Annotated in this window: 95 protein-coding genes, 1 tRNA gene and 3 pseudogenes; 51 read left to right on the top strand and 48 right to left on the bottom strand. The window is 63.3% G+C overall.

Annotated elements, in window-relative coordinates; translation table 11 throughout:
- Positions 1-208 (top strand): hypothetical protein (locus AC04SI_RS24010; RefSeq protein WP_488475033.1); only part of this gene is annotated, 208 nt, incomplete at its 5' end.
- 44 nt (positions 209-252) lie between these two features.
- Here AC04SI_RS24010 and AC04SI_RS24015 read toward each other — a convergent pair.
- From AC04SI_RS24015 to AC04SI_RS24035, 5 genes are all read right to left on the bottom strand, one after another.
- Positions 253-1,563 carry a hemolysin family protein gene (locus AC04SI_RS24015; RefSeq protein ID WP_404279966.1) on the bottom strand — a complete coding sequence of 437 codons (1,311 nt, stop codon included), beginning with the start codon at positions 1,561-1,563 and terminating at the stop codon, positions 253-255.
- A gap of 103 nt (positions 1,564-1,666) precedes the next feature.
- Positions 1,667-2,374, bottom strand: coding sequence for an LssY C-terminal domain-containing protein (locus AC04SI_RS24020; RefSeq protein WP_192183834.1), 708 nt, complete (start codon positions 2,372-2,374; stop codon positions 1,667-1,669).
- Between the two features lie 74 nt (positions 2,375-2,448).
- Complete coding sequence (locus tag AC04SI_RS24025; protein ID WP_404279963.1) at positions 2,449-3,273, bottom strand: extensin-like domain-containing protein; 825 nt, start codon at positions 3,271-3,273, stop codon at positions 2,449-2,451.
- A gap of 123 nt (positions 3,274-3,396) precedes the next feature.
- A complete protein-coding gene (locus AC04SI_RS24030; RefSeq protein ID WP_488475034.1) occupies positions 3,397-4,299 on the bottom strand; it encodes an extensin-like domain-containing protein in 903 nt (300 codons plus the stop codon).
- Positions 4,300-4,375: 76 nt separating this feature from the next.
- On the bottom strand, positions 4,376-4,801 hold the full coding sequence (locus AC04SI_RS24035; protein ID WP_006202487.1) for a DUF3775 domain-containing protein: 426 nt from the start codon (positions 4,799-4,801) through the stop codon (positions 4,376-4,378).
- Between the two features lie 180 nt (positions 4,802-4,981).
- On the opposite strand from AC04SI_RS24035, the gene AC04SI_RS24040 reads away from it, so the two are divergent.
- Positions 4,982-5,515 (top strand): tetratricopeptide repeat protein, encoded by a 534-nt coding sequence (locus AC04SI_RS24040; protein WP_404279959.1) that lies wholly within the window; start codon positions 4,982-4,984, stop codon positions 5,513-5,515.
- Here the strand turns inward: AC04SI_RS24040 and AC04SI_RS24045 are convergent.
- Positions 5,502-5,789 carry a hypothetical protein gene (locus AC04SI_RS24045; RefSeq protein WP_488475035.1) on the bottom strand — a complete coding sequence of 96 codons (288 nt, stop codon included), beginning with the start codon at positions 5,787-5,789 and terminating at the stop codon, positions 5,502-5,504. The genes AC04SI_RS24040 and AC04SI_RS24045 overlap by 14 nt on opposite strands.
- On the opposite strand from AC04SI_RS24045, the gene greA reads away from it, so the two are divergent.
- The gene (gene greA / locus AC04SI_RS24050) at positions 5,788-6,261 is read left to right on the top strand and encodes a transcription elongation factor GreA (RefSeq protein ID WP_006202485.1); all 474 of its coding nucleotides are present in this window, start codon (positions 5,788-5,790) and stop codon (positions 6,259-6,261) included. The genes AC04SI_RS24045 and greA overlap by 2 nt on opposite strands.
- Before the next feature lie 232 nt (positions 6,262-6,493).
- Here greA and waaC read toward each other — a convergent pair whose 3' ends face one another.
- From waaC to rfaD, 3 genes are read right to left on the bottom strand one after another with little or no spacing between them, the layout of a single operon-like run.
- Positions 6,494-7,477: a lipopolysaccharide heptosyltransferase I gene (gene waaC, locus AC04SI_RS24055; RefSeq protein WP_404279957.1), complete on the bottom strand. Its 984-nt coding sequence runs from the start codon at positions 7,475-7,477 to the stop codon at positions 6,494-6,496.
- Complete coding sequence (gene waaF, locus AC04SI_RS24060; protein WP_404279955.1) at positions 7,474-8,481, bottom strand: lipopolysaccharide heptosyltransferase II; 1,008 nt, start codon at positions 8,479-8,481, stop codon at positions 7,474-7,476. The genes waaC and waaF overlap by 4 nt, the downstream gene beginning before the upstream one ends.
- The gene (gene rfaD, locus AC04SI_RS24065; RefSeq protein WP_404279953.1) at positions 8,454-9,404 is read right to left on the bottom strand and encodes an ADP-glyceromanno-heptose 6-epimerase; all 951 of its coding nucleotides are present in this window, start codon (positions 9,402-9,404) and stop codon (positions 8,454-8,456) included. The genes waaF and rfaD overlap by 28 nt, the downstream gene beginning before the upstream one ends.
- A gap of 161 nt (positions 9,405-9,565) precedes the next feature.
- On the opposite strand from rfaD, the gene AC04SI_RS24070 reads away from it, so the two are divergent.
- The 4 genes from AC04SI_RS24070 to AC04SI_RS24085 all read left to right on the top strand — a co-directional run bounded on the left by AC04SI_RS24070 (position 9,566) and on the right by AC04SI_RS24085 (position 13,047).
- Positions 9,566-10,198 (top strand): LysE family translocator, encoded by a 633-nt coding sequence (locus tag AC04SI_RS24070; RefSeq protein ID WP_404279951.1) that lies wholly within the window; start codon positions 9,566-9,568, stop codon positions 10,196-10,198.
- Positions 10,199-10,342: 144 nt separating this feature from the next.
- On the top strand, positions 10,343-11,830 hold the full coding sequence (gene rfaE1 / locus AC04SI_RS24075; protein ID WP_404279949.1) for a D-glycero-beta-D-manno-heptose-7-phosphate kinase: 1,488 nt from the start codon (positions 10,343-10,345) through the stop codon (positions 11,828-11,830).
- A 7-nt stretch (positions 11,831-11,837) separates the two neighbouring features.
- Positions 11,838-12,410: a D-sedoheptulose-7-phosphate isomerase gene (locus AC04SI_RS24080; RefSeq protein WP_006202479.1), complete on the top strand. Its 573-nt coding sequence runs from the start codon at positions 11,838-11,840 to the stop codon at positions 12,408-12,410.
- Positions 12,403-13,047: an HAD-IIIA family hydrolase gene (locus tag AC04SI_RS24085; protein ID WP_404279946.1), complete on the top strand. Its 645-nt coding sequence runs from the start codon at positions 12,403-12,405 to the stop codon at positions 13,045-13,047. Before AC04SI_RS24080 ends, AC04SI_RS24085 begins: the two co-directional genes overlap by 8 nt.
- Before the next feature lie 89 nt (positions 13,048-13,136).
- Here the strand turns inward: AC04SI_RS24085 and AC04SI_RS24090 are convergent, their stop codons facing one another.
- Positions 13,137-13,613, bottom strand: coding sequence for an Lrp/AsnC family transcriptional regulator (locus AC04SI_RS24090; RefSeq protein WP_006202477.1), 477 nt, complete (start codon positions 13,611-13,613; stop codon positions 13,137-13,139).
- 243 nt (positions 13,614-13,856) lie between these two features.
- On the opposite strand from AC04SI_RS24090, the gene trxB reads away from it, so the two are divergent.
- Positions 13,857-14,831 carry a thioredoxin-disulfide reductase gene (gene trxB / locus AC04SI_RS24095; RefSeq protein ID WP_404279944.1) on the top strand — a complete coding sequence of 325 codons (975 nt, stop codon included), beginning with the start codon at positions 13,857-13,859 and terminating at the stop codon, positions 14,829-14,831.
- Between the two features lie 71 nt (positions 14,832-14,902).
- On the top strand, positions 14,903-15,799 hold the full coding sequence (locus AC04SI_RS24100) for a LysR family transcriptional regulator (RefSeq protein ID WP_006202475.1): 897 nt from the start codon (positions 14,903-14,905) through the stop codon (positions 15,797-15,799).
- Between the two features lie 67 nt (positions 15,800-15,866).
- On the opposite strand, the gene AC04SI_RS24105 is transcribed toward AC04SI_RS24100, so the two are convergent.
- From AC04SI_RS24105 to AC04SI_RS24120, 4 genes and pseudogenes are all read right to left on the bottom strand, one after another.
- Positions 15,867-16,364, bottom strand: a complete 498-nt coding sequence (locus AC04SI_RS24105; RefSeq protein ID WP_404279941.1) for a methyltransferase family protein — start codon at positions 16,362-16,364, stop codon at positions 15,867-15,869.
- Between the two features lie 671 nt (positions 16,365-17,035).
- A complete protein-coding gene (locus AC04SI_RS24110) occupies positions 17,036-19,087 on the bottom strand; it encodes an elongation factor G (protein WP_404279940.1) in 2,052 nt (683 codons plus the stop codon).
- Between the two features lie 157 nt (positions 19,088-19,244).
- Positions 19,245-19,469: pseudogene (locus AC04SI_RS24115) on the bottom strand (EAL domain-containing protein); the annotation flags it as partial.
- Between the two features lie 28 nt (positions 19,470-19,497).
- The gene (locus tag AC04SI_RS24120; protein ID WP_488475036.1) at positions 19,498-20,364 is read right to left on the bottom strand and encodes an alpha/beta fold hydrolase; all 867 of its coding nucleotides are present in this window, start codon (positions 20,362-20,364) and stop codon (positions 19,498-19,500) included.
- A gap of 137 nt (positions 20,365-20,501) precedes the next feature.
- On the opposite strand from AC04SI_RS24120, the gene AC04SI_RS24125 reads away from it, so the two are divergent.
- Together AC04SI_RS24125 and AC04SI_RS24130 are read left to right on the top strand one after the other, a co-directional pair.
- Complete coding sequence (locus AC04SI_RS24125; protein ID WP_246801245.1) at positions 20,502-21,050, top strand: methyltransferase family protein; 549 nt, start codon at positions 20,502-20,504, stop codon at positions 21,048-21,050.
- Positions 21,051-21,201: 151 nt separating this feature from the next.
- Positions 21,202-21,597, top strand: coding sequence for a (R)-mandelonitrile lyase (locus tag AC04SI_RS24130; RefSeq protein WP_488475037.1), 396 nt, complete (start codon positions 21,202-21,204; stop codon positions 21,595-21,597).
- 73 nt (positions 21,598-21,670) lie between these two features.
- Here AC04SI_RS24130 and AC04SI_RS24135 read toward each other — a convergent pair whose 3' ends face one another.
- On the bottom strand, positions 21,671-22,873 hold the full coding sequence (locus AC04SI_RS24135) for a pyridoxal phosphate-dependent aminotransferase (RefSeq protein ID WP_404279934.1): 1,203 nt from the start codon (positions 22,871-22,873) through the stop codon (positions 21,671-21,673).
- Between the two features lie 200 nt (positions 22,874-23,073).
- On the opposite strand from AC04SI_RS24135, the gene AC04SI_RS24140 reads away from it, so the two are divergent.
- The 3 genes from AC04SI_RS24140 to AC04SI_RS24150 all read left to right on the top strand — a co-directional run bounded on the left by AC04SI_RS24140 (position 23,074) and on the right by AC04SI_RS24150 (position 25,521).
- Positions 23,074-23,970, top strand: coding sequence for an EAL domain-containing protein (locus tag AC04SI_RS24140; protein WP_404279932.1), 897 nt, complete (start codon positions 23,074-23,076; stop codon positions 23,968-23,970).
- Positions 23,967-24,827: an EAL domain-containing protein gene (locus AC04SI_RS24145; RefSeq protein ID WP_404279930.1), complete on the top strand. Its 861-nt coding sequence runs from the start codon at positions 23,967-23,969 to the stop codon at positions 24,825-24,827. The genes AC04SI_RS24140 and AC04SI_RS24145 overlap by 4 nt, the downstream gene beginning before the upstream one ends.
- An 85-nt stretch (positions 24,828-24,912) precedes the next feature.
- Positions 24,913-25,521 carry a glutathione S-transferase family protein gene (locus AC04SI_RS24150; protein WP_488475038.1) on the top strand — a complete coding sequence of 203 codons (609 nt, stop codon included), beginning with the start codon at positions 24,913-24,915 and terminating at the stop codon, positions 25,519-25,521.
- A gap of 341 nt (positions 25,522-25,862) precedes the next feature.
- On the opposite strand, the gene AC04SI_RS24155 is transcribed toward AC04SI_RS24150, so the two are convergent.
- A complete protein-coding gene (locus AC04SI_RS24155; protein ID WP_006202464.1) occupies positions 25,863-26,075 on the bottom strand; it encodes a cold-shock protein in 213 nt (70 codons plus the stop codon).
- Between the two features lie 334 nt (positions 26,076-26,409).
- Between AC04SI_RS24155 and AC04SI_RS24160 the strand changes: the two genes are divergently transcribed.
- Positions 26,410-26,739, top strand: a complete 330-nt coding sequence (locus AC04SI_RS24160) for a hypothetical protein (RefSeq protein WP_404279925.1) — start codon at positions 26,410-26,412, stop codon at positions 26,737-26,739.
- An 11-nt stretch (positions 26,740-26,750) separates the two neighbouring features.
- Here AC04SI_RS24160 and AC04SI_RS24165 read toward each other — a convergent pair whose 3' ends face one another.
- Positions 26,751-27,317, bottom strand: a complete 567-nt coding sequence (locus tag AC04SI_RS24165) for a methylated-DNA--[protein]-cysteine S-methyltransferase (protein WP_404279923.1) — start codon at positions 27,315-27,317, stop codon at positions 26,751-26,753.
- Positions 27,318-27,476: 159 nt separating this feature from the next.
- On the opposite strand from AC04SI_RS24165, the gene AC04SI_RS24170 reads away from it, so the two are divergent.
- The 5 genes from AC04SI_RS24170 (at position 27,477) to AC04SI_RS24190 (ending at position 32,809) form a co-directional block, all read left to right on the top strand.
- Positions 27,477-28,391 carry a transglycosylase SLT domain-containing protein gene (locus tag AC04SI_RS24170; protein WP_488475039.1) on the top strand — a complete coding sequence of 305 codons (915 nt, stop codon included), beginning with the start codon at positions 27,477-27,479 and terminating at the stop codon, positions 28,389-28,391.
- 5 nt (positions 28,392-28,396) lie between these two features.
- Entirely contained in the window at positions 28,397-28,885 is a 489-nt protein-coding gene (locus AC04SI_RS24175) for a GNAT family N-acetyltransferase (RefSeq protein WP_404279920.1), read from the top strand.
- A gap of 270 nt (positions 28,886-29,155) precedes the next feature.
- Positions 29,156-30,742 carry a peroxidase family protein gene (locus AC04SI_RS24180; protein WP_488475040.1) on the top strand — a complete coding sequence of 529 codons (1,587 nt, stop codon included), beginning with the start codon at positions 29,156-29,158 and terminating at the stop codon, positions 30,740-30,742.
- A 575-nt stretch (positions 30,743-31,317) separates the two neighbouring features.
- Complete coding sequence (locus AC04SI_RS24185; RefSeq protein ID WP_404279982.1) at positions 31,318-32,061, top strand: DUF899 family protein; 744 nt, start codon at positions 31,318-31,320, stop codon at positions 32,059-32,061.
- 283 nt (positions 32,062-32,344) lie between these two features.
- A complete protein-coding gene (locus AC04SI_RS24190) occupies positions 32,345-32,809 on the top strand; it encodes a cupin domain-containing protein (RefSeq protein WP_404279916.1) in 465 nt (154 codons plus the stop codon).
- A 7-nt stretch (positions 32,810-32,816) separates the two neighbouring features.
- Here the strand turns inward: AC04SI_RS24190 and AC04SI_RS24195 are convergent, their stop codons facing one another.
- Positions 32,817-33,137: a DUF1476 domain-containing protein gene (locus AC04SI_RS24195; RefSeq protein WP_404279913.1), complete on the bottom strand. Its 321-nt coding sequence runs from the start codon at positions 33,135-33,137 to the stop codon at positions 32,817-32,819.
- Positions 33,138-33,415: 278 nt separating this feature from the next.
- On the opposite strand from AC04SI_RS24195, the gene AC04SI_RS24200 reads away from it, so the two are divergent.
- The 4 genes from AC04SI_RS24200 (at position 33,416) to AC04SI_RS24215 (ending at position 36,454) form a co-directional block, all read left to right on the top strand.
- Positions 33,416-33,805 carry a DUF6152 family protein gene (locus tag AC04SI_RS24200; protein WP_404279910.1) on the top strand — a complete coding sequence of 130 codons (390 nt, stop codon included), beginning with the start codon at positions 33,416-33,418 and terminating at the stop codon, positions 33,803-33,805.
- Complete coding sequence (locus AC04SI_RS24205) at positions 33,806-34,273, top strand: hypothetical protein (protein WP_404279908.1); 468 nt, start codon at positions 33,806-33,808, stop codon at positions 34,271-34,273.
- A gap of 72 nt (positions 34,274-34,345) precedes the next feature.
- A complete protein-coding gene (locus AC04SI_RS24210) occupies positions 34,346-34,738 on the top strand; it encodes a Rid family hydrolase (RefSeq protein WP_404279905.1) in 393 nt (130 codons plus the stop codon).
- 195 nt (positions 34,739-34,933) lie between these two features.
- Complete coding sequence (locus tag AC04SI_RS24215; protein WP_488475041.1) at positions 34,934-36,454, top strand: caspase family protein; 1,521 nt, start codon at positions 34,934-34,936, stop codon at positions 36,452-36,454.
- A gap of 144 nt (positions 36,455-36,598) precedes the next feature.
- Here the strand turns inward: AC04SI_RS24215 and carB are convergent, their stop codons facing one another.
- From carB to AC04SI_RS24235, 4 genes are all read right to left on the bottom strand, one after another.
- Positions 36,599-40,102, bottom strand: a complete 3,504-nt coding sequence (gene carB / locus AC04SI_RS24220) for a carbamoyl-phosphate synthase large subunit (protein WP_404279900.1) — start codon at positions 40,100-40,102, stop codon at positions 36,599-36,601.
- Between the two features lie 367 nt (positions 40,103-40,469).
- Positions 40,470-41,267, bottom strand: a complete 798-nt coding sequence (locus AC04SI_RS24225; protein ID WP_404279897.1) for an SH3 domain-containing protein — start codon at positions 41,265-41,267, stop codon at positions 40,470-40,472.
- A gap of 174 nt (positions 41,268-41,441) precedes the next feature.
- Positions 41,442-42,200: a metallophosphoesterase family protein gene (locus tag AC04SI_RS24230; protein ID WP_404279895.1), complete on the bottom strand. Its 759-nt coding sequence runs from the start codon at positions 42,198-42,200 to the stop codon at positions 41,442-41,444.
- A gap of 97 nt (positions 42,201-42,297) precedes the next feature.
- A complete protein-coding gene (locus AC04SI_RS24235; protein ID WP_404279892.1) occupies positions 42,298-42,657 on the bottom strand; it encodes an ArsR/SmtB family transcription factor in 360 nt (119 codons plus the stop codon).
- A 217-nt stretch (positions 42,658-42,874) separates the two neighbouring features.
- Here AC04SI_RS24235 and AC04SI_RS24240 point away from each other — a divergent pair, with 217 nt between their 5' ends.
- Positions 42,875-44,053 carry an MFS transporter gene (locus tag AC04SI_RS24240; protein WP_488475042.1) on the top strand — a complete coding sequence of 393 codons (1,179 nt, stop codon included), beginning with the start codon at positions 42,875-42,877 and terminating at the stop codon, positions 44,051-44,053.
- Between the two features lie 23 nt (positions 44,054-44,076).
- On the opposite strand, the gene AC04SI_RS24245 is transcribed toward AC04SI_RS24240, so the two are convergent.
- Positions 44,077-44,532, bottom strand: coding sequence for a MarR family winged helix-turn-helix transcriptional regulator (locus AC04SI_RS24245; protein WP_404279888.1), 456 nt, complete (start codon positions 44,530-44,532; stop codon positions 44,077-44,079).
- Positions 44,533-44,712: 180 nt separating this feature from the next.
- Here AC04SI_RS24245 and AC04SI_RS24250 point away from each other — a divergent pair, with 180 nt between their 5' ends.
- Positions 44,713-45,507 (top strand): SDR family NAD(P)-dependent oxidoreductase, encoded by a 795-nt coding sequence (locus AC04SI_RS24250; RefSeq protein WP_404279884.1) that lies wholly within the window; start codon positions 44,713-44,715, stop codon positions 45,505-45,507.
- A 19-nt stretch (positions 45,508-45,526) separates the two neighbouring features.
- Here AC04SI_RS24250 and AC04SI_RS24255 read toward each other — a convergent pair whose 3' ends face one another.
- A complete protein-coding gene (locus AC04SI_RS24255; RefSeq protein WP_404279882.1) occupies positions 45,527-46,126 on the bottom strand; it encodes a LysE family translocator in 600 nt (199 codons plus the stop codon).
- Between the two features lie 96 nt (positions 46,127-46,222).
- On the opposite strand from AC04SI_RS24255, the gene AC04SI_RS24260 reads away from it, so the two are divergent.
- Positions 46,223-47,092 (top strand): LysR family transcriptional regulator, encoded by an 870-nt coding sequence (locus AC04SI_RS24260; protein WP_404279880.1) that lies wholly within the window; start codon positions 46,223-46,225, stop codon positions 47,090-47,092.
- A 45-nt stretch (positions 47,093-47,137) separates the two neighbouring features.
- Here AC04SI_RS24260 and AC04SI_RS24265 read toward each other — a convergent pair whose 3' ends face one another.
- The 3 genes from AC04SI_RS24265 to AC04SI_RS24275 all read right to left on the bottom strand — a co-directional run bounded on the left by AC04SI_RS24265 (position 47,138) and on the right by AC04SI_RS24275 (position 50,168).
- Positions 47,138-47,788 (bottom strand): dihydrofolate reductase family protein, encoded by a 651-nt coding sequence (locus AC04SI_RS24265; protein WP_488475043.1) that lies wholly within the window; start codon positions 47,786-47,788, stop codon positions 47,138-47,140.
- Between the two features lie 121 nt (positions 47,789-47,909).
- Positions 47,910-48,746: a protein-L-isoaspartate O-methyltransferase family protein gene (locus AC04SI_RS24270; RefSeq protein ID WP_404279876.1), complete on the bottom strand. Its 837-nt coding sequence runs from the start codon at positions 48,744-48,746 to the stop codon at positions 47,910-47,912.
- Between the two features lie 54 nt (positions 48,747-48,800).
- Positions 48,801-50,168: an Nramp family divalent metal transporter gene (locus tag AC04SI_RS24275; protein WP_404279873.1), complete on the bottom strand. Its 1,368-nt coding sequence runs from the start codon at positions 50,166-50,168 to the stop codon at positions 48,801-48,803.
- Positions 50,169-50,406: 238 nt separating this feature from the next.
- On the opposite strand from AC04SI_RS24275, the gene mntR reads away from it, so the two are divergent.
- Together mntR and AC04SI_RS24285 are read left to right on the top strand one after the other, a co-directional pair.
- The gene (gene mntR / locus AC04SI_RS24280; RefSeq protein ID WP_192182838.1) at positions 50,407-50,862 is read left to right on the top strand and encodes a manganese-binding transcriptional regulator MntR; all 456 of its coding nucleotides are present in this window, start codon (positions 50,407-50,409) and stop codon (positions 50,860-50,862) included.
- Positions 50,863-50,945: 83 nt separating this feature from the next.
- On the top strand, positions 50,946-51,134 hold the full coding sequence (locus tag AC04SI_RS24285; RefSeq protein ID WP_006200039.1) for a hypothetical protein: 189 nt from the start codon (positions 50,946-50,948) through the stop codon (positions 51,132-51,134).
- 28 nt (positions 51,135-51,162) lie between these two features.
- Here the strand turns inward: AC04SI_RS24285 and AC04SI_RS24290 are convergent, their stop codons facing one another.
- The 4 genes from AC04SI_RS24290 to AC04SI_RS24305 are packed head-to-tail and all read right to left on the bottom strand — an operon-like array spanning position 51,163 to position 53,405.
- A complete protein-coding gene (locus AC04SI_RS24290; RefSeq protein ID WP_404279871.1) occupies positions 51,163-51,552 on the bottom strand; it encodes a hypothetical protein in 390 nt (129 codons plus the stop codon).
- A complete protein-coding gene (locus AC04SI_RS24295) occupies positions 51,452-52,921 on the bottom strand; it encodes a hypothetical protein (RefSeq protein WP_404279869.1) in 1,470 nt (489 codons plus the stop codon). The genes AC04SI_RS24290 and AC04SI_RS24295 overlap by 101 nt, the downstream gene beginning before the upstream one ends.
- A 5-nt stretch (positions 52,922-52,926) precedes the next feature.
- A complete protein-coding gene (locus AC04SI_RS24300; protein WP_404279867.1) occupies positions 52,927-53,217 on the bottom strand; it encodes a hypothetical protein in 291 nt (96 codons plus the stop codon).
- 32 nt (positions 53,218-53,249) lie between these two features.
- Positions 53,250-53,405: a hypothetical protein gene (locus tag AC04SI_RS24305; RefSeq protein WP_404279865.1), complete on the bottom strand. Its 156-nt coding sequence runs from the start codon at positions 53,403-53,405 to the stop codon at positions 53,250-53,252.
- Positions 53,406-53,419: 14 nt separating this feature from the next.
- Between AC04SI_RS24305 and ypfJ the strand changes: the two genes are divergently transcribed.
- Together ypfJ and AC04SI_RS24315 are read left to right on the top strand one after the other, a co-directional pair.
- Positions 53,420-54,346, top strand: coding sequence for a KPN_02809 family neutral zinc metallopeptidase (gene ypfJ, locus AC04SI_RS24310; RefSeq protein ID WP_404279863.1), 927 nt, complete (start codon positions 53,420-53,422; stop codon positions 54,344-54,346).
- 152 nt (positions 54,347-54,498) lie between these two features.
- Complete coding sequence (locus AC04SI_RS24315; protein ID WP_404279861.1) at positions 54,499-55,767, top strand: TCR/Tet family MFS transporter; 1,269 nt, start codon at positions 54,499-54,501, stop codon at positions 55,765-55,767.
- Positions 55,768-55,809: 42 nt separating this feature from the next.
- On the opposite strand, the gene carA is transcribed toward AC04SI_RS24315, so the two are convergent.
- The gene (carA, locus tag AC04SI_RS24320; RefSeq protein ID WP_404279858.1) at positions 55,810-57,027 is read right to left on the bottom strand and encodes a glutamine-hydrolyzing carbamoyl-phosphate synthase small subunit; all 1,218 of its coding nucleotides are present in this window, start codon (positions 57,025-57,027) and stop codon (positions 55,810-55,812) included.
- Between the two features lie 262 nt (positions 57,028-57,289).
- Here carA and AC04SI_RS24325 point away from each other — a divergent pair, with 262 nt between their 5' ends.
- From AC04SI_RS24325 to AC04SI_RS24335, 3 genes are all read left to right on the top strand, one after another.
- Positions 57,290-57,739 (top strand): GatB/YqeY domain-containing protein, encoded by a 450-nt coding sequence (locus AC04SI_RS24325; RefSeq protein ID WP_404279856.1) that lies wholly within the window; start codon positions 57,290-57,292, stop codon positions 57,737-57,739.
- Between the two features lie 204 nt (positions 57,740-57,943).
- Positions 57,944-58,669: a DNA helicase gene (locus AC04SI_RS24330; RefSeq protein ID WP_404279854.1), complete on the top strand. Its 726-nt coding sequence runs from the start codon at positions 57,944-57,946 to the stop codon at positions 58,667-58,669.
- Positions 58,670-58,714: 45 nt separating this feature from the next.
- Complete coding sequence (locus tag AC04SI_RS24335; RefSeq protein ID WP_404279852.1) at positions 58,715-59,272, top strand: GNAT family N-acetyltransferase; 558 nt, start codon at positions 58,715-58,717, stop codon at positions 59,270-59,272.
- Between the two features lie 6 nt (positions 59,273-59,278).
- On the opposite strand, the gene AC04SI_RS24340 is transcribed toward AC04SI_RS24335, so the two are convergent.
- The 3 genes from AC04SI_RS24340 to AC04SI_RS24350 form a co-directional block, all read right to left on the bottom strand.
- The gene (locus tag AC04SI_RS24340; RefSeq protein ID WP_404279850.1) at positions 59,279-60,460 is read right to left on the bottom strand and encodes an MFS transporter; all 1,182 of its coding nucleotides are present in this window, start codon (positions 60,458-60,460) and stop codon (positions 59,279-59,281) included.
- A 106-nt stretch (positions 60,461-60,566) separates the two neighbouring features.
- Complete coding sequence (locus AC04SI_RS24345) at positions 60,567-60,776, bottom strand: DUF2061 domain-containing protein (protein ID WP_006200031.1); 210 nt, start codon at positions 60,774-60,776, stop codon at positions 60,567-60,569.
- A gap of 136 nt (positions 60,777-60,912) precedes the next feature.
- Positions 60,913-62,574 (bottom strand): Na/Pi cotransporter family protein, encoded by a 1,662-nt coding sequence (locus AC04SI_RS24350; RefSeq protein ID WP_404279847.1) that lies wholly within the window; start codon positions 62,572-62,574, stop codon positions 60,913-60,915.
- Between the two features lie 389 nt (positions 62,575-62,963).
- Between AC04SI_RS24350 and AC04SI_RS24355 the strand changes: the two genes are divergently transcribed.
- The 6 genes from AC04SI_RS24355 to AC04SI_RS24380 all read left to right on the top strand — a co-directional run bounded on the left by AC04SI_RS24355 (position 62,964) and on the right by AC04SI_RS24380 (position 69,608).
- Positions 62,964-63,335, top strand: a complete 372-nt coding sequence (locus AC04SI_RS24355) for an RcnB family protein (protein WP_006200029.1) — start codon at positions 62,964-62,966, stop codon at positions 63,333-63,335.
- A 137-nt stretch (positions 63,336-63,472) separates the two neighbouring features.
- Positions 63,473-65,416, top strand: coding sequence for a DNA primase (gene dnaG, locus AC04SI_RS24360; RefSeq protein ID WP_404279843.1), 1,944 nt, complete (start codon positions 63,473-63,475; stop codon positions 65,414-65,416).
- Positions 65,417-65,779: 363 nt separating this feature from the next.
- A complete protein-coding gene (gene rpoD / locus AC04SI_RS24365) occupies positions 65,780-67,807 on the top strand; it encodes an RNA polymerase sigma factor RpoD (RefSeq protein ID WP_404279841.1) in 2,028 nt (675 codons plus the stop codon).
- Between the two features lie 194 nt (positions 67,808-68,001).
- Entirely contained in the window at positions 68,002-68,295 is a 294-nt protein-coding gene (locus tag AC04SI_RS24370; RefSeq protein WP_192182849.1) for a GYD domain-containing protein, read from the top strand.
- 117 nt (positions 68,296-68,412) lie between these two features.
- Positions 68,413-68,781: a thiol-disulfide oxidoreductase DCC family protein gene (locus tag AC04SI_RS24375; RefSeq protein WP_404279839.1), complete on the top strand. Its 369-nt coding sequence runs from the start codon at positions 68,413-68,415 to the stop codon at positions 68,779-68,781.
- A 161-nt stretch (positions 68,782-68,942) separates the two neighbouring features.
- Positions 68,943-69,608, top strand: coding sequence for a PadR family transcriptional regulator (locus AC04SI_RS24380; protein WP_488475044.1), 666 nt, complete (start codon positions 68,943-68,945; stop codon positions 69,606-69,608).
- A gap of 95 nt (positions 69,609-69,703) precedes the next feature.
- On the opposite strand, the gene AC04SI_RS24385 is transcribed toward AC04SI_RS24380, so the two are convergent.
- Both AC04SI_RS24385 and AC04SI_RS24390 read right to left on the bottom strand, forming a co-directional pair.
- The gene (locus tag AC04SI_RS24385; RefSeq protein ID WP_404279835.1) at positions 69,704-69,964 is read right to left on the bottom strand and encodes a YiaA/YiaB family inner membrane protein; all 261 of its coding nucleotides are present in this window, start codon (positions 69,962-69,964) and stop codon (positions 69,704-69,706) included.
- A 59-nt stretch (positions 69,965-70,023) separates the two neighbouring features.
- Positions 70,024-70,701, bottom strand: coding sequence for a PspA/IM30 family protein (locus tag AC04SI_RS24390; RefSeq protein ID WP_404279833.1), 678 nt, complete (start codon positions 70,699-70,701; stop codon positions 70,024-70,026).
- A gap of 166 nt (positions 70,702-70,867) precedes the next feature.
- On the opposite strand from AC04SI_RS24390, the gene AC04SI_RS24395 reads away from it, so the two are divergent.
- Positions 70,868-71,509, top strand: coding sequence for a TetR/AcrR family transcriptional regulator (locus tag AC04SI_RS24395; RefSeq protein WP_404279831.1), 642 nt, complete (start codon positions 70,868-70,870; stop codon positions 71,507-71,509).
- Positions 71,510-71,568: 59 nt separating this feature from the next.
- The gene (locus AC04SI_RS24400; RefSeq protein WP_192182855.1) at positions 71,569-71,862 is read left to right on the top strand and encodes an HlyU family transcriptional regulator; all 294 of its coding nucleotides are present in this window, start codon (positions 71,569-71,571) and stop codon (positions 71,860-71,862) included.
- Between the two features lie 217 nt (positions 71,863-72,079).
- On the opposite strand, the gene AC04SI_RS24405 is transcribed toward AC04SI_RS24400, so the two are convergent.
- Entirely contained in the window at positions 72,080-72,721 is a 642-nt protein-coding gene (locus AC04SI_RS24405; RefSeq protein ID WP_404279828.1) for an FMN-dependent NADH-azoreductase, read from the bottom strand.
- A 108-nt stretch (positions 72,722-72,829) separates the two neighbouring features.
- On the opposite strand from AC04SI_RS24405, the gene AC04SI_RS24410 reads away from it, so the two are divergent.
- On the top strand, positions 72,830-73,789 hold the full coding sequence (locus AC04SI_RS24410) for a LysR family transcriptional regulator (protein WP_404279826.1): 960 nt from the start codon (positions 72,830-72,832) through the stop codon (positions 73,787-73,789).
- Positions 73,790-73,834: 45 nt separating this feature from the next.
- Here the strand turns inward: AC04SI_RS24410 and AC04SI_RS24415 are convergent, their stop codons facing one another.
- Positions 73,835-74,443 carry a TetR/AcrR family transcriptional regulator gene (locus AC04SI_RS24415; RefSeq protein WP_404279824.1) on the bottom strand — a complete coding sequence of 203 codons (609 nt, stop codon included), beginning with the start codon at positions 74,441-74,443 and terminating at the stop codon, positions 73,835-73,837.
- A gap of 66 nt (positions 74,444-74,509) precedes the next feature.
- On the opposite strand from AC04SI_RS24415, the gene AC04SI_RS24420 reads away from it, so the two are divergent.
- Together AC04SI_RS24420 and AC04SI_RS24425 are read left to right on the top strand one after the other, a co-directional pair.
- Positions 74,510-74,935: a VOC family protein gene (locus AC04SI_RS24420; protein ID WP_404279822.1), complete on the top strand. Its 426-nt coding sequence runs from the start codon at positions 74,510-74,512 to the stop codon at positions 74,933-74,935.
- A gap of 101 nt (positions 74,936-75,036) precedes the next feature.
- A complete protein-coding gene (locus tag AC04SI_RS24425) occupies positions 75,037-75,939 on the top strand; it encodes an arginase family protein (RefSeq protein ID WP_404279820.1) in 903 nt (300 codons plus the stop codon).
- Between the two features lie 12 nt (positions 75,940-75,951).
- Here the strand turns inward: AC04SI_RS24425 and AC04SI_RS24430 are convergent, their stop codons facing one another.
- The gene (locus AC04SI_RS24430; RefSeq protein ID WP_404279818.1) at positions 75,952-76,902 is read right to left on the bottom strand and encodes a S1C family serine protease; all 951 of its coding nucleotides are present in this window, start codon (positions 76,900-76,902) and stop codon (positions 75,952-75,954) included.
- 168 nt (positions 76,903-77,070) lie between these two features.
- Between AC04SI_RS24430 and AC04SI_RS24435 the strand changes: the two genes are divergently transcribed.
- The 3 genes from AC04SI_RS24435 to AC04SI_RS24445 all read left to right on the top strand — a co-directional run bounded on the left by AC04SI_RS24435 (position 77,071) and on the right by AC04SI_RS24445 (position 79,740).
- Positions 77,071-77,943 carry a S1C family serine protease gene (locus AC04SI_RS24435; protein ID WP_404279815.1) on the top strand — a complete coding sequence of 291 codons (873 nt, stop codon included), beginning with the start codon at positions 77,071-77,073 and terminating at the stop codon, positions 77,941-77,943.
- An 8-nt stretch (positions 77,944-77,951) separates the two neighbouring features.
- A complete protein-coding gene (locus AC04SI_RS24440) occupies positions 77,952-78,605 on the top strand; it encodes a helix-turn-helix transcriptional regulator (RefSeq protein WP_404279814.1) in 654 nt (217 codons plus the stop codon).
- Positions 78,606-78,873: 268 nt separating this feature from the next.
- A complete protein-coding gene (locus AC04SI_RS24445; protein ID WP_404279812.1) occupies positions 78,874-79,740 on the top strand; it encodes an SDR family oxidoreductase in 867 nt (288 codons plus the stop codon).
- A 16-nt stretch (positions 79,741-79,756) separates the two neighbouring features.
- On the opposite strand, the pseudogene AC04SI_RS24450 reads toward AC04SI_RS24445, so the two are convergent.
- A pseudogene (locus AC04SI_RS24450) lies at positions 79,757-80,249 on the bottom strand (TIGR00645 family protein).
- A gap of 318 nt (positions 80,250-80,567) precedes the next feature.
- Positions 80,568-82,718 (bottom strand): OmpA family protein, encoded by a 2,151-nt coding sequence (locus tag AC04SI_RS24455; RefSeq protein ID WP_404279809.1) that lies wholly within the window; start codon positions 82,716-82,718, stop codon positions 80,568-80,570.
- Positions 82,719-82,947: 229 nt separating this feature from the next.
- On the opposite strand from AC04SI_RS24455, the gene AC04SI_RS24460 reads away from it, so the two are divergent.
- Together AC04SI_RS24460 and AC04SI_RS24465 are read left to right on the top strand one after the other, a co-directional pair.
- Entirely contained in the window at positions 82,948-83,394 is a 447-nt protein-coding gene (locus tag AC04SI_RS24460; RefSeq protein WP_404279976.1) for a YcgN family cysteine cluster protein, read from the top strand.
- Positions 83,395-83,633: 239 nt separating this feature from the next.
- Complete coding sequence (locus tag AC04SI_RS24465) at positions 83,634-83,984, top strand: hypothetical protein (RefSeq protein WP_404279806.1); 351 nt, start codon at positions 83,634-83,636, stop codon at positions 83,982-83,984.
- A 179-nt stretch (positions 83,985-84,163) separates the two neighbouring features.
- Here AC04SI_RS24465 and AC04SI_RS24470 read toward each other — a convergent pair whose 3' ends face one another.
- Positions 84,164-84,889, bottom strand: coding sequence for an SIMPL domain-containing protein (locus AC04SI_RS24470; RefSeq protein WP_404279804.1), 726 nt, complete (start codon positions 84,887-84,889; stop codon positions 84,164-84,166).
- A 133-nt stretch (positions 84,890-85,022) separates the two neighbouring features.
- Here AC04SI_RS24470 and AC04SI_RS24475 point away from each other — a divergent pair.
- Positions 85,023-85,098, top strand: a tRNA-Ile gene (locus AC04SI_RS24475).
- A 143-nt stretch (positions 85,099-85,241) separates the two neighbouring features.
- Here the strand turns inward: AC04SI_RS24475 and AC04SI_RS24480 are convergent.
- From AC04SI_RS24480 to AC04SI_RS24500, 5 genes and pseudogenes are all read right to left on the bottom strand, one after another.
- Positions 85,242-86,282: pseudogene (locus AC04SI_RS24480) on the bottom strand (tyrosine-type recombinase/integrase); the annotation flags it as partial.
- Between the two features lie 12 nt (positions 86,283-86,294).
- Complete coding sequence (locus AC04SI_RS24485) at positions 86,295-86,543, bottom strand: hypothetical protein (protein WP_404279700.1); 249 nt, start codon at positions 86,541-86,543, stop codon at positions 86,295-86,297.
- Positions 86,544-86,971: 428 nt separating this feature from the next.
- Positions 86,972-87,217: a DUF982 domain-containing protein gene (locus tag AC04SI_RS24490; RefSeq protein WP_404279698.1), complete on the bottom strand. Its 246-nt coding sequence runs from the start codon at positions 87,215-87,217 to the stop codon at positions 86,972-86,974.
- Positions 87,218-87,242: 25 nt separating this feature from the next.
- Positions 87,243-87,563, bottom strand: a complete 321-nt coding sequence (locus AC04SI_RS24495) for a DUF982 domain-containing protein (RefSeq protein WP_488475045.1) — start codon at positions 87,561-87,563, stop codon at positions 87,243-87,245.
- Between the two features lie 79 nt (positions 87,564-87,642).
- Positions 87,643-87,873 (bottom strand): hypothetical protein, encoded by a 231-nt coding sequence (locus AC04SI_RS24500; protein WP_404285064.1) that lies wholly within the window; start codon positions 87,871-87,873, stop codon positions 87,643-87,645.
- Positions 87,874-88,053 lie beyond the last annotated feature (180 nt).

The following is an 88,053-nucleotide window of genomic DNA, read 5'->3' on the forward strand; positions in this document are numbered from 1 at the left end:
CGGCGTGAACTTGAAAAATGCGCTTGGCCAGATCAAGGCCCACGGTGGTAATCTGCATGGCGGATGGCTCCTTAGCTCGGGTTGCCTGACAGCAAACCCACTGTGGACTGTGATGCCGGGAGCGGGAGCCATCCACCTCATCTGCTTTCGGGAAGCCGCAAAGCCGATCTCTACGACCTATATGCGGCGCAAAGCTGCCAGGCTCTAGCTGCGGCGTGAATGTCTTCGTTGGGTCAAGCCGACATGCGTCCGTCAGCGCACCACTTCGCGGTGGCCGCTCGCCAGCCGCGTGGCGATGAGCTTGTCGATGCGGCGGCCGTCGAGGTCGACCACCTCGAAGCGCCAGCCTTGCGCGTCGACGCATTCGCCGGTCGCCGGCAAATGGTGCATGTGTGACAGGACATAGCCGGCGACGGTCTCGTAGTCGCGGTTTTCCGGCAGGTCGATGCCCAGAATGTCTGCCATCTCGTCGGCCTGCATGTAGCCGGCGAGCAGCCATGAGCCGTCCTCGCGCTTGACGGCGTTTTCCTCTTCGCCGGCGTCGAGGTCGGCGCGGAAGACTCCGGTGATGGCTTCTAGAATGTCGGCCGGGGTGACGATGCCTTCGAAATGGCCATACTCGTCATGAACCAGGGCCATCGGGACATCCGATTCCTTCAGTTTCGACAGCACGTCGAGTGCATCGGCCTGGTCATGGACGATGGGGGCGGCGCGCACATGGCGGCGCGGCTCCAGCGCCCTGCCGCCGAGGATCGCCGCCAGCACGTCGCGGGTCTGGACGACGCCGATCATGGCGTCGACGCCACCGTCGCCGGCCGGCAGGCGCGAATGCTGGGTCTCCATCAAGAGCTTGCGTATGGTGGTCTCGTCGGACTGCAGGTTGATCCAGTCGACCTCGGTGCGTGGCGTCATCACCGCGCGCACGGCGCGGTCGCCGAGCCGCATGACGCCGGCGATCATGCGCCGCTCGTCGGATTCGATGGTGCCGTGGTGCTCGGCCTCGGCGACCAGCATCTTGATCTCCTCGTCGGTGACCTTCTCCTCGCTCTCGCCGCGCTGGCCAAGCAGCCACAATATCGCGCGACCGGAAATGTCGAGCAGGAAAACGAGCGGCGCTGCGACGGTGGCAAGGATGGTCATCGCCGGCGCGACCCTCGCGGCAACGCGTTCGGGATCGCGCAGCGCGATCTGCTTGGGCACCAACTCGCCGACGATCAGCGAGCCATAGGTGATGGCGGCAACGACAATGCCTACGCCGAGCGGGTCAGCGGCGCTTTCACGAATACCGGTCGATGCGAGGAACTGCGCCAGCCGCGCGCCGAGCGTGGCGCCGGAGAAGGCGCCGGAGAGCACGCCGACCAGGGTGATGCCGATCTGCACCGAGGACAGGAATTTGCCAGGATTGGCGCCAAGCGCCAGCGCGCGGCCGGCACCCTTGACGTTGCGGTCGATCATCGTCTTGAGGCGGGCCGGCCGTGACGAGACGATCGCAAGTTCCGACATCGACAGAAGGCCGTTCACACAGATGAGGACGACCACGGTGGCGATTTCAACGTAAAGCATGCGCGGTCAATAGCATTGCGGCGAGGTCTTCGAAAATAGTCAGCCATGATTTTTAGAAGATCACGCCTCACGACCATTTCAATCCGAACCCGGACCTATGATCTCAAGGCAATTGCCTGAGCATGCCAATCACTGCCTTGCCGTCGGTAAAATAGGGATCGCCGCCGCCATTGCGCCCGGTCTTCGTCGCGCCGATCCCTGGTATGTCGCTGGTCGAGATCAGCATGCGGGCGGCGCGGAGGTCGCCGATCAGGAAGTTACGCTCGGCATCGATGTCGGGACCGATATGGTGGGTAATGGCGCCGGTGTCGTGACTGAGGCCGACGCCACGGTCGAAACTGGCGGATCCGAGCCAGAGCGGCCGCCCATCGTCACCGCGGGCGTCGGCCTGCCAGAAGCGGACGTGGTGACGCCGGTCGGCGCTGTCGCCGACCGACTTTTCAAAGGCCAGATCCTGGGCGCGGCCTTCGAACAGCAACCGGCTGACCGGAGCGTCAGGGTAGGGGCGGCCGAACAGCACGCTTTCGCCGATCTCGATCGCCGTCTTCAGCGTGACGGCGTCTGCCGTATCCCAGCCGGCGACGGCGAAGGCGTGGACGACCTCCTTTTCGGTGCCGACAAGGCCGACATTGATCGGGTCGCCCGGGATGCCTTGCGGCGTGTGCGTGATCATCTCGAAGCGCTGCGTGCGGAAGCCGCGGTCCCGCCACGTCCAGAATTCGGGCGCCGCGAAATAGGCGAGCGCCAAATAGAAGGCGCAGAACGCCGCCAGCCAGATTGCGGCGCGTCGTCGAAGGGTGCGTTGGCTCATCCGATACCGCCGAACATGTACGGCATCATTCTATGCGGCGTTGCCAGCCTTGGGCAGAGGTCATCCGTCTGGGCTCAGCGGCAGGCGCGGTAGCCGTTCTTGCGGTTCTTGATGTCGAAATGGAAATGGTTGCGGTGGTCGTAATTGTAGCCGGGACCGAGCACGGTGGTGAAATACTGGCAGCCGTCGGCGCGCACGGTGTTGAGGAAGCCGCGGGTGCGGAAGGCGAACAGGCCGGGCTTGCGCACGTCGATGTCGTCGCCATTGTTGAGCTCGATGCTCATCACGTCGAGCGCATTGCCCTTGCCGTGCTCGGACAACACACCTTCGCCGGCGATGTTGCGGCAGGAATAGCTGGAGCCCTGGTGGATGGTCTTGACGCCGGAGAAATAGCGCCAGCGGGCGGACGGCACGAGTTCGTTCTTCGTCCAGCCGGCGAAGGTGGCGGCCATGTCGCAGGTCAGCGTCGCGGCGGGTTTCATCTGGATGCTGCCGATGGCCGAGACCTTGACCGGATAGTCGATGCCGCATTGTCCTTCATGGATCGGCGCCAGATCGGTGTAGGCGACGCGGAGGCGCTTCAGCTCGCTGCGACAGTCGATCTCGCTGGCCGGCATTTGTTCAAGAGGCGACATCGGCTCGTCCATGCGCGGATAGGCGGCTGTCATATAGGGGTTGGAGGGAACGAGACGCTGCATGCCCTGGTATTCCGGGACGGCGGTGGGCACCGCGGCGGTCTGGCTGCCGACATCGACGGCGGGCTGGAGCGAGAAGACATCTCCGGTGGTGCAGGCCGACACCGCCGCAATCGCAAGCACTGTCGCCAGCCGCCCGACGGCGATGCGCGCATGTTTCTTGTACCGTGCCATGGCAAACATGGCGCCAGATCTTCCGGCCATTGAAAGGCATCCCTGTCCCCGGATGGCACAAGTCTAGTCGCCAAGAGTAAAGGAAAAATCAGCGCCGGCGTTCACGGCTGCGGCCAAATTGCGGCGCGCCGCTCTCTACACCTCGCCTTTCGCTCACTGGCAGAAAGTGCCGCCGTGGCGACGCGGCTCAAGGTCGAAGTGAAAGTGCAGCGAATGGTCGGCGTCGCTGCCCGGGCCAAGCACGGTCTTGAACGGCCCGCAGGCTGCCTTGCGCACCGCGTTCAGGAATTTCGCGTCCTTTTCGGGCGGCGTCGGGCCGACCTCGATCTTCTTGCCGTCCGAGAGCGTGAAGGTTGCAATGTCGAGCGCGTTGCCGAAGGCGTGCTCCGACAGCTTTCCACCGTTATGGCGCGGCCGGCATACGAAGGCGGAGGCCTGGCCGATCGACTTCAGGTCGGCGCTGAATTCGGCTTTCGCCACGGGCTGGACGACATCGGCGACAAAGCGTGCCGACGCCTCGGCCATGGCGCAATTCAGCTCGGTGGCAGGGGTGATCGCGACGGATTTTCCGAGTGTCTTCAGCGTGATCGGGTAGGGGATCGAGCAGCCGATCTCTTGATCGTGCTCGGCCTTGTGTTCCTCGAAGTCGACGCCCAGCGATTTCAGCCGTCGCCGGCAGGCCAGTTCTTCCTCGGGCATTTCACCGGCGGGAATTGAGGCCGATCGCGGATCGGGAAGGGTCTTTTTTTCCTCCGACGGTTTCTCCGGCGGGCCCGGCGCGCTAGCCGGCGGCTCTGCCTGCGTCGGCTTTTCGGCAGGCATGGGTGCCGTTGCCGGCGGTTCGGACGGGCCGGACGGCGCGTTGGTCGGGCGCGGCTCGGGAACCGGAACGTCCGCCGGCTCGGGTTCCGGCGTTGGTCCCGGTTGATTGAGCTCGGGCACAGGCACGGATTCAGGAAGTTTCGGAGCCTTGGCGAGCACTGGCCCCGCCAACAGCATCGCCGCCGCCAAAGGCAGCGCCAATCTGTAAAATCCGGGGAAGGTCAGCGCCGCCATCGCCCCCAAACGGCGGGGCCGTGCGGAAGTTGCCTCGGAAGGCGCATTCGGCCGATCACGATCGGTAACCGCAATGTCACGCGCCGATCACTTCCAGTCCTTCTTCCAGCCAATCGGCGAGCTGCGGCATGCCGAGCAGATATTTCGCCGTGCGCTTGTTGGCACGCTCGCGCGCGGCCGCCAGCGCGTCGGCCCATTCCGATGCGTCGTAGTCGCCCCGGCCGACCCAGGCCAGCGCGACCAGTTCGGCCGCCTCGTCGACATTGAGGTCGTTGATCAGTTCGCGAAATTCCTCCTCGGTGAGGTTTTCCGAACTTTCCTCGGCGAGACCGTCATGGTGATGGTTGTCGTGCGACTGGCCGTCGAGTTCGATCTCATGCTCGGCACCATCGGCATAGTCTTCGTTGACGGCAGCGCTCAGCGCCTTCGCCTTGAGTATGAACAGGCGCACGGTGTCCGGGCCGATCGAAAGCTCCCATTCCCTTTCGAGGCGCTGCTGCACGGGCCTTCTCCGCATGCTCCATTGGCCGTTTGCCGGATGATAGCGGATTTACGGCATTCGTCACGTCATCTTCGGTTTGCGGGCGTCAAACTGCAAATGTTGGCGGCCGCTGTTTCTTTCCGGGATGAAACGACGAGGCACCTGCGTTAGTATCGCATTGTCATTCTCAAGGAGGCTTCGATGCGCAGACGTTTGCTGATTCAGGTCATGGCTATTGCCGCCCTGCCGCTGTTTGCAGCCCCCGCATTCACGGCTGGTGAAGGCGGTGGCGGTGGTGGCGACACCCCCAAGTGCAGGAAAGGTGAGGTCTGGGACAAGAAGCTGAAAAAGTGTGTCACGCCGAAATACGGCATACTGGACGACGACAACATCTATGAAGCAGGCCACGATTTGGCGATGGCCGGGCGCTATGACGAGGCGATCGCCGTGCTCAGCCTTGCCGCGAACAAGCAGGATCCGCGCATCCTCAACTATCTCGGCTATTCGCATCGCCATTCCGGCCGCATCACAGTCGGCCTCGGCTATTACGAGGAAGCGCTGCGCATCAACCCTGACTATACGCTGGTGCGCGAATATCTCGGCGAGGCACATCTGCAGATGGGCGATCTCGCCGGCGCCCGCGAGCAACTCAGCGAGATCGAGAAGCGCACCGGCAAGGGTTCGCGCGAATACGGCATGCTGGCCCAGCAGATCGATCATTTCATGCGGAGCTGATCCGATCCGCCAAGCATTGGACCGGCTGCGGGCGATCGCAGCCGGTTTTTTGTTGCCTCCCGCGCACCTGCCGCAACGTCAGGTTCGGAATCGGCGGGGGATTTTTCAAAAACCCATTTTTGGGCGTGAAAAACGCGTGAAGATTGCTATATTCAGCCAAATTGCGGTGAAACGGTTCCGTTAGCCCGAGGCTGCCGGACCGTTTTCTTTTTGTACCCATCGACAAGGCTATCCCCGAAACGCGGGGGTAGCGGCAGGAAAGGTCAGGCATCATGAACAAGGTCCCGATGACAGGCGAGGGGTTCGCGTCATTGAAGGAAGAACTGCGCTGGCGCCAGCAGCAAGAGCGGCCGCGCATCATCGAGGCGATCTCCGAAGCGCGCTCGCATGGCGACCTTTCCGAAAACGCCGAATACCATGCTGCGAAAGAGTCGCAGAGCCACAATGAGGGTCGCGTCAACGAGCTCGAAGATCTGATTGCGCGGGCCGAGGTGATCGACGTCACCAAGCTCAGCGGCGACAAGGTCAAGTTCGGCGCCACTGTGGTGCTGGTCGACGAGGACACCGAAGAGAAGAAGACCTACCAGATCGTCGGCGACCAGGAAGCCGACGTGAAGTCGGGCCGCATCTCGATCTCCTCGCCAATCGCCCGTGCGCTGATCGGCAAGGAGGTCGGCGACGCCATCGAGGTCAATGCACCAGGTGGTGCCAGGGGTTATGAGATCGTCCAGGTGCAGTTTATTTGAGGCACTGGCTGTCGTTCTGCCCTTAGGCAGAAACCTACAATATCAATACGTTGCGCCGCCCCTCATCTGGCTGCCGCCATCTTCTCCCCGTAAACGGGGAGAATGACGCCGTCATAGACGATTTCGCCAATCACCAGCGTTGCGGCCAGCTTCTTTCTCCCCGTTTACGGGGAGAAATGCCCGGTAAGGCAATGAGGGGCAGCGCTGACCTTTCCGATTGAATTGATCAAAATCAATTCTTGCTGGTCTGACCAAGCGTCTGTCCTTCCATTAGCCTTTCAGCCTCCACCATCACCTCTCCCGGCTCAACACGGTCCCCAGGCGCAGACAGAAGCGTCGATGCGTACGGCCCGCGCGGGCCGGTCAGGCCGGGCTCGGTGGCCAGGAACACCGCGACCGTCGGCAGGCCGAAGGCGCTGGCGAGGTGGGTAAGGCCGGTGTCAGCGCCGATGACGAAGGCCGATCGGCCGATGATCGCCGCAATGACGGCGAGCGGCGATTTCGGCACCAGCACGGTCTGCGGAACAGCCTTGGCGATCGCTTCGGCCACAACCTTTTCCGGCTCGTTCGACCAGGTGACGACCGGCGTCATCTGCCTGTCGACCACCAGCCGGGCGGTTTCGATCCAGTCCGCCACCGGCCATTTCTTGTCCTCGCGGCTGGTGCCGTGCAGCAGAACGGCGGTTTTGCCGCTGACCCCAGTCAGGCCGTCGGCCGGCGGCACGATGCCGGAGCCGAGTTCGGAAAGATCGGGCTGGTAGTCGAGCGCCATCCCGAAGAGCCGCCTTGTACGCTCGATAGCGTGCAGGTCGCGCGGCACGGCGTAGCGGCGGTCGTAGAACCAGGTAGTCGACGGTTCACGTGCGCTCGAGCGGTCGAAGCCGGCGATCGGAGCCGCAGCCTGCTTCGCCACCAGGGCCGACTTCAGCAAGCCCTGTGCGTCGATGACAAGGTCGTAGCGACAGGCCCGCAAGGCACGGCGCAGGTTTGTGGCCTCGCGCCAAGTGTCGCTGTCGAAGAGCCGCTTGCGCCAGCGCCGGATAGCTACGGTGTGGATTTTCCCGATCGCGGGATGCAGGCCAACAATGCCGGCAAAAGCCTCCTCCACGCACCAGTCGAATGACACGTCCGGGCGATGGCGGCGGGCATCCTCGACGGCCGGAAACGTATGGATGACATCGCCCATCGAGGAGGTCTTGACGATCAGCACCTTCATGCGGCGGCCGGTATTTCCAGCAAGCGGTCAGCCGCCGCGACAACCTGTCCGACTTCAAGCGTCTTCAGGCAATTGAGATGGCCGAGCGGGCAGATCTTCTGGTGGCAGGGCGAGCACGACAGGCCGAGCCAGACCAGTTCGGAGCGTTCCGCCAGCGGCGGCGTATTTTTGGGCGATGTCGAGCCATAGATGGCGACGACCGGCGTGCCGACGGCGGCGGCGACATGCATCAGGCCGCTGTCGTTGGACACTGCGAGCTTGGCAGCTGATATCAGGTCGATGGCGTCCTCCAGCCGCGTCTTGCCGGCCAGATCGACAGCGCCTGGCGCCAAGGCGGCGATTTCGCCAGTTACGTCGGCGTCGTTCTTCGAGCCGAACAGCGCCACCTTCAGGCCTTTGGCCATCATCTCGCGGGCGAGGCCGGCATAGCTTTCGCTCGGCCAACGCTTGGCAGGTCCGAACTCGGCGCCGGGCATCAGTGCCACGAATTTCTCCGCCTTCAGCCCGAAGCGTTCGAGCAGGGCCGCCTGGTTGCCCGCGTCCACGGTGAGCCTGGGCGCCTGGAACGTTCCGCCCCTGGCAAGACTGAAATAGGCCTGCGCCGTACGCCGCTTCACCGCGGCGGGCAGCGGCACGATGTCGGTGAGCAGGCCGTAGCGCATTTCCCTGAGGTTGCCGACGCGGCGCGGGATGCGGGCAAAGAACGGGATCAGCGCCGATTTCCAGCTGCCCGGCAGGACATAGGCCATGTCGTAGCGGCCGCGCAGCAGGCGGCCGAAACGCCGGCGGATGCGGAATTCGAGCGCGCCGGGTTTCAGCGGAAAGTCGATCTGCTGGCGGATTTCGGGCATGCGCTTGACCAAAGGTGCTGCCCAGGCCGGTGCCAGCACGTCGATGGCGGCGTTCGGATATTGTTGCTTCAGCGCCGAGAACAGGCACTGCGCCATCACCATATCACCCACCCAGCGTGGGCCGATCACGAGGATCGTTGGGCTTTCAGCCATTCGACATAGTCTCTGACGCCGGTTTCGACGGTGCGGAATTGGCCATTGTAGCCGGCTGCGCGCAAGCGGGACATATCAGCTTGCGTAAAACTCTGGTAGCTGCCCTTGAGATGGTCGGGAAATTCGATGAACTCGATCTCGCCCTTGCCCAGCGTGTCGATCACCGTTTCGGCAATGGCGCGGAACGGCTGGGCGCGGCCGGTGCCGCAATTGAAGATGCCGCTCGAGCCCCGCTTCCACAGCCACAAATTGACGTCGGCGACATCGCCGACATGGATGAAGTCGCGGCTCTGCTCGCCGGGTCCGAACCCGCCATAGGCGCCGAACAGTTTTGGGTTCTGTCCCCGCTCGACCTGATTGAACAGATGGAAGGCGACCGAGGCCATGGCGCCCTTGTGCGCCTCGCGCGGTCCGTAGACGTTGAAATAGCGCAGCCCCGCCACCGGCGAATGATCGGTGTCGAAGACGGTGCGCCGGACATAGTCGTCGAAGAGTTTCTTGGAATAGGCGTAGACGTTGAGCGGCCGCTCATATTGCGGCTCCTCGCGAAACTCGGCGCCGCCGCCATAGACCGAAGCCGAGGACGCGTAGAGGAAGGGGACGCGCAGCGCCAGGCACGCATGCAGCAGCCGCTTCGAATAGGCGTAGTTCACGTCCATCATGAACTTGCCGTTCCACTCGGTGGTGGTCGAGCAGGCGCCTTGGTGGAAGACGGCCTCGATGCGGCCGAGCCCGCCATCTTCGAGGCGGGCGAGGAAATCGTCCTTGTCGAGATAGTCGGCGATCTGCAAGTCGGCGAGGTTAGCGATCTTGTGGCCGTCGGTGAGGTCGTCGACGACGAGGATGTCGTCATGACCTTCGGCATTGAGCGCGGCGACGATGTTCGAGCCGATCATGCCGGCGGCGCCCGTGACGATGATCATGTTGCTGGCCCTGGTTTCGCTTGCCGATTCCGGCCTTATAAGGGAGGTGTGCCGGCCTGTCGATAAAGCAGGCAGGCATGACGAGCGCTCGCCACAGTGGCGCCGCAAAGCTCCCGCTTCAGTCGGCTCGTGCCGCCCGGCGCATAATGAGGGACAAGGCAATGCCGTCGACCGAACTGCTTATCGCCTTTTTCGCCACCACGGCGATCTTTGCCTATATCCCCGGTCCGGCCATGCTCTATGCCGCGGCGCAGACCATGGCGCGCGGGCGCTGGTCCGGGCTGACGGCGGCGCTCGGCATCCATCTCGGCGGCTATGTGCATGTCATTGCCGCTGCTGCCGGCCTGTCCGTGCTGTTCCACGCCGTGCCGCCGCTCTACATGGCGGTCAAGCTCATCGGCGCGCTCTATCTGATCTGGCTCGGCGTTTCGCTGTTTCGCGCCAGGGCGCAAGGCGATGCGGCGTTGCCGCTCATCGACCGGAAATCGGCACGCCGCGCCTTCTTCGAGAGCGTCACCGTCGAGGTGCTCAATCCGAAGACCGCGATCTTCTTCATGGCGTTCCTGCCGCAGTTCATCGATGCCTCGGCCGCGTTTCCGGTGTGGCTGCAATTCGTCGTGCTTGGGACGATCGTCAATTTGATGTTTTCCTCTGCCGATATCATGTGCGTGTTCCTGGCCGGTGCGATGATTGCGCGGCTGCGGCGTTCAGGCCGCGCGCAGCGCATGATGCAGCGGGCGGGCGGCGCCGTGCTGGTCGGGCTGGGCGTGCATGTCGCCCTGCAGAAGAGTTGACCCATCAGCCATACTTGACCGTGACCCGGCCGCCGTTGCGCTGGCTCGAATTGCGGTATATCGGCTTCGCCATGAACGACCGGCCCTGCCGATCGAACTCCGGAACGTTTTCAAAACAGGCTTTTCCCGCGCGTTGCCCGTAACATGATCAAGCACAATCCGCCTTCTCCCGAACCGCTGCACCGCGCCATCGCGCGCTTTGGTGACGTCACCGTTCTGGTGGTCGGCGACTTCATCCTCGACCGTTTCGTCAGCGGCGTCATCGAGCGCATCTCGCCCGAGGCGCCGATTCCGGTGCTGCACGGGCGCGGCGAGATGCTGGCGATGGGCGGTGCGGGCAATGTCGTCGCCAACATCGTTTCGCTGGGTGCCGCAGCGATCCCGGTCTCGGTTATCGGCACCGACGTGGCCGGCGACAATCTGATGCGGATTCTGGGCGAGCTTGGCACCGATACCGGCGGCCTAGCGCAGGACCGCGACCGCATGACTTCGTCGAAGAGCCGCTTCAGCGCGCTCAACCAGCAGGTGCTGCGCTTCGACGAGGAGGAAGTGAAGCCGCTGGCGGCCAGCGAGCGGGCGACGCTGGTTGGGCATTTCCGTGCCGCACTTGCGCGGGCCGACATCGTCATCCTGTCCGACTATGGCAAGGGCATGCTGCTCGACGGCGTCGCCGGCGAACTGATCTCGATCTGCCGCGATGCGGGAAAGCCGGTTCTGGTCGACCCGAAGGGCCGCGACTATGCGCGCTATGCCGGCGCGACCGCGATCACGCCCAACCGCAAGGAACTCGGCGAGGCCGTCGGCCACGCGGTGTTTGCCGATGACGAGATCGTCACCGCCGCGCGGGAGTTGATCGCCGCACACGATTTTGACTTCGTCGTGGCGACTCGCAGTGAAAAGGGCATGAGTGTCATCGGCCCTGACGATGCCCGCCACATCGCCACGCAGGCGCGGGAAGTCTTCGACGTTTCGGGCGCCGGCGATACCGTCATTGCGACGTTTGCGCTGGCACTCGCCGCGGGCGCCGATCGTGTGATGGCCGCCTCCATCGCCAATGCCGCGGGCGGTGTGGTGGTCGGCAAGCGCGGCACCGCGCGGCTGACGGTCGAGGAACTCACCGGCGCGCTGTTTCGGTCGCACGGACCGACCGCCCACAAGGATGCCATCCTTGATGCCACATCGGCCGCACGCATGGTCGCGGCGTGGAAGGATGAGGGCCTGAGCGTCGGTTTCACCAATGGCTGCTTCGACATCCTGCATGCCGGCCATGTCAGCCTGCTGCATGCGGCGCGCAGCCAGTGCGACCGGCTGGTGCTCGGTCTCAACAGCGATGCCTCGGTGCGGCGGCTGAAGGGCCCGGGACGCCCGGTCAACGACCAGCACGACCGCGCCTGCGTGCTCGCCGCCCTTGCCTCGGTCGATGCTGTCGTCGTTTTCGAGGAGGACACGCCGCTGGCGCTGATCGAGGCCTTGCTGCCCGACATACTGGTCAAGGGCGCCGACTACACGGTCGACACCGTGGTTGGCGCCGACGTCGTGCAGAAGGCGGGCGGGCGCGTGGTGTTGGTCGATCTCGTCGCCGGCAAGAGCACCACCGGCACCATCGGCAGACTGCGCGCTACCACAAACTGAGGGTATCATGTCCGAACTGAACGATTACCTGGTCCGCTCGGCGGCCGCGATCTCGGCGATGGCCGAGCGCGACCTGACGGGCGAGATGGAGCGGGCGGTGAGTGCTGTTGTCACAGCGCTTTCGCAAGGCAAGGCCTTGCTGATTTGTGGCAATGGCGGCTCGGCCAGCGATGCCATCCATATCGCCGGCGAACTGGTCGGCCGCTTCCTGAAGGAGCGCAAGGCCTACAATGTCATCGCGTTGCCGGCCAACGCGGCGGTGCTGACCGCCTGGGGCAATGACTACGGCTTCGACACGGTGTTTTCGCGCCAGGTCGAGGCGCACGGGTCGGCCGGTGCGGTGCTGCTCGCCATCTCGACCAGCGGCAATTCGCCGAGCATCCTTGCCGCCGCCGAGCAGGCGCGCAAGATGGGCATGACGGTGGTCAGCATGACCGGCGACACTGGCGGCAAGCTGAAGCCGCTGACCGACATCCTGCTCAACGTGCCCTCGACCTCGACGCCGATCATCCAGCAGGGGCATCTTTGCCTCTACCACCATCTGTGCGCGGTCGTCGAAGCCCGTCTCAGCGATGGCTGACAAGGCTGCCGTCGAGACTTCGCCGCACCCGCTCGTCGAGCCGGGGCTATGGATCGAGCGGATCGGCGGCACGGTCTTTCCTGCCAACAGGCCAGCGCTGTTCCTCGACCGCGACGGTACCATCAACGTCGATACCGGCTATCCCGACGACCCGGCCGACATCGTGCTGCGCGACAACATCGCGCCTGCCATTGCGGCCGCCAATCGGGCCAACATCCCTGTGGTGGTGGTAACCAACCAGTCCGGCATCGCCCGCGGTTATTCCGGTTGGGATGAGTTCGCCGCGGTCAATGGCCGTGTGCTCGACCTGTTGCGGGACAGGAGTGCATTCGTCGGCATGGTTCTCGCCTGCGCCTACCACGACGCAGGCACCGGGCTGCTGACGGTCGCCAGCCATCCGATGCGCAAGCCCAATCCGGGCATGCTGTTCGAGGCAGCGAAACGTCTCGAACTCGATCTCCGGCGCTCGCTGATCGTCGGCGACAAACAGGCGGACATGGAGGCGGGACAGCGCGCCGGCCTGTCGAGCGGCTGGCTGATCGATGGTGATGCCTCCGAGCAGGCAGGGTTCAAGGTTTCGCCGCTGCGCGACCGCGAAGATCTGGACGGATTGCTGGCCGCAATAGAGGCACTCTGAAGCGCTTCCCGCAAATTCAGGAACCGGCGCTACGCTGCTGGTTTTCCGTGATTTTCAGATTGTCGGATACCACCGGACGAGGTTATCGATCAGGCCGGAAACGCCACCAGGCCCTCATCCTTGACCCGGCGAATGGTGAGCGCCGTGCGCACCGTGTCGACATTCGGCGCCGAGGCCAGCTCCTCGATGACGAAGGTCTGGAACGTGCCGAGGTCGCTTGCCACGCAATGCAGCAGGAAATCGGATTCGCCCGAAACCATCCAGGCGTCGCGCACGATGGGCCAGCCGCGCGTGCGCTCGGCGAAGGTCTTGAGCTCGGCGTCTGCCTGGTGATGCAGGCCGATGAGGCAGAAGGCGACGACATCCATGCCGAGCGCCGGCGCGTTGAGCAAAGCGCGGTAGCCACGGATGATGCCGGTTTCTTCCAGCCGCCGGACGCGGCGCAGGCAGGGCGGAGCCGAAATGCCGACACGGCTCGACAGTTCGACATTGGTCATGCGTCCGTCGTTTTGAAGTTCGCGCAGGATTTTCCAGTCGATGGCGTCGAGGTCGGCTTTGAGCGGCATTGTCGGCTTTCCCCGCGCGCAAGAATCTTTCGTGATTTCTAATTAGACTCCGGGATGCATTCCATCCCTCTGCCGACGATTTTTGATCCGGACACGGATATTGCCGGATATGCCGGCGCCGAAGCTTTCCGGGGACGAAGGCCAACTTGCCTTGCTGGCGTCACGGGCAGCACTTACATTACGCGCGACATCAGGCGTGATTTCCATGCCGCAATCCCTGGCTGCCCTCCACAGAGGCTTTTCATGACCACCAAACACGCGCCTGTTCTCATCATCGGTTCCGGACCCGCCGGCTATACGGCGGCGATCTATGCCGCCCGTGCCATGCTGAAACCCATGCTGGTCGCCGGCCTGCAGCAGGGCGGTCAGCTGATGATCACCACCGATGTCGAAAACTATCCGGGCTTTGGCGATCCGATCCAGGGCCCGTGGCTGATGGAACAGATGCTGAAGCAGGCCGAGCATGTCGGCACCGACATCATCAACGACATCATCACCGAGGTCGACCTCAATGTGCGGCCGTTTCGCGCCAAGGGCGATTCCGGCACCACCTACACCGCCGATGCGCTGATCATCGCCACCGGCGCGCAGGCCAAATGGCTGGGTATCCCGACCGAACAGACCTTCATGGGCTTCGGCGTGTCGGCCTGCGCCACATGCGACGGCTTCTTCTATCGCGGCAAGGACGTCGCGGTGATCGGCGGCGGCAATTCGGCGGTCGAGGAGGCGCTCTATCTCTCCAACCTGGCGAAGAGCGTGACGGTCATTCACCGGCGCGGCGATTTCCGCGCCGAGCGCATCCTGCGCGAGCGGCTGTTCAAGAAGGAAAACGTGCGCATCATCTGGGACACGATCGTCGACGAGATCACCGGCCAGCCCGGCAAGGCGCCGCTGCCGCCTTCGGTAGAAGGGCTGAAGCTGCGCAACATCGCAACCGGCGAGGTGACGCAGCTGAAGGTCGATGGTGTGTTCGTGGCGATCGGCCATGCGCCGGCGGTCGAGCTGTTCGTCGGCAAGCTGAAGCAGAAGCCCAATGGCTATCTGTGGACGGCACCGGACTCGACCCGCACCGACGTGCCCGGCGTGTTCGCGGCGGGCGACGTTACCGATGACATCTACCGCCAGGCGGTGACGGCTGCCGGGCTCGGCTGCATGGCCGCGCTCGAGGCGGAAAAGTATCTCGCCGGTATCGAGGTTCACCGCGAGGCGGCGGAGTAACGTAGCGACTTGAGAAAGTCGTTTAAAAGCCTGATTTTTCATTCAGACGCCAAAACAGAGCGAGGGGAATCATGGCGCTGGACTGGGACAAGCTACGCGTGTTTCACGCTGCGGCGGAGGCGGGGTCGTTCACCCATGCCGCCGAGACACTGCACCTGTCGCAATCGGCGATCTCGCGGCAGGTCAGCGCGTTGGAGCACGACGTCGGCGTGCCGCTGTTCAACCGTCACGCCCGTGGCCTGGTGCTGACCGAACAGGGCGAGATGCTGTTCCGCACCGCGCATGACGTGCTGATGAAGCTGGAGACGATCAAGTCGCGGCTGACCGAAGCCAAGGACCGGCCGTCCGGCGTGCTTCGGGTCACGACCACGGTGGGGCTGGGTGCCGGCTGGCTGACCGAACGCGTGCAGGAGTTCATCGAGCTCTATCCCGAGATCAGCCTGCAGCTGATCCTCGCCAATGAGGAACTCGACCTCACCATGCGTCAGGCCGATTGCGCCATCCGGCTGCGCCAGCCGCAGCAGCCGGATCTCATCCAGCGCCGGCTGTTCACCGTGCATTTCCATCTCTATGCCTCGCCGGCCTATGTCGCCAAGCACGGTCAACCGGCCTCGGTTGCCGAACTGAGGACGCATCGCATCGTCACCTTCGGCGTGCCGGTGCCGTCGCATCTGTCGGAGCTGAACTGGCTGGAGACCGTCGGCGATTTCGAAGGCGGGCAAAGGGTGCCGACGCTGCAGATCAACGACATATTGTCGATCAAGCGCGCCGTGCAGGGCGGCGCCGGCATCGCCATGCTGCCCGACTACGTGATCAACAAGGACTCAGGCCTGGTGCAGTTGCTGCCGGAGACCGAAGTGCCGTCCTTCGACACATACTTCGCCTATCCGGATGCGATGAAGAACCAGGCGAAGCTTCATGTGTTCCGCGATTTCATCATCGCCAAGGCGCGCAGTTGGTCCTTCTGAGGGGTAGGCCTACATTCAGGTGATGCCGGCCTGACCTGAATCTCGACATACCCTGAGACAACGCGGCTCACCCCCGCCAAGGCGTCAGGCGAGGCAGCCAGCCGGGGACGGCCCGGCGATAGGCTTCGTATTCCGCGCCATAGCGGCGGGCGAGCGTCGGCTCCTCGTAGAACCTGACGAACGAGACCATGGCCGCGGCGGCGACGATGCCGTAGCCGAAGACGGCCCAGCTCGAAAACAGCAGCGCCTGGCCGAGGATGATCGAGAGCACGGCCACATACATCGGGTTGCGGACATGGCGGTAGATGCCGCCGACGACCAGTCTTTCAGTCGGCGCCACCGGTGCTGGTGTGCCCAGCCCCTCGAGCGCGAAGCGGGCAAAGGAATGGAGCAGCAGGGCCACCGCCGCGAGGATCAGGATCCAGCCGGCCGGGACCAAGCCCGGCAGCGTCGACAGCGGCAAACGATAGCGATCGGTCAGCACCCATGGCATCACGCCCGCGACGACACCGGGTGCCGCAATGAAGAACAATGCGCTGCCGGCGATTGCCTGAATTGTGCGCATCACGAAATCCTGCCGTAGAATTGAACGGACACTGCCCGATTCCGCATCATCGGGCGGTTTCTGCGTTTGGGTGGCAAAATCGGGCTGGTTCGGCGTTCCGCAACGGGTTTGGCCGCGAAACCTTCGTCAATTTCCGGCGATTTTCCTGGTCCTATCGTGCCTGGGAATGGGTTGGACCACAGCCTGCGTCTTTTTGCATGCGTGTGTTGCAAAATAGATGCTTGTTTCTTGGGCATGATGAGCACATATATAGATCATCTCCTGGGCGCGTTCTCCTCCCATTAGCGCCCTCGAGTGTTCCCCTCTGGAGGTTAGCCCTAACAGGCACTTCCAATCAAATTCAGCCGGATCTTTATTGATCCGGCTTTTTTGTTGCCCGAAGTCCACTGACCTCGAAAAAAGTCGATCGGCATTGCCACGTAACAGTGACATGTAACCTCGGGTAACATGGCGCAGACGCGCTCCATCGATTAAGCAGATCATAGGACGCGGTTGGCTCGTCCGGGAGATGGGGGCATCACTCGGACGGACCGGGCTCAGGCGGCTACCGCGTCCGAACCATTTTTATCCGTCAGCCATCGGCAGAGCGATGCGGCGGACCTGCCGTTTGCCTCCCAGGAGACGGTCCGCAATAGACGGCGTCCGGAAACCCGGGCGCCGTTTTTGCTTTCTCACGCAGCCTTGCCGCTGGTGTTCATCGCCTCGTCGGCCAGACGTCCGGTGAGTTCGGCCATATGGTCGAACACGGCGCGATAGCTGGCCACGCCCGCCGTTGCCGAGCGCAGTTCGATGATCAGATCGCCGATCTCCGCCTGCGGCATGGTCGCCTCGACGACGTCCCATCCCGGCCAGTCGGGCCGAGCGTCATAGCCGAGGATCTGGCCACGCCGCTGCGGGATGAGAGCAATGATCTTCGAGGTCGCTTCGGACGGCGTGACGATCTCGACCTTCATCACCGGCTCGAGCAATACCGGCGAGCAGGCGGCCATGCCTTCCTTCATCGCCAGCTTGGCGGCCATCTGGAAGGCCATGTCCGAGGAATCGACGGCATGGTAGGAGCCGTCGGACAGGTTGACGGCGACGTCGACCACCGGGAAGCCGAGCGGGCCGGACTTCAGATAATCGCGGATGCCCGTCTCGACCGACTGGATGTAGGTCTTCGGCACGACGCCGCCGGTGATGGTGTCGGTGAACTGGAAACCCGAGCCGCGCGGCAGCGGCTTGATCTCGATCACCACATCGCCGAACTGGCCGTGGCCGCCTGACTGCTTCTTGTGGCGTCCACGCTGCTGCGCCGATTTGCGGATCGTCTCGCGGTAGGGCACGGCCGGTGTGTGGCCCTCGACCGGGATCTGGTTCTTGCCTTCGAGGCGCTCGCGCACGACACGCAGATGCATCTCGCCATGCCCCGACAGCACGGTCTCGGCGGAATCCTGGTTGTGGCGCAGGCTGAGCGAGGGATCCTCCTCCGCAAGACGCTGGATGGCCGCCGACATCTTGACCTCGTCCTTGCGTTCCTTCGGCCGCAGCGCGAAAGCGAAGACCGGTTGCGGTGGCGCCAGCGTGGCCAGCGGTTTGATGCCGCCTTTGCCCGAACTCAGCGTTTCGCCGGTCTTGACGGTGTCGAGCTTGCCGAGCGCGACGGTGTCGCCTGCCTTGGCGATGGCGAGCTTGGACTGGTCCTTGCCGAGCATCTTGTAGATGCCGGACACTTTTGCCGTTTCGCCGCCTGACAGGAAGAGTTCGGCGGCGTCGGCGACCTGGCCGGAGAGCACGCGCGAGACCGACAGCTTGCCGCCATGCGCCGTATGGATGGTCTTCATCACCTGGACCACCGTCTGATTGCCGTCGGGGGCGCCCAGGCGTTTGCGCGTCGCCTCGACGTCGGGCGCATCGTGACGGATCGCCTTCAGCAGACGCAGCACGCCATTGCCCTTCTCGGCGGTGCCGATGAGCACCGGCGTCACTATGCCTTCACGCAGGTCGGCGGCGAGGTCGTCGAAGATTTCGTCCTTCGGCGGTTCGATCTCCTCGAGCAGCTGCTCCATGAGCTGGTCGTCGTGGTCGGCGAGTGTCTCCAGCATGGAGAAGCGCGCCTCAAGCTCACGCGCCTTGTCGTCGCCCGGGATGTCGGCGACCTCGCTTTCGGCATACTCGCGATAGATGTAGGCGCGCTCCAAGGCCAGATCGATCGAGCCGATGACGACGCTGTCCTTGCGCAGCGGAATCTGACGCAGCAGCAGCGGCACCGAGCTTGCCGGCTGCAGCATCTTCAGCGTGTCGCGCACGCCCGCGATCGCCTTGTCGACCTTGTTCAGGAACAGGATGCGCGGCACGCCGAGATCGTCGAGCTTGCGCATGATGAGCTGCAGGGCGGGAATCTTCTTTTCGTCGGCTTCGGCGACGACGACGGCGACGTCGCAGGCGGCGAGCACAGGCTCGGCCTCGAAAGAGAATTCGATGGAGCCGGGACAGTCGACGAAGGTAAGCTGCTCGCCCATGAATTCGGTCGTGGCGAAGGTCGCCTCGACGCTCATGGCGTGAGCGCGCGCCTCGGGCGAATGATCGGAAACGGTGCTTCCCGACGAAACGGGATTCTGGCGGGGAATGGCGCCCGTGCGGGCGAGTATGGCTTCGAGAAGTGTCGTTTTACCGCTTGCGAAGGGACCGACTATGGCAATGCATTTCGGTCCCGTGCGTCGTCCTCCGGCGCGAGTACCCATGGCTGACCTCCACTCAGGCGTTTCCCTGGGAGCGGCGGCCGGCCTGTACGGCCGTCGCGGGCGGGGGTTCTTTTCGTTTCGCCACCTGCCCGATAGCATCGTCCCACGGGTTCGCGGGGAGGGCAAGGAAAATAGGAAATTCGCCGGCTTGGTTGTCTCAGGCGGTGCGGGCGAGCGATCCGGTGCGCGCGGCAAGCAGGGCGCCGGCCTTGTCGCGCGGTCCCGGCCTGCCGAAGAAGTAACCCTGGAAGCGGTTGCTGCCGGCGGCCCTGGCGAGGGTGAATTCTTCTTCCGTCTCGATGCCTTCGGCAACGATGGTGACATGCTGGATACGCGCGATCTGCGCCAGCGCAGAAACGAAGATCTGGGCGACCTGATCGTGGGTTGGCATCGTCGCCGACGCGGTCCGTTCAACCGGCCTGGCTTCGGCGCTGCCTCACCAGGGCGCCATCCGCGCTCTGCGCCTCGACCGCGTCGGCAAAGCGCGACAGCATCGGATTGAACAGGTCCGGCCGCTCCCAGAAGGGGGCGTGTCCGACACCGGGGACGACATGGCAATGTTCCCACAGAGCGCCGTAGTGCAGCGCCTCGAAGTAACTGAGCCGGACAAACGGATCATTTTCACCGTTGACGATCGCAACCGGGAATGCGGCCTGCTCGACCACCTGCCTCTGGTCGGCGCCGTCGCCGCTCATCATGCTGCGCGTCACCGTGGCGCGCAGCCTGCCGTCCGTGCGCAGTATGGTCTGACGGAAGGACGGATCGGCGCTGTCGCCGAAGCACAATGCCTCGAAACGCTCGGCATCGCGCTCCGAGTAGATTTTCTTGGAGGCGAGCAGCATGTCCCAATGCGCATGGAAGCCGCGCAGCATGCCGAACAGCCCCTTGGACACAGGCGGGGCGCCGGTCAGCATCAGTCCGCGGATTGCCGGATGGAAACCCGCGAACTCCATGGCGACGTGGCCACCGAGCGACCAGCCGAAAACGATGGCACGCCTGATGGCCAGTCGGTCGAGGAGTTCACCCGCCGACCGGGCCAGGCCGGCGATCGTGTAGGCTGTTGCCGGGTCGTGAGCGTCAGACGATCCGCCATGACCGGGAAGGTCGAAGGCGATCAGCCTGTGGGCATCGGCGAGCGGGCTGTCGAACTGCCTGGCGAACACGGCGCGCGAGCTGCCCGAGCCATGGATCATCAGGATCGGCATGCCAAGGCCCGACGATTCGCTGAGGCGCAAATCGGCCTGTGATGTGCGGATCATGCGCTCGGCAACGGCCATGCTGGATTGAACCTCCGGATTGCGTGGCCGGCAACATCGCACAGCGGGGTCTACACCGCCTTTAAGTTTCTGGTTAAGAAAGGATTTATAAGGGGCGACCGTTTATAGTGGCCGAATCCTAACGATGGGGGGTGGTGATGGAACGCGGGCTCGATCTTCTTCTCTCGATCAGCAGCATTGCAACGGTCGGCCAGTATCTCTGGTCGATGCGTGCCCATTTCCAGGCGACGACAATGTCTGCCGGCGCGAGGGTGATTTCAGCGGTCGTGGCCGCGACGGCACTGTTCTTTCTGGCGATACTCTGGATCCTGCCGCAGCCGCCGCTAGCGTTGATCGCCGGGCTGGCGATCCAGTTGGTCAGCTCTGCCCTGTTCTGGTGGGCGATCTCGACGTCGCGCAAGGCGCGGCTGCGCTTTGCCTTTGCCGAGGACAATCCCCATAGCCTGGTGACCGACGGTCCGTTCGGCTATATCCGCCATCCGTTCTACACATCCTACATCATCTTCTGGATCGGATGGGGCATCGCCACCTGGTCGATCCTGGCGGTGGTGCCGGTTGCCGGGATAATCGTGATCTATGTGATCGCGGCTCTGGACGAAGAGAAGAAGTTTTCGCGCACCGAACTGGCCGACGCCTATGCGGCCCATCGCAAGCGAGCCGGCCTGTTCTGGCCGCGGCTGGGGTAGCGCTGCCGCAATTATCCGTGCGTGCCGCTTGCTGGACGGTGTCGAGGAGGCGGTTGCGCAACAGCCGATATCGGACGAGAGTGCCGCTCGCTTCCATGATCGGCGCCACCGGATCGACGATTGCCGCGCCGTCAGCTTGAGGATCAGTACCATGAAGATTATTGCCTGCGGCAGCGTGCCGACCATTATCGCTCCGGACAAATACTTCACCGGCCGCGTGCTGCAGACACCGATCATCCAGAAGGAAGCGCCGGCCCGGCTCAGGGCCACCCTGGTCAGCTTCGAGCCTGGCGCACGCACCTTCTGGCACACACACCCGCTTGGCCAAACGCTCTATGTCACATCCGGCGCCGGACGCGCGCAGACTTGGGGCGGCCCGATCCAGGAGATCAAAGCCGGCGACGTCATCTCGTTCGATCCCGGCGAAAAGCACTGGCATGGCGCCGGCGCGCAAACGGCGATGACGCATATCGCCATGCAGGAGGCGCTCGACGGCGTCCATGCGGACTGGCTGGAACAGGTCACCGACGAGCAGGTTGGCGATTGATATCTTGTTGTTTTGAAACAAAAAACCCGGCCGTCCGCGGCCGGGTTTTTCTTGGCAACAACACTATGCCCAATCAGGTCAGTGAGGCAGTGAAACGCTGGATGCGGGTGCAGGCCTCTTCAAGCAGGGCCTCCGAGGTGGCGTAGGAGATGCGGAAGTTCGGGCCGAGGCCGAAGGCCGAGCCGAACACCACCGCCACGCCCTCGGCGTCCAGCAGCTCCGAGCAGAAGGTCTCGTCGGTGTCGATCACCTTGCCGGCCTTCGTCGTCTTGCCGATCAACTGCGCACAGGACGGATAGACATAGAAGGCGCCTTCCGGCGACGGGCATGTGATGCCGCGCGCCTGGTTGAGCATCGAGACGACAAGGTCGCGCCGGCCCTGGAAGATCGCCTTGTTTTTGGCGATGAAATCCTGCGGGCCGTTCAACGCCTCGACCGACGCCCATTGCGCGATGGTGCAGGCGCCTGAGGTCTGCTGGCCCTGGATCATGTCCATCGCCTTGATCAGTGCTACCGGGCCCGCCGCGTAGCCGATGCGCCAGCCGGTCATGGCATAGGCTTTCGACACGCCGTTCATGGTCAGCGTGCGCTCGTAGAGCTTCGGCTCGACCTCGACGATGGTCTTGAAGACGAAGTCGCCATAGGTCAGGTGCTCGTACATGTCGTCGGTCAGCGTCCAGACATGCGGATGCTTCAACAACACGTCGGCCAGAGCGCGCAGTTCGGCTTCCGTGTAGGCGGCGCCCGACGGGTTCGACGGCGAGTTCATCAAGAGCCATTTGGTCTTCGGCGTGATCGCCTTTTCCAGCACGTCCGCCGTCAGCTTGAAGCCGTTGTCGATCGAGGTGTCGGCAAAGGTCGACGTGCCGCCGCAGATCGCCACCATTTCGGGGTAGCTGACCCAGTAGGGGCGGGGGATGATGACCTCGTCGCCGGGGTTCAGCGTCGCCATGAAGGCATTGAACAGGATCTGCTTGCCGCCGGTGCCGACGATGGTCTGCTCCGGCCGGTAGTCGAGATTGTTCTCGCGCTTGAACTTCTTGGCGATCGCCTCGCGTAGCGGCGCGATGCCGGAGACCGGCGGATATTTCGTCTCGCCGCGGCGGATCGCCTCGATCGCCGCATTCTTGATGTTGTCGGGCGTATCGAAATCCGGCTCGCCGGCGCCCAGCCCGATCACGTCGCGGCCGGCATTTTTCAGCTCGCGCGCTTTCTGCGTCACCGCGATTGTCGCGGAAGGCTTTACGCGGGAAAGGGCGTCGGCAAGAAAGGCCATGACCAGATATCTCCAGGGACGATCGGCGCGGCCAGGAGCGGCCGCGGCGCTTCTCTTGTCGCATCATGCCGCCAAGCGCAAGCATTGTCGGATGAACCAGACCTCAAATCCGCGGCAACAATAAATTCATCAACGGCCGGTAGAACCTTGGACGGCAGGATCGCAACCCATATTCCGCCAGTCTTGCGGAGCGAGGAACCGTGTCGCGTAGCATCGGGCTTGCCCACATCATCCGTCACGATGACGGCACCTCCAGCGGTGTCTGGGGCATCTATACGCTGCAGAGCGCCTTCCAGCCGATCTTCGCCTTCAAGGAAGGCAAGTTGTCGGTCGTCGCATTCGAGGGACTTATCCGGCCGTTTCGTGACGGCGAGCCGCAGGCGCCGATGGGCTTTTTCAGCACCTGTCCGGCAGCCGACCGCCTGCACATCGAGGCGCTGACCAGGACACTGCATCTCCTCAATGCCGGTGCCTGCCTGCCGGAAGAGGCATCGATCTTCATCAATTTCGACCCGTCGGTGTTCAGCGACCGCGCCATTGCCGACATGGCGCTGCGCGATATGAGGCTGGTGCTGCACGAGGCAGGCATCGATCCGCGCCGCATCGTCTGCGAGGTCACCGAGCAGAAGTCGGCATCGCAGGAAACCCTCTACAGCTTCGTCGAGGCGCTGAGGGCCAACGGCTTTCGCATCGCGGTCGACGACTACGGCGCCGACGATTCCGACATCAACCGCATCAAGGAGCTCAGGCCCGATATCGTCAAGTTCGACGCGCACTGGATCACGCAGTTGATGGAGTCCGGCGCCGGCTTTGCGCTGTTGACCGCCATGGTGACGAGCTTCGAACAGCAAGGCATCCGCACGGTATTCGAAGGCATCGAGGAAGGCTGGCAGCTCGAGTTGGCGGAAAAGTCCGGCGCTTCGATGGTGCAGGGCTTCGTGTTGGCGCGGCCGGAGCTTGCACCGACCAGTTTTCGTGGTTTCGGCAAGGACGTACAGGCGCAGGCGACAGACAGCAGGGCCAAGGCACCAGCCAGCCCGGCCGTGACGCCCTCGGGTCGGCCAGCGAGGGTGTTTGGGCGCAAGGTGGCGCCATGAGCGCGCGGCCGGACAGGCGGCGCGATGCCGCCGACGCGATCTTTGCCGACGAGGTCGGTATCGAATATGGCGTCTACGGCGCCTTCCGGCTGAGAAGCGCCTATCAGCCGATCTTCACGCCGCGCAGCGGAACGCTGACGGCGGTCGCCGTCGAAGGGCTGATCGAGCCGCATCGCGCCGGCAGGCCGGTTGCCCCGCCGGTGTTCTTCGATGGCATTGCGGCGGCGGATCGCCTGTTCGTCGAGACGATGTGCCGGATGTTGCATCTGAGGAACTTCCGCAACATCGGCGTCGAAGGGCTCGACCTGTTCTTCAACTACAATCCGCTGGTCAATGACCATCTCGGACGCGCGCTGGCCGAAATCCGGCTGATGACCAGGCATCTCGGCGACTTCGACCTCCATCCGGGCATGCTGGTCTGCGAGATCACCGAGCAGGCGGCCGATGACAAGGTGCTTGTCAGCCTGGTCCATGAAATGCGCCGCCACGGCATCCGCATCGCCATTGACGATTTCGGCACCAGGCACTCGACGGAGGAGCGGATTGCGCTGCTTTCGCCCGATATCGTCAAGATCGACGGTACATGGTTTGCGCAATTCTGCCGCCATGCCGCCGCCGAACGCTTCTTCCGGCCGCTTGTCTCGATGCTGCACGATCGCGGCGCCAAGGTGCTGGTCGAAGGGATCGAGCAATCGGTGCATCTGCGGGTGGCGCTCGACGGCGGCGTCGACCTGCTGCAGGGATTCCACCTCGCTCGGCCGGCGCTGGCCGGCACGATCTTCAACGAAGAGCCGCTTTCCATCGAGGCGCTGCTCGGCATGGACAACAAGGTCGTGCCGTTGCATCAGCGGCGCTGATGGGAACGCCAAAACAAATCACTGGATGATCTCCTCCGCGTCGCGATAGAGCCTTGCAGCGGGCTGAACGCGCGAGGGAGCGGCGATGATACTCTACGGAATGATCGACAGCGGCAATTGCTACAAGCCACGCCTGCTGATGGCCAAGCTCGGCATCGCCTTTACCAATGTCGAGGTGAGTTCGCACACCGGCGACACCCGCAAGGCCGACTATGTCGCCAAAAACCCGAACGCCATGGTGCCGCTGCTCGAGCTCGACGACGGCAGGCGGCTCGCCGAATCCAACGCCATCCTGCTTTATCTTGCCGAAGGCACGCGCTTCCTGCCGGCCGACCGCTACCAGCGGGGGCTTGCTTATCAGTGGCTGTTCTTCGAGCAGTACAGCCACGAGCCTTACATCGCCGTGCGCAAGGCGCTGCTGACCTTCCCTGAAAGAGCTAGTGATGCGACGCCGGAGCGGCTGGCGCTGACGCTGGAGCGCGGCAACAAGGCGCTCGGCGTGATGAACCGGCATCTGCAGGAAAACAACTTCTTCGCGGGCAGCGCGTTCAGCGTCGCCGACATTGCGCTCTATGCCTATACGCACACGGCCGAGATGGGTGGCTTCCAGCTCGATGCCTATCCGGCAGTGTCCGCCTGGCTTGCCCGAGTGGAGGCGGATCCGGCGCATGTGCCGATGGAATGGCTGCCCTGATTTGTTGGTGTGCGTTGCCGATTTTGCAAAGCAACGTCGACGACTGGCGAAATGTTCGGCGAGGGCGTTCTTCTCCCCGTCACTATATACGGGGAGAAGGAGCAGCACCGCCGGTTTCGCCAATTGTCGGCGTCTGAAATTCAGACAAATAAAAAGGCGGGATAAAATCCCGCCTTCCCATTCCGGTAGCCTGATCGGGAGCGTTGGGGCCGGGCCGGCAGCAATCCGCTGCTTCGGCTTGTCGGGTCCCTTCCGCTCCGGCGCGCTTCTCGCGCGACCGTCAGTACATCCGTGACTTGCCGCGCGCCCCGAACCTTCGTCCGGCGCGCGCTATCGCCAAATCAGGCTGCCTTGCTCAGAGATCCAGCAGCGGACTTGCCGGTGCGGCGGTCCTGCTCGATCTCGAAGTTGATCTTCTGGCCTTCGACCAGGGTCGACAGTCCAGCGCGCTCGACAGCGGAGATGTGGACGAAAACGTCCGCGCCGCCCGCGTCAGGCTGAATGAAGCCGAAGCCCTTGGTGGCGTTGAACCACTTGACCGTACCAGTTGCCATTTCGATAGTCCTTCACATTTGCTTTAGTTTGACCGGACCGAGGTCCAGCCGGTGGTATCGAGATTTTGGAGATAGACGTCAGCAAACGCGAAGATCGCGAGGCCCGATCGATCGGCCGAAATATCAATGGGAGCCATATAGGCTGTTTCCGCGTCGAAAACAAGACTGTGTGAGAAGGGCGTGATTGCGGCATTGCCCAACGGCCGCCCCAATCGCGTGGAAGCGTGGCGATTGGATCGCGTGCCTTTGGAGGCTGGGCATCGTGCTTTCCCGAAAAATCGATTGCGATTTTCGGGCCGATGCGGCGGGCGCCGATCGGGTTTCGGAGAGGGCCATGAAAACGATTCTGCTTGCCGCCTGCCTGACGCTGGTGGCCGCCGGGGCGCAGGCGGCTTCGCGCCATGATCCGACACGCATGAGCTGCGGCAAGGTGCAGGCGACGATCGCGCGCCAGGGCGCGGTCATCCTGCGTTACCAGTCGGCGCGCGTGCCGGGCCTGCCGCTCTACAATCGCTATGTGCAGAGTGAGCGCTTCTGCGACATCGGTGAGATCAGGGCTCGCGCCTACGTGCCAAGCGCCGACACGAAATCCTGCCCGGTCTATATCTGCAAGCGGCCGGATTTCGACCGCCACTTCCGCCGCCGCATCCTCAAGCACAACTAAGGCAGCTTGTATCAGAACCCGAACGAAGCCTGCGCGACCGGCGGCGGGCCGACCCGCACGCCTTCCATGGCCAGCATCTTTTCCTTGGTGGCCGAGCCGCCGGGCGCCGAAAAGCCGCCGATCTTGCCGCCGGCGGCAAGGATGCGGTGGCACGGGATGACCAGCGGCACCGGATTGGCGCCAAGCGCCGCCCCGGTTTCGCGGGGCAAGCCGGCATGGCCGGCGCGCTTGGCCAATTCGCCATAGGTGGTGGTTTCGCCGTAGCCGAGTTTTCGTGCCGCGTCATAGATGGCGAGGCGGAAATCGTCGATGCCGGCGAGATCGACCGGCACGCCGGAGAAATCGACGTCCTCGCCCGTGGCATAGGCCTTGATCGAGGCGATCAGCCCGACGACCCAGCGTGGCTGTTCACCCGATGCAGCAACACCGGGGTGGCGCAGCAGCCGGCGTTCCACCGTGTCGCGGTTGCGCTCCGGCAGGCAGAGCCGCATCAGGCCCGCCTCGCTCCAGGCGATGCCCATGAAGCCGAGCACGGTTTCGAAGACCGCATGGCCGGCGGTGTGAGAGGTGGTTCCCATGACATGCTCCTTCCGTGGATGGGAGGGAATTCAGTACAAATCAGGAACAATATGGCAGTTCCCGGTCGCTCCGACCACCCGAAAACCTTCTGCTGGCCCGGATTGCCGGAGGAAAAGCGCTGGTGTAAGGACTTCTTAACAACCCGATGAACCGGACCCGTGCGCGGCTTGCCAGCAAAATTCATCTTTTCTGCGATCGGCGTGCTCATCGCCGCGGCCGGCCTGAGCGGCTGCACCTCGACGTCGCAGATGAAGGTGGCGCCGGCGCTTGCCGCGGCCGCCACCCCAGCCGTCGAGGATGACAGCCCGACACTGGCATTGCCCGACACGGTAGCGGTGCTGCCGGAATCGTCCGGCCTGGTCCCGGTGCAGACGGCGGCGCTGACCGGCGATGCTGTCGCAGCGACGCCAGGAGAGCCCTTGCCACCACCGGCGCAGCCGGCAGCCTTTGCCGGGCCGACGCCGCTGGCCGCCCAGCCCGCGGTGATGGCCGGAACCTCTCCGACCAGCCCCGGTTCGGTCGAGCCGGCGCCTGTTTATGCAACGGCAGCGATGGCCATGCCGGTCACCGGACAGACGGTCAAGACAGCCGCTATGCCCGGCGTCCAGCAGGTCGCCTATGTCGTGCCTGAGAACCCGGCCCTGCTTGCCCCGGCCGGCCCACCGGTCGAGCACGCGACAGGCCCCCGCGGCGAGATCGAGCGGCTGATCGAGAAATATTCCGCGCTCTACCAGGTGCCGGTCGACCTGGTGCGCCATGTCGTCAACCGCGAGAGCACCTTCAACCCGAAGGCCTATAATCGCGGCCATTGGGGGCTGATGCAGATCAAGCACGCCACGGCGCGCGGCATGGGCTATCTTGGGCCGGCAGCCGGCCTGTTCGATGCCGAGACCAATCTGAAATACGCGGTCAAGTATCTGCGCGGTGCCTGGCTGGTGTCGGGCGGCAATGCCAAGCGCGCCGACCAACTCTACCAGAGCGGCTATTATTACGACGCCAAGCGCGAGGGCCTGCTCGAGGCGACCGGCCTCGGCACCGACCGCACGCGGCGGCGCTTGCCGCCCGATGCCTGAGCACGATGCCTGAACCGCGTCCGCCGGCACCAGACGACATCCGGCTGCGCAAGATCCTCGACGACACGCTGCTGCCACCGCGCTGGCCCGAAGGCTTTGTCATGCGCGGCTTCGCGGCGCCCGATGCGGTGCCGCTGCACGCCCTGCTGACGGAAGTCTTCGATGATGGCGCCGACGGGCCGTTCGAGGAATGGTGGCCACGAATTTCCGATGATGCGGAGTTCGACCCGGCCTTGTGTTTCCTCGTCATCGACGGCAAGGGGCGGCTGGCGGCTGCCGCACTTTGCTGGGCAACGGCCTTCGTGAAAGACCTCGCCGTCCATCCCGAGGCACGCGGCCTGGGCATCGGCGAGGCGTTGATGCGGCACGCCTTCCTCGCCTTCCGCGACCGGGGCGCCTCTCATGTCGACCTGAAGACCAACACGGTGGAGAATGCCGCCGCTGTCAGGCTCTACGAGCGGCTGGGCATGATACCGGTCGCCTGGGAAGGTTAAGTCCCCGTTTACCAAGATTTTGGCGCTGTCTTGTCATCGCGACGCTTCGTGGTGGGAAGCATGGCGGCTTTGTGAACCGCTTCACAGCGTCCGGCAAAAAGTAACTGCTAATAGATTTTCGTCACGCAGTGCATCTGACCAAATATTTTGGATAGTCGAATTTCAAAATGGAGGGACGAGACTATGGCAGGACCAAACCTTCGAAAGAGGATTGGGCACGGCTTTGTTAGCCGGCAAGTGTTCGCCGAAAAGGCGATTGAACAGGTCGCGATGGCCGCCAAGACGGCGGCCGCGCCCGGGGCCAAGAAGGCCAAGGCCGGCGCCGCGGCGGCCATCGTGCCCGGCGGAAAGCTGGGTGCTGGCTTCTTCGATTTCATGTTCAAGAATTTGCCCGCCTTTACCGCCAGCGATGCCGACCTTGATACGCTGGCAAAAGCCATGAAGGATCCGGCGCCGGTCGACCAGCCCAATCCCGATCCGCACGACAACAAGAAGATCCCGTCCGGGTTCACCTATCTCGGCCAATTCGTCGATCACGACATCACGCTCGACATGACGCCGCTCAGCCTTGCGCTGGCCGATCCGGGGATGGTGAAGAACTTCCGCTCGCCGAGCCTCGACCTCGATTGCGTCTACGGCGCCGGTCCCGGTCCGCATCGCTTCCTGTTCGCGCGCGAGCCAGCCCCTGGCGGCAGTGGCGCGGTGGATTCGCCGAAGCTGCTGATCGGCACCGCGCAGGCTTCGCAAGAAAACGGCGACCGGGTGGGGCAGGTGCCCGAACTGCCGAACGATCTGCCGCGCAACATGCAGGGCGTCGCCCTGATCGGCGATCATCGCAATGACGAGAACCTGCTGGTGGCGCAGATCCACCTGGCGTTCCTGAAATTCCACAATGCGGTGATCGATCACCTGAAGGCCAAAGGGGTGCCCGATGACAAGCTGTTCGAGGACGCGGCGCGCACCGTGCGCTGGCACTATCAATGGCTGGTGCTGCACGACTGGGTCGAGCGGCTGACCGAGAAGGGCTTCGTGGCGAAGATCCTGCAGGAGGGCCGCAAGTTCTACCGCTTCAAAACCAAGCCGTTCATGCCGTGGGAGTTCTCGGCCGCAGCCTACCGTCTCGGACACTCCATGGTGCGCGAGAAATACAGCCACAACCGCATTTTCAGGACACCCATTCCGCATATTGCGGAAGCCAGGCTCGCGACCCTTTTCCGCTTCAGCAATCTTTCCGGCAGTCTGTCCAGCAGCGTGCCTGGTCAAGGCACCTTGCCGAGCAACTGGGTGATCGACTGGCGGCGCTTCTTCGAACTGCCGCCACCGGCCAACACCGCGCAGTTCGAGTTCAATTTCTCGCACCAGATCGACCCGTTGCTGACCGATGCCCTGCACAAGCTGCCCGGCGCCACCGGCCCGGAGGCGAGCCTCGCCTTCCGCAACCTGAAGCGCGGTGTGCGCCTCGGCCTGCCTTCGGGCCAGGCGGTGGCCAAGGAGATGCGCAAGAAGATCACCTTCACGCCGATCACTCCGGACGAGATCGCGTCCGGACCCGACGGTGCGGTGGCCAAGTCGTTGAATTTCCACACCAACACGCCGCTCTGGTACTACATACTGAAGGAAGCGCAGGTGAAGGGCGGCGGCGAGCGGCTCGGACCGGTGGGCGCGCGCATCGTCGGCGAGGTCTTTGTCGGCCTCGTCCAGGGTGACGAGGAGTCCTTCCTGTCCAAGCCGGGCTGGAAGCCAGACCTGCCCGCGGCGAAGCCAGGCACGTTCTTCATGACCGACCTGTTGAAGTTCGTCGCCAAGGCGGCCGACCCGGCCAACCCCGACAAGGGGCTCAATCCGATCGGCGACTGATCAGCGTGTTCGTGCCCCGGTTGTGTTTCAATCGGGGCACGAGATTTCGGCCCGCGGGCACGAATCTTCGGCCCTGGCGTGGAATCCTCCGGCTTCGCAGCGGCTTTGTGAACTGCTTCACATAGGCCGCCGCGCCCAGATGCTACCCCTGCGTCATGCCACGCGGGGCGCCGATCGGGGGATCGAGGGCTTGCAAGGCATCGGGGCGGCTGCGCCGGCATGTGTCAGCCACTCCAGGGCGGGTCCCGGGGCGGGTTCGGGGCCCGCTTGCTTATGCGCCCTTGCACTTCAGATATCCGGCGCGTTGCCGATCTTCTTCTTGAGCTCGATCGCCCAGGCGCGGCCCTCGTCGCCGCACCAACGACCGGCTGAAGGATTTCCAGACCTATCTCAATTGCCCCGAAGGCGAGCTGAACTGCCCGGTGCCGGCGCCGTAGCTTCGCACCCCGGCAAGGTATCGCATTTCATCGCCGTTCCGGGCGCGCAAAAATGTCGGAACCGTGCCGCGCCGTGCGTCCTTGAGAGGCAAGGCGCGTCGCCGGCAACGGGCGCGTCGTCAGGAGATGGAGATGACGATGATCAGCTTTCCCAATGAATCCAGCGAATACCGCGCCGCCCGCGAAAAACTGCTGCAGAAGGAAATCGAGTTGCGCCGCGCCATGGAGGACGTGGCGGTCGCCCGGCGCGCGCTGCCCAAGGGTGGGCTGGTGCCGCGGGATTATGTGTTCGACGGGCTTGGGCCGGACGGCAAGCCGGCGCGGATAAAGCTGTCGGAGCTGTTTGCGCCCGGCAAGGACACGCTGATCCTCTACAGCATGATGTTCCCGCGTCATCCGCAGGAGACGCGCGAGGTGGCGACCAGCGGCGGTACGGCGAAGCTCGCCCGGGTCGATCAGCCATGCCCGTCCTGCACCGCGCTGCTCGACCAGTTCGACGGCGCCGTCGGCCATCTCGAGGCCGCCGGCTTCAACTTCGTCGTGGTGGCCAGGACCGCACTCGACAATCTGCTGACGCTCGGCCGCGACCGCGGCTGGAAGAACATGCGGCTCATCTCCTCGGCCGGCAACAGCTTCAAGCGCGACTATCAGGCCGAGGCCGAAGACGGCGCGCAACTGCCGGTGCTGTCGGTGTTCCACCGCGACGGCGATGGTGTCAGGCATTTCTGGTCGTCGGAGCTCGGCTTCGCGCCGCCCGAACCCGGCCAGGACCCGCGCGCCATCGGTACCTGCGAGATCCTGTGGAACCTGATGGATTTTACCCCGGCGGGCCGACCGAACTGGAATGAACAGCTGCAGTATGGCGAGGGGTGCTGTCATTGAGAGGGTAGGGCGAAGCGAAGACCTTGCCTTCTCCCCTTGTGGGAGAAGGTGGATCGGCGCGCAGCGCCGAGACGGACGAGGGGTGTTGGAAGAAATGAGACGGTGACAATTCTGCGCCATCTTCGGCGCTTATGGGCGGTTGTGAGTAGGCGTATCGCCAAGCTGGAGCACCCCTCATCCGACCGAGCTTCGCTCGGCCACCTTCTCCCACAAGGGGAGAAGGGAAGGCGCTTCGACGGCAGTCGTCGTCTACAATTTCGGCACCGACCGAAGGGAGAAGTTCATGCCCAAGATCGACCTATCTGCCGTGCCCGCCCGCAAGGGCTCGCCCTATCCGGCGCCTTTCGATGAGCCTTGCGCAACCCGCACCAGGCGGCGCCTCGGCGATGCGGGTGGTCTCAGCGATTTCGGCGTCAATTTGATGACCTTGCCGCCCGGCGGCTGGTCCAGCCAGCGCCACTGGCACAGCCATGAGGACGAGTTCGTCTATGTGCTGGAAGGCGAACTGACGCTGGTCGAGGACGGCGGCGAGACGCTGCTCAAGGCAGGCGACTGCGCCACCTTCGCCAGGAACAGCGGCAACGGACACCACATGATCAACCGGTCGTCAGTCACGGCTCGTTACCTCGAAGTCGGCTCGCGCAATCCGGACGATGTCACCACCTGCTCCGACATCGACATGATGAGCCCGAACTCCGACGGCCGCTTCCTGCACAAGGATGGCACGCCGTATCCGGGGCAGGGGTAAGCGGTGCTCAGATCGTCCTGATCTGCTCGACCGCGGTCACCAGCAGTTCTGCCATGGCGGCGCGAATCTGAGAATCCGACTGGGCGACGCCCGCCGCGTCGAAATCGGCGCGCACCTTGCGGAACACGTCGTCGTCGCCAGCCTCTTCGAAGTCCGAACGCACGACCTCCTTCGCATAGGCGTCGGCATCCTCACCGGATTTGCCGAGCTTTTCGGCGGCCCACAGGCCGAGCAGCTTGTTGCGGCGCGCCATGGCCTTGAACTTCGTTTCCTCGTCCATCGCAAACTTCTTTTCGAAGCCTTCCTGACGGTCTCTCATGCTGCTCATGGTTTGCCTCGTTCAGAGATGTGAGACCGACCTTAACCCGATGTCTGGGGGAAGAGCGGCCAGGTGGGGCGAGAGTGGCGCGCATGGATGTCATTAGCAAGGCCGGATCGTTCATGGCGGTGATCGAGCCGGCGCCTGGATGAACGGCACCGCACCGATCCTGATCGGATCCGTTGCAAATTCTCACAATGCCAGAGGCATTCGTTCCGATGTGAGTTGACGTTGGCGTGCCGTGACCTACTCTCGAATGCCTGCTGGATGAACCGAGGAGACGAGCGATGCAGTCACCTTTCAACCAGATACGCAGCGTCGCGCTGACAGCGGCGGTGATGCTTGCCGCCGGCACCGCGGCCTATGCCCATCATGGCTGGTCGTGGACGGCGGACGGGTTCTTCGAACTCAGGGGCAAGATCACGGCCATCTATATCGGCAATCCGCATGCCACGCTGGATGTCGACGCGGAGGGTGAGGCCTGGCGGGTGGAGATGGCGCCGCCATCCCGCACGATCGCCGCCGGCTTTACCGAGGAGGTCGCCAAGGTCGGCGACGAGGTGACCGCGATCGGCAACCGCTCGCTCGACGAGACCGAAAAGCGCATGAAGGCGGTCCGCGTCATCGTCGGCGGCAAGACGTACGATGTCTATCCCGACCGCGTGCCACCGGCGTAAATGGCCGAGTTCCTCGCCGGCATCGAGCAGCTCGCCTTCGTGCGGGGACTGAAGGCCTCCTTCATCGCCTATCCGATCGTCAATGCGCTCCACATCATGGCGATCGGCGCGCTGCTGATCAGCGTCATGCTCATGGACTTGCGGGTCTGCGGCGCCTTCCGCGCGCTGCCCTACGCGGCGTTCGTCGCGCTGCTGCGCCGCATAGCATTGAGCGCGTTCGCCGGCGCTTTGGTCACCGGCTCGCTGCTGTTTTCGGTCAAGGCCAGCACCTATGCGGCGATGCCGATTTTCCTCGCCAAGATAACCCTCATCCTGCTCGCCGGCCTCAATTTTTTCGCCTTCATGCGCCTCAGCCACACAACAGGCGGCGACGTACCGGCCGGCGGGACTACAACCATCCTGGCCGTGCTCTCGATGGTGCTGTGGACTTCGGTGCTTTTCGCCGGGCGGTTCATCGGTTTTCTCTGACCAAAGTGAGCGCCGGCACTGGCCTTCCCAAGGTGGGCGGATAAGCTCCCTGCAAACAAAGGGAGGATTGCCATGAAGAAGGAAGTCATCGAGGTGCCGGTGATGTCGGACAAGGTGCGGGCGCTCGGCCTGCCGTGCTCGACGGCGGTGAAGGCCAACGGCTTCGTGTTCATCTCGGCGACGCCGCCGGTGGACATGGTGACCGGCGAGATGGTGCGCGGCGACATCGAAACGCAGACCGATGCGTCACTGAAGGCGCTGAAACATTGCCTGGAAGCGGCGGGCACCTCGCTGGACAACGTGGTGATGGTGCGCATCTACGCCGTCAATTCCGGCTTCTACACCGCCATCAATCGGGTCTATGCCAAGTACTTTTCGACGAACCCGCCGGCGCGGAGTTTCGTGCCGGTGGCGTCATGGCCGATGGAGTTCGATATCGAGATCGAGTGCGTGGCGGTGGCGTGATCTGTTCCTTCCCCTGCGAAAGAGAAGGCGATTAGTCGGGCCTCGATGCTCTGCAACTTATTGTCCGATGCTCTGACCTTCATTGCGCGGCACGGGCGAATAGGACTAAGCTAGCGCAGACGTCTATCCGAACGAGAGATTGGCAGTTCTCGAACAGGGTGACCGAGAATTGAAAGACTTGGGGGGTGAGGTGAGATGAATATAGCGGTCATAGTTGGCGTCAGTGATTATAGCGGCAATGCCGTCAGCAATCTGCCTGCCTGTTTAAACGATTCAGAGGCAGTCAAAAAATTAATAGATTCTTCGCAAAAATTCGAAGATTGTCTGGCAATTTCTGAAGAATTAAAGAGTGCTCCAACAAAAGAGCGTTTGGCGGAATTTATAGCCAAACATAAATGTAATATAGTAGATGAACTTTTCTTCTATTTTTCTGGGCATGGCCATTATGATGGTAGTGAATTTTACTACATACTGAGCGATTATAATAGCAACAAATTAAGACAGACGTCATTGGAAAACTCGGAGCTGGACAATCTTTTCAGGTCTCTAAAGCCAGAAAAGACAATCAAAATTGTTGACGCTTGCAACTCTGGCGTTGGTTACATAAAGGATGCCGATAACGTTGGTGAATACATCAAATCGACAAAGGATAATTTCAAAACTTGCTACTTTATGTTTTCTACTCAGAATGACCAAGGTTCATATGCTGATACGCAGTTAAGTTATTTTACAAAAAGTTTCCTGCAAGCGGTCTGTAAACATGACGCCCGCACTATAAGGTACAAAGATGTTGTAGATTATATTTCTGACGATTTTAGTGGGAATGCCAGACAAAAACCGCTGTTCGCAATACAAGCCGACTTTACTGATGTTTTTATGGATATTCCAGAATCGATACGCACGGTAATAGATTCTTATATGGCAGATCAAAAGAGTCCCGAAGCGAGCGGAGTGCAAGGTGCGCCTCAGGCGCAGGTCCTGAGTTTATTGCAGGCCGTGAAGAATGCTGCTGAGTCATATAAAGACAAAGCCTATATTCAGAGATCTCTTGATGGTATTAAGGGAATTAAAGTCGAAGCGGTTCTCGGAAAAAGCGTGGTAGAGTTGTTTGAGGCTACTCCTTCCACTTCGTCTAATTCGCTTGACTTTCCGGACGCAGAAGTGATTGGAAATTGGCTTAACAAGGATAAGTCGTCTCCGTCTCTGTTTGCTAAAGCTACTGGAGAATATAGGCAGGTATCTCGAAGAGTTTTGAAAGGGGGAGCAGGTTTCTCTCTTTCAAACTTAAGTAGCCTATTTCCAAATAAAGATGACGACGCACTGTATACGACGAAGATATTTAGTGAGTGGTTCGTTACAGGATTTTCTCAGACCGAGGAATTTAGCTATGTCGGGATGATAGTGAATCTTGAGCCAAAATATGCGTCGCTGAAGAGGTACACGTTCTATTTCGTTCCCATTTTTTCCAGAACAAAGGCGGTTTGTTTTTCTCGAACTGTTGAGTCGATCGAGGAGGGGTTCGGGAAGTATAAGGATAGCAGTAAAACGAAATGGTTTGTAGGCGAGGTTTTCCTTGAGAATGAGAAGGATGTGGGAGGTTATTTTCGAGAAAAGTTAAAGGAGTTCGGCGAATATATTTTAAGTGCAATTGGAAAGGAATTTCTTGATATAGATGTTGATTTGACAGACAGCGCCGCGAACCCATTGGGGGATTGAATGGCTATGCGATTTCATTTTTGTAGAGGTCAAGGTTTAAGGTTGTGAGATTTGTTTCACAGAAGCGCTTGGTGCGAAATCGAGATAGTGACGGCTAGGAATGGGTATTGCTCCCCAACGAACGAGACGAGGAGTTAAACCGCCTCAAGCAAAATACTCCTGCAGCGGCCTGACCTCCAGGCTCCCCGCCTTCAGCGCCGCAATGGCCTCGGCCACCGCAGCCGCGCCCGACAGCGTCGTGTAATACGGCACCTTCTGCATCAGCGTCGCCCGGCGCAGTGACTTCGAGTCCGACACCGCCTTCTGACCGTCCGTGGTGTTGAAGACGATCTGGACCTGGCGGTTGCGGATGGCGTCCTCAATGTGCGGGCGTCCCTCAAGCACCTTGTTGATCTTTTCGGCGACGACGCCGTTCTCGGCGAGGAAGCGGGCGGTGCCTGATGTGGCCATCACTTTAAAACCCTGGCCGGCGAGGCGCTTGACCGCCGGCAATATGCCCTTCTTGTCCTCGTCGCGCACCGAGACGAACAGCGTGCCGGAGCGGGGCAGGTCGACGCCGGCGCCGAGCTGGCTCTTGGCGAAGGCCAACGCGAAGTCGCGGTCGAGGCCCATGACCTCGCCGGTCGAGCGCATTTCCGGTCCGAGCAAGATGTCGACGCCGGGGAAGCGGGCGAAGGGAAACACCGCTTCCTTGACCGCGATGTGGCCGGGATTGCGCGGATCGGGCATCGGGCCGTAATGGGCGAAGGCGTCTTCCAGTGTCTCGCCGGCCATGATGCGGGCGGCGATCTTGGCGATGGGACGGCCGATGGTCTTGGCGACGAAGGGCACGGTGCGCGACGCGCGAGGGTTGACCTCCAGCACATAGACCGTGCCGTCCTTGATCGCGTACTGCACGTTCATCAGGCCGCCGACATTGAGCGCGCGGGCAAGGGCCGCCGTCTGGCGCTCCAGCTCATCCACCAGGTCCGAAGGCAGCGAATGCACCGGCAGCGAGCAGGCACTGTCGCCCGAATGGATGCCGGCCTCCTCGATATGCTCCAAAATGCCGGAGACGAAGGTCGCCTTGCCGTCGCAGAGGCAGTCGACATCGACCTCGATGGCGCCCGACAGATAGGTGTCGAACAGCAACGGGTTCTTGCCCAAGAGCGTGTTGATCTGGCCGGTCTTGTCGTTGGGATATTTCTGCTTGATGTCCTCCGGCACCAGGCCGGGCACGGTGTCGAGCAGGTAGGTCTGCAGCATGCCCTCGTCATGGATGATCTGCATGGCGCGGCCGCCGAGCACATAGGAGGGGCGCACCACGAGCGGGAAGCCGAGTTCGCCGGCGACGAGGCGGGCCTGCTCGACCGAATAGGCGATGCCGTTCTTCGGCTGGGTGAGGTTCAGCTTGTGCAGCAGCTTCTGGAAGCGGTCGCGGTCCTCGGCCAGATCGATCATGTCGGGCGAGGTGCCGAGGATCGGGATGCCGGCCTTCTCCAGCGCGTCCGCCAGCTTCAGCGGCGTCTGGCCGCCGAACTGGACGATGACGCCGACCAGCTCGCCCGACGCCTGTTCGGCACGCAGGATCTCCAGCACGTCTTCGGCCGTCAGCGGATCGAAATAGAGGCGGTCGGAGGTGTCGTAGTCGGTCGACACGGTCTCCGGGTTGCAGTTGATCATGATCGCTTCATAGCCGGCGTCGCGCAGCGCGAAAGCGGCATGGCAGCAGCAATAGTCGAACTCGATGCCCTGGCCGATGCGGTTCGGACCGCCGCCGAGGATGACGACTTTCTTGCGCGACGAGACTTTTGCCTCGTTGGCTAAAGCGCCGGCGAACGGCACTTCATAGGTCGAGTACATGTAGGCGGTGGGCGAGGCGAATTCGGCGGCGCAAGTGTCGATGCGCTTGTAGACCGGATGAACGTCGAGCCTTTCGCGAACCTTCTGAATCACTTCGGCGTCGGTCTTCGTCAGCGACGCGAGGCGGGCGTCAGAGAAGCCCATCGCCTTCAGCATGCGCAGGTTGGCGGCGTCCTCCGGGATGCCGTGCTCGCGGATGCGCTCTTCCATGGCGAGGATGCCGGCGATCTGCTCGAGGAACCACGGGTCGATCTTGCACATGGCGTGCACGTCTTCCAGCGAGGTGCCCATGCGGATCGCCTGCGCCACCATGCGCAGCCGGTCGGGCGTCGGCGTGCCGAGTGCTGCGCGAATGGCGTTGCGGTCATCGACATGGCTGGCGGGCGCGGTCCCATGGCCAAGGCCGGGGATTTCGATCTCGTCGAGACCGGTGAGGCCGGTTTCGAGACCACGCAGCGCCTTCTGCAGCGATTCCTGAAAGGTGCGGCCGATGGCCATGACTTCGCCGACCGACTTCATGGCGGTGGTCAGCACCGGCTCGGCGCCGGGGAATTTCTCGAAGGCAAAGCGCGGGATTTTGGTCACCACGTAATCGATCGACGGCTCGAAGGAGGCCGGGGTCGCGCCGCCGGTGATGTCGTTCTCCAGCTCGTCCAGCGTATAGCCGACGGCGAGCTTTGCCGCGATCTTGGCGATCGGGAAACCGGTCGCCTTGGAGGCCAAAGCGGACGAGCGCGAGACGCGCGGGTTCATCTCGATCACCACCAGGCGGCCGTCGGCCGGGTTGACGGCGAACTGCACGTTGGAGCCGCCGGTCTCGACGCCGATCTCGCGCAGCACCGCGATCGAGGCGTTGCGCATCATCTGGTATTCTTTGTCGGTCAAGGTGAGGGCAGGGGCGACGGTGATGGAATCGCCCGTGTGCACGCCCATCGGGTCGATGTTCTCGATCGAGCAGACGATGATGCAATTGTCCGCCTTGTCGCGGACGACCTCCATCTCATACTCCTTCCAGCCGAGCACGCTTTCCTCGATCAGCACTTCGGTGGTCGGCGAGGCGTCGAGGCCGGACTGGACGATCTCGTAGAATTCGGCGCGATTGTAGGCGATGCCGCCGCCGGTGCCGCCCATGGTGAAGGAGGGGCGGATGATGGCGGGCAGGCCGACATGGTCGAGCGCCTGGGCGGCGATCGCCATGGCGTGACTGATGTAGCGCTGCTTGCGGTCGCCTTCGCCGAGGTTCCAGCGGGTCTCCAGCGCATCGAGCGCGGCGTCGAGGTTCTCGGGCTTCTCGGCCTTGAGTGCCGCGCGCTCGGCCTCATGCGTCTTGCGGTCGGCGTTCTTGACGTCGGTGGCGTTGGCCAGCATGGACTTCGGCGTTTCAAGGCCGATCTTGCTCATCGCCTCGCGAAACAGCGCGCGGTCCTCGGCCTTGTCGATGGCATGCGCATCGGCGCCGATCATCTCGACATTGTAACGCTCGAGCACGCCCATGCGGCGCAGCGACAGTGCGGTGTTGAGCGCGGTCTGGCCGCCCATGGTCGGCAGCAGCGCGTCGGGCCGCTCCTTGGCGATGATCTTGGCCACCACTTCCGGGGTGATCGGCTCGATATAGGTGGCGTCGGCCAGTTCCGGGTCGGTCATGATGGTGGCCGGGTTGGAATTGACCAGGATGACCCTGAAACCCTCTTCCTTCAGCGCCTTGCAGGCCTGGGTGCCGGAATAGTCGAACTCGCAGGCCTGGCCGATGACGATGGGGCCGGCCCCGATGATCAGGATCGACTTGATGTCGGTGCGTCTTGGCATGGGCGAGGCGTTCCGTTGGGCGAGCGGCTTGCACGAAAAACCGGGCGGGAAGACCCGGCCGGTTGTGCTTGCGATTCTGGTATCAGGCTAGGAGGGCCTTATAGGGAAGAGTTTTGATTGATGTAACCCCGAAAATGCGGGTTTGTAGGGGCTGCCCCCAACAAGCGCCTCGTTCCTTCGCGCCCCCCTCTGTCCTGCCGGACATCTCCCCCACTGGGGGGAGATTGGACGTCGCGACCGCCTTCGCCAGTTTTGGTCGGTGAAGAAAGGCGGAGGCGCTGAAGCTGCCGATCTCCCCCCCGTGTGGGGGAGATGGCCGGCAGGCCAGAGGGGGGCGCTGTCCCGCCGCCCTCCGCGGAGAATCTACCTAACCTCCGGTCGCTACCACGTCGGTGATCTCGAAGCGCTCGGAAGTGCCGATACGGATCATGTTGAGGCTGCCCTCGCGGGTGAAGCGGAACTCGTCTGACGAGTCCGAGCCGGTCGGCAGGCCGCCGTGAAAGCTGATGATGCGCGTGCCGCCATCCGGCCATGTCACGGTCACCGCGCTGTCGCCACCCGTATGCGCGACGCTTGTCTCGCAGCGGGTCATTGGCTGGCCGACATGGCGCGCGCAGGGGATTTCGGTGGGTGCCCCTCCAGTCGAGGCGGTTTCAACGGTCGCGAATGCCAGGCCATAGGCATCCTGCATGGCGGTCCTGCCGATAGCCTCGGCGGATTTCGGCGTGCCTTCGGGATCGGTCATCTCGTCCGCACCCAGGCGCGCTGTCAGGTCGGGCGGCGGCGTCGCGGCCGCAGAGTTCGGTTGGGCGGAAAATGCCATATCCGCTTCCGTCAGCACCACCACGCTGGCCGGGTTGAGGTAGCGCGCCGGAGCCCATCCGCGAACTTGCGGGTTGTCGACCTCTTCGACCTTGCACCACGGATTGCCGTTGACGTCGGCGCAGCCGAAGTTCTTGAGGGGTGCGCCGACCGGCAGGCGCGCCTCCGTCTTGCCGATCGCCGACGGCGCGGCGCGGATGTTGAGGAGATCGTCGGGAGCGAGACCGCTGACATAGGAAACGACAGGTGCAGGCGCTTCGGCCCTGACCGGCAGTGCCGCCAGCAGAAACGGAGCCGCAATCACGAGGTACAGCGTCTTCGGGAGCGTAATCGTGCGCCTCATCACCTGGCCGTGGGCGTGCGTTAGAGCGCGGCTCGACTCAGAAGTCGTCGCCGCTTGCCGGAGCGTTTTATAAGGGACGACGCGATGCCATGTCATCCCGAAAAGATGCTGCTGCTTATTCAGCGGGGGTATGAACGCATTCTGCGTTCAGTCTTGAGGCATGAACCAGTAGGTTCAGCCTGACATGAACCCTGTCCTGAGCGCATGCGCCCATTCCGGCCTTCCGGCCTGCTCGGCTTGCCGCGCCGCAGCCTCATGGTCGTAGTCGACGGCAAACGCCTCGAAACGGTCGGGACGGCCGGGCACATCCAGCTCGACAATGCCGTAGCGCGCATGCGGCGAGCCCTGCTCGGAGACATGCGCCGGTGGGGTCGAATCGTCATAGGCCGGGCAACCGACACTGCCCGGATTGAAGATGACCGGGCCGCCGGGAACGCGGAGCAGCTCGCTGCGGTGGCTGTGGCCGCAGAGCACGATGCGGCAGGCGGGATCGATCGGCTTCAGCCTTCGCCTTATGGTGGCGAGCGGCGCGCGCACCAGCTGGCCGTCGGTAATCGCGTCGGCAAGGTATTTCTCGTCATGGTCCGGCCGGGCGTGGAAGGCGATGACGCCGGGCACGATCTCCAGCGTGAAGGGCAAGGCAAGCAGCGCCTCGCGCTGCGCCGCCGTCAGCCGCTCCTGCGCATAGCGGTCGGAGGGCCACATTGTGTCGTCGGCCGGGTCGACGGCAACGCGGCGGTCGTGGTTGCCGCGCACCGTCGGCAGGTCGAGCGCCCCCAGCTTTTCCATGGTCTCGCGCGGCCACAGCGGGCCGGAGACGCAGTCGCCGAGATTCACGGTGAGATCAGCACCACCGCGGCGTTCGAGATCGTCGAGCACGGCATCCAGTGCCAGGACATTGCCGTGGATGTCGGCGAGGACGGCGATGCGCATGGGGAGCTCCGTGGGTTTACGAATGACTGGTCGGGAAGGGTGGACCTTGCAGAACTTGGGTTCCTCTTCCCCGCTGCGCGGGGGCGGGGAAACGGCCTCAAGCCTGGATTTCGATCTCGTCGTGGCCGCCGACCGCGGGCAGTGCCTTGTCCTCGCCGGCCGCGGCAATGACGCTGTCGAGCAGGCCGGGGAAGCGGGCGTCGAGATCGGCGCGGCGCAGCGTGATCATCCGGTTGGTGCCGACCACCTCGGCGCGGGTGACGCCGGCCTCGCGCAGCTTGGCCAGATGGTAGCTGAGATTGGTCTTGGAACCGAGATCGAGGAACTGGCTGCAGTTCAGCGCCACGCCCTCCTTGCTGGCGAGATAGCGGACGATGGCGAGCCTGGTCGGGTCGCCGAGCACAGCGAGCACGATCGGCAGGCTGATCTGGTCAGCGTTGGGGTGGGGTAGCGTCATGCCGCAGAATTAGGCTCAAATGGTGCCGATTTCAACGCGTCTCCTCCGTCAGTGGTTGCACACGGCGTCCCATGGCGGGTGCAAAGAGCTTATCGAATCCACCGCTTGTCCTGACACAGGGCTGTCAGCAGGCTTCAGCTATTTTTCCGTGGCTTCATTGACATCATGCCCTGTTATATCCAATTGTTCAATAACTTTTGAACTAAGGACACCCGCCATGGACAAGCGCCTCTTCTGGCTTGCGCTCGGATCGTTCACGATCTCGACCGAAGGCTTCGTCATCTCCAGCCTTCTGCCCGACATCGCCAGCGACGCCGGTATCTCCATTCCGCTCGCCGGCACGCTGATCACCGCCTTCGCGCTGGCCTATGCGGTCGGCACGCCGATGCTGGCGACGCTGACCGGCGAATGGGACCGGCGCCGCGTCATCCTGTGGACGCTGGTGTTCTTCGTGGTCGGCAATCTGGTGGCGGCGCTGAGCTCGTCCTTCGAATTGCTGCTGATCGCCCGCATCATCATGGCGCTGTCGTCGGGCCTGTTCGCCGCGACCGCGCAAGGCACGGCGGTGGCGCTGGTCGACGACCATCACCGGGCGCGCGCCATTGCCGTCGTCGTCGGCGGCACCACGGTGGCAGTTGCCCTCGGTGCGCCGCTCGGCGCGCTCGTCGCGACCGTCGCCGGCTGGCGCGGCACCTTCTTTGCCATAGCCGGACTTGGTGCGCTGGCCGGCGCCATCCTGTGGTACCGGCTGCCGCGCGGCATCGTCGGCACCAGGCTGCCGCTGAAGCGCCGGCTGGCGGCCGCGTTGCGTCCCGGCGTGATGCCGATCCTGCTGACGACGATGTTGGCACTGATCGGCGCCTTCACCGTCTTTTCCTATGTCGCGCCTCTGGCCATCGAGGGCGGTGGCTTGAGCGCGCTGGCGCTGCCCGGCATGCTGCTCGCCTTCGGCGTCGGCGCCGTCATCGGCAACATCGCCGGTGGGCAAGCGGCGGACCGTTTCGGCGCGACGCGCACCGTCGGCTGGTCGCTGGCTCTGAGCGCGGCCATGCTGGTCATGCTGTCGGTCATCCCGACCTTCCTGCCGCACCATATTGCCGGGCCGGCGCTGATGGCGATGATGGTGCCGTGGGGCATTGTCGGCTGGGCCTTCCCGCCGGCGCAGGCCAGCCGCATCATCAAGCTGGCGCCCGATGCTGCTCCGATCGTGCTGTCGCTCAATGCCTCGGCGCTCTATCTCGGCGTGGCGCTGGGCGCGGTGGTCGGCGGTGCCGTGCTGCGCTACGGCGCGCCGGCCGATCTCGGCCTGATCGCCGCGGCGTTCCCGTTGATCGGGCTCGGCGTCGTGTTGGCCGGGCGGATGCTGGCGCGGCCGGTCGCGGTTCCGGCGGAGTAGTCTTTTACAAAGTCGCCGGCCGCTTATCTGGCCGTCGGCATATCGAAATCCAGCGCGGCGATCTCATCGAGCGCCGCGCGCAGCTTCGCCGCCTGGTCCTTGCCGACCATGGCCTCGAAACGTTGCTGCGCGATGGTCCACAGCTTGGTCGCCTCATCGAGCTTGAGCCCGCCCTGCGGCGTCAGCCGCACGCGCTTGACGCGGCGGTCGTCCTTGTCGGCGAAGGTCTCGACATAACCGTCACGGATCAGTGGCTTCAGCGTGTGGCCGAGCGCCGACAGGTCCATGATCAGCGCCTCGGCTATGGCGCCCATCGCCGGCTCAGTGCCGATATGGATCTGATAGAGCAGGCCGTATTGCGTGCCCTTCAGGCCCGAAGGCGCCAACACATCGTCATAGAACCGGCCAAGCTTGCGCCCGGCGCGCCGCAGCGTGGCGTTGTTGCAAAGGGTAAGTCCCGGCAGGGCGGCTTTGGTCATGACGGCTCCTTGGCGGCGAATGGATCCGCCGGCCTGCCGCAGGAATAGTTTTTGTCGCCGCCGTTGACAAGATAGTGGCATATGCCTATTTCACGAAAGTGGCATATGCCATTAATTGAAATCTGACGCGGGCGAACGCCATCGGGTTCGTCCCGCTTGGCAGCAAAAAGGAACAGGACAATGAGCACGAAGGACAATAAGGGCACGGCCGTCATCACCGGCGCTTCGTCGGGCATCGGCGCCGTCTATGCGGATCGGCTGGCCGCACAGGGCTACGACCTGGTACTGGTGGCGCGCCGCGCCGACCGGCTGCAGGAACTGGCGGACAGACTGGGCTACGCCTATGGCCGCAAGGTCAAGGTGATCGGCGCCGATCTCTCCGATGATGGCGATGTCCGCCGGGTCGAGCAGGCGATCGCCACCGATGAGAGCGTGACGCTGCTCGTCAACAATGCCGGCCTTGGCGGCCAGCAGATCGTGGCAGACGCCGAAGCCGATGCGACCGAGCGTATGATCAAGGTCAATGTCGTGGCGTTGACCAGGCTCACACGCGCGGTGCTTCCAGGGCTGCTCGCACGCAACCGCGGCGCCATCGTCAACATTGCCTCGGTGGCCGCCTATGGCACCGCAATCGGCGGCATCTACAGTGGCACCAAGGCCTATGTCGTCAATTTCACCGAGGCGCTGCAGCGCGAGGTTGCCGACACCGGGGTGAAGGTCCAGGTCGTGCTGCCCGGGCCGATCCGCACCGACTTCTGGGAATTGGCCGGCGCCGATCTCAACTCTCTCAACCAGGACTGGGTGATGACCGTTGACGATCTGGTCGATGCGGCGCTTGCCGGCTTTGCCCAGGGCGAGACGGTGACTGCGCCGGGGCTCGCCGATCCGGCCAAGCTCGATGCGTATATCGGCGCCAGGGATAGTTTTTACGTCAGCCTGATCGCCGGCAAGCCGGCGGCGCGTTACGTGGCTTAAAACACTAAGGCGGCCGGTCTCAGGCCGGCCGCCACATCGGCACGATCGAGGTGGCGAGCACCAGGCCAAGCAGGATGTTGAGCGCCCGCCATTGCCGCTCTGTCTTGAGCAGCCGCGCAAGCAGCGTGCCGGCCACGCACCACAGCGAAAGCGACAGCGCCGCCGCCAGGCCGAAGACAGCGCCGAGCAGCAGCGCGAGCTGCAGCGGGCCGTCGGCCAGCGCTGCGAACGAGGCGGCAGCGCCCAGCCCCATGGCCCAGCCCTTTGGGTTCATCCATTGCACGCTGGCACCTCCAAAGAAGCTGTTCGGCTTTGCCATCGACACATCGAGATTGGGCGGGCCGCTGCGACCGATCTTGAAGGCAAGCCAGACAAGGTAGGCCGATCCCGCGATCTTCATCGCCAGTTGCAGCGACGGCACGGCGGCGAGCAGGCCGGCAAGCCCGGCGGCACCGGCGGCAGCCACCGAAGCCAGGCCGGCGGCACTGCCGGCCATCAGCGGAATGGAACGGCGAAAGCCGAACTGCGCGCCTGAGGCCGTCGACAAGGTCGTGGCAATGCCCGGCGTCGAGGTGGAGACCAGCGCGAACAGGATAAGGGGAAGGACGGTCTCGAGCATGCTGTTTCCTGCGTGGAACCAGCATTTCTAGAGATTGCCCGGCATCAGTAAATGCAATGTTTGCCATGGATTGCATTAGCATTCATAATACAAAGCATGATCCGTAATCTCGACACCGCCCTGATCCGCACCTTCGTCACCGTCGCCGACAAGGCCAGCATGACGGCGGCGGCGAATGCACTGCATCTGACGCAAGGCGCCGTCAGCCAGCAGATCAAGCGGCTGGAGGATATTTTGGGCTCCAGCCTGTTCGAACGCGACCGGCGCGGTCTAAAACTCACCCGCACCGGCGAACGGCTGCTCGGCAAGGGCATGCGGCTGCTGTCGCTCAATGACGAGATCTGGACCGAGATGGCAGGCAATGCGGTAACCGGGCAAGTGCGACTCGGCGTGCCCTATGACCTTGTCGGCACGCTGCTTGCTCCGGTGTTGAAGGCCTATGCCGGGACATATCCGCAGATCGAGATATCGCTGCTCTGCGCCTCCTCGCCTGAGCTCGCCGCGGCGCTCGCAGCCGGGACGATCGATCTCGCCGTCATCGAAGAGCAGGTCGGCCCGTCCGCCGGCGAATGCCTGCTCATCGACCGGCTGGTCTGGGTCGGCGCCAGAGGTGGCGTCGCCCGCCAAAAGCGCCCCTTGCCGGTGTCGATGGTTGCCGACACCTGCGCTTTCCGCCCGGCGGTGATTTCAGCACTCTACGAACATGGGCTGGAATGGCGCACCGTGTTCGAGAACGGCAACATCGACGCGACGACGGCGACGGTGCGTTCCGACCTCGCCGTCACCACCTGGCTCGCCTCGACAGTGCCGGCGGATCTCGAGATTTTGCCTTCCGATGCCGAGCTGCCGGCCTTGCCGAATTTTGCGATCAATTTGCACCTGCCCAAGCATGGCATCGAACCCGCTGCACGAGAGTTTGCGGCTCATATCCGCGACGGGTTGGCGCGGCGGCAGCAGGCGGCGTGAGAGGTGGGGCGGCCGATTATCCGGCCGCCCGAATTTCACCTCGGATTACTTCCAGTTCTTGCGCCGTTCGAGCTCGGCTTCCGAAGGCTTCTCCGTGGCAAACGACCCGGTCTTGATCTCGCCGCCGCGCTCATAGGTGGCCATGATGACGCCGGTGCTGGAAGTCTGCGACTTGGTAAGCTTGAAGGCGGCCGGCATCGCGTCATCGCCGAACAGCCGCTTGCCCTTGCCCAGCAACAGCGGGAAGATCATCAGCCGGATCTCGTCGATCAGCCCGTTGGCGAGCAGGGTCTGGATCAGATTGCCCGATCCCTGGATAAGCAGGTCAGGTCCATCTTCCTGCTTGAGGCGGTGCAACGTCGCGACGATATCAGGCCCAAGCGATTTCGTGTTCTGCCAGGTCAGGGTATCCGGCCGATGCGTCGCCACATACTTGGTCGCAGGGTTGAAGGCATCTGCGATCGAATCTTTCTGATACGGCCAGTACGCGGCGAAGATGTCGTAGGTTCTGCGGCCGAGCAGCAGGGCGAAGGGCTTGGAGAACATTTCATCCATTGCCGCGCCCGCCACCTCGTCAAAGTAATGAAAGGTCCAGCCGCCGAACTTGAAGCCGCCGACCGGATCCTCTTCCGGACCGCCTGGCGCCTGCATGACGCCGTCGAGGCTGACGAATGTAGCGGCGATGATCTTTCTCATTGGTCTTCTCCCTTTCGATGATCCGCGCCGTCAGGGCCGGATTTCGACCTAAGGACGGGCGGACAGACAGCCGTCCGACACGCGACGGATAAATTTCCGTGGCCCAATAGCTGAGCGGTGCTCATCGCCGCCGCCTGCCAAGGGCCCGCGACGAGAACCAGATATCACCGATGATGGCAGTGGCCGTGCGGTCCGGCTTCTTGTCGGCCGTCAGCCAGATCGAGCGGCTGCTCGCGGCCTGTTGGCGGTCGGGGATTTTCGCCGCCGGGCCGGCGAGCGAGGCGCCGACGCAAGGGATGAACCATGAGCCCATGAACGGATCGCAGGCCAAACCCTGCGCGGTGCGGGTCACCACCATTGCCAGGCCAACGCGATCGGCCGGACGCCACGGGAAGATCAAGCGACCGCCGGGCTTTAGCGCCTTCAGCCAGCAAGAAGGCGGCGCCATGACACCGGCATTGACATAGATGATATCGGAAGGCGGGAGTTCGCTTTCGACGGCGTTGTCGTGGACAACCGAAACATTGCCATAGGGTTCGAGGTTTTTCTTCGCCCGGGCGGCGAGGCCGGGATCCAGCTCGATGGCGGTGACGGTGCCGGGTGCCACAAGCTTCGCCAAGATGGCGGTGTAGTAGCCGGTGCCGGCGCCGATATGGGTGACGGCCTCGCCAGGCTTTGGCGCGATCCTGCCGATCCACATGGCGTGCAGGAACGGTTCACCGTTGTTGATGCCCTTGTCGGCGTCGAGCACCACCAGCACGTTCTGGTAGATGTGAACCGGATCGGCGCTCGGCGTCTCGACCTTGCCGTTGCCGGCAATGATGGTCCATGGCCCGGGACCGAGAAAGGCCTCGCGCGGCACCGCGGCGATCACCTCCTCGAGACGCGGATCCGCCGATGCGGCATGGGCCGCCATCAGCCGTGCGTAGAATCTCCTGGCGTCCTCGATCCTGTTCATGGCGCTGCAGAAGATAGCGCAGGCCGCAGCTTTGTCGCGATGGTAGGAAGAAACTCAGCCGAAGCCGACGACGGTGTCGTAGAGCAGCTTGAAGTTGAGCACCAGGATGACGGCGGCGACCACCCAGGCAAGGGCGGCGACACTGCGGGGGATGGCGAGGTTGCCCATCTTCTTCTTGTCGGACACGAACTGCACCAGCGGCACCACCGCGAAGGGCAGCTGCATCGACAGGATCACCTGGCTGAGAACCAGGAGCTGGCCGGTTCCCTTTTCGCCGTAGAGTGCTGTCACCACCACCACCGGGATGATGGCGATGCCGCGCGTCAAGAGGCGGCGTGCCCATTGCGGGATGCGCAGGCGCAGGAACCCTTCCATGACGATCTGGCCGGCAAGCGTTGCCGTGACCGTCGAATTGAGACCGGAGGCCAGCAGCGCCACCGCAAATAGGATCGAGGCAATACCGAGGCCAAGCAGCGGCGACAGAAGTTCGAACGCCTGGCCGATCTCGGCAACGTCCTGGTGGCCTGTGTTGTGGAAGGCCACCGCGGCCACGATCAGGATGGAGGCGTTGACGAACAGCGCCAGGATGAGCGCGATGGTCGAGTCCATGGTCGCCCATTTGATGGCGTCGCGCTTGCCTTTTTCGGTGCGCTCATAGGCGCGGGTCTGCACGATCGAGGAGTGCAGATAGAGGTTATGCGGCATCACGGTGGCGCCGATGATGCCGATGGCGATGTAGAGCATCTCCGGATTGGTGACGATTGCGGACGACGGCACGAACATCGAATGCAGGATCGAGCCGACCGGCGGTGCGGCGGCAAAGATCTGGATGGCGAAGCAGCCGAAGATGATGATCAACAGGGCAATGATGAAGGCTTCGAGGAAACGGAAGCCCTTGTTCATCAAGAGAAGCAGCAGGAAGGCGTCGAGCGCGGTGATGATGGCGCCGCCGATCAGCGGAATGCCGAACAGAAGCTGCAGGGCGATCGCCGTGCCGATGACCTCGGCGAGGTCGCAGGCAATGATGGCCAGTTCACAGGCGATCCAGAGCAGGAAATTGACTGGGCGCGGATAATAGGCGCGGCAGGCCTGGGCAAGATCGCGGCCGGTGGCGATGCCGAGCCTGGCGGAAAGCGCCTGCAGCAGGATCGCCATCAGGTTCGACAGCATGATGATGAAGAGCAGCGTGTAGCCGAACTGGGCGCCGCCGGCGAGATCGGTCGCCCAGTTGCCGGGGTCCATGTAGCCGACCGAAACCATGTAGCCCGGTCCCATGAAGGCGAACAGCCGGCGCAGCCAGAAGCCGGACTGCGGCACGGCGATCGAGGCGTTGACCTCGCGGAGGCTGGGCTGGTCGTCTTCGTCCGGCCTGGCAAATCGCCACGCGGATCGGGGTTCTACGGTGGCTTCGGCGTCTGACATGGAGGGGGTCCGCTTGAATGGATGGCTGTGCTTCCTACCTATGTCGAGGCTCAACATTATGCAATATGCTATATTTCATTGATCATGCTTTTGTGATGTGCCGATTGATGCCCCGGACGGATAACCGCAAACGCCGGTTGCGCCTGCCCTGGAATGCAAATAAACGGCCAGACCATCCGGGTCCGTGCTATGAGTGCGAAGCCGATTCAGACTTCAAGCTGCCAAGGAGGAGCGCGTATTGGCGCTGAGGAACAGACCGGTTCGACGCGAAAAGCCGCTTCCCGATGCCGACGTTCATTCGCAAGGGTTTCGGCAGACGCGTGAAGCACGCCGCAGCGCGCTCGTCGAAGACTATGTCGAGCTGATCGCCGACCTGATCGAGGATGGCAACGAGGCGCGGCAGGTCGATATCGCGGCCAGGCTGGGCGTCGCCCAACCGACCGTGGCCAAAATGCTCACTAGGCTGTGCACCGAGGGACTGGTCTCCAGAAAACCCTATCGCGGCGTGTTCCTGACCGAGGCCGGCCGCAAGGTTGCCGAAGAGAGCCGCATCCGCCATCAGACCGTGGAAGCTTTTCTGCGCTCGCTCGGTGTCAGCGCTGAAACAGCGCGCATCGATGCCGAGGGCATCGAGCACCATGTCAGCGCCGAGACGCTCGAGGCGTTTCGCAAGGCGATGACGGCGCCGCGCTGATCTCTTTTTCGACCTGCCGGAACAGAGATATCGCCGGTGCGTTTGATGTCATGCCGCGCGATTGGCGCGGCGAGGAGGACATCATGGGCGTGGAACAGGCACCGACCGCAAAAGGCAAGCAGGCTGCCAAAGGATTGAAGCAAGCCGCGGCAAAGAACGAACGCAAGACCGAAGCCGACACCGGCCGGCCGCTGAAGAAGGGCGCCGCCCGCTTCGAGGAGCGCTCGAAAAGTTCCGACGGCAAGAGCGCCGGCACCAAGCAGAAGAGCTAAGGCTGTTCGCTCGCGGCCAAATCACATTTCAGTCCTGCGTGTCCTGCACCCAACTGCGCGGATGGCCGTCGACGCGGAACTGGAAGATGAAATAGGGCGGGATGCAGGTGCCCTTGCCAGGCTTTGCTTCGGCCAGATCGTCATAGCCGGCGGTGCAGATATAGTCCTCGCGGCAGGGATGGGCCTTGTCGCAGGCGCGCAGGCCGGCGGTCTTGGTGAATTCCCTGGTGCAGAATTTGTGATCCTTGCCGGAACCGATGCAGTCGTTGAAGCCGGTCTTGGCAAGCCGGCCGCAGGTTGCTTCGTCGGGTAGCTTTTCACAGCTTGCCTTGCGCAGCATGCCGCCTGGAAAGCCGCCGGTCTTCTGTTCGGGATTGTCGTAGCGCTGGCGCGCCGCGCCATAGCCTGCAAGCTTCACCCAGCGGCTTCTTGTCTCTGGCCGGGTCGATACCGCAGGCCTTCGCGGTGGCCGGCGACAGACGGCAGTACTGGTCGTTGCCCCATTTCGACATTTTTATCTCGCCGAATTCGACGGGGTCTCCGACCGCGGTCCCTGCTTCGCTGACGCAGGTGCCGAAGCCTGGATGGATGGCGCTTTCGTGGACGCCGGCGCAGCGCAGGCCTTCGCCACAGCTCCAGTCCTTGAAGATGGCATCCGTGCCGCGATAGCAGATCGAGCCCCAGCCATCATAGAGGTCGGTGCCCTTCAGCGCTTCGGCGTATTTCTGATCCGGACGGGCGGCGAAGCCCCGGCTGAAATCAGGATGCCTGCCGGCGGCGAACTCCTCGACGATGGCGCGGCGGCGCGGCAGGTCGGCGAAGAAGACGGCGGAGCCCGGCACGAAGACGGCATTGCGGCGCGGTTCGCTGGCCGGATCGGCGCCGGTATAGTGGAACCCGGCGATGCCATGCGTCTGGTGGCAGCCGGTGCAGGTCATCTCGTTGAGGAGCAAATTGAAGCCGGCCACCGATTTTACGGCGCGAAGCTGGTTGCCCCTGGCGAGATAGTCCTTCAACGCCTTTTCGACAGCATCGTCGTCGAGCAGCCCATGGGCGATGTTGTTCTGGGAGCGGCTCATGCCCCCCGGCGCCACCGAGACGGCGCTGGTCGCCAGGAATTTCTCGTCGATGACCAGCCGGCCGCGATCGAGGTCGTAGATGTTGCGGTCGGTGAGCAGCCATTTCGAGAATGCCTGCCTGTCGGCAAGCACCACCTTCCTGTCGATCTGGTTCTCCATCTTCGATTCCTGGAAGGTGGCCGTGGCCGGATCCCATTTGAATATCTTGAGCAGGTATTCGGCATGGCCGCCAAAATCGCGGCGGGTCGAGGCCGAAAGGCGCAGCACTTGCATGTTGAGTTCGAGCCGCATGATCTGCGAGGAATTGAGCATGGTACCGGCCAGCGGACCTTCGTCGGAGCGCAGCCAAGCCGCAAGCTGGTCGGGCGCAAGGTCCTTCTGTCCGGCAGCCAGCCAGCGCTTTGCCACATCCGCGCACGAGACACTGGTCGAGCGCGGCCGGTCCTTCGACGCGCGATCTGGGGCAGCCGTGGGCTTGGCGTTGAAGACCAGGCTCATGGTCAAAGGCAGGCGGGACGAGATGCGCTGTCCGGCCTTCTCCTCGACCGAATAGTGGAAGCGGTAGATCAGGCGGATCTCGCCGCATTCGGTGTGACCGAGATAGCCGCGATCCATGCGGTTGACGATTCCGGTCAGGTCCAGCGTCGAGCCGTCATCGTCAATGTATTTCGGGTTGAATTTCTGGCTGCTGTCCTTCGACTTTGCCAATGCCGCTACATAGGGTCAGGGCTGTTGCCGGGCTCGTCGGCGATCTGCTGTTTGACGGCGTTACGGACCGGGGTCAGCGCGCGCACCGAAAACAGGCCGCGATTGTCGACGTCGCGCGTCAGCCCAAGCGCCGGACCAAGCAAGGGGCTGATCGACAAGCCGCTGCGCTCGAGCGCCTGCAGCGTTTCGGGGTCGGTGACGGCGACGCTGGAATCGAGGGTGACGGCACCGGCTGTCCCGATGCCTGGACCCATCAATGCCGCCAGCAACAGCAGGAACCGGCCAATCGTCCGCAAGTGCCCCTCGCAACCCTTGTCGAAGAGGCATGCTACAGACCTTGCGCCGTCTCGGCCAGAGCGGCGAAGCCGCCAGGCCGGCGCTCCATCGGCGCGAAAAATGCTGTGACTTGCTGCAACCATTGGGATAATTGTTTGTTGGGTGTGGCCGGCATCGGGATGTCGTCCTGACCGTTTGGAATTTGCATCGCGGGGAGTTGCCATGCTCTGGAGAGGCCGTCGTCAGAGTGACAATGTCGAGGACCAGCGCAGCGGTGGCGGCGGTGGTGGATTGGGCGGCGGCAGCCCCGGCCAGTTCCGCATACCGATCGGCGGACGCGCCGGCGGTGGTTCGAGCATCTTCATTGTCATCCTTGTCGTCCTTGCCGGATGGTATTTCGGCTTCGATCCGTCTCAGATACTGGGCGGCGGCGACACCGGTGTGCCGGGCGGCGGTGGCCAGATCACCGACAACAGCGGCGACCAGGGTGGCGGCACGGGAGCGCCCGCTTCCGACGAGATGAAGCAGTTCGTTTCGACCGTGCTTGCCGAAACCGAGGACACCTGGAAAGGCATCTTCCAGGCCGAGGGCCTGACCTATGAGGATCCGAAACTGGTGCTGTTCAGCAGCCAGATCCGCTCGGCCTGCGGTTTTGCCTCGTCGGCGGCCGGGCCGTTCTATTGCCCCAGCGACCACAAGGTCTACCTCGACATGACGTTCTTCCAGCAGCTCGACCAGCAGTTCGGCGCCTCTGGTGAATTCGCTCGGGCCTATGTGATCGCCCATGAAGTCGGCCACCATGTGCAGAACCTGACCGGCATCCTGCCCAAGTTCAACCAGATGCGGCAGAGCATGGGTGAGGCCGAGGCCAACCACATGTCGATGCAGGTTGAACTCCAGGCCGACTGCTTCGCCGGCGTCTGGGCGCATTTCACCGCGCAAAAGGGCATTCTCGAACAGGGCGACATGGAATCGGCGCTGAACGCCGCCAGGCAGATCGGCGATGATACGCTGCAAAAGAAGATGCAAGGCTATGTCGTGCCGGAAAGCTTCAACCACGGCACCTCGCAGCAGCGGCAGACCTGGCTGGCGCGCGGCTACAAGAGCGGCAAGCTTTCAGACTGCGATACCTTCAACAACCCGATCTGAAGCGGCCGGTTTCCTCGCTGATCTGACGGCGGCATTGCCGTCAGGGGATGTCAGGATGGAAGCATCCTGTTCCCTTATTGTTCCCGGCTGGGCGCTCGCCTATAAAGTGCGTCCGCCTTTGCCCCGAGGCGGCCAGAGGAGCTTGACCGATCATGATCGATCCCAAAACCGCCAAGCGGGGCCTTGCGCTCGTTTTTACCACTCTGCTGCTCGACATCATCGGCTTCGGCATCATCATGCCGGTACTGCCGGCCTATCTGCAGGAGCTCACCGGCGTCGGCGTCAGCGAGGCCGCGATCGAGGGTGGCTGGCTGTTCTTCGCCTATGCAGCGATGCAGTTCGTTTTCGCGCCCGTCATGGGAGGCTTGAGCGATCGGTTCGGGCGTCGGCCGATCCTGCTTGCCTCCGTGCTGACGTTTTCCATCGACAATCTGATCTGCGCCGTCGCCTGGTCGTACCCGATGCTGTTCATCGGGCGCGTACTGGCCGGCATTTCCGGCGCCAGCTATTCGACGACCTCCGCCTTCATCGCCGACATCTCGACCGATGAGAACCGGGCCAAGAATTTCGGCCTGCTCGGCATCGCCTTCGGCGTCGGCTTCGTCATCGGACCGGTTCTGGGCGGGCTGCTCGGCACGTTCGGGCCGCGCGTGCCGTTCTATTTCGCCGCCGGGCTGGCTTTCGTGAACTTTATGATTGCGCTGTTTTTCTTGCCGGAGACGCTCGACGACAAGCACCGCCGCCGCTTTGAGTGGAAACGCGCGAACCCGGTCGGCACGCTCATGCAGATGCGCAACTACCAAGGCATCGGTTGGATCGGCCTCGCCTTCTTCCTGATGACGCTCGGCCACATGATGTATCCGGCGGTCTGGTCGTTCGTCTCCAACTACCGCTATGGCTGGAGCGAGCAGCAGATCGGCTTCTCGCTCGGCGCCTTCGGCCTGTGCGGAGCGATCATCATGGCGACGGTCCTGCCGCGCGTGATCCCCAGGCTTGGCGAATGGAGGACGGCGGTTATCGGCCTTACCTTCACCGCGCTCAGCGCCTTCGGCTACGCCTTCGCATGGCAGGGCTGGATGATCTATGCGGTGATCGTCGCCGGCTGCCTCGAAGCGTTGGCCGATCCGCCGCTCAGGAGCCTCGCCGCCGCCAAGGTGCCGCCGTCGGCGCAGGGCGAACTCCAGGGTGCTATGACGTCGATCTTCTCGATCACCTCGATCATCACGCCGCTGCTTTATACGGGGATCTTTTCCTGGTTCACGGGGCCGAACGCACCGGTGACCTTCGGTGGCGCGCCTTATCTGCTCGGCGCGGTTTTCCTCACGCTGGCACTCGTCGTCTTCGTCACCAAAGTGGCCAAGCCGACGCCGAACGAAGTCGAGCGCATGCATGCGCAGGAGACGGTGACCGACGCGGTTTGAGATTCGCGAAGCACGGAGAAGATGAAGGCGGCGCGTCCGGCTTTAAGCGCGCTCCGCCAGCAATTCCTCACCGTGCTTTTCGCGGATCAGGTTGACGAAGCGACGGAACAGATAGTGCGAGTCCTGCGGGCCGGGCGAGGCCTCGGGGTGATGCTGCACCGAGAACACGGGGCGGCCGGTCAACGCGATGCCGCAGTTGGAGCCGTCGAACAGCGAGACGTGGGTCTCCTCGACGCCATCGGGCAGCGAGTCGGCGTCGACGGCAAAGCCGTGGTTCATCGAGACGATCTCGACCTTGCCCGTGGTGTGGTCCTTGACCGGATGGTTGGCGCCGTGATGGCCCTGATGCATCTTGGCGGTCTTGCCGCCAAGCGCCAGCGCCAGCATCTGGTGGCCGAGGCAGATGCCGAACACCGGGATGTCGGTCTTGAGCAGGTCCCGGATCACCGGCACGGCGTAGTCGCCAGTAGCTTCCGGGTCGCCGGGGCCATTGGAGAGGAAGATGCCGTCGGGCTGCATGGCGAGGATTTCTTCGGCGCCGGTCTTTGCCGGTACCACGGTGACTTTGGCGCCGAGACCGGCAAGCAGGCGCAGGATGTTGCGCTTGACGCCGTAGTCGATGGCGACGACATGCAGCGACGGCTCGGCCTGCTCGCCAAAACCTTCGTTCCAAACCCAGGGCGTCTCGCGCCAGACCGAGGATTGGCCTGACGTGACTTCCTTGGCGAGGTCGAGCCCGATCAGGCCCGACCAGGCGGCGGCGCGGCGCTTCAGATCGTCGAGGTCGAAGGCGCCGTCGGGCGCGTGCGCGATAACGGCGTTGGGCATGCCCTTCTCGCGGATCAGCGCAGTGAGCGCGCGGGTGTCGATGCCCGAAAGGGCTACGATGCCGCGCTTCTTCAGCCACTGGTCGAGACCACCTGCGGCGCGGTAATTGGACGGGTTGGTGACATCGGCCTTGAACACGGCGCCGACGGCGCCGGCGCGGGCAACCGGATTGAGGTCCTCGATGTCCTCGTCATTGGTGCCGATATTGCCGATATGCGGGAAGGTGAAGGTGACGATCTGGCCGGCATAGGACGGGTCGGTGAGGATTTCCTGGTAACCGGTCAGCGCCGTGTTGAAGCAGACCTCGGCGACGGCGGAACCCGTGGTGCCCAGGCCGCGGCCCTCGATGACGGTGCCGTCGGCCAGCACCAAAAGGGCGGTCGGCTTCTCGGTGGCCCAAGCGGGGGTAGACGCGGCGGTCATCGTCGCCATGGCGGCACTCCTAAAGGCTGCTTGCGGATTGTCCTGTGCAGCAAACGGCGCGGCAGCGATTTCTCGAGCCTCCGCGCATCAATTCATTGTCTTATGCAAGGCCGAGTACATAGGGGAAGGCGCCAGAACGGTCAATGATACAGCCAGTGACCGGCATCGATTTATTTCGTCTAACAATATCAGTGGTTTGCTCGCTTCTTCGGGATTTGCCTTGTGCTTTCGGCGGGGTTATGGTCCGCGCCGATCGAAGGAGAAGAGCATCATGCGTGGCAAAATCGCCGAATCCCTCAAGAGCGCGATGAAGGCGCAGGACAAGCACCGGCTGCCGACGCTGCGGCTGATCCAGGCCGCCATCCACGACCGCGACATCGCCAATCGCGGTTCGGCCAAGGAGCCGGCGAGCGACGAAGAGATCCTGCAGATCCTGGCCAAGATGGTGAAGCAGCGCGAAGAATCGGCCAAGGCCTTCGAGGACGGCAAGCGGCCCGAGCTTGCCGCGCAGGAGCGCGGCGAGATGGAGATCATCCGCGGCTTCCTGCCGACGCAGTTGGACGATGCCGCAGTGACGGCCGCGGCGCGCGAAGCGATCGTGGCGACGGGGGCTGCCAGCCAGAAGGACATGGGCAAGGTGATTGCCGCGCTCAAGCAAAAATACGCCGGCCAGATGGATTTCGGCAAAGCGAGCGGCATCGTCAAAGGCCTGCTTCAGTAGGGATTTTGGCAGCCAGCTTTCAGGGTGTGCGAGGCGTTTTCGATCTGCAGGGATTCGGCTATGATCTGATTCTGGCGCGCCCACGCCTCCTCCCTCCATCGGGAAAGTATTGTTCATGCGGGGCCCTTTGATCACCGAACCGACTGTTCGAGCACCAGGCATAAGGAGGGATTGCGAAGACTGCTCGTAATAGGAGGTTTTTCGATGAGGCTGTCAGCGCCTATCTACTCCCTGAAACGTCAGGCCAGACTTTTATCCCGCAAAGAAAACCTCCCCCTTCACGAGGCGCTCGACCGTGTCGCGGCACAAGAAGGCTTCGCCGGCTGGGGCCTGCTTTTGGCCAAGGCATCCGCGACAACGCCTGCCGGCAAATTGTTCGCGCGGCTGATGCCCGGCGATCTGGTTCTGGTTGGCGCCCGGCCGGGCCACGGCAAAACCCTGATGAGCCTCGAGCTCGCGGTGGAAGCCATGAGGTCCGGCAATCGGGGTGTTTTCTTCACGCTGGAATATACGCCAGCAGATGTCCTGGATCGGTTTCGCGCCATCGGGGTAGAGCCGGCGCATTTCAATGGCGTGTTCGAATTCGACAATTCGGATGCGATATGCGCCGACTACATCATCGGAAGGTTGGGGTCGGCGCCGCGCGGGACGCTGGTGGTTATCGACTACCTGCAACTGCTCGACCAGAAGCGGGAGAACCCTGAGCTGGCGGTCCAGGTTCCTATGCTGCGATCCTTTGCGCGCGACAGGGGACTGGTGCTGGTCTTTATCTCGCAGATCGATCGATCATACGATGCGTCGAAGAAGCCGTTTCCCGATACCGGCGATGTCCGGCTGCCGAACCCATTGGATCTGACGCTGTTCGACAAGACATGTTTCCTGAACAAGGGTGAAATCCGGTTCGAGGCGGCAATGTCTTCCCGGCAATGAGCGCTGCAATGGCCCCTAGGGTTCAAGGGCCTGGAGCAACAGATCATGATCGAAATCGTCAAACCCGCGCTCGAGCATCTGCCGTCCTACAAGGCCGCACTTGAGCGCGGCTGGTCGCCGGACAATGTGCGGCTTGAGGAAGCCACGCGCGAGCAGCTTGCGGCCATCGAGCAGGATCCTGTGGCCTTCCTCGCCGACCTCGATGATCCCGGGGGCAAGGGGCCGCCGATCACTCTGCCCGACGGCAGGAAGGTGCCGCGCCTGCCGGGTTTCCGGCGCTGGATCTGGGATGGTGAAGCCGCCGGATCGATCGGCTTTCGCTGGCAGCCCGGCACAGCGGTGCTGCCGCCGCATGTGCTTGGTCATATCGGCTATGCCGTGGTGCCGTGGAAGCGCGGGCGCGGCTATGCGACCGAAGCGGTACGGCTGATGCTGGACCAGGCGAGGGCGGTCGGCCTGCCTTATGTGGAAATCACCGCCAAGCCGCACAATCCGGCGTCGCACAAGGTGATCCTGGCCAATGGCGGCAAGCTCGTCGGCCGCTTCTTCGAGGATGCCGCCTATGGCGGGGCGGAGAGTTTGCGGTTCCGGATTGATTTGTAAGCTGCGCTATTCGGCGGCGGCCGGCAGCGGCGGCGTTGCCCGGCTGCGTCCTTCCCAGACATAGGAGGCAAGTGCCACCGCCACTGCCACCAGCATGGCCATGGCGCCAACCACCGGCAAGGTGCGATAGCCGTAACCGGCGTTGAGCATGGCGGCGCCGAGCGACGCGGCGAGCGCAATGCCAACATTGAAGCCGGAGGGGATGAGAGAGGAGGCGAGGTTCGATGCATCCGCCGTCCAGGCCAGGATGCGGGTCTGGATCGGTGTGCCGATGGAGAAGTTGAGGCCGCCCCAGACGACGATCGCAACGATCATCGGCAGGGGATAGGGGCTGACGACATAGATCGCCGCAAGCGTGACCGCCTGTAGACAGAGCAAGGTGATGAGCGACGGCATCAGCTTCCAGTCGGAGAGCTTGCCGCCGACGAAGACGCCGATCGTGGCGCCGACGCCATTGAGCAGAAGCACCCAGGGCACCAGGTTCTTGTCGAGGCCGGTAACTTCAAGCAACGTCGGGGTGATGTAGGTGAACAGGGTGAACTGGCCGATCATCAGCATCAGCATCAGGATGAGCGAGGTCCAGACCTGCTGGCGTGCCAGCACGCGCACCTCGCGGGCAAAGCCTGCCTGCTGGTTCGATGCGCCTGCCGTGCGCGGCAAAAGCGCCAGCATGGCCAAGGTCGCCACTACCCCAAGAGCGCACATCACCCAGAAGGTGGCGCGCCAGCCCCACAGAGTGCCGATTGCCGTGCCGGCCGGCACGCCGATGACGTTGGAGACGGTGAGGCCGGACAGGATGACCGCCACGGCCATGCCGCGCTTGTCCTCGGGGACAAGGCCGACCGCGACCACCATGGCGACACCGAAATAGGCGCCATGCGCCACGGCGACCGCAATGCGCAAAAGCAGCATGGAGGCAAAGTCGGGCGCCAGCGCGCAGGCTGCCTGGCCGATGGTGAAAGCTGTCGAAAGGCCGAACAACAGGGCTTTGCGGGAAAAGCTCTTGGTGGCGAGCGTCAGCAGTGGGCCGCCAATCGCTATGCCGCAGGCGTAGCCCGAGACGAGGTAGCCCGAGGTGGGAATGGACACGCTCAAGCCGTCGGCGACCTGCGGCAGCACGCCGGCAATGACGAATTCCGTGGTGCCGAAGGCGAAGGCGGCAATGAACAGGGCGAATAGAGGAAGCATGGCGCAGCAAGCGATCCCAAGATGAGTTGGCCTCAAACCACGGATAGACGCTGCCGGCAATGCAGAAATTGTCGACGCCGCTTTAGCTTTTCTTGATCAGCAAGGGCTAGGAAGCGGTCTTCCTTCCGTAGGGAATTTTCAGCCACGCCCGCTCGTGAAGATAATAAAGCAGCGACTTGGTGACAACCTCGGTCGCGCCGATGGCCGCGGCAAGCTTGATGCTGCCGGTGATTACGAGCGAGATGATCATCGTATCGATGGTGCCGGTTGCGCGCCACGAAAGCGCCTTGGCGAAGCTGCGCGAATGGGTATCCAAACCTATCCTCCCGATGGACCTGGTCCGATGCTTAGCCGACGGATGGCTGGAGGAGCAAAGACTAATTTTCCGCTCTGGCACCGATGGCGGAACCTTGTTCCCAAGTTGGGTGTCGCGGCCGCAATTTTCCGGCTCGCTATCCGGCCTTCAGCCGCGAGCCACCGAGCAGGCCGCGTTCCTCCAGCACCGGGTAGGCCATGGACGCCAGCAACGAGTTGATCTGCTTGAGGTCGCGGATGGTGTCGAGGTGGATGGAACTGGTCTCGACGCTCTTGGCGGTGCCGTCGCGCAGCCGCAGGAAATGGCTGGCGCTGGTTTCCTTCTCGCGGTCGCGCAGGCGGTCCTTTTCCAGCACAAGCTGGCGCGCTGTCTCGGCATCGCGCGACACCAGCACGTTGAAGGCAAGCCTGGCATTGGCGAGCACCGAGGCGTGGAAGGCACAAAGTTCGCGCCAGCCTTCATGCGTGAACTCCAGACCGCGCTCGAGCTTCTTCCTGACATGCACCAGCATGTTGCGCACGATGATGTCGCCGACCTGCTCCAGCTTGACGCAGGCACCGATCAGTTCCTGGCAGCGCAGCGCCTCGTCTTCGGAGAGCGGGTTCTTGGTGACCTTGGCCAGATAGAGTTTTATCGCCGCATGCTTCTTGTCGACTCGATCGTCGAGTGCCGCCAGCGCCTTGATCTTGTCGGCGTCGGCACTCTCGTAGAGCTCGATGATGCGCTTCAGCATGATCTCGACCGTCTCGCAGACCCGCACCACCTCGCGTGTGGCATTGGCCAGCGCCTGGCTCGGGGTATCGAGAGCGCTTTCGTTCAGAGCGGACAGTTCGATGACGTCGAGCGCGGCCGGCTCCGACTTGGTGCCGAGCGCCACGATCTTCTCCGAAGCGCGGTAGACGAGACCGGCCAATGGCAGGCCGGCGAGCAGGATCAGAACGTTGAACAGGATGTGGGCGTGGACGATCTGGTCGGGCACGCTGGCGCCGAGGAAGGCGACAGGCGGCTTGAAGGTCAGGAACAGGATCAGCATGACCAGCGAGCCCATGCCGCGCATCAGGAGATTGCCGATCGGCACGACGCGCACGCCGGGCTCGGCATTGCGGGTCAGCAGCGGCGCAATGATCGAGGAGCCGAGATTGACGCCGAGCACCAGCACGATGCCAAGCTCGGGCGGGATGAAGCCACGGCCGGCCAGCGTGACCATCAACAGCACGGCGGCGATCGAGGAATGGAACAGCCAGGTGATCAATGCCGCCAGAAGATAGGCGGTGACCGGATCGCCGGCGAAGTAGTTGACGATGACCGGCATCAGCGTGCTCTGGCGCAGCGGTTCCGATGCCTGGCCGATCATTTCCAGCGACAGGATCAGCAGGCCGATGCCGATCAGGATGCGGCCGAACTGGCGCCAGTCGCGCCGCTCGGTGGCCATGAACATGACGGTGCCGGCGACAAGGCAGACCGGCACCAGCAGCGACAGGTCGAAGGTCAGCAGCTTGACCACCAGCGCCGAGCCGATCTCGGCGCCGCGCACTGCCAATTGGCCGGACATGCCGGACACGATGCCGGCGCCGGCGAAGGAGCCGACCAGCAGCGTGACGGCGGTGGAGCTCTGCAGAGCGATCGACAGGCCGCAGCCGGCCAGCACCGCCATCAGCGGATTGCGCATGGTGGCGCGCAGCCGGTGGCGCAGCACGTCGCCATAGGCGCGCTCGACACCCGTCTTGACCAGGCGGGTGGCAAACAGCATCAGCGCCACCGCGCCGGCAAGGTGCAAAAGGACGACCGAACCGCTCATGCCTGGGCTCGCAATTCAAGAGACGCGCGGGGCGCGGGGGCCATGCCGTCGAAGAGGTCAAGAAGGGCGCGAATCATGGGCATTGTAAGGGTCGAGCATACTCTCATTGCTTTTAGCCGGATAATAAATTTTGCCTGACTTGGCCGGCTGCTGGCGCGCGACAGGGCGTGTCGGAAATGGATGGACGACAGATTGGTTGCATGGCCAGCCGGCGCCAGGACAGCGATGCCGCCCGACTCCTGCATCCGTTTCCAACCAAGTCTAAGAGTGACGTTGAATTAGATCATCTAAATATTGGAAATCATTACAGAAACGTAATCTTGGCGTTCAGTTTCGGTTCATCCTTGACGCCCTATTGCTTGGGTATCGACAACCAAGGAGCACCTGTCATGAAACGTCTCGTTCTTTCCGCTGTCGCCGCCTCGATGCTGGCCGCCACGTCCTTCTCGGGCCAGGCCGCGCCGCTCAACGCGCCCGTCGCGCCGCAGTCGAACTACAGCCAGGTCGACTGGCAGAAGCCCGACAGGCATGTCGTGAAAAAGAAGGTCGTGGTGAGGAAGAAGGTCGTTGTGGTGAAGCGCAACCATTGGCGCAACGGCCAGAGATATTCGAGCTGGAAGCGCCACCAGGCGATCCGCGACTACGGCCGCTATGGCCTGCGTCGTCCAGGCCCCGGCCAGGAGTGGATCCGCGTCGGCAACGACTATGTGCTGGTCAGTATCCTGTCGGGCATCGTCTTCGGCGCCATCGCCGCCCACTGATCTATCTCGAATTGTACCGCAGGAAGGCGGCCGGCAGGGCCGCCTTCTTTTTTGCCCTGTGAAAACCGGGTACGGCCGGCATTAGGAGTCGTCGGGTCTAGCAAGCGTGATTATATGGACGGAAAAGAGTTTCCCTGATGCGCTTTCCGCCCGCCTTCCTCGACGAGATCCGCGACCGCGTGCCGATTTCATCGGTGATCGGCCAGCGTGTCGCGTGGGACCGGAAGAAGACCAACGCGCCGCGTGGCGACTATTGGGCTTGCTGCCCATTCCATGGCGAGAAGAGCCCGTCCTTCCACTGCGAGGACAAGAAGGGTCGCTACCATTGTTTCGGCTGTTCGGTGTCGGGCGATCACTTCAAGTTCCTGACCGAGCTCGACGGGATGAGTTTTCCCGAAGCGGTCGAGAAGATCGCCGACATGGCCGGCGTGCCGATGCCGGTGCGCGACGAACAGGAGGAACGGCGCGAAAAGGAACGCGCCAGCCTGACCGACGTTATGGAGATGGCGACCACCTTCTTCCAGGAGCGGCTGCAGGGACCGGAAGGCGCAAAGGCGCGCGCCTATCTGCGTGAGCGCGGACTGACATCGGCGACGCAGCAATCGTTCCGCCTCGGCTATGCGCCGGACAGCCGCAACGCGCTGAAGGAGCATCTTGCCGCCAGGGGCGTTCCAAAAGCCGATATCGAGGCCTGCGGGCTGGTACGCCATGGCGACGACATCCCGGTCTCCTATGACTGGTTCCGCGACCGCATCATGTTCCCGATCCCCGACTCCAGAGGCAAGATCATCGCCTTTGGCGGGCGGGCGCTGGCGCCCGATGCGCTGGCCAAATACATGAATTCGCCCGACACGGAGCTCTTCCACAAGGGCAATGTGCTCTACAATTTCGCCCGCGCCCGAAAGGCATTGGCCAAGGGCGGCACGGTCATTGCCGTCGAAGGCTATATGGACGTGATCGCGTTGGCGCAGGCCGGCTTCGAAAACGTCGTGGCGCCGCTCGGCACCGCGCTTACCGAGAACCAGCTCGAGCTGTTGTGGCGCATGGCCGGCGAGCCAATCTTATGCTTCGACGGTGACCAGGCTGGGCTGAAGGCGGCGTGGCGCGCCGCCGATCTGGCGCTGCCGGCGGTCCAGCCGGGACGCTCGGCGCGTTTTGCGCTGCTGCCCGAAGGCAAGGATCCCGACGATCTGGTCAAGGCCGATGGTGCGGACGCCTTCCGCGTCGTGCTCGCGGAAGCGCGGCCGCTCGCCGATCTGCTGTGGATGCGCGAGACGTCAGGCGGCGTCTTCGACACGCCGGAACGGCGGGCGGAATTGGAAAAGACGCTGCGCGAGCTGACCAGCCGCATCCGCGACGAAAGCCTGCGATATCACTACCAACAGGAAATGCGCGAGCGGGTGCTAAGCTTCTTCGGTGCCCAGCGCGGCGCCCGGCAAGGTCATCAGGGCGGCCGGCCCGGCGAGCGCGGCAAGGGTGCGGGGCCGGGCGGGCAGTTCGCGCGGGGCGGCAACGCCGGCGGACGCACCGCGATCACCGAAAGCCTCGGACGTTCGGCGCTGGTCAAGCGCGGCGCCGAGGGCATGTCGGTGCGCGAGGCGACGATCATCGTGGCGCTGATCAACCATCCGGCGCTGATCGACGAGAACTTTGCCTATGTCGAATTCCTCGATCTCGCCAACACCGACCTGAAGCGGCTGCACGCCGCCATCCTCGATGCGATGGCGCATGACATGGCCAATGATCGCGGCGCGGTTATCGCGACGGTCGAACGGGCCGGCTGCGGCGACATCTGGGAGCGCGCAGTGGCGCTGATCAAGCGCGCGCGGCAATGGCCGGCGCTGGAAACCGCCGCCCTTGAGGATGCCCGCGACGCCTTCAACCAGGCACTGCACTTGCAGCGCAGCGCGCGCACCTTACATAGGGAGCTGAAACAGGCGCAGGCAGCGCTCGATCAGGATCCGTCGGACGAAAACTTCCGGCATCTGGTCGAGATTCAGGCGCAATTCAACGATGTGCAGGCAACGGAAGCGCTGATCGAAGGGTTCGGCGTGTCCTCGGGCAGGGCTGGTCGCGTATAGGTGGAATCCTGCGCCAAGAATGAAGTGGGAATGTGCCGCGCGTCGTTTAGACGCCCCTAAGTCGGGTAATTGATTCGCTTTTTTCATGCGAATCATGCGAGAGGCGCTTGACCTTCTGGCAGAATGGCGGAATCAGGACGATTCGAAACGTTAACCCGTGCCCGGCGTCGACGGGAAATGAGCGATGTGAGGTACTGGTCACTGGACAGGCGGCAGGCCTGCCACAGATACCAGGGTTAATCTGGACTTAACGAGAGATGCGGTTACTTGCCCGGTGACGTGCGTTTGAAGCGAGCGCATCCGATTTGACCGGCGCGGCAGCTTACGCGGTTTCGATACAGAGCCGCTTGGAGACGATAAAGAATGGCGACAAAGGAAAAGGAAGAGGTCGAGACCGAACGTGAAGGCGCCACCGATGGCCCGCTGCTCGACCTTTCCGACGATGCTGTCAAGAAGATGATCAAAGCCGCCAAGAAGCGCGGCTATGTCACCATGGATGAGTTGAACTCGGTGCTGCCCTCGGAGGAAGTGACCTCCGAGCAGATCGAGGACACGATGGCGATGTTGTCCGACATGGGCATCAATGTCGTCGAGGACGACGAGCAGGGCGAGGAAGCCGAGACTGGCGACACCGCGGCAGACGCCGAGGAAGACGCCAACGAACTGGCCGAGCAGACCGGTACCGCTGTCGCCGCGACCACCACCAAGAAGGAGCCGACCGATCGCACCGACGATCCGGTCCGCATGTATCTGCGCGAGATGGGCTCGGTGGAGCTGTTGTCGCGCGAGGGCGAAATCGCCATCGCCAAGCGCATCGAGGCCGGCCGCGAGACGATGATCGCGGGCCTGTGCGAAAGCCCGCTGACCTTCCAGGCCATCATCATCTGGCGCGACGAGCTCAACGAAGCGAAGATCCTGCTGCGCGAGATCATCGACCTCGAGGCGACGTATGCCGGGCCGGAGGCCAAGCAGGCGCCGGTGGTCGAGCGCATCGAGGAAGCCCCCAAGGTCGAAGACAAGCCGCGCCGCGCATCGCGCGACGAGGAAGAAGACATCACCAATGTCGGCGGCGACACCCGCGGGCTGACGGATGACGACGAGGAAGACGAGGACGAGGCCAGCCTGTCGCTGGCGGCGATGGAAGCGGAACTGCGCCCGCAGGTGATGGAGACGCTCGACGTTATCGCCGACACCTACAAGAAGCTCAGAAAGCTGCAGGACCAGCAGGTCGAGAACCGGCTGGCCGCCGCCGGCACGCTGTCGCCCAGCCAGGACCGCCGGCTGAAGGAGCTGAAGGACCAGCTGATCAAGGCGGTGAAGTCGCTGTCGCTCAACACGGCGCGCATCGAGGCGCTGGTCGAGCAGCTCTACGACATCAACAAGCGCCTGGTGCAGAACGAAGGCAAGCTTTTGCGCCTGGCCGAAAGCTATGGCGTGCGCCGCGAGGAGTTCCTCAAGGAGTATCAGGGCTCGGAGCTCGATCCGAACTGGACGCGCTCGATCGCCAATCTGACGTCGCGCGGCTGGAAGGAATTCACCAAGAACGAGAAGGACGCGATCCGCGACCTGCGCGCCGAGATCCAGCATCTGGCCACCGAAACGGCGATCTCGATCCTGGAATTCCGCAAGATCGTCAACCAGGTGCAGAAGGGCGAGCGTGAAGCGGCGATCGCCAAGAAGGAAATGGTCGAGGCCAATCTGCGCCTCGTCATCTCCATCGCCAAGAAGTACACCAATCGCGGCCTGCAGTTCCTCGACCTGATCCAGGAAGGCAATATCGGCCTGATGAAGGCGGTCGACAAATTCGAGTATCGCCGCGGCTACAAGTTCTCGACCTATGCGACGTGGTGGATCCGGCAGGCGATCACCCGTTCTATCGCCGACCAGGCGCGCACCATCCGCATTCCGGTGCACATGATCGAGACGATCAACAAGATCGTGCGCACCTCGCGCCAGATGCTGCACGAGATCGGCCGCGAGCCGACGCCGGAGGAACTGGCCGAAAAGCTCGCCATGCCGCTCGAAAAAGTGCGCAAGGTGCTGAAGATCGCCAAGGAGCCGATCTCGCTCGAAACGCCGGTCGGCGACGAGGAGGATTCGCATCTCGGTGACTTCATCGAGGACAAGATGGCAATCCTGCCGATCGACGCGGCGATCCAGGCCAATCTGCGCGAGACGACGACGCGCGTGCTGGCCTCGCTGACGCCGCGCGAGGAGCGCGTGCTGCGCATGCGCTTCGGCATCGGCATGAACACCGACCATACGCTGGAAGAGGTTGGCCAGCAATTCTCGGTCACCCGCGAGCGTATCCGCCAGATCGAAGCCAAGGCGCTGCGCAAGCTCAAGCACCCGAGCCGGAGCCGGAAGCTGCGCAGCTTCCTGGATAGCTGACACCAACAGCAACAGACAATTTTCGAAGGGCGCCGATGGCGCCCTTTGTTGCTGGCGTGACGGCTCTTGTCGCCCATCTCCGTCGGGAGGATACTTCCCAGGTCGGATGCATGTTCTGGGCGATAACCCGGATGCCCGCCCCGGCGGAGGTCACGACCTGCCGCCGTGCTCCGTGGCCCGGACGGAGGTGTGCCATGACGACTTACATCGTGCTTATCAACTGGACCGAGCAGGGCGCAAAGAATGTGCGCGACTCGCCGAAGCGGCTGGACGCCGCCAAGAAGCTCTTGGGGGACATGGGCGGATCGTTCAAGGCGTTTTATCTCACCATGGGCGAATGTGACATGGTGGCGATTGTCGAAGCCCCCGATGACGCGGTGCTCGCTCGTTTCGCGCTGATGCTGGCGACCGGCGGCAACGTCAAGACACGGACGCTGAAGGCCTTCCCGGAATTCGCCTATCGCGAGATCATCTCCTCGCTCGGATAGGGCTCGGATTTTAAGCCCGGATCATTTTCGTTCGCCGCAGCCCACGCGGGCGCCGTCTTGACGGCGCCCGATCGTCCGTGGTCCTTCGGGCTGCGTTACCAACCGAATGCCGGAGCCATGCTGACCATCTGGTACAACACACGCTGCCCGGTCTGCGATGCCGGCATCAGCAGGCAGAAACGGCGGCTGATCGAGACGGTCAAGGCCGGTCGGATCGAATTCCGCGACATCAATCTCGAGCCGGCGGCGCTCGCCGGATACGGCGCCTCGTTGGAAGATATCCGCCGCCGTCTGCATGCCACCGACGCCGACGGCAGATTGCTGGTCGGTGCCGATGTCGCGATTGCCGTCTGGAAGGCGACGCCGGGCGAGGGCTGGCTGGCGGCTCTGTTCGGCAATCCGCTTCTCCTGCCGCTGACGCGTTTCGCCTATGATCTTTTCGCCGATCTTCTTTATGCCTGGAACCGGCGCAAGGGCCGCTGGTAGCCGGCGCGTTGTTTGCAAGCCCAGCCCGGCATTCGTAGCGCGCACCCTCGACTTCAATCCGGCTGGCGCCATCTTCAGATACATCGTAAGATATATCTTGACTCGATCGGCGCTGATGCCTAATTAAGATATATCGTAAGACATAACTCAAGGAGCAATCCATGCACAGACATCATCATTTCGGCGAGCACCCGTTGCGGGCTTTCATGCATATGGCCGGCAAGTTCGGCGGCCGCGGCGGCGGTTTCGGTCCGTTCGGGCACGGCATGAGGGGCGGCGGCCGCGGCGGGCCGGGCGACGTGTTCCGCGCCGGGCGCATGCTGGCCGACGGCGACCTCAAGCTGATCACGCTGTCGCTGCTGGCCGAGGCGCCGCGCCATGGCTACGACATCATCAAGGCGCTGGAAGAGCGTACCAGCGGCGTCTACAGCCCGAGCCCGGGCGTGGTCTATCCGACGCTGACCTTCCTGGAAGAGGCCGGCTATGCCACCTCCTCGGCGGAAGGCAACAAGAAGGTGTTTTCGATCACCGAGGCGGGTCAGGCGCATCTCGAGGAAAACCGCGAGATGATCGACCATGTGCTCGACCATCTCGAGCGCTTCGGTCGCAAGATGGCCAAGGCGCGCGACTGGTTCGGCTGGAACGACGACGGCGAGGAGGGCGGCCGGCGTGGGCGCCACGAAAAGCGCGATGCGTTCCGCGCCGTACGCCACAGGCTGCGCGCCGCGCTCAGCGACATCGTCGATGCGCCTGAAGACACGCAGGCCCAGGCGATGAGCATCCTGCAAGATGCCGCCGAAGCTCTCGAGGCGCTGTCGCGCCGCTGAAGGCGTTAGCTTCTCCATCGCCGCAAGCGAAAAAAGCCCGGAGAGATCCGGGCTTTTTCATTTGGTCTGGTGAGTTCAGGAATGTGCGGCAGGCATCATTCCTTGCCGACATACTCGCTGATCAGCTTTTCATTGCGCGCCTTTTCGATCTTGGCGGTCATTTCGGCCGAAAGGCGTTCGTCCATGCGGTACTTGACCAGGTTCACGAGGCTGCCAGTGAGGAGCAGGATGCCCATGCCCCAGTAGCCTTTGGTCGACAGGTCGACCGGGGCCAGCCACAGCGACAGGCCGAGCATGAAGTAGGCGGCGCCGACCGAGATGCTGTTGAACATGATGTAGGTCTGATTGGCGTTCATAGTCTTTCTCCGTTTGGTTGGTGAAGAATCGGGATTGGTGAGGAATCGGCTTTGGTGGATCAGTGGGTGGATTTCAGACGGTCGAGCACATCTTGTGCCCGCACCTTGGTCGAGGAGCCGTGGCCGGCGTCCTCCAGCCTGCCGCGAATGGCTTCCTGGCTGAGACCTGCATCGATCTCGTCCAGAATGCTTGCCTCTTCGAACGGATCGCTGCGCTCCCTGATGCGGGCCAGCAGCGCCTCGGCCTCGTTGAGGCTCGCCGTCCGGCCGATGGACCGGTTCAGCCGGCGCTGCGCCTTCTGTTCCGCGTCTATGGCGCGGGCCGAGATCATGCCCTGGTTGAGGTCGACGATGCGCCGGTGCGCCTGTTCCAGCGACATGCGCATACGCAAGGTCTTTTCCACCAGGCTGCGCACGGTGGCACGGCGGACCTCGCGTTCGTTCTCCAGCTCGGCGATGGCGCCGGCGCCATCGCGGGCGAGGGGCTCGTTGGTGGCGGCAAGGGCGCTGCGGGTGCGCTCCTCCAGATCGGCGATGCGGCGGTCGAGTTGGTCGAGGCTGGCCTGTTCGGCGCGCTGACGCACGATCAGCGAGGCGAGTGTCTGCTTGGCGGAAGCGAGGCCGGCTTCGGCATCGCGGATGCGCTGGGCGAGAAGATCGACAGCGAACTGGTCCTTCAGCCGGTCCTCGGCCTTGGCGCTGGCGCCGTCCAGCAATGTCCTGATAAGACTGAGCATTTGTTTGTTCCTCCGGTTATGAACGTTGTTCACTAATGCACTGTAGCAGAAAATGAACTGTGTTCAAGAAGAATTTTGAACGCTGTTCATGAGCGCTGGATCATGGTAAACACGGGCAGCCTTGCCGCCGTCGCGCGCGGGTTGACAGGATTTACGGAGAGCAGGTTTGGCACTGGACAAGGAAGAGATGAGCGAGCGTGTCATCGCCATCGCCGAAGATCTGATCGAGGCGGGCGGGGCGGAGAACCTGAAAGCCAGGACCATCGCCACGCAGGCCGGGATCGCCGTCGGCTCCATCTACAATCTGTTCCGCGACATCGACGATCTACACCGCGCGGTGAACATGCGGCTGCTCGGTCGGCTGGGCGAGGCCGGCGCCGCTGCAATGGCCGAGCTGCAGGAAGCCGGCGTGACCGATACGCGCCAACGCCTGCTGGCGCTGGCGCGCGCCTATGCCGGGTTCGTCGCGGCGCATCCGGCGAGTTGGCCGGCCTTGCTCGCCTTCAATCGTCGTCAGCTGCCGCATGCGGAGCCGGATGCCTACGAGGCGCGGCTCAGCGCCTTGCTGCAGATCATCGCCAAGGTGCTTGCCGATGGCCGCTTCGGCCTCGACGAGACCCGGCTGCGGATCGCCGCCCGAACCTTGTGGTCAAGCGTGCATGGCATCGTGACCAGCGGCTATGCAGCCAATTCCGCAGGACGGCAGGCCGATGAAACCTGGGAGCAGGTCGAGCTGCTGGTCGCCGTCTTCATCAAGGGACTGGAACGCGGCGGGACATTCGATCATGCTGAGACAGCACCGTCGTGAATCGTGACGGTCGGCGCCGGCGATGCCTTGGCGCCGGGGCGAAAGTGGAGATTTGAACCATGTCTTTTCTGAAACGACTTTTCGGCGGTGGCGGCGGTGATGCAGGCGAGCCAAAGAGCGCCGCGCCGGCAAAGCAGGTCGAGCACAAGGGCTTCCTGATCAGCGCCACGCCCTACAAGGCCGAAGGCCAGTACCAGACCTGCGGCGTGGTTTCGAAGGAAGTCGACGGCGTGTTGAAGGAACACAAATTCATCCGCGCCGACCGCTTCGCCGGGCTCGACGACGCCATCGACATCTCGATCAAGAAGGGCATCCAGCTGGTCGACGAGCAGGGCGAGAGGATGTTCGGGTAGGGTATGTCGATATTCAGGTGATGCCGGCCTGCGAACGATGGTTTCCTGCGCTTCCGGTACTCACGTGCCCAAAGTACGCTCCGTTCCGGTTCTGGGAAACCACCATTCTCGACCTGACCTGAATCTCAACACACCCTTGCTGGCGTTCTGACATCAAAAAGGCAGGCGCCGTGCTGGTGCCTGCCTTTTGATTTCGAACTATGGGTAACGGGGTGGCTTACGCTGCCGCGGCGACATGCTCGCCGGCAGTCGCCGCCACCACGGCGTCGACCTTGGTGGTTGCCTTGGCGAGAGCCGCCGTCACTGCGTCGGCACCCATGGCGACGCCTTCGATGCGGATGACGTCGACGTCGGTCATGCCGATGAAGCCGAGCACGCTGCGCAGGTAAGGGATGGCGTGATCGAACTGCACGGCCGCACCTTCGGAATAGATGCCGCCGGAGGCCAGCACGATATAGACCTTCTTGCCGGTGACGAGGCCCTTGGGGCCGTTCTCGCCATAGGAAAAGCTCTTGCCGGAGCGGGCGACGTGATCGACCCAGGACTTCAGCGTCGAGGAGATGTTGAAGTTGATGAAGCCGGTGGCGAGGATCACCGTGTCGGCGGCAAACAGTTCTTCCAGCACGGCGTCGGAAACGCCGACGACTTCGGCCTGGCGCGGGGTGCGGGATTCAGCCGGCGTATAGATGCCGGTCGAGTAGTCGACGTCGATGTGCGGCAGCGGGTTGGCGACGAGGTCGCGCACGACCAGCGTGTTCGAAGGATCGGCGGCGATGAGCTTCTCGGCGAATTCTGTGGCGATGCGGGTCGAGTGCGAGGCAGCGCCGCGCGGGCTCGAGGTGACAAGAAGGATGGACATGGGGCTCTCCAGGGTTGGAATGAATTGTCCCGCCACATATGGGACTATCGATCCATTCGAAAAACTGGTATATTTTCTATATGACCCATCTATAAATTGGATATGGCAATGCAGCCCAATCCGACACTCGACCAGCTTCAGATTTTTGTGACGGTCGCCGAAACCGGCAGTTTCTCGGCCGCCGGCCGCAAGCTCAACCGGGCGCAGTCCGTCATCAGCTACGGCATCGCCAATCTCGAAGCGCAGCTCGGGCTGAAACTGTTCGAGCGCGAGGGCACGCGCGAGCCGCAACTGACCGAGATCGGCCGGGCGATGCTGGAGGATGCGCGGCGCATGACCGGTGTGCTGCAGCGCATCCGCTCGCGCGTCGACGGCCACCATCAGGGACTGGAGGCCGAGGTGGCGCTGTCGGTCGACGCGGCGCTGCCCTCACCGGTGCTGGTGCGGGTGCTGAAGGCGTTCGAGGCGCAGTTTCCGACCGTGATGCTGCGCCTGCACATCGGCACACTCGGCCTGATCCCCGATCATGTCGTCAGCGGGCAGGCCGATCTCGGTGTCGGCGGCCTGCTGGGCGAGGTCGACGTGCATCTTGTGCGTATCGGCTTCATGTCGATTGTGCTGGCTGCCGCGTCCAGCCACCCGCTGGCGCTGCTTCCGAAGCCTGTGGCGATCGAGGATGCGCGCGAACACATCCAACTCGTCGTCACCGACCAGTCCGAGCGCACCAAGGGGCGCGACTTTGGCGTCTTCGCCTATCGCACCTGGCGGCTGACGGACCTGCGCACCAAGCATATGCTGATGCGCGAGGGGCTGGGCTGGGGCGGGCTGCCGCGCTGGCTGATCGCCGACGATCTGGCGAGCGGCCGGTTGGTGGAAATCGATCTGGAGCCGTTCAGCGAGGTGCGCTCGCCGTTGTTTGCCATGCATCGCAGCGACCGCAGCCCGAAGCCCGTGGCTGCCTGGCTGATCGACCAGTTCAAGCGCCAGCTCGGCTGCTTCAACGAGTTCGAGCCGGGCCAGGTGCCTACAGCGCCGCGCGTCCCTGAGGACGCGCAAAGGACGCTGTAGCACTTTGATTTTGCGCATGATCCTTTCCGAACCTTTGGTTCGGGGTCATGCGCGACGAGGAGCCGCCGGAGACAGCCCATCGATAAGTGCAACGAGGACGGCCCGATGGTCTTCGATCGAGCCTCCTGCCTCGATGGCAAGGGCTGCACGGTCGAAGGCGGCGGCAAGCAGCGCGGTCAGTGCGTCGACGGGCAATCTTATCATCGTCTGCTCGCGCATCGCAGCCACGAGGCCCTCGCGCAACGAGCGGTTGCCGTGCCGGTTGTCGATGTCGTCCATGCCGGCGCGACCGAGCACGGCCGGCCCGTCGAGCAGCAGCAACCGGGTGCGGCCGGGCAAGCGCATGGCGGCGAGATAGGCGTCCGAGCCGGCGATCAACGCATCGCGGGCAAATAGCGAGGGCGGCGAAGCGCGATCTACCTCTGCGGCGACGGCCTCCGCCTCCTGCTCGACGACGGCGGCGAACAGCGCCTGCTTGTCGGCGAAATGATGATAGAGCGCGCCGCGCGTGACGCCGGCGGCGGCGACAATCTCGGGCGTGCCGGTCTCGGCATAGGGTTTTTCGATGAACAGCTTTCGCGCCGCCGCGATCAGGTCGGCGCGCGTCGCTTCGGTTCGATCACGGTTGGAGCGGCGCGCGGTTTCTCGTTGCATACATGCAGCCTGTATGTTATTGAAATTTACATGCAGACTGTATGTTATTCGATGGGAGAAAGAAAGATGAAGACGACGAGCTATTATCCGGTGCTGATGACGGGCGACGTGGCTGGAACGAAAGCCTTCTATATCGAGCACTTCCGCTTCAAACCGCTGTTCGAAAGCGACTGGTATGTGCATCTGCAGTCGACCGAGGATCGCCGCGTCAATCTCGGTATCGTCCAGGGCGACCACGAGACGATACCCGAGGAAGGGCGAGGGCGCACGTCGGGTCTGCTGATCAATTTCGAGGTCAGGAACCCGGACGCGATCTATGAACGGCTCCTTGCCGCCGGCCTGCCGATCCTGTGCAGCCTGCGCGACGAACCCTTCGGCCAGCGCCATTTCATCACCAAGGATCCCAATGGCGTGCTGATCGACGTGATCAAACCGATCCCGCTCAGCCCGGAGTTCCAGGCGCAATTCTCGGAGGGCGCGGCCGACGCCTGAACCCGTGCCGATGGCAGCAAATGTCGGCAGCGGCTCCGGCCCTGTGGCCGGGGCCGAGCGATGCGGTCTATGCTGAGCTGTGTTGAAGCTGGTCCTGTCGCATGCGTGACATCTGCCTTGTTCGTGCGCCTTCCAATCTCGGCCTCCGCCCCTTGCGGCCGGGCCATGTGCCCGGCACCTGGCGCGCGCCGCAGGCGCTGAGCGACGCCGGCCTCGTCGAGGTGCTGGCGCCAGTGCGGGTGGTCGATCTCGAAAGGCCCGCTTACAGCACCGAACCGCAACCGGGCACCCGGCTGCGCAATGGTCCGGCGATACGCCGCTTCAATCTCGACCTTGCCGAGATCGTCGCCGGTGCCCTCGGGCAAGGCGAGTTCCCGCTGGTCATCGGCGGCGATTGTTCGATCCTGCTTGGTGCATTGGCGGCGGCGCGACGCTCAAGCGCGGTCGCACTGGTCCATGTCGATGGCCACAGCGATTTCCGCCATCCCGGCAATTACGACGTTGACGCCATGCCCGGTTCGGCTGCCGGCATGGACCTGGCGCTCGCAACTGGACGCGGCGAGCCTTTGTTGACGGAGTGGCCTGGCATTGCCGGTCCGCTCGTCGCCGACGCGGCGGTGGTGCAGATCGGCGAGCGCGAGAGCCGCGATGCCGATTTTGCCTGGCCCGACATCAATGCGACTGCGATCACTCGCATCGATGTCTTTGCCGTACGGGACCTTGGCGCCGCAAAAGTGCTGGAGACGACGAGAGCGACGCTGGCGCGTGCCGATTGTCCTTACTGGCTGCATCTCGATATCGACGTGCTCGACCAGACGGTCATGCCGGCGGTGGATTCCCCAGGCAGTCCCGGCATCGATCCCGACGATCTCGTCGCGATCCTGTCAGCGCTGGCAGCGGACCGGCTCTGCACCGGCATGGACATGACGATCTACGATCCCGACCTCGACCCGAATGGCGACCTCGCGCGGCTGCTGGTGTCGCTGCTCGGACGGATGCTCTAGCAACGATAGGCCTCAACTTGCCCTCGCCACCGGTGTCACCGTCGCCTGGCTGATGCCGGTCCGCCGCACCACCGTGCACAGCGTTTCGCGGCCGATGCGTTCGGCGTCGAGCATGCGCACGAGATCGTCGACGCCGGTGACCGGACGGCCGTCGATGGCGGCTATGATGTCGCCCTCCTTCAGGCCGGCCTTCGCAGCCGGGCCGTTCTTCTCGACGCTGCGCAGGCGCACGGCCGTATTGCTTGACACCTGCGACAAAAGAGCGGCGCGGCGCGGCAGGTTTGTCGTGTCGGCCGAGACGCCGATGAAGGCGCGGCGCACGCGGCCGAAGCGGATGATTTCCGAGATGACGAAATTGGCGGTGTTGGAGGCAACCGCAAAGGCGATGCCCTGTGCGCCGTGGATCATGGCGGTGTTGACGCCGATCACCTCGCCGGCCGAGGACACCAGCGGCCCGCCGGAATTGCCGGGGTTGAGTGCTGCGTCGGTCTGGATGACGTCGTCGATCAGCCGGCCGGTGGAGGCGCGCATCGAACGGCCAAGCGCCGAGACGACACCGGAGGTGACGGTCCATTCGAAGCCGAGCGGATTGCCGATGGCGATCGCAATCTGGCCGCGGCGCAGACGCTTGGAATCGCCCAGTGGCGCGACATCGGCAAAGCTTCCGTCGGCGCGCACCAGCGCGATGTCAGTGTCGGGGTCGCGGCCGAGCACGCGGCCTTCGCGCGAGGCGCCGTCAGGCATCGACACGCGCACTGTTTTCGCATCGCCGACGACATGGAAATTGGTGACGACCAGCCCGTCCGGCGCGATGACGAAGCCGGAGCCATGGCCGCCCTGACCGCCGATACGCTCGATACGGCAGACGGCCGGACCGATGCGGTCGACCGCGTCGGCGACGGTCGTCGAATAGGCATCGAGAAGCGTGTCGTCGGATTGCAGTTTCTGGGCGGGCAGGGCCATTTCGAGGCTCCGTGTCATCAGGCATCAGGATGACTATATGTGCGGAGCGGCCTGTTCGGCCGCGACCTGACCAGATGGCCAGTCACACCGGCAACTAGCCGTCAGGCGAGTACCAACCCTCGCGCAAGGCAGCGATATCTGGGACATGAGAAACCCAGGAGACCAATCATGAGCGACTTCAATCTGAGCGCGTTTTCCGATGCCATCGCCGATGTCGCGGCAACCGCAGCGCCGGCGACGGCGAGCCTCGCCACGCATCACGGTCGCACGGCCAGTGCCTTCCACTGGCGCGACGGCTATTTCGTCACCGCCGAGGAGGTCGTGGAGGCAGGTGAGGAGATCGAGCTGAAGCTGGCTTCCGGCGGGAAGGTGAAGGCCGAACTGGTCGGGCGCGATCCTTCGACCGGCGTCGCGCTGCTGAAACCTGCCGAAGCGGTCAATGCCGCGCCGCTGGCCAAGGCGGATGCCGTGCGGCCGGGCAATCTGGCCATCACCGTCGGCAACAGCGAAGGTGCCGCACTTGCTGTGTTCGGGACGGTCGGCGAGGTCGGCCCGGCCTGGCGCTCGATGCGCGGCGGCACGATCGACCGGCGCATCAACCTCGCCGTCAATGCCGGCGGCCGCTTCGAGGGTGGCCCGGTGCTCGACGCCAAAGGCGGGCTGATCGGCATGCTTCTGTTCGGGCCGCGGCGGCGGGCATTGGTCATGCCCTACGAGACGATCGAGCGGGCGGTGTCGACGTTGCGCGAAAAGGGCCATGTCGCGCGTGGCTATCTCGGCGCCGGCCTGCATCCGATCCGCAATGGCGACGCGCATGGCGCGATGGTGATGAGCCTCGACGACAGCGGTCCGGCCAAGGCCGCCGGCCTCTATGTCGGCGACATCGTCGTCTCCTGGAATGGAGAGGCCGTGCATGGGCCGCGTGACCTGATCCGCAAGCTCGGGCCGGACAGCGCCGGTGCCTCGGTGACGCTCGGCGTGGTGCGTGGCGGTGAACAGCGCGATGTCGCGGTGACCATCGGCGAGAAGCCGCTGAGCTGAGAGGATCGATGGCGGACAGCGCAAGCCACAGCATCGCGAGACGCGACCTAGCGGGCCACCGGTTGACGGTGCTGATCGCGCTCGGCGATGCCGCGCGCGCCGAACGGCTGTCGACTGCTCTTGCCGCGACCGATGATCTGCTGCCGGTCATGTACGCGAGCAACTCCAGTCTGACGGCGGATATGGCTATCGTCGACGAGAGCGGTCTGGAGGGCGGCATCGACCTCGCGACACCTCGGGTGCTGCTGTCCCGTCGAGCCACCCAGGAGCGGGAGGCCGACAATTTGCTTGCCGTGCTGCCGGCGACGGCCGACGACCTGCTGATTGCCGCTGCCGTGCGGCTGGCGGCGGCGGGCTACCGGATTTCGGGTGGAGGCCGTGCCTTGCCCGACCGGCATGACGATTTCGCTTTCCATGACGGCGATCTGTTCGACGAGGAACCGGCGGATGACAAAGTCGGCCGGCCGGCGCTGTCGCCGCGCGAGAGCGAAGTGCTGGCGCTGCTGGCCGAAGGCGCGCCCAACAAGGTGATCGCCAGGCGGCTGAACATTTCCGTGCACACGGCGAAGTTCCACGTCGCCGCAATCCTGATCAAGCTAGGCGCCGCCAACCGCACCGATGCCATCGCCATCGCCATGCGGCAGGGCCTGGTGCTGGTTTAGGGTCTGCTGATATTCAGGTGATGCCGGCCTGCGAACGGCGAGTTTCTGCGCTTCCGGTGCTCACGTACTTCAAGTACGCTCCGCTCCGGTTCTCGGAACTCACCATTCTCGGCTCGGCCTGACCTGAATCTCAACAGACCCTGGTCCGGCTTCACCAGTTTCTCGACCCTACGCAGCGTAACCAGCTTTGCATGCTTTCGGCCCTTGCGCTGCGGTTGCCCGCCGCGCAAAGGTTCGCACCTGTCGTGCTGCAAGGGAGGCGGAAAAAATGTCGCTCAAGGGAAAGACGCTGTTCATCTCCGGCGGATCGCGCGGCATTGGCCTTGCGATTGCGCTGCGCGCAGCGCGCGACGGCGCCAATGTGACGATCGCCGCCAAGACCGCCGAGCCGCATCCGAAGCTGCCGGGTACGATCTATACGGCTGCCGAAGAGATCGAGCAGGCTGGCGGCCACGCGCTGCCCGTCTTGTGCGACATTCGGGAGGAGGCGCAAGTCGCCGAAGCTGTCGCCAAGACCGTCGAAAAGTTCGGCGGCATCGACATCTGCGTCAACAACGCCAGCGCCATCCAGCTCACCGGCACGCTGGAGACCGACATGAAGCGTTACGACCTGATGCACCAGATCAACACGCGCGGCACGTTCCTGGTGTCCAAAATGTGCATTCCGCACCTGAAGTTGGCCAACAATCCTCACATCCTGAATCTGGCGCCGCCGCTCGACATGAAGGCCAAATGGTTCAAGAACCACGTCGCCTACACGATGGCCAAGTTCGGCATGTCGATGTGCACGCTGGGCATGAGTGCCGAGTTCGCCAGGGACGGCATCGCCGTCAACTCGCTGTGGCCGATCTCGACCATCGACACGGCGGCGGTGCGCAACCTGCTGGGTGGGGCGACGGTGGTGGCGATGAGCCGTTCGCCCGACATCATGGCAGATGCCGCGCATGCGATATTCATGCGGCCGTCGCGCGAGGCGACCGGCAATTTCTACATCGACGAGGAAGTGCTGCGCGCCGAGGGCGTCAGCGATTTTTCCGTCTATTCGCCTGGGGCGACGGGACCGCTCGCCGGCGACTTTTTTGTGCCGGACGAGGTGTTCGCCCGGACCGATACCAACATCAAAAGCATCTACTGACGGGCGCTGCGCGCCCTTATTCCTCGGCCTTCTTGCCTTTGCCCAAGCCCATCAGCCGGTCGATGTAAGCCAGCATGAAGGCCGACAGCACGAAGGCGAGGTTGATGATGGTCAGCCACATCAACTGATCGGTCGTATAGGAAACCGAGTTCAGGAAGACCTGCAGCAGGTGGATGGACGAGATGGCGACGATGGTCGAGGCGACCTTGACCTTCAGCGAGCCGACATCGATCGTGCCCAGCCAGTGCACCTCGCCGTCATTTTCATCGAAACGGCTGACGAAGTTCTCGTAGCCCGAGATGATCACCATCACCACCAGCGAGGCGACAAGTGCGGCATCGATCAGGCCGAGCATCTTGAGGATGGTGTCGGTATCGCCAAGCGTGAACGCCACGGTGACGAACTCGTAGAGTTTCTTGCCGAAGGACAGGGCATAGATGGCAAGTGCCAGGCCCGATATAGAACACGACCAGCAGCCGGCGCGTGGCGGCGAGTTCGAGACGTTTCATATTTGGTTCCGGTCTTTTTGGCACTGTGGTATTCGGGCAGGCCGCCACGGTTTGCAAGGGCGGTCGTCGAGGGAAACAAAAACCCCGCCGGAGGGGACCGGCGGGGCTCATGTGTCCCGCTGGAGTCGGGACAGGGCAGGGAACGCCCTTCCGAAATCTGGGGTTGTCAATGCGGCTATTCAATGATCTCCACCGAATCGCCGGCTACAATTCTTCTTGAGTGTGCTCCCTCGCGAGCAGGCCATCCCAGCAAAACGGGATGCGCCTGCTCTTGTAATCGTGATTCCGGAAGCCGGCTCAGGCTTCTGGAATCATGCACTAATTCGCGCTGGCTACCGGCGCCACCAGCGAGGTGATGCGGCGGATGGCGACGCGGCGGTTCTCACGGTTGGGACCCGACGTGTCGACCTTGAGGTACTCCTCGCCATAGCCCTGCGTCGTCAGGTTCTCCGGCGGGATGCCGAAGGCATTGGTGAGCGCCTCGGCGACCGCTTCGGCGCGCCGGTCGGACAGAGCGAGGTTCGCCTCCGGCGTGCCGACGGCGTCGGTATGGCCTTCGATCAGGAAGGTCTCCGCCGGGTTCTTCTTCAACAGCTTCTCCATGGCGCCGGCGACGCCGTCGAGCTTCTGCACTTCGGTATCGGAGATGGAGGCCGAACCGAATTCGAAGTTCAACGTGTCGAGATCGACGCGGCGGGCAATGTCGCGCACGCGGGCCGAACGCTTGACCTCGTCGATCGAGTAGAGGCGCTGGACCCGCTCCACCGGCGGCTGTTCGAGGAAGGTGTAGTAGTCGTCCGGATCCTCGACCTCCTCGGAGTCCAGGATGTACTCCTCGCGCGGAATGGTGAGCCGCATCGGCGGCAGGTCGTCGCCCGGATCGCGCCAGTCGCCGTCATCCTCATAGTGCCGCTCATCGACATAGCTCAGCACATATTCGCGTCCATCCGGCGCAATGCGCGAACGCTGGATGACGTCGCCGTAGCGGTTGCGGATGGTGACGATCCGGACGCCGTTGTCACGCTCGACAATTTCCCGGGTGCGATCGCCCGACAGATCCTCATAGTACACGTTCCTGGCGCCGCGGTGCATGCGCGGAGCGTCATTGCTTTCCACGATCGTCTGGTTGTTGAACTGCAGGATGACGCGGTCGCCGAGTTCCCTGACGACGTCGACGCCTTTCGGACGCCGGCGGTCGCGGACGTTCTCATCGGGCGCGCGCTCGACGCGCTTGCCCTTTTCCTCCGTAACCGGGGCGATCTTTTCAGGCTGGATTGCCTGCTGGGCGGACTTGTCGTCGGTGGGCGGCGGTCCCTGGTCGACCGGGGCAGGCTCTGGAACTTGCGCCTGCTCGCCATTCTGCTGGGCGGGCTGGTTGGCCTGCTCGCCACTCGCATTCTCGCCTCCCTGCTGGCCGCTCTTGCCCTTGCGCCTGCGCAGGACGTCCTTCTGGCTGTCGAGGATGGGGGCTGCGTCCTTGTCGGCCGGGGCTTCACCCTGGGCCGCATTTTCACCCTGGGCCGGCTGTTCGCCGGTCACGGGCTGCTGGCCAGTTGCGGGTTGTTCGGCCGTCGACGGCTGTTCTCCGGTGGCCGGCTGCTCTCCCGTCACCGGCTGTTCGCCGACAGGCTTCTTGCCGCGCTTCTTCTTGCCCTGAGGCTGTTCGCCCTCGGCGGGTGCTGCCTGCTGCTCGGGCTGAAGCGGTTCGGCCTGCGGAACCGGCTCGCCGGCCGGCGCTGCCTTCTTGGCCGGCGCCTGCTCGGCGGGCGCGGCTTCGATCTGCTGATCCTGCTTGCGCTTCTTGCGCAGGGGCTGTTGGTTGTTGTCATTTGCCGGGGCCGCCTGCTCGGCGGGCTGTTCGGTAGGTGCGGCCTCCTGCTGCTGGTCGCGCTTCTTCCTGCGCGGCTTGATCGGCTGCTCTTCGTTTGCCGGAGCCGCCTGTTCGGCGGGCTGTTCGGCAGGCGCGGCCTCGATCTGCTGCTGCTGGTCGCGCTTCTTCCTGCGCGGCTTGATCGGCTGCTCTTCGTTTGCCGGGGCCGCCTGTTCGGCGGGCTGTTCGGCAGGTGCGGCCTCGATCTGCTGTTGCTGGTCGCGTTTCTTCCTGCGCGGCAACTGCTCCTCAGCGGCAGGCGCGGCCTGTTCGGCCGGAGCCTGTTCGGTTTGCTGCTGTTGATCACGCTTCTTCCTGCGCGGCTGCTGCTCCTGCTCGCCCTGCGCCGGCGCGGCCTGCTGTTCCGGTTCCTGCTTCTTGCGTTTAGGCTTCTGCTCCGGCTCCCCCTGCTGTTTCTGCGCACAGGCCTCTGCCGATTCGCCTTCGGCACAGGCTGCTTGCGCCAGGATCAGCGGTGCGGCGGTGTGCTGCAGAGGGGCGAAAGCGGCACTGTCCTGCAGCGGATACGCGCCCAACGGCGCGGATGCCATCAGCAGGCCAATTGCTGTGCCTGCCAGAATCCGTGGTTGGCGTTTCATCTCAAATTCTCCTTATGGGGTCCCATCCCTGCCCAAACTTTCATCATCCGGATTTGGTTCCGGCTTGCGGGGCATTACTGGCAACGAAGGACGATTGACCGGCCTTTTGAAGGCAACTTCGTGTTTTTCGTATGGTGCCGGCCGCATTTGCGGCGATCGAGTGGCACAGGCCGCCTTTGCAGCGATGATGGCGCTTGACCTTGGCGTCGGTGAGGGCCACATCGGCACAATGGACGCGCCGTTCTGGAAAACCAAGACGCTCGAGGCGATGACGCCGGCCGAGTGGGAATCGCTCTGCGACGGCTGCGGCAAATGCTGCCTGTCGAAGCTCGAGGACGAGGACACCGGCGAAATCTACTGGACAAGCGTCGGCTGCAGGCTGTTCGACGCCGAAAGCTGCCGCTGCGCCGACTATGCCAACCGGCTGGCGCGCGTTCCCGATTGTGTCGGGCTGACGCCGCAGAATGTGCGCACGATCACCTGGTTGCCCAGGACCTGCGCCTACCGGCTGGTGGCGGAGGGGCATGATCTCTACTGGTGGCACAGGCTGGTTTCGGGAAGCGCCGAGACCGTGCACGAAGCCGGCATCTCGATCCGCGGCCGGGTCAAGGCCAACGAGACGGACCTGGCCGAACCAGACGATTATTTCGACTATATGCTCGACGACGAGCCCTGACTCGATTTTCGCCGCAAGCTCGATTTTCGCCGCAAAGCGGTAGCAAATACCACGCGCCGACCCGGCTTTGCCCGGAACCGGCGAGGCGATAGGGCGTTTGAGTTCCGATCGCCAACCGATGATTTGCCACATGAACCGAAGATGAATGGGCGGTTCGCAAAGAGTTCAGACTGGCAAGTGCATTGTTGCCGCATCGGTTCACGAGGACGGGCGAGAGCCCTCAACAAGGAGAGAAGACGATGTTCAACACCATCAAGACGGCAACCCTTTCGGCCCTGGTCGGCCTCGGCACGCTGGCCGCCATCCCGGTCGCCCATGCCGATAGCATCTATCTCGGCTTCGGCAACAACAATGAACCGCGCGTCGGTGTCTATAGCGGGGATGATGATGGCTACCGCCGTGAGCGCGACTGGCGCCGCCGTGGCTGTTCGCCGGACCGCGCCCTCGACAAGGCCGAGCGCATGGGCCTGCACCGTGTCCGCATCGTTGATGTCAGCCGCCGCACGGTCAAGGTCGCGGGCCGCCAGTATGGCGATCGCGTCGTGGTCGTATTCGCCAACGAGCGCGGTTGCCCGGTCATCTATCGCTAGGATCAGCTGAAGATCAGCCTTGGGCATGATCTTCTGCGAAGATCAGCCCTGAGTAGCAGAGTCCCTTTTCGCCAGGACGGAAGGGTGCGGCTCAAAAAACCCCGGAGGACCAGTCCTCCGGGGTTTTTCATGTCTTGTGCCGATCCGACTTTCGTCCCGTCGATGGCGGCTGACGGCGCTTACTTCAGCTCGAAGATGACGGTGACCTGCACCGCGTAGGAGTTTTCGCCGGCCTGCACCGGAACCGCTGCGCCCGCGGCATCGAAGGCCTTGGCGTTGATCGGCATTGGGGGCGGGGCGATGTTCTGATCGGTGATCTCCAGCACCCGCCCGATGCCGACGCCCGCGGCTTCGGCCAGGGTCTTGGCCTTGGCCATGGCGTTGGCGACCGCCTTCTTGCGGGCCTCGGTCACGGCGGCGGACGGATCCTCGTTGGAGAAGGCGATTCCGCCGCCCTGGTTGACGCCGAGCGACACCGCCTTGTCGAGGATATCGCCTGTCTTGTCGATGTCGCGGATACGCACCGAAAGCGTGTTGGTCACCTGGTAGGCGACGAGCTCGGCCTCCTGGCTGCCGTCCGGCTTGTTGGTGTAGTTGTAGCGCGGGTTGATCTGGATGCCTGCCGTCTGCAGGTCGCGGTCCTTGATGCCGGCCGATTTCATCGCCGCGATCACGGCGGCCATGGCGTCGTTGTTGGCATCGAGCGCTGCGCGCGCCGTCTTGGCCTCGCGCATGACGCTGAGCGTCAGCAGCGCCAGATCGGGTGCTGCGGTCGCCTGGCCTTCGCCCGACACGATGATGCGAGCCGCAGGCTGCGAATCGGCGGCGCCGGCCATCGCCGGAAAAGCAATCGCGGCGGCGAGCGCCAAGGGCATGAGTGTCAGCGGCAAAAGATGTCTGGTCATCAAAATCTCCTCGGTCTGCGATCCAGTCGCATCTGGCAACTAGGGCGCGAATATGGGCTGATTTGGGCGATCGCCGCCAGCCCATCCGGAAAGCCTTGTGCCGGCCGGGGAAAAACACTAATCCAGCCGCGTGGGGCCTGTAGCTCAATGGTTAGAGCCGGCGGCTCATAACCGCTTGGTTGGGGGTTCGAGTCCCTCCGGGCCCACCATTGTCGTTATTTATCAATGCGTTAGAGGGTGGTTCGCCACGAGGTTCGCCAATAGGTTCGCCAAGCATCGGCTTGCGCGTCACGAGACGCACGACTCGATCCATCCCCTGGACCGCCAGCCGTACCTGCGATGCCTCGCGCGAATAGAGCTCCGCATGATCGATATCGTCGTGCCCTAGTACGTCCATGAGCTGTCTGGTTGAGGCCTCGGCCTCCGCCAGATAAACACCGAGCGACTTCCTCAGACCATGTAGGGTCAGACCCTTCGGAAGACCGGCAAGCTTGCACCAATGCGCCATCATCCCAGTCAGTGACTTGGCGGAGAAGGGCTCACCATAGCCGTTGACCAGAACGGTCTCGCCGCGCCTGTCGGCTGCATCAAGGATCTCAGACAGCATCGGTGTGATCGGCACGAAAAGCCGTTTGCCACCTGTTCGTCCCTTGTTCTTGGCCTGAACGATATCAAACCCGTCGAAGTGACGCTCGACACCATCGATGAACACACGGCGGGTGACCCTCTGATCCCAGCGCAGGCCCGCGACGTCGCCGCGGCGGTTGCCGAGCCAAAGCGCCAAACCGTAGCAAGTGCGTGCCGCGGTGCCGAGCTGCCAACGGTTTTCGAATTGCGCCATCGCTTCGCGCGACCAGGCTTTCCAACCGGCATAGGCGGGCCGCCACTCGACCGCCGCTGTGGGATCGATTTCGATCCAGTCTTGCCGCAGCGCGACATAAACTAGCTTGCGTATGCCCACCAGCAGATGCTTGGCCTTATGGGGCGTGGCGATGAAGCGGCCAAGAAGCTCTTCAATATGGATACGTCTAAGGTTCTTAACCGCTACCTCCCGCCAGATGAGTGGGTGATCAGGGACCACTCGCAGTTCTAGAAATTCTTCAATCAGCCTCGTGTTCTTGCGCTTGCTGGCTTCGTCCAGCGCCAGCCACTTGACTGAGATCTTCAACCGTTGAAAGGCCGCTCCAAATGTACCGGGCAGGGAGGCTCCAGGCATACGAACGACGGGAGCCTTGGGGACTTTCCGGCCCTCGACCGCTGCTTGGTATGCGTCCTTGAATCCTGGCTGATTGGGAGCGGGTAGACTCACTACACGCTCTTTCGTTCGATAGCGCCAGCGAAGTTTTCCATGGCGATCGGTGTAGGAGGAGAGGCCGGGATATTTGTCGGTCATGGTAGAATGAATCTATTCTCTGCGATGATTCCCTTGCAGCAGGAAGTCGACGATATTCTCTTCATCGTCTCCAGGTAGTTCGGCAAACGCCGCTTCGAGTTTAAGGCGATCCCAAATCACACGGCCGTCAACTTTCTTCGGCTTCGGCATGCGGCGGTCAGCAACCATCTGGTCGAATTTGGTTATGCCCACGCCAACATATCGGGCGGCTTCTTCGCGTGAGAGGCCGCGAGGAGGATAGGAGAGGGTGTCGCTTTTCATGATCTCGCCGCCGGCATGTGTCCGCCCTGGTGCACGGACTTCCGTTCAGAGATCAGGATCTAGATTGTATCAACCTCCGCCGGAAGGGCGCCGATCAAGCCCTGCGGTAAATTGCGGTCGGGGCGTACAAATAGGATGGTTGTGTGAGTTCAGGGGTTCGAGTCGGGAGAGCGCTACCACCTTTCCCCCCATTCGGAAAACCTGCAATATTTTCTACGATGCTGCGCATGATAGAACCGATCTCGGTGCTGCCACAACCTGCTTCAAATGCACAGGTTTGATTGAGAGGATTGTCAAATGACGGATTGCACGGTTCCCGGCGCTTTTCAGACATTTAGTCAGTTGCCATTAGAAACATACAGATCGCGACGTTTGCGGACCAAGACCTGACTCGGCGATGACATCCTTTGCTTAGTTGCACCCAGCCATCAGGGTTGGACCAGACCGGCACGACGGGCCGCTTTTAAGAATGCCCTTCTTGCTTGTTGCGGAGCCCGCCAACCCTCCAAGGAGTCGCGGCAAGTGCGGCACGCTGCCCGATAGCTCGGTCCTCTCGCCCATTCTGGCCATTGGTCGTGGAGGCACTCGAGCGCTTCCGAGCAACTGGCAACCATGCGCTCCCTTGAGGGTTTCAGGCGCAGTCTCACTGGTTCAGGAAATCGAATATCCCTCATAGCTTCCTCCGCTCCCACGGTTCGATTACATCGACTTGTTGTAATGGCTTCCCGAAGCGACGCCCAAGGCGCCGACTGCGTTAGCCGCGACGATGTCCCCTGCGGCCAGTACAAGCAAATCCATGCGACGGGCGAAGGCAACAAAAGTGCTGCGAGCGGTTTCGGCATCCACCTTGCCGGCGAGGGCTGCCCTGCAGGCATTGAGCGCGATGCCATGAGCAGCGTTCCGCTTCGATGGCGGCCATTCCTCGAGCAGGACGAAGGCGTCTTTTACGCTTTGAATGTCGGTCGGAAACCCAAGACCCACGAGCACCCTCACGGGCTGCTGAAATTGATTGTGTTCCATGTTTTCCTCCGTTTCACGTGGTTAGCTCAATCGATCGGAAGCCTCGCCAGGCGCCGCAAAAGGTTGCGTGCGTAGCGCCTTAGCCTGTCGAACTCCCGTTTCCAGGGGCGCCTTTGCCTTCGGTAAGATTCCGCGCAGCCAGAAACATCACCGTGTATGCTGCCTTGCGCCGATCCCAACCGGCGTGCTCCGCTCGGTCAAGGAGTTCGGATAGGATTGGGTCGAGCGCGGTTTTCAGATCCGCTTCGTAGTTCAGGTCGGCGGCCGCGCGCGAGGGCGGCGGGATAACGTCTAGTTTCATCACGTTCATGGTCTCACCCTATGTCGGAAAAGTCCGCGCTCCATGGAGCGCGGACACCGCTGCGTTTCCTCAGAAGTCCATGCCGCCACCCGGCATTGCCGGAACTGCGGGTTCCTTCTTCGGCTTCTCGGCAACCATCGCTTCCGTCGTTACCAGCAGGCCGGCAACCGATGCCGCATCCTGGAGCGC

It is taken from the genome of Mesorhizobium sp. CNPSo 4689 (assembly GCF_057784325.1).

Bases quoted from the DNA above. Each gene is read 5' to 3' on its own strand.
- carB (WP_404279900.1), bottom strand. From the start codon at position 40,102: ATGCCAAGACGCACCGACATCAAGTCGATCCTGATCATCGGGGCCGGC.
- AC04SI_RS24340 (WP_404279850.1), bottom strand. From the start codon at position 60,460: ATGCTTCCTCTATTCGCCCTGTTCATTGCCGCCTTCGCCTTCGGCACC.
- AC04SI_RS24175 (WP_404279920.1), top strand. From the start codon at position 28,397: ATGCCTGAACCGCGTCCGCCGGCACCAGACGACATCCGGCTGCGCAAG.
- AC04SI_RS24355 (WP_006200029.1), top strand. From the start codon at position 62,964: ATGAAACGTCTCGTTCTTTCCGCTGTCGCCGCCTCGATGCTGGCCGCC.
- AC04SI_RS24030 (WP_488475034.1), bottom strand. From the start codon at position 4,299: ATGGCGGCGCTGACCTTCCCCGGATTTTACAGATTGGCGCTGCCTTTG.
- AC04SI_RS24070 (WP_404279951.1), top strand. From the start codon at position 9,566: ATGCCGTCGACCGAACTGCTTATCGCCTTTTTCGCCACCACGGCGATC.
- AC04SI_RS24270 (WP_404279876.1), bottom strand. From the start codon at position 48,746: ATGAACAGGATCGAGGACGCCAGGAGATTCTACGCACGGCTGATGGCG.
- AC04SI_RS24375 (WP_404279839.1), top strand. From the start codon at position 68,413: ATGCTGACCATCTGGTACAACACACGCTGCCCGGTCTGCGATGCCGGC.
- AC04SI_RS24235 (WP_404279892.1), bottom strand. From the start codon at position 42,657: ATGACGCTACCCCACCCCAACGCTGACCAGATCAGCCTGCCGATCGTG.
- AC04SI_RS24370 (WP_192182849.1), top strand. From the start codon at position 68,002: ATGACGACTTACATCGTGCTTATCAACTGGACCGAGCAGGGCGCAAAG.
- AC04SI_RS24435 (WP_404279815.1), top strand. From the start codon at position 77,071: ATGAGCGACTTCAATCTGAGCGCGTTTTCCGATGCCATCGCCGATGTC.
- AC04SI_RS24180 (WP_488475040.1), top strand. From the start codon at position 29,156: ATGGCCGCCAAGACGGCGGCCGCGCCCGGGGCCAAGAAGGCCAAGGCC.
- AC04SI_RS24130 (WP_488475037.1), top strand. From the start codon at position 21,202: ATGAAGATTATTGCCTGCGGCAGCGTGCCGACCATTATCGCTCCGGAC.
- AC04SI_RS24135 (WP_404279934.1), bottom strand. From the start codon at position 22,873: ATGGCCTTTCTTGCCGACGCCCTTTCCCGCGTAAAGCCTTCCGCGACA.
- AC04SI_RS24440 (WP_404279814.1), top strand. From the start codon at position 77,952: ATGGCGGACAGCGCAAGCCACAGCATCGCGAGACGCGACCTAGCGGGC.
- AC04SI_RS24195 (WP_404279913.1), bottom strand. From the start codon at position 33,137: ATGAGCAGCATGAGAGACCGTCAGGAAGGCTTCGAAAAGAAGTTTGCG.
- ypfJ (WP_404279863.1), top strand. From the start codon at position 53,420: ATGCTCTGGAGAGGCCGTCGTCAGAGTGACAATGTCGAGGACCAGCGC.
- rpoD (WP_404279841.1), top strand. From the start codon at position 65,780: ATGGCGACAAAGGAAAAGGAAGAGGTCGAGACCGAACGTGAAGGCGCC.
- AC04SI_RS24470 (WP_404279804.1), bottom strand. From the start codon at position 84,889: ATGACCAGACATCTTTTGCCGCTGACACTCATGCCCTTGGCGCTCGCC.
- greA (WP_006202485.1), top strand. From the start codon at position 5,788: ATGAACAAGGTCCCGATGACAGGCGAGGGGTTCGCGTCATTGAAGGAA.
- AC04SI_RS24200 (WP_404279910.1), top strand. From the start codon at position 33,416: ATGCAGTCACCTTTCAACCAGATACGCAGCGTCGCGCTGACAGCGGCG.
- AC04SI_RS24490 (WP_404279698.1), bottom strand. From the start codon at position 87,217: ATGAGGGATATTCGATTTCCTGAACCAGTGAGACTGCGCCTGAAACCC.
- AC04SI_RS24120 (WP_488475036.1), bottom strand. From the start codon at position 20,364: ATGGCCGTTGCCGAGCGCATGATCCGCACATCACAGGCCGATTTGCGC.
- AC04SI_RS24485 (WP_404279700.1), bottom strand. From the start codon at position 86,543: ATGAAAAGCGACACCCTCTCCTATCCTCCTCGCGGCCTCTCACGCGAA.
- AC04SI_RS24420 (WP_404279822.1), top strand. From the start codon at position 74,510: ATGAAGACGACGAGCTATTATCCGGTGCTGATGACGGGCGACGTGGCT.
- AC04SI_RS24500 (WP_404285064.1), bottom strand. From the start codon at position 87,873: ATGAACGTGATGAAACTAGACGTTATCCCGCCGCCCTCGCGCGCGGCC.
- AC04SI_RS24080 (WP_006202479.1), top strand. From the start codon at position 11,838: ATGTCCGAACTGAACGATTACCTGGTCCGCTCGGCGGCCGCGATCTCG.
- AC04SI_RS24305 (WP_404279865.1), bottom strand. From the start codon at position 53,405: ATGCAAATTCCAAACGGTCAGGACGACATCCCGATGCCGGCCACACCC.
- AC04SI_RS24430 (WP_404279818.1), bottom strand. From the start codon at position 76,902: ATGGCCCTGCCCGCCCAGAAACTGCAATCCGACGACACGCTTCTCGAT.
- AC04SI_RS24145 (WP_404279930.1), top strand. From the start codon at position 23,967: ATGAGCGCGCGGCCGGACAGGCGGCGCGATGCCGCCGACGCGATCTTT.
- AC04SI_RS24425 (WP_404279820.1), top strand. From the start codon at position 75,037: ATGCGTGACATCTGCCTTGTTCGTGCGCCTTCCAATCTCGGCCTCCGC.
- AC04SI_RS24330 (WP_404279854.1), top strand. From the start codon at position 57,944: ATGAGGCTGTCAGCGCCTATCTACTCCCTGAAACGTCAGGCCAGACTT.
- rfaD (WP_404279953.1), bottom strand. From the start codon at position 9,404: ATGATCATCGTCACGGGCGCCGCCGGCATGATCGGCTCGAACATCGTC.
- AC04SI_RS24250 (WP_404279884.1), top strand. From the start codon at position 44,713: ATGAGCACGAAGGACAATAAGGGCACGGCCGTCATCACCGGCGCTTCG.
- AC04SI_RS24390 (WP_404279833.1), bottom strand. From the start codon at position 70,701: ATGCTCAGTCTTATCAGGACATTGCTGGACGGCGCCAGCGCCAAGGCC.
- AC04SI_RS24245 (WP_404279888.1), bottom strand. From the start codon at position 44,532: ATGACCAAAGCCGCCCTGCCGGGACTTACCCTTTGCAACAACGCCACG.
- AC04SI_RS24205 (WP_404279908.1), top strand. From the start codon at position 33,806: ATGGCCGAGTTCCTCGCCGGCATCGAGCAGCTCGCCTTCGTGCGGGGA.
- AC04SI_RS24335 (WP_404279852.1), top strand. From the start codon at position 58,715: ATGATCGAAATCGTCAAACCCGCGCTCGAGCATCTGCCGTCCTACAAG.
- AC04SI_RS24465 (WP_404279806.1), top strand. From the start codon at position 83,634: ATGTTCAACACCATCAAGACGGCAACCCTTTCGGCCCTGGTCGGCCTC.
- trxB (WP_404279944.1), top strand. From the start codon at position 13,857: ATGACCACCAAACACGCGCCTGTTCTCATCATCGGTTCCGGACCCGCC.
- AC04SI_RS24445 (WP_404279812.1), top strand. From the start codon at position 78,874: ATGTCGCTCAAGGGAAAGACGCTGTTCATCTCCGGCGGATCGCGCGGC.
- AC04SI_RS24160 (WP_404279925.1), top strand. From the start codon at position 26,410: ATGAAAACGATTCTGCTTGCCGCCTGCCTGACGCTGGTGGCCGCCGGG.
- AC04SI_RS24400 (WP_192182855.1), top strand. From the start codon at position 71,569: ATGTCTTTTCTGAAACGACTTTTCGGCGGTGGCGGCGGTGATGCAGGC.
- AC04SI_RS24260 (WP_404279880.1), top strand. From the start codon at position 46,223: ATGATCCGTAATCTCGACACCGCCCTGATCCGCACCTTCGTCACCGTC.
- waaF (WP_404279955.1), bottom strand. From the start codon at position 8,481: ATGGCTGAAAGCCCAACGATCCTCGTGATCGGCCCACGCTGGGTGGGT.
- AC04SI_RS24045 (WP_488475035.1), bottom strand. From the start codon at position 5,789: ATGATGCCTGACCTTTCCTGCCGCTACCCCCGCGTTTCGGGGATAGCC.
- AC04SI_RS24275 (WP_404279873.1), bottom strand. From the start codon at position 50,168: ATGTCAGACGCCGAAGCCACCGTAGAACCCCGATCCGCGTGGCGATTT.
- AC04SI_RS24265 (WP_488475043.1), bottom strand. From the start codon at position 47,788: ATGAGAAAGATCATCGCCGCTACATTCGTCAGCCTCGACGGCGTCATG.
- AC04SI_RS24350 (WP_404279847.1), bottom strand. From the start codon at position 62,574: ATGAGCGGTTCGGTCGTCCTTTTGCACCTTGCCGGCGCGGTGGCGCTG.
- AC04SI_RS24210 (WP_404279905.1), top strand. From the start codon at position 34,346: ATGAAGAAGGAAGTCATCGAGGTGCCGGTGATGTCGGACAAGGTGCGG.
- carA (WP_404279858.1), bottom strand. From the start codon at position 57,027: ATGGCGACGATGACCGCCGCGTCTACCCCCGCTTGGGCCACCGAGAAG.
- AC04SI_RS24110 (WP_404279940.1), bottom strand. From the start codon at position 19,087: ATGGGTACTCGCGCCGGAGGACGACGCACGGGACCGAAATGCATTGCC.
- AC04SI_RS24315 (WP_404279861.1), top strand. From the start codon at position 54,499: ATGATCGATCCCAAAACCGCCAAGCGGGGCCTTGCGCTCGTTTTTACC.
- AC04SI_RS24025 (WP_404279963.1), bottom strand. From the start codon at position 3,273: ATGGCCGGAAGATCTGGCGCCATGTTTGCCATGGCACGGTACAAGAAA.
- AC04SI_RS24285 (WP_006200039.1), top strand. From the start codon at position 50,946: ATGGGCGTGGAACAGGCACCGACCGCAAAAGGCAAGCAGGCTGCCAAA.
- AC04SI_RS24150 (WP_488475038.1), top strand. From the start codon at position 24,913: ATGATACTCTACGGAATGATCGACAGCGGCAATTGCTACAAGCCACGC.
- AC04SI_RS24455 (WP_404279809.1), bottom strand. From the start codon at position 82,718: ATGAAACGCCAACCACGGATTCTGGCAGGCACAGCAATTGGCCTGCTG.
- AC04SI_RS24125 (WP_246801245.1), top strand. From the start codon at position 20,502: ATGGAACGCGGGCTCGATCTTCTTCTCTCGATCAGCAGCATTGCAACG.
- AC04SI_RS24460 (WP_404279976.1), top strand. From the start codon at position 82,948: ATGGACGCGCCGTTCTGGAAAACCAAGACGCTCGAGGCGATGACGCCG.
- waaC (WP_404279957.1), bottom strand. From the start codon at position 7,477: ATGAAGGTGCTGATCGTCAAGACCTCCTCGATGGGCGATGTCATCCAT.
- AC04SI_RS24495 (WP_488475045.1), bottom strand. From the start codon at position 87,563: ATGGAACACAATCAATTTCAGCAGCCCGTGAGGGTGCTCGTGGGTCTT.
- AC04SI_RS24020 (WP_192183834.1), bottom strand. From the start codon at position 2,374: ATGAGCCAACGCACCCTTCGACGACGCGCCGCAATCTGGCTGGCGGCG.
- AC04SI_RS24165 (WP_404279923.1), bottom strand. From the start codon at position 27,317: ATGGGAACCACCTCTCACACCGCCGGCCATGCGGTCTTCGAAACCGTG.
- AC04SI_RS24105 (WP_404279941.1), bottom strand. From the start codon at position 16,364: ATGCGCACAATTCAGGCAATCGCCGGCAGCGCATTGTTCTTCATTGCG.
- AC04SI_RS24015 (WP_404279966.1), bottom strand. From the start codon at position 1,563: ATGCTTTACGTTGAAATCGCCACCGTGGTCGTCCTCATCTGTGTGAAC.
- AC04SI_RS24040 (WP_404279959.1), top strand. From the start codon at position 4,982: ATGCGCAGACGTTTGCTGATTCAGGTCATGGCTATTGCCGCCCTGCCG.
- AC04SI_RS24405 (WP_404279828.1), bottom strand. From the start codon at position 72,721: ATGTCCATCCTTCTTGTCACCTCGAGCCCGCGCGGCGCTGCCTCGCAC.
- AC04SI_RS24225 (WP_404279897.1), bottom strand. From the start codon at position 41,267: ATGAGGCGCACGATTACGCTCCCGAAGACGCTGTACCTCGTGATTGCG.
- AC04SI_RS24190 (WP_404279916.1), top strand. From the start codon at position 32,345: ATGCCCAAGATCGACCTATCTGCCGTGCCCGCCCGCAAGGGCTCGCCC.
- AC04SI_RS24100 (WP_006202475.1), top strand. From the start codon at position 14,903: ATGGCGCTGGACTGGGACAAGCTACGCGTGTTTCACGCTGCGGCGGAG.
- AC04SI_RS24085 (WP_404279946.1), top strand. From the start codon at position 12,403: ATGGCTGACAAGGCTGCCGTCGAGACTTCGCCGCACCCGCTCGTCGAG.
- AC04SI_RS24380 (WP_488475044.1), top strand. From the start codon at position 68,943: ATGCACAGACATCATCATTTCGGCGAGCACCCGTTGCGGGCTTTCATG.
- AC04SI_RS24385 (WP_404279835.1), bottom strand. From the start codon at position 69,964: ATGAACGCCAATCAGACCTACATCATGTTCAACAGCATCTCGGTCGGC.
- AC04SI_RS24415 (WP_404279824.1), bottom strand. From the start codon at position 74,443: ATGCAACGAGAAACCGCGCGCCGCTCCAACCGTGATCGAACCGAAGCG.
- AC04SI_RS24240 (WP_488475042.1), top strand. From the start codon at position 42,875: ATGGACAAGCGCCTCTTCTGGCTTGCGCTCGGATCGTTCACGATCTCG.
- AC04SI_RS24410 (WP_404279826.1), top strand. From the start codon at position 72,830: ATGCAGCCCAATCCGACACTCGACCAGCTTCAGATTTTTGTGACGGTC.
- dnaG (WP_404279843.1), top strand. From the start codon at position 63,473: ATGCGCTTTCCGCCCGCCTTCCTCGACGAGATCCGCGACCGCGTGCCG.
- AC04SI_RS24325 (WP_404279856.1), top strand. From the start codon at position 57,290: ATGCGTGGCAAAATCGCCGAATCCCTCAAGAGCGCGATGAAGGCGCAG.
- rfaE1 (WP_404279949.1), top strand. From the start codon at position 10,343: ATGATCAAGCACAATCCGCCTTCTCCCGAACCGCTGCACCGCGCCATC.
- AC04SI_RS24215 (WP_488475041.1), top strand. From the start codon at position 34,934: ATGAATATAGCGGTCATAGTTGGCGTCAGTGATTATAGCGGCAATGCC.
- AC04SI_RS24255 (WP_404279882.1), bottom strand. From the start codon at position 46,126: ATGCTCGAGACCGTCCTTCCCCTTATCCTGTTCGCGCTGGTCTCCACC.
- AC04SI_RS24230 (WP_404279895.1), bottom strand. From the start codon at position 42,200: ATGCGCATCGCCGTCCTCGCCGACATCCACGGCAATGTCCTGGCACTG.
- AC04SI_RS24155 (WP_006202464.1), bottom strand. From the start codon at position 26,075: ATGGCAACTGGTACGGTCAAGTGGTTCAACGCCACCAAGGGCTTCGGC.
- AC04SI_RS24185 (WP_404279982.1), top strand. From the start codon at position 31,318: ATGATCAGCTTTCCCAATGAATCCAGCGAATACCGCGCCGCCCGCGAA.
- AC04SI_RS24090 (WP_006202477.1), bottom strand. From the start codon at position 13,613: ATGCCGCTCAAAGCCGACCTCGACGCCATCGACTGGAAAATCCTGCGC.